General features: G+C 71.6%; 105 protein-coding genes, 2 tRNA genes and 1 pseudogene (2 of these 108 only partly in view). 60 read left to right on the top strand and 48 right to left on the bottom strand.

Features of this window, described 5'->3' with window-relative positions; all coding sequences use genetic code 11:
• The 5 genes from D458_RS0102890 to D458_RS0102870 form a co-directional block, all read left to right on the top strand.
• On the top strand, window positions 1-340 hold the 3' portion of the coding sequence (locus tag D458_RS0102890) for a (deoxy)nucleoside triphosphate pyrophosphohydrolase (RefSeq protein WP_017585222.1). 89 nt of this gene lie to the left of the window's left edge; 340 of the gene's 429 nt are visible here — the last part of the coding sequence; its start codon lies beyond the left edge, outside the window; its stop codon occupies window positions 338-340.
• A 168-nt stretch (window positions 341-508) separates the two neighbouring features.
• Complete coding sequence (gene typA, locus D458_RS0102885) at window positions 509-2401, top strand: translational GTPase TypA (protein WP_017585221.1); 1893 nt, start codon at window positions 509-511, stop codon at window positions 2399-2401.
• Window positions 2402-2513: 112 nt separating this feature from the next.
• A complete protein-coding gene (locus D458_RS0102880) occupies window positions 2514-3179 on the top strand; it encodes a DUF6758 family protein (RefSeq protein ID WP_051049558.1) in 666 nt (221 codons plus the stop codon).
• A 70-nt stretch (window positions 3180-3249) separates the two neighbouring features.
• A complete protein-coding gene (locus D458_RS0102875; RefSeq protein ID WP_017585219.1) occupies window positions 3250-4125 on the top strand; it encodes a PHP domain-containing protein in 876 nt (291 codons plus the stop codon).
• Between the two features lie 106 nt (window positions 4126-4231).
• Window positions 4232-5158, top strand: a complete 927-nt coding sequence (locus tag D458_RS0102870) for an MBL fold metallo-hydrolase (protein WP_017585218.1) — start codon at window positions 4232-4234, stop codon at window positions 5156-5158.
• Between the two features lie 67 nt (window positions 5159-5225).
• On the opposite strand, the gene D458_RS0102865 is transcribed toward D458_RS0102870, so the two are convergent.
• Together D458_RS0102865 and D458_RS0102860 are read right to left on the bottom strand one after the other, a co-directional pair.
• Complete coding sequence (locus D458_RS0102865) at window positions 5226-6134, bottom strand: alpha/beta fold hydrolase (protein ID WP_026118935.1); 909 nt, start codon at window positions 6132-6134, stop codon at window positions 5226-5228.
• 65 nt (window positions 6135-6199) lie between these two features.
• A complete protein-coding gene (locus D458_RS0102860) occupies window positions 6200-7717 on the bottom strand; it encodes a DEAD/DEAH box helicase (protein ID WP_193374590.1) in 1518 nt (505 codons plus the stop codon).
• A gap of 666 nt (window positions 7718-8383) precedes the next feature.
• On the opposite strand from D458_RS0102860, the gene D458_RS0102855 reads away from it, so the two are divergent.
• The 3 genes from D458_RS0102855 (at window position 8384) to D458_RS0102845 (ending at window position 10064) form a co-directional block, all read left to right on the top strand.
• Window positions 8384-9082 (top strand): ferritin-like fold-containing protein, encoded by a 699-nt coding sequence (locus D458_RS0102855; protein ID WP_026118933.1) that lies wholly within the window; start codon window positions 8384-8386, stop codon window positions 9080-9082.
• Between the two features lie 162 nt (window positions 9083-9244).
• Window positions 9245-9556: a DUF6401 family natural product biosynthesis protein gene (locus D458_RS0102850; protein ID WP_017585214.1), complete on the top strand. Its 312-nt coding sequence runs from the start codon at window positions 9245-9247 to the stop codon at window positions 9554-9556.
• A gap of 265 nt (window positions 9557-9821) precedes the next feature.
• The gene (locus D458_RS0102845) at window positions 9822-10064 is read left to right on the top strand and encodes a hypothetical protein (RefSeq protein WP_017585213.1); all 243 of its coding nucleotides are present in this window, start codon (window positions 9822-9824) and stop codon (window positions 10062-10064) included.
• A 104-nt stretch (window positions 10065-10168) separates the two neighbouring features.
• Here the strand turns inward: D458_RS0102845 and D458_RS0102840 are convergent, their stop codons facing one another.
• The 3 genes from D458_RS0102840 to D458_RS0102830 all read right to left on the bottom strand — a co-directional run bounded on the left by D458_RS0102840 (window position 10169) and on the right by D458_RS0102830 (window position 12324).
• Window positions 10169-10969 (bottom strand): mechanosensitive ion channel family protein, encoded by an 801-nt coding sequence (locus D458_RS0102840; RefSeq protein WP_017585212.1) that lies wholly within the window; start codon window positions 10967-10969, stop codon window positions 10169-10171.
• A 307-nt stretch (window positions 10970-11276) separates the two neighbouring features.
• Complete coding sequence (locus D458_RS0102835) at window positions 11277-11924, bottom strand: TetR/AcrR family transcriptional regulator (protein WP_026118932.1); 648 nt, start codon at window positions 11922-11924, stop codon at window positions 11277-11279.
• Window positions 11925-12093: 169 nt separating this feature from the next.
• The gene (locus tag D458_RS0102830; RefSeq protein ID WP_026118931.1) at window positions 12094-12324 is read right to left on the bottom strand and encodes a hypothetical protein; all 231 of its coding nucleotides are present in this window, start codon (window positions 12322-12324) and stop codon (window positions 12094-12096) included.
• 242 nt (window positions 12325-12566) lie between these two features.
• On the opposite strand from D458_RS0102830, the gene moeZ reads away from it, so the two are divergent.
• From moeZ to D458_RS0102815, 3 genes are all read left to right on the top strand, one after another.
• A complete protein-coding gene (moeZ, locus tag D458_RS0102825) occupies window positions 12567-13730 on the top strand; it encodes an adenylyltransferase/sulfurtransferase MoeZ (RefSeq protein ID WP_017585209.1) in 1164 nt (387 codons plus the stop codon).
• Between the two features lie 138 nt (window positions 13731-13868).
• On the top strand, window positions 13869-14255 hold the full coding sequence (locus D458_RS0102820) for an SPW repeat domain-containing protein (protein WP_017585208.1): 387 nt from the start codon (window positions 13869-13871) through the stop codon (window positions 14253-14255).
• A 108-nt stretch (window positions 14256-14363) separates the two neighbouring features.
• Window positions 14364-15170, top strand: coding sequence for an alpha/beta fold hydrolase (locus D458_RS0102815; protein WP_017585207.1), 807 nt, complete (start codon window positions 14364-14366; stop codon window positions 15168-15170).
• On the opposite strand, the gene D458_RS32815 is transcribed toward D458_RS0102815, so the two are convergent.
• Window positions 15121-16035, bottom strand: a complete 915-nt coding sequence (locus D458_RS32815) for a DMT family transporter (RefSeq protein ID WP_017585206.1) — start codon at window positions 16033-16035, stop codon at window positions 15121-15123. The two genes, D458_RS0102815 and D458_RS32815, sit on opposite strands and share 50 nt — an antisense overlap.
• A gap of 137 nt (window positions 16036-16172) precedes the next feature.
• Here D458_RS32815 and D458_RS0102805 point away from each other — a divergent pair, with 137 nt between their 5' ends.
• The 3 genes from D458_RS0102805 to D458_RS0102795 all read left to right on the top strand — a co-directional run bounded on the left by D458_RS0102805 (window position 16173) and on the right by D458_RS0102795 (window position 23426).
• Window positions 16173-16520: an MGMT family protein gene (locus D458_RS0102805; protein WP_017585205.1), complete on the top strand. Its 348-nt coding sequence runs from the start codon at window positions 16173-16175 to the stop codon at window positions 16518-16520.
• An 86-nt stretch (window positions 16521-16606) separates the two neighbouring features.
• Window positions 16607-19786, top strand: a complete 3180-nt coding sequence (locus D458_RS0102800; protein ID WP_017585204.1) for an ATP-dependent helicase — start codon at window positions 16607-16609, stop codon at window positions 19784-19786.
• On the top strand, window positions 19779-23426 hold the full coding sequence (locus tag D458_RS0102795; RefSeq protein ID WP_017585203.1) for a UvrD-helicase domain-containing protein: 3648 nt from the start codon (window positions 19779-19781) through the stop codon (window positions 23424-23426). Before D458_RS0102800 ends, D458_RS0102795 begins: the two co-directional genes overlap by 8 nt.
• A gap of 105 nt (window positions 23427-23531) precedes the next feature.
• Here the strand turns inward: D458_RS0102795 and D458_RS0102790 are convergent, their stop codons facing one another.
• Both D458_RS0102790 and D458_RS0102785 read right to left on the bottom strand, forming a co-directional pair.
• Entirely contained in the window at window positions 23532-24173 is a 642-nt protein-coding gene (locus D458_RS0102790; RefSeq protein WP_017585202.1) for a DUF4333 domain-containing protein, read from the bottom strand.
• Between the two features lie 165 nt (window positions 24174-24338).
• Window positions 24339-24875, bottom strand: a complete 537-nt coding sequence (locus tag D458_RS0102785; protein WP_017585201.1) for an EF-hand domain-containing protein — start codon at window positions 24873-24875, stop codon at window positions 24339-24341.
• A gap of 106 nt (window positions 24876-24981) precedes the next feature.
• Here D458_RS0102785 and D458_RS0102780 point away from each other — a divergent pair, with 106 nt between their 5' ends.
• From D458_RS0102780 to D458_RS0102765, 4 genes are all read left to right on the top strand, one after another.
• On the top strand, window positions 24982-25203 hold the full coding sequence (locus D458_RS0102780) for a hypothetical protein (RefSeq protein WP_017585200.1): 222 nt from the start codon (window positions 24982-24984) through the stop codon (window positions 25201-25203).
• A 13-nt stretch (window positions 25204-25216) separates the two neighbouring features.
• Window positions 25217-25999, top strand: a complete 783-nt coding sequence (locus tag D458_RS0102775; protein WP_040702068.1) for a GntR family transcriptional regulator — start codon at window positions 25217-25219, stop codon at window positions 25997-25999.
• A 108-nt stretch (window positions 26000-26107) separates the two neighbouring features.
• Window positions 26108-27223: a TIGR03364 family FAD-dependent oxidoreductase gene (locus D458_RS0102770; RefSeq protein WP_017585198.1), complete on the top strand. Its 1116-nt coding sequence runs from the start codon at window positions 26108-26110 to the stop codon at window positions 27221-27223.
• Between the two features lie 2 nt (window positions 27224-27225).
• Entirely contained in the window at window positions 27226-27936 is a 711-nt protein-coding gene (locus tag D458_RS0102765) for a phosphonatase-like hydrolase (protein WP_051049557.1), read from the top strand.
• A gap of 66 nt (window positions 27937-28002) precedes the next feature.
• Here D458_RS0102765 and D458_RS0102760 read toward each other — a convergent pair whose 3' ends face one another.
• Window positions 28003-28485, bottom strand: a complete 483-nt coding sequence (locus D458_RS0102760; protein WP_017585196.1) for an SRPBCC family protein — start codon at window positions 28483-28485, stop codon at window positions 28003-28005.
• A gap of 37 nt (window positions 28486-28522) precedes the next feature.
• Complete coding sequence (locus tag D458_RS0102755) at window positions 28523-28870, bottom strand: ArsR/SmtB family transcription factor (RefSeq protein ID WP_026118928.1); 348 nt, start codon at window positions 28868-28870, stop codon at window positions 28523-28525.
• 84 nt (window positions 28871-28954) lie between these two features.
• Between D458_RS0102755 and D458_RS0102750 the strand changes: the two genes are divergently transcribed.
• Entirely contained in the window at window positions 28955-30337 is a 1383-nt protein-coding gene (locus tag D458_RS0102750) for a dipeptidase (RefSeq protein ID WP_017585194.1), read from the top strand.
• 115 nt (window positions 30338-30452) lie between these two features.
• Entirely contained in the window at window positions 30453-31403 is a 951-nt protein-coding gene (gene nudC, locus D458_RS0102745) for an NAD(+) diphosphatase (protein WP_017585193.1), read from the top strand.
• A 74-nt stretch (window positions 31404-31477) separates the two neighbouring features.
• Here nudC and D458_RS0102740 read toward each other — a convergent pair whose 3' ends face one another.
• Window positions 31478-31966, bottom strand: coding sequence for an ANTAR domain-containing response regulator (locus D458_RS0102740; protein ID WP_040702067.1), 489 nt, complete (start codon window positions 31964-31966; stop codon window positions 31478-31480).
• A gap of 112 nt (window positions 31967-32078) precedes the next feature.
• Entirely contained in the window at window positions 32079-32339 is a 261-nt protein-coding gene (locus D458_RS0102735; protein ID WP_026118926.1) for a mycoredoxin, read from the bottom strand.
• Window positions 32340-32628: 289 nt separating this feature from the next.
• On the opposite strand from D458_RS0102735, the gene D458_RS0102730 reads away from it, so the two are divergent.
• The 6 genes from D458_RS0102730 to D458_RS0102705 all read left to right on the top strand — a co-directional run bounded on the left by D458_RS0102730 (window position 32629) and on the right by D458_RS0102705 (window position 37818).
• Window positions 32629-34752 carry an ATP-dependent DNA helicase UvrD2 gene (locus D458_RS0102730; protein WP_017585190.1) on the top strand — a complete coding sequence of 708 codons (2124 nt, stop codon included), beginning with the start codon at window positions 32629-32631 and terminating at the stop codon, window positions 34750-34752.
• The gene (gene tesB / locus D458_RS0102725; RefSeq protein ID WP_017585189.1) at window positions 34745-35632 is read left to right on the top strand and encodes an acyl-CoA thioesterase II; all 888 of its coding nucleotides are present in this window, start codon (window positions 34745-34747) and stop codon (window positions 35630-35632) included. Before D458_RS0102730 ends, tesB begins: the two co-directional genes overlap by 8 nt.
• 258 nt (window positions 35633-35890) lie before the next feature.
• The gene (locus D458_RS0102720; RefSeq protein ID WP_017585188.1) at window positions 35891-36265 is read left to right on the top strand and encodes a hypothetical protein; all 375 of its coding nucleotides are present in this window, start codon (window positions 35891-35893) and stop codon (window positions 36263-36265) included.
• Between the two features lie 204 nt (window positions 36266-36469).
• Window positions 36470-36748 carry a WhiB family transcriptional regulator gene (locus D458_RS0102715; protein ID WP_017585187.1) on the top strand — a complete coding sequence of 93 codons (279 nt, stop codon included), beginning with the start codon at window positions 36470-36472 and terminating at the stop codon, window positions 36746-36748.
• A gap of 62 nt (window positions 36749-36810) precedes the next feature.
• Complete coding sequence (locus D458_RS36890; protein WP_017584537.1) at window positions 36811-36969, top strand: hypothetical protein; 159 nt, start codon at window positions 36811-36813, stop codon at window positions 36967-36969.
• A 285-nt stretch (window positions 36970-37254) separates the two neighbouring features.
• On the top strand, window positions 37255-37818 hold the full coding sequence (locus D458_RS0102705; RefSeq protein WP_026118925.1) for a M48 metallopeptidase family protein: 564 nt from the start codon (window positions 37255-37257) through the stop codon (window positions 37816-37818).
• A 31-nt stretch (window positions 37819-37849) separates the two neighbouring features.
• Here D458_RS0102705 and D458_RS0102700 read toward each other — a convergent pair whose 3' ends face one another.
• From D458_RS0102700 to D458_RS0102690, 3 genes are read right to left on the bottom strand one after another with little or no spacing between them, the layout of a single operon-like run.
• Window positions 37850-38215 carry a hypothetical protein gene (locus tag D458_RS0102700; RefSeq protein ID WP_017585185.1) on the bottom strand — a complete coding sequence of 122 codons (366 nt, stop codon included), beginning with the start codon at window positions 38213-38215 and terminating at the stop codon, window positions 37850-37852.
• Window positions 38215-38793 carry an NUDIX hydrolase gene (locus D458_RS0102695; RefSeq protein WP_017585184.1) on the bottom strand — a complete coding sequence of 193 codons (579 nt, stop codon included), beginning with the start codon at window positions 38791-38793 and terminating at the stop codon, window positions 38215-38217. Before D458_RS0102695 ends, D458_RS0102700 begins: the two co-directional genes overlap by 1 nt.
• Window positions 38794-40233, bottom strand: coding sequence for a zinc-dependent metalloprotease (locus tag D458_RS0102690; protein ID WP_017585183.1), 1440 nt, complete (start codon window positions 40231-40233; stop codon window positions 38794-38796). It lies immediately after the preceding gene.
• 123 nt (window positions 40234-40356) lie between these two features.
• Here D458_RS0102690 and D458_RS0102685 point away from each other — a divergent pair, with 123 nt between their 5' ends.
• The 3 genes from D458_RS0102685 (at window position 40357) to D458_RS0102675 (ending at window position 43094) form a co-directional block, all read left to right on the top strand.
• Window positions 40357-41424, top strand: coding sequence for an NAD-dependent epimerase/dehydratase family protein (locus tag D458_RS0102685; protein WP_026118924.1), 1068 nt, complete (start codon window positions 40357-40359; stop codon window positions 41422-41424).
• A gap of 91 nt (window positions 41425-41515) precedes the next feature.
• Window positions 41516-41953 carry a molybdenum cofactor biosynthesis protein MoaE gene (locus tag D458_RS0102680; protein WP_017585181.1) on the top strand — a complete coding sequence of 146 codons (438 nt, stop codon included), beginning with the start codon at window positions 41516-41518 and terminating at the stop codon, window positions 41951-41953.
• Between the two features lie 67 nt (window positions 41954-42020).
• On the top strand, window positions 42021-43094 hold the full coding sequence (locus D458_RS0102675) for a YlbL family protein (protein ID WP_017585180.1): 1074 nt from the start codon (window positions 42021-42023) through the stop codon (window positions 43092-43094).
• Window positions 43095-43211: 117 nt separating this feature from the next.
• Here the strand turns inward: D458_RS0102675 and D458_RS0102670 are convergent, their stop codons facing one another.
• On the bottom strand, window positions 43212-43733 hold the full coding sequence (locus D458_RS0102670; RefSeq protein WP_239647871.1) for a PPA1309 family protein: 522 nt from the start codon (window positions 43731-43733) through the stop codon (window positions 43212-43214).
• Window positions 43734-44029: 296 nt separating this feature from the next.
• Here D458_RS0102670 and D458_RS0102665 point away from each other — a divergent pair, with 296 nt between their 5' ends.
• The 3 genes from D458_RS0102665 to D458_RS0102655 all read left to right on the top strand — a co-directional run bounded on the left by D458_RS0102665 (window position 44030) and on the right by D458_RS0102655 (window position 47622).
• The gene (locus tag D458_RS0102665; protein ID WP_017585178.1) at window positions 44030-46963 is read left to right on the top strand and encodes a UPF0182 family membrane protein; all 2934 of its coding nucleotides are present in this window, start codon (window positions 44030-44032) and stop codon (window positions 46961-46963) included.
• A gap of 231 nt (window positions 46964-47194) precedes the next feature.
• Window positions 47195-47271, top strand: a tRNA-Met gene (locus tag D458_RS0102660).
• Window positions 47272-47545: 274 nt separating this feature from the next.
• Window positions 47546-47622: transfer RNA gene (locus tag D458_RS0102655), tRNA-Met, on the top strand.
• A 136-nt stretch (window positions 47623-47758) separates the two neighbouring features.
• On the opposite strand, the gene D458_RS0102650 is transcribed toward D458_RS0102655, so the two are convergent.
• The 5 genes from D458_RS0102650 to hisN all read right to left on the bottom strand — a co-directional run bounded on the left by D458_RS0102650 (window position 47759) and on the right by hisN (window position 52392).
• The gene (locus tag D458_RS0102650) at window positions 47759-48481 is read right to left on the bottom strand and encodes an ABC transporter ATP-binding protein (RefSeq protein ID WP_017585177.1); all 723 of its coding nucleotides are present in this window, start codon (window positions 48479-48481) and stop codon (window positions 47759-47761) included.
• A complete protein-coding gene (locus tag D458_RS0102645; RefSeq protein WP_017585176.1) occupies window positions 48482-49525 on the bottom strand; it encodes an HlyD family efflux transporter periplasmic adaptor subunit in 1044 nt (347 codons plus the stop codon).
• Between the two features lie 9 nt (window positions 49526-49534).
• Window positions 49535-50770: an ABC transporter permease gene (locus D458_RS0102640; RefSeq protein WP_017585175.1), complete on the bottom strand. Its 1236-nt coding sequence runs from the start codon at window positions 50768-50770 to the stop codon at window positions 49535-49537.
• A gap of 151 nt (window positions 50771-50921) precedes the next feature.
• The gene (locus tag D458_RS32810; RefSeq protein WP_193374580.1) at window positions 50922-51521 is read right to left on the bottom strand and encodes a hypothetical protein; all 600 of its coding nucleotides are present in this window, start codon (window positions 51519-51521) and stop codon (window positions 50922-50924) included.
• 61 nt (window positions 51522-51582) lie between these two features.
• A complete protein-coding gene (hisN, locus tag D458_RS0102630) occupies window positions 51583-52392 on the bottom strand; it encodes a histidinol-phosphatase (protein WP_017585173.1) in 810 nt (269 codons plus the stop codon).
• Window positions 52393-52579: 187 nt separating this feature from the next.
• Between hisN and D458_RS0102625 the strand changes: the two genes are divergently transcribed.
• Both D458_RS0102625 and D458_RS0102620 read left to right on the top strand, forming a co-directional pair.
• The gene (locus D458_RS0102625; RefSeq protein ID WP_017585172.1) at window positions 52580-53167 is read left to right on the top strand and encodes a TetR/AcrR family transcriptional regulator; all 588 of its coding nucleotides are present in this window, start codon (window positions 52580-52582) and stop codon (window positions 53165-53167) included.
• A 76-nt stretch (window positions 53168-53243) separates the two neighbouring features.
• Window positions 53244-53480, top strand: a complete 237-nt coding sequence (locus D458_RS0102620) for a DUF2087 domain-containing protein (RefSeq protein WP_051049572.1) — start codon at window positions 53244-53246, stop codon at window positions 53478-53480.
• A gap of 40 nt (window positions 53481-53520) precedes the next feature.
• Here D458_RS0102620 and D458_RS0102615 read toward each other — a convergent pair whose 3' ends face one another.
• Window positions 53521-54414 (bottom strand): NAD(P)-dependent oxidoreductase, encoded by an 894-nt coding sequence (locus D458_RS0102615; RefSeq protein ID WP_017585170.1) that lies wholly within the window; start codon window positions 54412-54414, stop codon window positions 53521-53523.
• A 159-nt stretch (window positions 54415-54573) separates the two neighbouring features.
• On the opposite strand from D458_RS0102615, the pseudogene D458_RS36010 reads away from it, so the two are divergent.
• A pseudogene (locus D458_RS36010) lies at window positions 54574-54858 on the top strand (winged helix-turn-helix transcriptional regulator); the annotation flags it as partial.
• 184 nt (window positions 54859-55042) lie between these two features.
• Here D458_RS36010 and rsgA read toward each other — a convergent pair.
• Together rsgA and aroA are read right to left on the bottom strand one after the other, a co-directional pair.
• Window positions 55043-56074, bottom strand: a complete 1032-nt coding sequence (rsgA, locus tag D458_RS0102605; protein WP_017585168.1) for a ribosome small subunit-dependent GTPase A — start codon at window positions 56072-56074, stop codon at window positions 55043-55045.
• Complete coding sequence (aroA, locus tag D458_RS0102600; RefSeq protein ID WP_017585167.1) at window positions 56071-57411, bottom strand: 3-phosphoshikimate 1-carboxyvinyltransferase; 1341 nt, start codon at window positions 57409-57411, stop codon at window positions 56071-56073. The genes rsgA and aroA overlap by 4 nt, the downstream gene beginning before the upstream one ends.
• A 243-nt stretch (window positions 57412-57654) precedes the next feature.
• Here aroA and D458_RS0102595 point away from each other — a divergent pair, with 243 nt between their 5' ends.
• Window positions 57655-58827 (top strand): cysteine desulfurase family protein, encoded by a 1173-nt coding sequence (locus tag D458_RS0102595; protein ID WP_017585166.1) that lies wholly within the window; start codon window positions 57655-57657, stop codon window positions 58825-58827.
• A 96-nt stretch (window positions 58828-58923) separates the two neighbouring features.
• Here D458_RS0102595 and D458_RS0102590 read toward each other — a convergent pair whose 3' ends face one another.
• Together D458_RS0102590 and D458_RS0102585 are read right to left on the bottom strand one after the other, a co-directional pair.
• Window positions 58924-59580: a peptidylprolyl isomerase gene (locus D458_RS0102590; RefSeq protein WP_017585165.1), complete on the bottom strand. Its 657-nt coding sequence runs from the start codon at window positions 59578-59580 to the stop codon at window positions 58924-58926.
• Window positions 59581-59685: 105 nt separating this feature from the next.
• Window positions 59686-60195 (bottom strand): PLD nuclease N-terminal domain-containing protein, encoded by a 510-nt coding sequence (locus D458_RS0102585; protein WP_017585164.1) that lies wholly within the window; start codon window positions 60193-60195, stop codon window positions 59686-59688.
• A gap of 217 nt (window positions 60196-60412) precedes the next feature.
• Between D458_RS0102585 and D458_RS0102580 the strand changes: the two genes are divergently transcribed.
• The 3 genes from D458_RS0102580 (at window position 60413) to D458_RS0102570 (ending at window position 62910) form a co-directional block, all read left to right on the top strand.
• Entirely contained in the window at window positions 60413-61231 is an 819-nt protein-coding gene (locus D458_RS0102580; RefSeq protein ID WP_017585163.1) for a helix-turn-helix domain-containing protein, read from the top strand.
• 70 nt (window positions 61232-61301) lie between these two features.
• Window positions 61302-62516, top strand: a complete 1215-nt coding sequence (locus D458_RS0102575; RefSeq protein WP_017585162.1) for an amidohydrolase — start codon at window positions 61302-61304, stop codon at window positions 62514-62516.
• Between the two features lie 208 nt (window positions 62517-62724).
• Window positions 62725-62910, top strand: a complete 186-nt coding sequence (locus D458_RS0102570) for a hypothetical protein (RefSeq protein WP_017585161.1) — start codon at window positions 62725-62727, stop codon at window positions 62908-62910.
• 29 nt (window positions 62911-62939) lie between these two features.
• Here the strand turns inward: D458_RS0102570 and D458_RS0102565 are convergent, their stop codons facing one another.
• Window positions 62940-63863: a DUF3592 domain-containing protein gene (locus D458_RS0102565; RefSeq protein ID WP_017585160.1), complete on the bottom strand. Its 924-nt coding sequence runs from the start codon at window positions 63861-63863 to the stop codon at window positions 62940-62942.
• A 70-nt stretch (window positions 63864-63933) separates the two neighbouring features.
• Window positions 63934-64740 carry a TIGR03089 family protein gene (locus D458_RS0102560; RefSeq protein WP_017585159.1) on the bottom strand — a complete coding sequence of 269 codons (807 nt, stop codon included), beginning with the start codon at window positions 64738-64740 and terminating at the stop codon, window positions 63934-63936.
• A 140-nt stretch (window positions 64741-64880) separates the two neighbouring features.
• Here D458_RS0102560 and D458_RS0102555 point away from each other — a divergent pair, with 140 nt between their 5' ends.
• From D458_RS0102555 to D458_RS0102545, 3 genes are read left to right on the top strand one after another with little or no spacing between them, the layout of a single operon-like run.
• The gene (locus tag D458_RS0102555) at window positions 64881-66968 is read left to right on the top strand and encodes a hypothetical protein (RefSeq protein ID WP_020480264.1); all 2088 of its coding nucleotides are present in this window, start codon (window positions 64881-64883) and stop codon (window positions 66966-66968) included.
• A gap of 9 nt (window positions 66969-66977) precedes the next feature.
• Window positions 66978-67916 (top strand): glycosyltransferase family 2 protein, encoded by a 939-nt coding sequence (locus D458_RS0102550; RefSeq protein ID WP_017585158.1) that lies wholly within the window; start codon window positions 66978-66980, stop codon window positions 67914-67916.
• 35 nt (window positions 67917-67951) lie between these two features.
• A complete protein-coding gene (locus D458_RS0102545) occupies window positions 67952-69073 on the top strand; it encodes a glycosyltransferase family 4 protein (RefSeq protein ID WP_026118922.1) in 1122 nt (373 codons plus the stop codon).
• A gap of 31 nt (window positions 69074-69104) precedes the next feature.
• Here the strand turns inward: D458_RS0102545 and D458_RS0102540 are convergent, their stop codons facing one another.
• Complete coding sequence (locus D458_RS0102540; protein WP_017585156.1) at window positions 69105-69881, bottom strand: hypothetical protein; 777 nt, start codon at window positions 69879-69881, stop codon at window positions 69105-69107.
• 80 nt (window positions 69882-69961) lie between these two features.
• Window positions 69962-70915: a lysylphosphatidylglycerol synthase domain-containing protein gene (locus D458_RS32805; RefSeq protein ID WP_017585155.1), complete on the bottom strand. Its 954-nt coding sequence runs from the start codon at window positions 70913-70915 to the stop codon at window positions 69962-69964.
• A gap of 100 nt (window positions 70916-71015) precedes the next feature.
• Here D458_RS32805 and D458_RS0102530 point away from each other — a divergent pair, with 100 nt between their 5' ends.
• Window positions 71016-73643, top strand: a complete 2628-nt coding sequence (locus D458_RS0102530) for a bifunctional FO biosynthesis protein CofGH (protein ID WP_083936216.1) — start codon at window positions 71016-71018, stop codon at window positions 73641-73643.
• Between the two features lie 138 nt (window positions 73644-73781).
• Here the strand turns inward: D458_RS0102530 and D458_RS0102525 are convergent, their stop codons facing one another.
• The 4 genes from D458_RS0102525 to cofD form a co-directional block, all read right to left on the bottom strand.
• Complete coding sequence (locus D458_RS0102525; protein ID WP_017585153.1) at window positions 73782-75020, bottom strand: glycosyl hydrolase family 18 protein; 1239 nt, start codon at window positions 75018-75020, stop codon at window positions 73782-73784.
• A gap of 197 nt (window positions 75021-75217) precedes the next feature.
• On the bottom strand, window positions 75218-76810 hold the full coding sequence (locus tag D458_RS0102520) for a Na+/H+ antiporter (protein WP_017585152.1): 1593 nt from the start codon (window positions 76808-76810) through the stop codon (window positions 75218-75220).
• A 102-nt stretch (window positions 76811-76912) separates the two neighbouring features.
• On the bottom strand, window positions 76913-78256 hold the full coding sequence (locus tag D458_RS0102515) for a coenzyme F420-0:L-glutamate ligase (RefSeq protein WP_017585151.1): 1344 nt from the start codon (window positions 78254-78256) through the stop codon (window positions 76913-76915).
• A complete protein-coding gene (gene cofD, locus D458_RS0102510; protein WP_017585150.1) occupies window positions 78253-79242 on the bottom strand; it encodes a 2-phospho-L-lactate transferase in 990 nt (329 codons plus the stop codon). Before cofD ends, D458_RS0102515 begins: the two co-directional genes overlap by 4 nt.
• 247 nt (window positions 79243-79489) lie before the next feature.
• Here cofD and D458_RS0102505 point away from each other — a divergent pair, with 247 nt between their 5' ends.
• From D458_RS0102505 to D458_RS0102490, 4 genes are all read left to right on the top strand, one after another.
• A complete protein-coding gene (locus D458_RS0102505; protein WP_026118920.1) occupies window positions 79490-81148 on the top strand; it encodes a hypothetical protein in 1659 nt (552 codons plus the stop codon).
• 240 nt (window positions 81149-81388) lie between these two features.
• Window positions 81389-81676: a WhiB family transcriptional regulator gene (locus tag D458_RS0102500; RefSeq protein WP_014908913.1), complete on the top strand. Its 288-nt coding sequence runs from the start codon at window positions 81389-81391 to the stop codon at window positions 81674-81676.
• Window positions 81677-81985: 309 nt separating this feature from the next.
• Window positions 81986-85441, top strand: coding sequence for a glycosyltransferase family 2 protein (locus tag D458_RS0102495; protein ID WP_017585149.1), 3456 nt, complete (start codon window positions 81986-81988; stop codon window positions 85439-85441).
• A 3-nt stretch (window positions 85442-85444) separates the two neighbouring features.
• On the top strand, window positions 85445-87115 hold the full coding sequence (locus tag D458_RS0102490; protein ID WP_017585148.1) for a DUF5719 family protein: 1671 nt from the start codon (window positions 85445-85447) through the stop codon (window positions 87113-87115).
• Window positions 87116-87202: 87 nt separating this feature from the next.
• Here D458_RS0102490 and D458_RS0102485 read toward each other — a convergent pair whose 3' ends face one another.
• A complete protein-coding gene (locus tag D458_RS0102485) occupies window positions 87203-87598 on the bottom strand; it encodes a metallopeptidase family protein (protein WP_017585147.1) in 396 nt (131 codons plus the stop codon).
• Between the two features lie 216 nt (window positions 87599-87814).
• Here D458_RS0102485 and D458_RS0102480 point away from each other — a divergent pair, with 216 nt between their 5' ends.
• From D458_RS0102480 to D458_RS0102465, 4 genes are all read left to right on the top strand, one after another.
• Window positions 87815-88216 (top strand): DUF3499 domain-containing protein, encoded by a 402-nt coding sequence (locus D458_RS0102480; RefSeq protein ID WP_026118919.1) that lies wholly within the window; start codon window positions 87815-87817, stop codon window positions 88214-88216.
• A gap of 125 nt (window positions 88217-88341) precedes the next feature.
• Window positions 88342-89712, top strand: coding sequence for a phosphomannomutase/phosphoglucomutase (locus tag D458_RS0102475; RefSeq protein WP_017585145.1), 1371 nt, complete (start codon window positions 88342-88344; stop codon window positions 89710-89712).
• A gap of 29 nt (window positions 89713-89741) precedes the next feature.
• Window positions 89742-89918, top strand: coding sequence for a Trm112 family protein (locus D458_RS35210; protein ID WP_014911237.1), 177 nt, complete (start codon window positions 89742-89744; stop codon window positions 89916-89918).
• 180 nt (window positions 89919-90098) lie between these two features.
• On the top strand, window positions 90099-91478 hold the full coding sequence (locus D458_RS0102465) for a protein kinase domain-containing protein (RefSeq protein ID WP_026118918.1): 1380 nt from the start codon (window positions 90099-90101) through the stop codon (window positions 91476-91478).
• A 36-nt stretch (window positions 91479-91514) separates the two neighbouring features.
• Here D458_RS0102465 and D458_RS0102460 read toward each other — a convergent pair whose 3' ends face one another.
• Together D458_RS0102460 and D458_RS0102455 are read right to left on the bottom strand one after the other, a co-directional pair.
• Window positions 91515-92705 carry a hypothetical protein gene (locus D458_RS0102460; protein ID WP_017585144.1) on the bottom strand — a complete coding sequence of 397 codons (1191 nt, stop codon included), beginning with the start codon at window positions 92703-92705 and terminating at the stop codon, window positions 91515-91517.
• 83 nt (window positions 92706-92788) lie between these two features.
• A complete protein-coding gene (locus D458_RS0102455; RefSeq protein ID WP_017585143.1) occupies window positions 92789-93235 on the bottom strand; it encodes a MerR family transcriptional regulator in 447 nt (148 codons plus the stop codon).
• 128 nt (window positions 93236-93363) lie between these two features.
• On the opposite strand from D458_RS0102455, the gene ahcY (D458_RS0102450) reads away from it, so the two are divergent.
• Both ahcY (D458_RS0102450) and ahcY (D458_RS0102445) read left to right on the top strand, forming a co-directional pair.
• Window positions 93364-94800, top strand: a complete 1437-nt coding sequence (gene ahcY / locus D458_RS0102450; protein WP_017585142.1) for an adenosylhomocysteinase — start codon at window positions 93364-93366, stop codon at window positions 94798-94800.
• A 19-nt stretch (window positions 94801-94819) separates the two neighbouring features.
• Window positions 94820-96082 (top strand): adenosylhomocysteinase, encoded by a 1263-nt coding sequence (gene ahcY, locus D458_RS0102445; RefSeq protein ID WP_017585141.1) that lies wholly within the window; start codon window positions 94820-94822, stop codon window positions 96080-96082.
• A gap of 9 nt (window positions 96083-96091) precedes the next feature.
• Here ahcY (D458_RS0102445) and D458_RS0102440 read toward each other — a convergent pair whose 3' ends face one another.
• Genes D458_RS0102440 through D458_RS32800 form a run of 3 tightly spaced genes read right to left on the bottom strand, consistent with a single transcriptional unit; the run spans window position 96092 to window position 97449 of the window.
• Window positions 96092-96310: a type II toxin-antitoxin system HicB family antitoxin gene (locus tag D458_RS0102440; RefSeq protein ID WP_017585140.1), complete on the bottom strand. Its 219-nt coding sequence runs from the start codon at window positions 96308-96310 to the stop codon at window positions 96092-96094.
• Window positions 96311-96312: 2 nt separating this feature from the next.
• Complete coding sequence (locus tag D458_RS35205; protein WP_017585139.1) at window positions 96313-96510, bottom strand: type II toxin-antitoxin system HicA family toxin; 198 nt, start codon at window positions 96508-96510, stop codon at window positions 96313-96315.
• Window positions 96511-96570: 60 nt separating this feature from the next.
• Entirely contained in the window at window positions 96571-97449 is an 879-nt protein-coding gene (locus tag D458_RS32800) for an RDD family protein (RefSeq protein ID WP_017585138.1), read from the bottom strand.
• A 116-nt stretch (window positions 97450-97565) separates the two neighbouring features.
• Here D458_RS32800 and D458_RS0102430 point away from each other — a divergent pair, with 116 nt between their 5' ends.
• Entirely contained in the window at window positions 97566-98561 is a 996-nt protein-coding gene (locus D458_RS0102430; RefSeq protein WP_017585137.1) for a stage II sporulation protein M, read from the top strand.
• On the opposite strand, the gene D458_RS32795 is transcribed toward D458_RS0102430, so the two are convergent.
• The 3 genes from D458_RS32795 to D458_RS0102415 all read right to left on the bottom strand — a co-directional run bounded on the left by D458_RS32795 (window position 98558) and on the right by D458_RS0102415 (window position 102459).
• Complete coding sequence (locus D458_RS32795; protein WP_017585136.1) at window positions 98558-100597, bottom strand: tetratricopeptide repeat protein; 2040 nt, start codon at window positions 100595-100597, stop codon at window positions 98558-98560. The two genes, D458_RS0102430 and D458_RS32795, sit on opposite strands and share 4 nt — an antisense overlap.
• 134 nt (window positions 100598-100731) lie before the next feature.
• Window positions 100732-101493, bottom strand: coding sequence for an IclR family transcriptional regulator (locus D458_RS0102420; RefSeq protein ID WP_017585135.1), 762 nt, complete (start codon window positions 101491-101493; stop codon window positions 100732-100734).
• Window positions 101494-101571: 78 nt separating this feature from the next.
• Window positions 101572-102459, bottom strand: coding sequence for a sugar kinase (locus tag D458_RS0102415; RefSeq protein ID WP_017585134.1), 888 nt, complete (start codon window positions 102457-102459; stop codon window positions 101572-101574).
• Window positions 102460-102709: 250 nt separating this feature from the next.
• Between D458_RS0102415 and D458_RS0102410 the strand changes: the two genes are divergently transcribed.
• The 4 genes from D458_RS0102410 (at window position 102710) to D458_RS0102395 (ending at window position 107461) form a co-directional block, all read left to right on the top strand.
• Window positions 102710-103978 (top strand): amidohydrolase family protein, encoded by a 1269-nt coding sequence (locus tag D458_RS0102410; protein ID WP_017585133.1) that lies wholly within the window; start codon window positions 102710-102712, stop codon window positions 103976-103978.
• Window positions 103979-104004: 26 nt separating this feature from the next.
• Window positions 104005-105357: an alanine racemase gene (locus D458_RS0102405; RefSeq protein WP_017585132.1), complete on the top strand. Its 1353-nt coding sequence runs from the start codon at window positions 104005-104007 to the stop codon at window positions 105355-105357.
• Between the two features lie 44 nt (window positions 105358-105401).
• On the top strand, window positions 105402-105785 hold the full coding sequence (locus D458_RS0102400) for a RidA family protein (RefSeq protein WP_017585131.1): 384 nt from the start codon (window positions 105402-105404) through the stop codon (window positions 105783-105785).
• Window positions 105786-105967: 182 nt separating this feature from the next.
• A complete protein-coding gene (locus D458_RS0102395; RefSeq protein WP_017585130.1) occupies window positions 105968-107461 on the top strand; it encodes a sodium:solute symporter family protein in 1494 nt (497 codons plus the stop codon).
• Between the two features lie 84 nt (window positions 107462-107545).
• Here D458_RS0102395 and D458_RS0102390 read toward each other — a convergent pair whose 3' ends face one another.
• From D458_RS0102390 to D458_RS0102370, 5 genes are all read right to left on the bottom strand, one after another.
• Entirely contained in the window at window positions 107546-108844 is a 1299-nt protein-coding gene (locus tag D458_RS0102390; protein WP_017585129.1) for a DUF58 domain-containing protein, read from the bottom strand.
• Entirely contained in the window at window positions 108844-109827 is a 984-nt protein-coding gene (locus D458_RS0102385; protein WP_017585128.1) for an AAA family ATPase, read from the bottom strand. Before D458_RS0102385 ends, D458_RS0102390 begins: the two co-directional genes overlap by 1 nt.
• Before the next feature lie 136 nt (window positions 109828-109963).
• Entirely contained in the window at window positions 109964-111172 is a 1209-nt protein-coding gene (locus D458_RS0102380; protein WP_017585127.1) for a DUF4350 domain-containing protein, read from the bottom strand.
• The gene (locus D458_RS0102375) at window positions 111169-111873 is read right to left on the bottom strand and encodes a DUF4129 domain-containing protein (protein WP_017585126.1); all 705 of its coding nucleotides are present in this window, start codon (window positions 111871-111873) and stop codon (window positions 111169-111171) included. The genes D458_RS0102380 and D458_RS0102375 overlap by 4 nt, the downstream gene beginning before the upstream one ends.
• Window positions 111870-113507, bottom strand: coding sequence for a glycerophosphoryl diester phosphodiesterase membrane domain-containing protein (locus tag D458_RS0102370; RefSeq protein WP_017585125.1), 1638 nt, complete (start codon window positions 113505-113507; stop codon window positions 111870-111872). The genes D458_RS0102375 and D458_RS0102370 overlap by 4 nt, the downstream gene beginning before the upstream one ends.
• A 458-nt stretch (window positions 113508-113965) precedes the next feature.
• On the opposite strand from D458_RS0102370, the gene mtrA reads away from it, so the two are divergent.
• Window positions 113966-114643: an MtrAB system response regulator MtrA gene (mtrA, locus tag D458_RS0102365; RefSeq protein WP_014908694.1), complete on the top strand. Its 678-nt coding sequence runs from the start codon at window positions 113966-113968 to the stop codon at window positions 114641-114643.
• 16 nt (window positions 114644-114659) lie between these two features.
• On the top strand, window positions 114660-115343 hold the beginning of the coding sequence (gene mtrB / locus D458_RS0102360; protein ID WP_017585124.1) for an MtrAB system histidine kinase MtrB. The gene runs 1131 nt beyond the window's last position; the window shows 684 of its 1815 coding nt (coding positions 1-684); its start codon is at window positions 114660-114662; its stop codon lies off the right edge, out of view.

Below are 115343 nucleotides of genomic sequence, written 5' to 3'. Positions count from 1 at the left end.
CGGCCGGTGGGAGTTCCCCGGCGGCAAGACCGAACCGGGGGAGACCTCCGCCGACGCGCTCGTCCGCGAGTGCCGGGAGGAACTGGGCGTGACCGTTCGGCCCCTCGAACAGATCGGGGACGACGTCCCCCTGCCCGAGGTCGCCGCCCGGCTCGTCCGACCGGTCGTACTGCGCCTGCTGAGGGCCGAGCTCGTGTCCGGCCGGCCCCGCGCCCTGGAACACCTGGCGGTCCGTTGGGTCACCCCCGACAACCTGCGGGAACTGGACTGGCTGCCGGCCGACGTCCCTTTTCTGGGAGCGCTCGAACCCTTGCTCAGAACGCACGAGAGTCCCGCCTGAGGCGGGTTTCGGGAAACACGGGGAGCCCTGTTCACAGCGCCTTCGGGGTGACGAAACTAACCGGGGTGACCTGTACGTTTCCCAACCAGACCACTATGACCGCATAAACTGGCAACGGGCCGTGGCACTCTGCGGTCTCTACCCAGTACAGGAGATCGAGACTTAAGCATGTCCAGCGCTACGCCCGTCGAGGGCTCCGCACGCCGCAGTGACCTGCGCAACGTCGCCATCGTGGCTCACGTCGACCACGGCAAGACGACCCTCGTTGACGCCATGCTCTGGCAGTCCGGTGTCTTCCGAGAGAACCAGGACGTCAACGACCGTGTGATGGACTCCAACGACCTGGAGCGCGAGAAGGGCATCACCATTCTCGCGAAGAACACGGCGGTGCACTACACCACGCCCGAGGGCGAGGACGTGGTCATCAACATCATCGACACCCCCGGCCACGCCGACTTCGGCGGTGAGGTCGAGCGCGGCCTGTCGATGGTCGACGGTGTCGTCCTGCTCGTCGACGCCAGCGAGGGCCCGCTCCCGCAGACCCGCTTCGTGCTCCGCAAGGCCCTCCAGGCCAAGCTCCCCGTCATCCTCGTCATCAACAAGGTCGACCGGCCCGACAGCCGGATCGCCGAGGTCGTGGACGACACCTACGAGCTGTTCATGGACCTGGACGCCGACGAGTCGCAGATCGAGTTCCCGATCGTCTACACGTGCGCCCGTGACGGCAAGGCCTCCCTGGAGCGCCCCGCCAACGGCACCGTGCCCGAGAACGACAACCTCGTTCCGCTGTTCAGCACGATCCTGGACACCATCCCGGCCCCGGTGTACACCCCGGGCGCGTCGCTCCAGGCCCACGTCACCAACCTCGACGCCTCCCCGTTCCTCGGCCGTCTGGCCCTGGTCCGGGTCCAGGAGGGCGAGCTCCGCAAGGGCCAGCAGGTCGCGTGGATCCGTACCGACGGCAGCATCCAGCAGGTCAAGATCACCGAGCTGCTCATGACCGAGGGCCTGGAGCGCAAGCCCGCGGAGAAGGCCGGCCCCGGTGACATCGCGGCCATCGCCGGTATCGAGGACATCATGATCGGCGAGACCCTCGCCGACCCCGAGAACCCGGTCGCTCTGCCGCTCATCAAGGTGGACGAGCCCGCCATCTCCATGACCATCGGCACCAACAACTCGCCGCTGGTCGGCAAGGTGAAGGGCTCCAAGGTCACGGCCCGCCTGGTCAAGGACCGCCTGGAGAAGGAGCTCGTCGGCAACGTCTCCCTGCGCGTGCTGCCCACCGAGCGCCCCGACACCTGGGAGGTCCAGGGCCGCGGTGAGCTCGCGCTGGCCATCCTGGTCGAGCAGATGCGCCGCGAGGGCTACGAGCTGACCGTCGGCAAGCCGCAGGTGGTCACCCGCATCGTCGACGGCAAGGTGCACGAGCCGGTCGAGCGCCTCACCGTGGACGCCCCCGAGGAGTACATGGGTGCCATCACCCAGCTGCTCAGCGTCCGCAAGGGCCGCATGGAGAACATGGTCAACCACGGCACCGGCTGGGTGCGCATGGACTGGCTGGTGCCCTCCCGCGGACTCATCGGCTTCCGTACCGAGTTCCTCACCGAGACCCGCGGCACCGGTATCGCCAACCACGTGTTCGAGAAGTTCGAGCCCTGGTTCGGTGACATCCGCTCGCGTCCGAACGGCTCCCTGGTCGCCGACCGCGCCGGTGTGGCCGTCGCGTTCGCGATGTTCAACCTCCAGGAGCGCGGCACGCTGTTCGTCGAGCCGACCACCGAGGTGTACGAGGGCATGATCGTCGGCGAGAACTCGCGCGCCGACGACATGGACGTCAACATCACCAAGGAGAAGAAGCTCACCAACATGCGTTCGGCCACCGGCGACGAGCTCGTCCGCCTGGTGCCGCCGCGCAAGCTCTCCCTCGAGCAGGCCCTGGAGTTCTGCCGCGAGGACGAGTGCGTCGAGGTGACCCCCGAGAACGTGCGCATCCGCAAGGTCATCCTGGACCAGAAGGAGCGCGGCCGGATCACCGCGAACAAGAAGCGCCAGTCGCAGTAGGACATCCGGACGGGGCCGCGCGGCCCTGACGGACCCGTGAGTGGGCGGGGTGCCATCGCACCCCGCCCATTCTGCGTTTTCGCCGAATGCCTCTCGGGTAGACCCGTAGAACATGAAATCCGAGCCCTCGTGTCCACGTTGCGGGCGCGCGGCCCAGCCCCCGGGGCTGTGGACCAGCGCGTGGCAGTGTGACGCCCACGGACCGGTAGCGCCCCTTCAGGGGGTACGCGCCCCGAGTACGGCCACGCTCGACACCGTCCTGCCGCAGGCCGAGGTCCCGGTGTGGATACCGTGGCCGCTGCCGACGGGGTGGGTGGTCACCGGCTTCTCCGAGGTCGGGGACGAACGCAGCGGAACCCTGGCCGTGGCCGTGGCCCTGTCCGGGCCGAACCCCCTCGGCGGTGTCGGCGAGGCCGTCATCGTCGCGGAGGACCCGGGCATCGGACTCGGCGCGCGCATCGCCGGGCTGGAGGGCCCCGACCCCGGCAACGGGTTCGACTCCGGCCCGCCCGACGCCAAGGTGCGGTTCGACGGGCACGAGATGGCCCTGTGGAACCTGGACGTCGGCAAGGACAGGGCTGCCTACGCCGGTGAGGCGCTCGCCCACTGGCTGTGGCTGGTCTTCGCCTCCCCGGACACCGGCATGCTGATGTGCGAGATCAACTCCCTGCGGGACCTGCGCGACCTGCGTGACGGCGGCGTCGCCCTGGAACCCCCGTTCGGAGCACCCAGCCCTTTCCTGAACCAGGTCCTGGCGCCCCGGGACGAAGAGGACTGAACCGGCCCCGCCCGGTCCGCCCCGCCACCCGGTCTGCACGGGAGCGCCTTCACCTGCGTACAATCGCCCGGTGACACGTATCGACCTGCACTCCCACAGCTCGGTCTCCGACGGGACCGACGCCCCAGCCGAGGTCATCGCGTACGCGGTCGCCGCCGGACTCGACGTACTCGCCCTGACCGACCACGACACGGTCGGCGGGATCGAGGAGGCCTCCAGACAGCTGCCGTCCGGTTTCACCCTGGTCCCCGGGATGGAGCTGTCCTGTGCGTACGAGGGGTCCAGCGTCCACCTGGTCTCCTACCTGTTCGATCCGGCCTCCCCGGGACTGGACGCCGAACTCCGCAGGGTCCGCTCCGACCGCGCCTCCCGGGCCGAGGAGATGGTCCGCAAGCTCCAGGACCACGGCGTGGGCGTGACCTGGGAACGGGTCCTGGAGATCGCCGGTGCGGGGGTGGACGAGTACGCCGACGCCAACACCATCGGCCGGCCCCACCTGGCCCGGGCCGTGGTGGAGGCGGGGGCCGCCAAGGACGTCCAGGACGCCTTCGACAGGTGGATCGGCTCCGGCGGCCCCGCCTACGTGTCGCGGTACGCGATCGACCCGGTCCGCGCCGTGGAGCTGGTCCGTGCCGCGGGCGGGGTCTGCTCACTGGCGCACCCCGCACGCTCCGAGGGCGCCACCAACGGCGCCGTCCCCGTGGAGCTGGCGGAGCGGATGGTCGCGGCCGGCCTGGGCGGTATCGAGGCCGACCACCCGTCGCACAACCGGCCGCAGAGGAAGTTCTGGCGCGGGACCGCCGCCGACCTGGGCGTGGTGGTGACCGGCTCCAGCGACGACCACGGGGCCCTGACCGGGCACCGGCTGGGGTGCCGGACGACCGCTCCGGAGGCCTTCGAGGAGCTCGTCGCCCCGGCGACGGGGGCGCCCCTGCTGAAGGGGTGAGGGAGCGACGGACCCCCGGTGTTCGGTACGGTACGGACCACTGCGCGGGGACGCGAGAATAGTCGCAACGTTTTACTACCCATACCTGGACGAAAGGTCTGACGCCGTGTTCTGGAAGCGGAAGTCGAAGAAGCAGGACGGCCAGGAGGCCACCGATTCCGCTGCGGAGGTCGCGGAGGACACCACGGAGGAGACCGAGGACGACGCGGTCGCCTCCGAGGACACCGCCGAGGGCGAGGAGACCGCCGAGGACAAGGCCACCGGGGCCGAGGCGGAGTCCGGGAAGGACGAGGACTCCGACGGCGTCACCGAGGCCGATGAGGCCGATGAGGCCGAGACCCGGAAGGCGGCCAAGGCCGAGGTCGAGGACGAGGCCGACGAGGCCGAGGAGGTCGGTGTCACCGGCCCCGACTCCGACGGCATCATCCGCGTCCGCACCGCCGGGACCTTCGAGTTCGACGGCGAGAAGTTCGACGTCATCAACAACACCTGGATCATCGAGGCCGACAAGGACGGCGTCGTGATCATCGACCCCGCCCACGACGCCGAGGCGATCATGGAGGCCGTCGGCGACCGCGAGGTCTACCTGGTGGCCTGCACCAACGCCTACAGCACGCACATCGGCGCGGCCCTGGCCATCGCCCAGGAGACCGAGGCGGACATCGCCCTGCACCCCCGCGAGATGCGGGCCTGGCGCCGCATCCACGGAGCGGAGCACCGCCCCGAGATCGACGTGGAGGGCGAGGGCGCCCTGGACATCGGTGATCTGCACATCGACGTCCTGGCGCTGCCCGGCACCACCAGCGGAACCGTCGGTTTCTACGTGAGCCAGCTCGGCGCCGTGTTCAGCGGCGACACCCTCCGCAAGGGCGAGCCCGGCATGGTCGGCAACACCTACATCGACTACACGACGCAGCTCGCCTCCATCGGCGAGAACCTGCTGTCGCTGCCGCCGGACACCCGGATCTTCCCGGACCGCGGCCCGTCCACCTCGGTGGAGGCCGAAGGCCGCAACTTCGACTCCTGGGTCTGACCCCGAGCCGTACACAACGGTGCCGCCGTCCCTCTCGGGGCGGCGGCACCGTTGCGTACGGGATCGGTCAGCGGCGGCCGACGGACTCCGTCTCGTTCCAGAAGGAGGTCAGCGCGCTGCAGGTGGTCTCGGGGGCCTCGACGTTGGGGGAGTGGCCGGCGCCGGGGATCACCAGGCGCCTGGCGTCCAGGCGCGCGGCCATCTCGTCCTGCTCGGCCAGCGGCCAGGCGTCGTCGTTCTCGCCGTAGAGCACCAGCTTGGGCGCGTCCACCTCGGCCAGTTCGTCGATGCGGTCCAGTGCGCCCAGCAGGTCCTCGGCCATGCGGATCAGGGCCAGGGCGCTGCTGCTCAGGAACCGGTCGCGGAGGAAGCCCACGACCTCGGGCTTGGGCGAACGGCCGCGGGCCTCGGCCTCGAAGCGTTCGTCCCACAGCTCCTGGAGGCGTTCGGCGGTGGGGTTCATCGAGAGCGCGGCGATGAGGTTGCGCGCCCGGACCGCACCCGGCCCGCTCAACGAGCCGGGGCCGGAGCACATCAGGGTGAGGGAGGCCAGCGGGGAGTACTCGGTCAGTGCCGCCTCGCGGGACACCAGACCGCCGAAGGAGTGTCCCACCAGGTGCACGGGGCCGCCGTCACCGACCTGGTCCAGGACCTCGGAGACCACCCCTCCGAGCGAGGAGAGGCGGTAGTCGGGAAGCTCCACCCCCGGTGGCGGGGTGAGGGTCTCGGGGCCCGGCGAACGGTAGGTGCCGGGCAGGTCGATCGCCACCACCTCCCGCCCGGCCTGGGCCAGGCTCTGGAGGAGGGCGATGAAATCCTCCTTGCTGCCGGTGAAACCGTGCACCAGGACAGCAGGGGTCAACTCCGTGCCGCCGGAGGTGGGCAGAGCCCGGAGTGCGGCTACCGGACCGTACGAAAGACGCAGGTCCGTGCGCCGCACACCCGGCGGCAGATCGAGGAACTCAGGTGTACTCACGTCGGGCCACCCTAGTCGGTCGGCGTACCGACCCGGGAGCACCCGACGTCGAATACGGGGGGTCGTCAGGTGTTCTCGGGGTCCCGGCGCACTCCGCCGCGGGTGCGGCGGCGACGACGGATCTTGCGGGCGCCGTCTCCGTCAGCGGACTTCTCGGGGCCGCCGGCGGGAGCGTCGGCCTTGACCGTGGTCTTGGCCGCCGAACTCTCGGCCGGGGCCGAGCCCTCGCCGTTGCGGGTGCGTCGGCGTGAGCGGTTGCGACCGCCTCCGGCGCCGCCACCGCTGCCACCGCTGCCACTGCTGGTGCCGGTGCTGCGTCGGCCGCCCGGCTCCTTGCGGTCGCCACGACCCCGGCGGCCGCCGCGGTCGCCGCCGCGCGCCTGACCGGTGTCGCCGATGTCCTCGACCTCCTCGGCCTCCAGACCGGCGAACTCACCGCGCTTGTCGGCGGCCAGCCTGCCCTTGGTCCCCTTGGGGATGCCCAGGGCCTCGAAGAAGTGCGGCGAGGTGGAGTAGGTCTCCTCCGGCTCGGCGCAGTCCAGCTCGAGCGCGCCGTTGATCAGCTTCCAGCGCGGCATCTCCTGCCAGTCCACGAACGTGACCGCGGTGCCCGTGCGCCCCGCGCGACCGGTACGGCCGATGCGGTGCGTGTAGGTCTTCTCGTCCTCGGGCGTCTCGTAGTTGACCACGTGGGTCACGTCGTCGACGTCCAGGCCGCGGGCGGCCACGTCGGTGGCGACCAGGATGTTGATCTTGCCGTTGCGGAAGGCGCGCAGGGCGCGTTCGCGCTGGCTCTGGCCCAGGTCGCCGTGGACGGCCGCGGCGGCGAAACCGCGGTCGTTGAGCTCACCGGCGACCCGGTCGCACGCCCGCTTGGTCTGGCAGAACACCATGCTCTGGCCGTGGTCCTTGGACTGCAGGAGCCGGGCCAGCATCTCGGGCTTGTCCATCTGGTGCGTGCGGAACGCGTGCTGGGCGATCCGCTTCGTGATGGCCGAACCGTCGATCTCGTTGTCGTCGCCGGCCCGCACGTGCGTGGGCTGACGCAGGTAGTTGCGCGAGAGCGTGACGATCTCGCTCGGCATGGTGGCCGAGAAGAGCATCACCTGGCGCTCGGTGGGGATCTTGGTGAGGATGCGCTCGATGTCGGGGAGGAAACCCAGGTCGAGCATCTTGTCGGCCTCGTCCAGGACCACGGCCGCGACCTCGTCCAGACGCAGGTGCTTCTGGTTCTCCAGGTCCAGCAGACGGCCCGGGGTGCCGACGACGACGTCGACGCCCTCCTTGAGCCCGTTGATCTGGGGCTCGTAGGAGCGGCCGCCGTAGACGGTCAGGATCCGGCCGCCGCTGCGCTTGCTCGCGGTGGTCAGGTCGGCGGCCACCTGGATGGCCAGCTCACGGGTGGGAACCACGACCAGGGCGCGCGGCCGCTTGGACGTGCCGGGCTTCTCCTGGGCGCGCTGGAGAAGGGGAAGACCGAAAGCGAGGGTCTTGCCGGTACCGGTGCGCGCCTGGCCGATGATGTCGCTGCCGTGCAGCGCGATCGGCAGAGCCAGTTCCTGGATCGGGAAGGGTGCGATGATCCCCTCGGCCTCGAGGGCGTCGGAGAGTTCGGGGCTGACACCCAGGTCACGAAAGGTGGTGCCGGGTGTTGTCTTGACTTCTGTGCTGCTCAGGGCTCAAGCCTCCATCTAGGCGGGCCGCAGCGTTGTTCGTGGCCGCGGCGGGGTGCGGTCGCGAGCGGCTTGCTGGCCGCCGCGGAGGGCGCGGCTCACCCGGTTCCCGCTTTGGCGAGGGAGCCGTGGTGGCGCTGCCGACTGGACCCGCGCGGCCCGGGGGGTGACCCTTGCCGCGATGTCTCGGTTCCATCCGCTGGTTTGTCGTGTGCGGTGCGTAGCTGGGCGCGTGGGCCGTTGCTCCCTCACGCCGCACTGCTCGTGAGGACACGTTCTGGTGTCCGGCTGGCACATCGCTGGGCGCCCGCGTCCGCGGCGCCGGAACGTGTTCGCGGGAGGGCCCGCGTCGCGGGGGTGCGGGACGCGGCGCCGCGATCATGCACGCCGGTCATCACGCTGAGTCTAGCTGCTGGTTCGCCCGGTGCACATAGCAGTTCCCTGTGCTGTGGACCCTGCAGTTCACCGTGCTCTGGACGGCGGTGACCGTACCCGCTCCCAGCGTGTACAACCGCCCTCGGGGGGCGTTTAGTCCCCGGTTGGGTGCCGGAGAGGCCGGGCGATACCCTGGCGGGCATGACCAAAGGCCCCTCTGCCGAATCCGGCGTGATCGATCTGCTCGGACTGCTCGCCTACGCCGAGCTCGGTTCCTTCTTCCGTCTCGCCGACGACGCCGGGTTGGCGCCCTCGCTGCGGACCAAGGGACAGCTGGCCGGTCTGGCCGCCACCGAGCAGAACCACTACCAGGCGCTCCGTGGGCGCCTGGTGGAGCTCGGGGTGGACCCGGAGGAGGCCATGGCGCCCTTCATCAAGCCGCTGGACGCCTGGCACGAGCGCACCGAGCCGCAGAGCTGGCTGGAGAGCCTGGTCAAGACCTACGTCGGTGACGGCATCGCGGGTGACTTCTATCGCAAGGTCGCCGAGCTGGCCGACGCGGACACCCGCGCGCTGGTCGAGGACGTGCTCGCCGAGACCGACCGGGCGGAGTTCGTCGCCGCCCAGGTGCGCGCCGCCCTGGAGGAGAACCCGAAACTGGCCGGCCGCCTGTCCCTGTGGGCCCGCCGCCTGGTCGGTGAGGCGCTGAGCCAGGCGCAGGCGGTGGCCGTGGACCGGCCCGAGCTGGCCGCGCTGCTGGCCAAGGACAAGAAGGTCGCGGAGAAGGCCGCGAAGGCGGGGGACTCCGGACTGGGCGACCTCGCCGCGGTCAGCCGGATGTTCGCCTCCCTCACCGAGGGCCACGCCGCGCGGCTCACCGCGATGGGGTTGGCCGAATAGGGCTTACTGCCCGGGTTTCGTGCCTGACGGGTGTTTGACCAGAACTTGGCCCGGCTTGGTCAAGGGCGGGTAATTTCCAACACATTCGTTACGATCCATTGGTCCGGCGCACATAGAGTCGATGGAGTTCCCCGTCTCCTGACCACGCGAGTAGGTACTTCCATGCCCCGTGGGACCTCCGTGCGCCATCCGCTGGCCGGACTCACCCGTGACTTCCACAAGATCGGCCCCCTCGAGGGTCCGGTAGAGCCCTGGATGAGCGCTGAGCTGGACCAGCACGCCGCGCAGGTGTGCGAAGGCATCGTCTCCGGCGGCGCCGAACTCACCGCCGACACTCTCGGAACGTACCTCCACGGTTTCCTCGACGGCTGCCTCGAGCGCGGCTGGGACTCCGAGGACGCCGACTACGACTGGGAGACCCTCCGTATTCTCGCGATCTGCCGGCTGGCGAAGGACCGCGGTTTCGTCCGCTAGGTTGGTGACGTCCGTAGGCGGGTGTGATCTATGACGCGGGACCTCCCGCGCTCGTCGCCCTGTCGGTTCTCCGGCGAAAAGCCGTTGCTGGGCGTACGCTGAAACGTGCCGGTGAACCCACGGCGGTCGCCCCCGGCCCGGTTCGCCTGGACGGAACCAGCGGCCTGCGGAATGCAACCTGGCATTCACGGTGTTATCAGGGTCCAGCGGTTCCCGGTCACCGTACTGGCGGAGCGGCCCGAAGAGCCGCGAGAAAGGAATGCGAATGAGGAGCGGTCGGCATGGGGCGGCGCGCCCACCGGTCGGCGTCCTGATCCAGCAGGATCGCGTCGACTTCGCGCTTTTCGCACTGATCTTCGTCGTCGCACTCGCGTCGATGGTGTTCACCGGGCCCGGAAGCATCGTCTTCTGGCTGGCCTTCCTGCCGATGATCTCCATCGGTGTGCTGGTGTGGCGGCGTATCGAGCACCTCGCCCGGTTGGAACTGCGCGACTCCGAGTTCCTGTGACGCAGGCGTCGCACCGGCGACGCACACGACGAGGGCGAGGCCGCGCGGCCCCGCCCTCTCTCTGTCCTGGGATTCTCTGTGTCCTGCGAACTCGCGCCTGGCGGCTACGGGGTGGACTCACCGCCCCGGGTGCCCTGACCCGGCAGGCTGGTGGCTCCCTCCCTCGCCTCCTCGTCCCTGACGGCCTCGGAGGCCGGACGGCTCATCGCAGCCTCGCGTCCGGCCTGGTAGCTGGTCTCGTCACCGATCCGCCCGGTCTCGCGCTCGGCGGCTTCCAGCCAGCGCGACCAGCGGGACTGCATCGGCTTGATCAGACCACCGCCGACACCGACGACCAGGATGCCGCCGACCGTCGCCAGCACCGCGACCAGCACCGGCAGGGTGACGGACACGGCCACACCCATCTGGTTCAGCGCGGCGATGACACCGAGGGCCAGGATGGCCACAGCGGCCACGTTGGCCAGGATGCGCCCGTAGGACAGTCCACCCAGGGCGCCGCTGACGAGATCCCGGACGGCCTTGGCGATCATGGCCGTCACCACGAGGATCACGAGGGCCACGATGCCGTGCGGGATCCACGCGATGACGTCGCTGAGCAGTGTGCTGACCGGGTTCGGCCCGAAGACGTTGAACGCCATCGTCAGGACGAACAACAGGCCGACGTAGTAGATGATCTTCCCGCCCAGCTCACTGGCGGTCCAGCGGCTGCGCTCGAAGTACTCGGCCACACCCCCCCGGTGCAGCGCGCGGTCCAGTCCGACGCTGTGCAGGCCCTTGGCGACGGCCTTGCCCACGAACCAGGCGATGATCCAGCCCAGTACGAGGATCACCAGGAAGCCCAGCAGCGACGGCACGAAACCCACAATCGCCTGCCAGGCGTCCATCAGGCCCTGACCCATGTCCATACGTCTTCACCCCCGAATCGCTGGTTCCGCCCGGTGCACCGGTGGCCGGTGTCGGGCGGATACGGCGAAGAGAAGCGCGTTACTTCTCATTTCCGCGATACCCGTAGGGCGGGGGTTGAACCGTTTGTCGGGCCGCTGAGGCTTTGATTGCACAGCCTTTGTCGAAGAATGGGAAAAGCGTGGTTCGCTTTCCGTGCAGAATTCGAGAAAATGCGCGATCCGCGTATGTCGGAAAAGTGTGTTCCGAGAAAGGAGGACCCCCGGCGCGCTTTCGCGGCCGGGGGTCGAGCCTGTGGCTGTCGGGGCGTCAGTCCTCGAACTCGGCCTCTTCGCTGGAACGGGTGAGGTCCCAGCCGCTGATCCCGCGCCAGGCCAGCCGGGCCACCAGTTGCTCGGCGGCGTTCTGGGGGACCGAACCGTGGTTGTTCAGCCAGTACCGGGCGCTGGTCTCGGCCATGCCGACCAGGGCGATGCTCAGCAGGTGAGCCTCCTCGTCGGAGATGCTGGTGTCCTGACGGATCACCTTGCCGATCAGCTCCGCGCAGCGCTGGAACGTCTGCTCGCTCTTCTCCCGTACGGCGGGCAGGTTGCGCAGGTCGGACTCGAAGACCAGCCGGAACGCCTCCCCGTCACCCGCGACGAAGTCGAAGTACGCCTGGAAACTGGCGGTGACGCGCTGACGGTTGTCGTCGGTGCTCTCCAGCGCCTCCCGCTGTTTCTCGACCAGGGCCTCGGAGTGTTCCTCCAGAAGGGCCAGGTAGAGCTCCAGCTTCCCGGGGAAGTGCTGGTACAGAACCGGTTTGCTGACACCCGCGCGGTCCGCGATCTCGTCCATCGCCGCCGCGTGGTAGCCGCGGGCGACGAAGACCTCCTGAGCTGCTGCCAGGAGCTGGCGGCGGCGCCTGACCCGGGGCAAGCGGGTGCCCCGGGCGCGGGCGTCTGAAGGAGCTGTCACACCCACACCCTCCGAACTCGGCATGGCAGATGCACACCATTCACCGGACATCTGCGTGGCTAACGCTGTCGGACGCGGCCTCGGCTCTGTGTCGCGGCCCGCAGCTTTTCCCTCATCCTACTCCCGCGTAGGTTCGATGTGGGCGGCGGGAAGCGACCGTTGTCCCGGATCAGCGGTGTTCTTCCTCGTCAAGGCCCGCGTCCCGGGCCTGTTCGATCACGTCCGCCTCGTCGGCCTCGGCGAAGGCCTCACCCGGGGTCTCCTCGGTCCAGTCGTCGAGGTCGTCGGCGCCGGCCGGGGCGCGCTGTTCGGCCGCGTCCGCCTCGGGCACGGCCGCGGTCGGGTCCTCGGCCGCCGCTGCGGCGCGCCCTCTCTTCCCACTGTGATCGGAAGATGCCACGGGGTCCTCCCAACATCGTCGCGGAGCGTACGAGCGACACTACCCGCGGGAGGGGAGGCCCACACGGAATGAACTCGCGGCCCGCCCTGGTTGAGGGGGCAGGAGGCCGGTGGACGCGACGCGGACCACGCCTCCCCGGGGTGGGAATGGAAAACCCCACCCGTTAGGTTGGGTATAAGTGCAAGCAGCTTCGCGCACCGCCCCCGGATGCGAAGCGACCCGAACAGTCATGAGGAGTCACCGTGTCGCTGCCGCCGCTGGTCGAACCAGCCGCAGAGCTGACCGTGGACGAGGTGCGCCGTTACTCGCGTCACCTGATCATCCCCGATGTGGGCATGGACGGACAGAAGCGCCTGAAGAACGCCAAGGTGCTGGTCGTCGGCGCCGGCGGCCTCGGTTCCCCGGCCCTGCTCTACCTCGCCGCCGCTGGTGTGGGCACACTCGGCATCATCGACTTCGACGTCGTCGACGAGTCCAACCTCCAGCGCCAGATCATCCACGGCCAGACCGACGTCGGCCGGCCCAAGGCCGAGTCCGCCCGGGACAGCATCAAGGAGGTGAACCCCAACGTCGAGGTCGTCCTGCACCAGGACCGCCTGGAGTCCGACAACGCGTTGGAGATCTTCGCCGGCTACGACCTGATCCTGGACGGCACCGACAACTTCGCGACCCGTTACCTGGTCAACGACGCCGCCGTCCTCCTGAACAAGCCCTACGTGTGGGGTTCGATCTACCGTTTCGACGGCCAGGTCAGCGTCTTCTGGAACGAGTACGGGCCGCAGTACCGCGACCTCTACCCCGAGCCCCCGCCGCCCGGCATGGTCCCCTCCTGCGCCGAGGGCGGCGTCCTGGGCGTGCTGTGCGCCTCCATCGGCTCGGTGATGGTCAACGAGGCGATCAAGCTGATCACCGGTATCGGCGACCCGCTGGTCGGCCGTCTGCTCATCTTCGACGCCCTCGAGATGACCTGGCGCGAGGTCAAGGTCCGCAAGGACCCGGACACCGAGCCGGTCACCGAGCTCATCGACTACGAGGCCTTCTGCGGCGCCGTGTCCGAGGAGGCCACCGAGGCCGCTCTGGACTCGACCATCACCGCTCCGGAGCTCAAGGAGCTCCTGGACCGCAAGCCCGACGACATCTTCCTCGTCGACGTGCGCGAGAAGAACGAGTACGAGATCGTCAGCATCCCGGGTGCCACGCTCATCCCCAAGGGTGAGTTCCTCAACGGCAAGGCCTTCGAGCAGCTGCCGCAGGACAAGCGGGTCGTCCTGCACTGCAAGTCCGGCGTGCGTTCGGCCGAGGCCCTGGCCGCGGTCAAGGCCGCCGGGTTCTCCGACGCCGTGCACGTGGGCGGCGGCGTGCTGGCCTGGGTCAACCAGGTCGACCCGAGCCTGCCCACCTACTAGCTTCACCAGTTCTCCCCGAACGGCGCCGGGTCCTCCCGGCGCCGTTCGGCATTCCCGGCTGCCCGGAGTGGGTACAAGTCACCCACGGGACGAGGCGTCGACCACCGGCGCTCGTCCCCGACGCAAGGAGGTGGCGTTATGCGTGAGAAGGGACGCTGGGCGGACTGGGCGGCGGTCGCGCTCGGTCTCGTGGTGGGTCTGAGCTGGGTCGGACACGGGATGCTGGGGTTCTCGGGAGGCCTGTTCTTCGTGCTGGGACTGGGGGTCGTCCTCGCCGCGACACTGTCGCTGACCCGCCCCGGTCTGCTGGCCAGTGAGGCCGGTGTGATCGCCGGCGGGCTGCTGCTGTTCCTCCTGCCGTGGCTGCTCGGGTTCACCCACATCACCGGGGCAGCGATGACCGCGTGGATCGGCGGCGGGGCCATCGCGCTCCTGGGCGTCTTCGGCCTGGTCATGGCGAGGTCGGCGCGCAGGCGCGACCCCGAACTGGCCTGGGGCACCCACAGCAACGCCGAACCGGAGTAGCCGGCACAGCCCTGGCCCCGGAGTGGTCCCCGCCCTCTCCGGCCCCTCCCGGAGAGGGCCGTGAGAGGGTGCTGGTGTCCAGGACAAGCAGCACAGGGGAGATCCACCGTGATCACGGGCGAGCTCGGTGAGAGCATCCGGTACACCGAGCACGGTGATCCGCACGGCGAGCCGGTGGTCCTGCTCGCGGGGTTCAAGGCCCCGGCGGGTTCGTGGCGCTTCCAGGTCTCCGCGCTGGCCGCGGCGGGGTTCCGGGTGTTCGCGGTCGACCTGCCGGGGCACGGGGGCACGGCCCTCCCGGTCGGCACCGACATGGGGGTGCGCGGGCGCGACCTGCACACCTTCCTCACGACGGCGGTCACCGGACGTGCGCACCTCGTGGGCGGGTCGATGGGCGGCAACACCCTGTGGTCCTACGCGGAACAGTTCGGCACCGACCGCGTCGGTCGGATCGTGATCGCCGACCAGACCCCCAAGATGCTCAACACCCCGGACTGGCCGCACGGGTTCTACGGGTTCACCGAGGAGAACGCGGACACCTACTTCGACGACGGCATCCCCGGCACCGGGCACGGGGTGCCGCTCCGGCGGCGCGGTATCGCGGCCGTGCGGCTGCTGGCCGCGATGCGGGGGACCGATCCCGCCCTGACCGGGCCGGAGAAGGAGCTGCTGCGCGACCACGCCGGCCGCGACTGGCGTTCGGTGATCGCGGGCGCGGACGTGCCGGCCCTGTTCGTGGCGGGCGCGCAGAGCGAGTTCTGGCCCGGCGGGCACGCGGCCGCAGCGGCCGCCCTGAACCCGAGGGCCTCCGCGGCCGTCGTGGAGCGGGCGGGGCACGGGGTCAACATGGAGCGCCCCAGGGCCTTCAACCACGGACTCGTGGAGTACCTGAAGCGCGGTCCGGCCGCGGGCTGACCCGACGCGAGACGGCCACACCGACCAGACAGAGCGCCCCGCCGAGCAACGCGCCCGGCACGGGTGTCTCGCCCAGCAGGGCCCAGGACATGGCCACCACCAGGGCAGGGACCAGGTAGGTGGTGGCGCCCAGTCGTCCGGCAGGCATCCGGGACAGCGCGAACGCCCAGGTGGTGAAGGCCAGCGCGGTCGGGAACAGCCCGAGGTAGACGAGGGTCGCCGTGGCCTGCCACGGGGCGGCCGCGGCCTCGGTCACCAGGACCCCGCCGAAGGGCAGGCAGCACAGGGTGCCGACCAGGCAGGCGTAGGCGGTGACCTGCAGGGCGTCGGCGTGCCGCAGGGCCGGTTTCTGGGCGACCACGCCGATCGCGTAGCCGACCGCCGCCACCAGGCAGAGGAGCACTCCCAGGGCGGAGGAGCCCTCGTGTCCGGCGGTGGACAGTCCGATCACCGCGGCGCCGCCGAAGGCGACGGCGGTCCCGACGGCCAGCGGCCGGGGCAGGCCCTCACCGAGCAGTCGGGCGCTGAGCAGGGCGATCAGCACCGGGCCCAGGTTGACGACCAGTGCTGCCGTACCCGCGTCCACCTGCTGCTCTCCCCAGTTGAGCGCCACCATGTACACGCCGAACCACAGCACCCCCGACCAGAGGATGCCGGGCCAGGCGGCGCGCGGCGGCAGCCCTCGCCCGGTGAGCAGCACGATCAGGAACAGGACGAGGGACGCGGTGGCCAGGCGGCCCAGGGCCAGGGCGCCGGGGGAGAAGTACTCGCCCGCGGCGCGGATGGCGACGAACGCCGAGGCCCACAGGACGACGGTGGTGGCGGCAGCGGCGAGCGCCGCTCGGGAGGCGGTTGTTCCGGTCATGGCCCGACCCTAGGAGCGGGAGGGTTCGGCGCTCACCGAAACGTCGCGGTGTCCAGGTCCAGCAGAGAGCGCACGGGCCGTGCGTCCGGGGCCGGGCCCGGCGGCGGGTGTCGGCGGGGATGGCTAGGCTCGGTCCCATGGTTGAACCCCACCCCTCAGGACCCGAGGCCGACGGGGAGGCCGTCGACGAGTACACCGAGGAGGTCCTCTCGGTGGTCGAACGGATCCCGCCGGGCCGTGTGATGAGCTACGGCGACATCGCCGAGTACGTCGGCCGCGGCGGACCCCGGCAAGTGGGATCCGTCATGTCCCGGTGGGGCGGGGGCGTGCCCTGGTGGCGGGTGGTGCGCGCGGACGGGCGCCCCGCAGAGGGGCACCTCGTACGGGCCCGGTCCCACTACGCGGCGGAGGCCACCCCGATGCGTCCGGGAAGTGACCGTGTGGACATGCGGGAAGCCCGGTGGGACGGGGGAAGCGAAGACTGACGAGCCGCCTGTTTCCTCCGGACGCGTCCGGGATGGTCGTCCGCCTCTGGTGAACTGGAGGCGTGAACACATCCCCGTACCGTCTTGTGCGGCGCGCCCACCAGGTGCAGCCGCCTCCGGTGCTGGACGAGAACCAGCAGCGCGTGGTCGACCACCCGGGCGGGCCGCTGCTCGTCCTGGCGGGCCCCGGGACCGGCAAGACCACCACCGTTGTCGAGGCCGTGGTCGACCGCATCGACAACCGCGGCGTGGACCCCTCACGCATCCTGGTGCTCACCTTCAGCCGCAAGGCCGCCCAGGAACTGCGTGAGCGCATCACCGGCCGCCTGCGCCGCACCACACGCGAACCCCTGGCGCTGACCTTCCACAGCTACGCCTACTCCCTCATCCGCCGTGAGTTCCAGCGGATGGGTGACCTGCCGCCCCGGCTGCTGTCCGGGCCCGAGCAGCTCATGGAGGTCCGTGAACTGCTGACCTGGGAGTCCCAGGACGGCGCGCACGAGTGGCCCGAACGGCTCCGGCCCGCCCTGGAGACCCGCGGCTTCGCCGAGGAGCTGCGCGACTTCCTCATGCGCGCCCAGGAACGCGGGCTGGGCCCCGCCGAACTGGCCCGGGAGGCCGCCGAGCGCGGTCGCGACGACTGGGCCGCCGCGGCCGGGTTCCTCGCCCGGATGAACGGCCGCTTCGACATCGCTCCCGTGCCCACGCTCAACTACGCCGAGCTGGTACGGGTGGCCGCCAACATGCTCTCCGACCCCGAGGTGCAGCAGCGCGAGCGCGCCGCCCACGAGGTGGTGTTCGTCGACGAGTACCAGGACACCGACCCCGCCCAGGAGGAGCTCCTGCGCGCCCTGGCCGGGGACGGCCGCGACCTCGTCGCGGTCGGCGACCCCGACCAGTCCATCTACGCCTTCCGCGGTGCGGAGGTCGACAACATCCTCGACTTCCCCAGCCGGTTCCCCACCCTGCAGCGCACCGACGCCCCGGTGGTGGCGCTGCGCACCTGCCGCCGCAGCGGCTCCACCCTGCTCGCGGCCTCGCGCGGCCTCACCCGCCGGCTGCCGGCCGTGGCCGCCGCGCGGGGCCGGGTCAACGCCCACCGCGACCTCGTCCCGGCCGAGGGCGTCCCCGACGGCGAGGTGCACGTCCTGATGGCCGACAGCGCCACGCAGGAGGCCGCGGTGGTCGCCGACACCCTGCGCCGCGCCCACCTGGTGGACGGGGTCCCGTGGTCGGACATGGCGGTCCTGGTGCGCTCCTCCAGCCGCCAGCTCCCCGTGCTCCGCCGGGCGCTCACCGCGGCCTCGGTGCCGGTGGTCGTGGGCTCCGACGACCTTCCGGTGGCGGCCGAACCCATCGTCCGCCCGATGCTCGCTCTGATCCGCTACGGCCTGCGCCCCGAGGAGCTCGACGACGACTCCGCGCGCGAACTCCTGATGAGCCCGTTCGGCGAGGCCGACACGGTGCGGTTGCGAAGGCTGGTGCGCGCTCTGCGCCGCCTGGACCTGGACCGCGTCGGTGGGACCCCGAGCGACGGCGGGGCCTCCGGTGACAGCGGCGACTCCGCGGGCACCGAGCCCACCGGCTACCGTCCCTCCGCGCGCCTGCTCGTGGACGCCCTGCGCGACCCGCGCGAACTCACCCTGGTGGACCCCGCCGTCGCCGCGCCCGCCAACCGCGTGGCCAACGCCCTGCGCACCGTGCGGGACCTGACCGCCAAGGGCGCCGACGCCGAGCAGGTCCTGTGGGAGCTGTGGCGCGACAGCGGCCTGGCCGACCGGCTGCTCCGCGCCAGCCTGGCCGGGGGGCGCCGGGGCGCCGCCGCCGACCGCGACCTCGACGCCGTGGTGGCGCTGTTCGAGAGCGCCGCGCGTTACTGCGACCGGCTTCCGCCCGGCACCCCCGACGGCTTCCTGGAGGACCTGGCCGCCCAGGAGATCCCCGGGGACAGCCTCGCCGAACGCGCCCCCGAGGGCGAGGCGGTGCGCATCCTCACCGCCCACCGCTCCAAGGGCCTGGAGTGGGAGCTGGTCGTGGTGGCCGGAGCCCAGGAGGGCGAGTGGCCCGACCTGCGCCTGCGCGGCTCCCTGCTGGGCGTGGAGGAGCTCGTGGACGCTCGGAGCCACTCCGCGGACTCCTTCGGCGCCGCCCTGGCCTCCAAACTCCTGCACGAGGAGCGCCGACTGTTCTACGTGGCGCTCACCCGCGCCCGCCGCACCCTCTACGTCACCTGTGTGGGCGGCGAGGACACCGACGAGCGCCCCTCCCGCTTCCTCAACGAGATGGGCCGGGGCGACCCCGAACAGGTCAGCACCGGCCGCCGCTGGCTCTCCCTGCCCGCGCTCGTCGCCGATCTGCGCTCCGTGGTCACCGACCCCGACGCCCCCGGGCCGCTGCGCGAGGCCGCCGCCGCCCACCTGGCCCGCCTGGCCGAGGAGGGCGTCCGGGGCGCGGACCCGGCCGAGTGGTACGCGCTCACCCCCTTCACCGACGACCGCCCCCTCTCCGATCCCGAGGACACCATCCGGGTCTCGCCCTCACAGGTGGAGAGCTTCACCAACTGCCAGCTGCGCTGGCTGCTGGAGCGCGCCGCCGGGGCCTCCTCCGGTGACTCCGCCTCAGCGCTCGGCACCGTCGTGCACGCCGTGGCCGTCCTGGTCGCCCAGGGCAGCAGCGCGGAGGAGGTCGGCGCCCGCATGGACGAGATCTGGGCCGACCTGGACTTCGGCGGCCCCTGGCAGGCCGACAAGCAGCGCGACCGCGCCGACGAGATGGTGCGCAAACTCGTCACCTGGGACGCCACCAACGACCGCGAGCTGGTCGTCACCGAGGAGGGCTTCAAGGTGGACGTCGGCGGCATCGAGATCACCGGCCGCGTGGACCGCCTCGAACGCGACGCCGAGGGCCGCGCCGTGGTCGTCGACATCAAGACCGGCGGCACGAAGGCCGACGACCTGGCCCGCCACCCCCAGCTCGGCGTCTACCAGATGGCCGTGCTCAAGGGCGCCTTCGCCAAACTCGGCCTGGCCGAACCCGGCGGAGCCACGCTCGTGCAGGTCGGCAAGGCCGCCTACACCAACAAGGCACGCGAACAGGCCCAGCCGCCCCTGGGCGAGGACCCCGACTCCGGATGGGCGCAGAACCTCGTGCACGAGGTCGCCACCGGCATGGGCGGGTCCCGCTTCACCGCCACCCGCAACACCGGATGCAACTCGTGCGCCGTACGCGCCTGCTGCCCGGTCCAGGACGAGGGCCGACATGTCTGAACCCACCCCCGGGGCCGCCGATTCCGCGGCCTCCGACGCCTCCGGGCCCCGCTTCAGCCCGGCCGAACTCGCCCGGCTGCTCAAGCGGCCCGAACCCACCACCGAACAGGCCCAGGTCATCTCGGCGCCGCTGGAACCCGGCGTGGTCATCGCCGGAGCGGGTTCGGGCAAGAGCGAGACCATGGCCTCCCGCGTGGTCTGGCTGGTCGCCAACGGGCACGTGCGGCCCGAGCAGGTCCTCGGTCTGACCTTCACCCGCAAGGCCACCGCGGAGCTGGCCGAGCGCGTGCGCAAACGCCTGGAACAGCTGCGCGCCACCGAGCTGTTCCCCGAGGAGCTGCTGGACGGCGAACCCACCGTCTCCACCTACAACGCCTACGCCGGGCGCATCGTCGCCGACCACGCCCTGCGCGAGGCGGTCGAGCCCACCTCGCGGCTGCTCAGCGAAGGGCAGGCCTGGCAGCTGGCCGCCCGGATCGTCGGCGAGTACGACGGCCCCATGGACCACGTGAACGTCGGCGCCGACACCGTCACCCGGCGGGTCCTGGACCTGTCCGGGCAGATCTCCGACCACCTCACCACCACCGACCAGGTGCGCGGCATCGGCCGCTGGATCCAGGCCGGGGTGGACGCGATGCCCCGCAAACCGACCAAGGAGACCCGGGAGCTCGTGGACACCCAGCGCCGCCGCGAGGAGCTCCTGCCGCTGGTGGACCGGTACAACCACGCCAAGCACGCCCGCGAGGCCATGGACTTCGGCGACCAGATGGCACTGGCCGCGCGCATCGCCCAGAACCACGCCGAGGTCGGGCTCATCGAGCGGGGCCGCTTCCGCGTGGTTCTCCTCGACGAGTACCAGGACACCAGCCACGCCCAGCTGGTGCTGCTGCGCGCGCTGTTCGGCGAGGGCCACGCCGTCACCGCCGTCGGCGACCCCTGCCAGTCCATCTACGGCTGGCGCGGGGCGATCGCCGCCAACCTCACCAGCTTCCCCACGGACTTCCCGGCCGCGCCCGGGCGGCCCGCCTCGGTGCGCCGGCTGTCGCTGAGCTTCCGCAACGGCGAGCGTGTCCTGAACGTCGCCGAGCGCATCTCCGAACCGCTCCGGGCCGAGGCCGCCGACGTCCCGGTCCTGCACCCCGGCCCCGCCCGCCGGGACCGGGGCACCGCCCTGGCCGCCCTGTTCTCCACCGAGACCGAGGAGGCCGCGTGGATCGCCGACCAGGTGCGCCGCCTGGTCGAGGCCGGCGCGGAGGAGCCCGGCGGGACGGTGTTCGCACCGGACGGCCGGGCCTGGCCCGAAGGTGAGGCCGGGGGCGGCGCGGACGGCAAGGTCAGCCCCGGTGACATCGCGATCCTGTGCCGCAAACGCTCCCAGTTCCCGCCGCTGCGCGAGGCCCTGGAGGCCCACGACATCCCCGTGGAGGTCGTCGGCCTGGGCGGGCTCATGCTCGTGCCCGAGGTCCGCGACATCATCGCCACGCTGCGGGTGGTCCACGACGCCTCCGCAGGGAACGAGCTGGCCCGCCTGCTCACCGGACCGCGCTGGCGGATGGGCCCCCGCGACCTGGCCGCACTCGGCAGGCGCGCCACCGAACTGGCCCGTCACACCCGCCGCGATCTCACCGGACCGGCCGGAGAGGAAGGGAGGGAGGGTTCCGAGGAGGGCACGGAGGACCTGCTGCGGCGGACCGTCCTGGACCTGACCGCCGAGAGCGGCAGCCTGGTGGACGCCGTCGACGACCCCGGGCCGGCCTCGAACTACTCCGCGACCGCCTACGAACGGCTGGGCCGGCTGGCCGAGGAGCTGCGCAGCCTGCGCAAGCTCGTGGGGCAGCCCCTGCCGGACCTGATCACCGAGATCGAGCGCATGCTCGGCCTGGACATCGAGGTGGGCGCCCGTACCCATCGCGATCCGCTCTCGGCCCGCGCGGACCTGGACGCCTTCGTCGACCACGCCGTGCGGTTCGTGGGCAACACCGAAGACCCCACACTGGGGAGTTTCCTGGGATACCTGAACGCCGCCGAGGAGAACGAGAGCGCGCTCAGCCCGGGCGAGCGGGTCGGTGGTTCGGACAGCGTCAAGCTCATGACCATGCACGGGGCCAAGGGTCTGGAGTGGCCGGTGGTGATCGTGCCGGGGGTGAGCGCGGGCAAACGGGCTCCGCTGTTCCCGGCCAAGGCACGCGACTCCCTGGCCTGGGTGAAGGCCGACCACCTGCTTCCGTACCCGCTGCGCGGCGACCGTTCCAGCCTGCCCGCCCTGCGGGGTGTGGAGAAAGCCGACATCGCGGCCTTCAAGGCGGCGGAGGAGGCCCGCCACCTGATGGAGGAGCGGCGGCTGGCCTACGTGGCGGTCACCCGGGCTTCCTACGCCCTGGTGTGCACCGGCCACTGGTGGGGACGGACCGGCAGTTCCTGGCGGGGCCCGTCGGAGTTCCTGGAGGAGGTCCGGGAGGCCTGCGAGAAGGGTGCTGGAAGCGTGGTCCGCTGGGACCCGCCGCCGGATCCCGAGGACACCAACCCGCACGACGAGGAGGAGTCCTCGGCCGTGTGGCCCCCGACCGAACTGGTCGGAGCCGAACAGGGCGGGGCGGAGAGCGGACCGGAGCATGCCTCCGTCGCTGCCGTGGACCCGGCGTCCGTCCCCGACTTCGAGTTCGGCCCAGAGCCGGATTTCGAGTTCGAGCCGGAGTACGACCCCGACCACGACGGGGGGTCGGTGCCCGACTACGAGCCCGAGCCCGCCTTCGAGCCCGCCCTCGAGTCCGTTCCTGAGCCCGGGACCGTGTTCGAGCCCGGCCCCGTACCGGCGGCCCCGCCCACCGCGGACGATCGCCGCGCCCAGATCCTGGCCGGGGCCGACCTGGTCGAACGTGCCCGCGCCCGGATGCGTGAGGGCAGGCCCGCCGGCCCCAGGAAGACCCCCGAGGGTCTGCGCCGCCGGCTCCAGGGGTGGGAGCGCGACACCGAACTGCTGCTGGCCCATCGCGAGACCGAGTCCGCCGCTCCCGGGGACGGGACCGTCCAGGTGGAGCTGCCCGCCCACCTGTCGGTGTCCTCGATGGTCTGGCTGGCGCGTGACCCCTCCGCGCTCGCCCGCCAGATCCGCAGGCCGTTGCCACGGCCGCCCGCCCCCCACACACGGCGGGGGACCGCCTTCCACACCTGGCTGGAACAGCGCTTCGGCCAGAACGCCACACTGCTCGACGAGCTCCCGGGGGCTGCCGACGAGACGGCCGGAGAGGACGAGGACCTCGCCGAACTCCAGAGGAAGTTCGAGGAGAGCGAATGGGGTCCGCGTGTTCCGGTGGAGGTCGAGGTCCCCTTCGAGACCGTCATCGGCGACCGGTTGATCCGGGGCCGCATGGACGCTGTCTTCCACGACGCCGACACGGGGCGCTACGACGTCGTCGACTGGAAGACCGGCCGTCCGCCCAACACCCGGCTCGAGCGCAGGGCCGTGGGCGTGCAGCTGGCCGCGTACCGGCTGGCCTGGGCCGATCTGGCCGGGGTGGGCCTGGAGGAGGTCCGTGCGGCCTTCCACTACGTGAGAGCGGGGGAGACCGTGCGCCCCGCCGACCTGTTGGACGCCGAGGGCCTGGCGGAGCTGATCACCGACATCCCCGAACCGGGGTGAGTGCCGTACCCGGCTGAACGCCCGGATCCGGGCGCGCGACCGGCTCCGGAACCGGGGACGCGGCGGGGGCCTGTGGCGGGCCCCCGCCGCGTTGTGCCGTGAGGGCTACTCGTCGAAGTGGATGTCCCAATTGACGGTGTCGCCCTCCACGGAGGTCACCGTGACGGTGATGTCGTTCATGACGCCGTTCTCGGTGAACGTGCAGCCCAGCGAAGCCCCCACCTGCGCGAGGAGGTGGGTGTCACTGCAAGTGAAGTTGTCGACGGTGTGGCCGGCGGCCTCCAGCGCCACGGTCGTCTGGTTGATGACCTCCGTGTTGGCGACCTGGCCGCCGCTCGCGGAAGCGGCGGAGCTGTCCTCCCCGGCCGCGGAGTCGTCCTGGGTCGCAGGCTCCTCCGCGGCGGTGTCGTCGGCCGGGGCGTCGTCGACGACGACGTCCCACAGGACCTCGGAGTCCTCGACCGAGGTCACGGTGACGGTGGCGCCGATGCTCTCGCCCCCGTGGGTGAGTTCGCAGCGGATCTCGGCACCGACCTCCGCGGGGAGGTCCTCGGAACAGGTGAAATCGTCGGGGGTCTGACCGACCTGCTCGGCGAGGATCTCGCTCGACTTCTCGGCGACCTCGTCGGCGGAGACGGAGCCGGGCCCGCCGATGCTGAAGTCGAACGAGCAGCCGGTGACCAGCAGCAGGGGGAGCGCGCCCAGCGCTGCTCCGGTGACGAACCGACTACGTTTGACCTGCCGCATTGCGGCCTCCTAGATGTAGGTGGCGGTATACCACAAGAAGTGACGACGGCAACGGCCCGACGGTTCCGGCGTCGGATGCTCCGATACCTTTTCGTTCTCTCTTGCGTGTTCTGTTGACTCGGGGTATGCGAGGGGATGCGCTGCGCCGCGGGGGCGGCCCGCGGGTCAGACGACGCCGAAGACGAAGCCCCCGGGGGAGTCGATGTCGTCGCCGAACAGGTACTGGCGGGCGGACAGCACGAACTCCTCGCGGCTGATGTCGCCGTCGCCGTCGGTGTCCACGTGGGCGAAGCGCTTGCGGGCGTCCGCCTCCTGGGCGCCCAGGACGCCGGCGTAGACCAGGAACTCCGTTTCGCTGATCCGGCCGTCGCCGTCGGCGTCGAGCAGGTCGAAGACCGCCTCGGCCACGGCCTCGGCCGCGTTCGAGCGGCTGCGGTCCTCGGCCGCGGCGTGCATGGCGGACACGAACCGGTCCCGGTCGAGCCGCTCGTCGTCGTTGGCCCGGACCAGCTTCTTCCACAGGGACACGTACGCCGTCTGGATCGCCTGGGCCCGGGGAGCGGAGGCCTCGAGGCTGTAGCCGGACAGGTAGCGGTACACCAGTCGCTGGTAGTCCGCCCAGGTCACGGCTTTGTCGCCGTCGGTGTCCAGGGTGTCGAAGAGATCACTGAACCGGGCTGCGATCTGGGGGTTGGTGCTCACGGAGTCCTCCTGTGCGGGGCGGGTCCCTCCCGTCCCCTGTGGTCAGAGTCCCGGGGGACGCAAAAGGTTCCCTGCGAGACCGGCGGGTCCGCTCTAACCTCGGGGCATGCCGAAACAGCGCAGACGCAAGGAACGCGAACGGCGAGAGAACGAGCGGCGCCGCCGTCGCGAGGCGGAGGGCCGCTGGGAGGTGGTGTTCGAGACCACGGACCCGGACGAGATGCGCGCCCACCGGGACGGTTCCGACGCGGAGCTGCGCGTGGAAGTCCTCTGCGGGCGGTTGCGGCAGCCCACCTGGTACCGGATCAGCCGACTCGTTCCGCGGTGACGGCTGGGGGACAATGGCGCGCGTGTCAGAGACAGGTATCCCTCAGGACGGCGGGTCGCCCGTGCGCGCGGGCGTGCCCGAGCACGGGCGCGTGCCCAAGTACTACGCGGTGCGCCTACTGGTCACCGAGCTGGTGGACGGCCTGCCCGAGGGGCGGGTCCTGCCCACCGAACGCGAGCTGGCCGAACGCTTCGGTGCGGCCCGGGAGACCGTCCGCCAGGCGTTGAGGGACCTGTTGTTGGAGGGCCGCCTGCGCCGTCGGGGGCGGGGTACCGCGGTCGCCGGGGCCAAGCTCGAACAACCCCTCTCCCTCGCCAGCTACACGGAGGGGGTGCGCCGCCAGGGCCGGTCTCCGGGGCGCACCCTGGTCGACCTGCGCAGCTGGCCGTGTCCGGCGAAGCTGGCGGTGGAGCTGGGCCTGGGGGAGGGCGAACCGGTCTGGCACATGGAACGGGTGCTGTGGGCCGACGACGAACGCGTGGGTCTGGAGTCCACCTACGTGGCGGTGGAGCGGGCACCGCGCCTGGACGTCGAGTTCGATCCCGACTCCAGCTTCTACTCCTACCTGCGGGAGCGGGGTGAGGCCTTCGCCGGCGCGGACGAACGGTTGGAGACCGTGCTGGCCACCCCGAGGGAGGCCCTGCTCATCGGTACCCCGCCCGCTTTGCCGATGCTGCTCATCCATCGGCTGTCCCGGGACGGTCAGGGGCGTCCGCTGGAACGGGTGCGCTCGCTGTACCGCGGGGACCGGTTCAGCTTCACCGCCCGGTTGGAACGATCCGACCCCGACTCTTGATAACGGAATGGCAACGGGTCTGGTCCAAAGTTCGGGGGTGGTTCATCCGGGCGTCTCCGACGGGAGCCGGTGCCTCCACCCGCGCCGGTCAGGCTCGGGCCCATGAGAGTGATCATCGTCGGTGCCGGGGTACTCGGCACCATGCACGCCTGGCAGGCGGTCTCCCGCGGGCACGAGGTCGTCCACATCGAACGCGAGGCCGCGGCCCGGGGCGCCTCCGTCCGCAACTTCGGCCTGGTCTGGGTGAGCGGTCGCTCCAGTGGCCCGGAGCTGGAGGCCGCGCTGCGCGCCCGCGAGCTGTGGGAGGGCATCGCCGAACGCGTCCCCGCCCTGGGCTTCCGGCCCTCCGGTTCGCTCACCGCGCTGACCACCGAAGCCGAACTCGCCGTCGCCGAGGCCGCGGTCCGGGGTCCCGACGCCGGGTCGCGCGACCTCCACCTCCTGGGGCCGGAGCGCGTCCGCGAGGTCAACCCGGCTCTGCGGGGTGATCTTCTGGGAGCCCTGTGGTGCCGGCGCGATGCCCAGGTCGAACCCCGTGTCGCGCAGAACGTCCTGCAGGCCGAGCTCGCCCGCAGCGGCCGCTACACCCTGCTGACCGGCCGTGAGGTCCGTGAGCTGCCGGGTCCCGGCGCGGTCCGCGACGACCACGGCGAGACCCACCGGGGCGACCAGGTCGTGCTGTGCACCGGCGCCTGGCTGGGCGGTCTGGTCCGCGAGCTGGTCCCTGACCTGCCCGTGCGCCGGGTCCGCCTGCAGATGATGCAGACCGCGCCCCTGGGCGAGACCCTGAGCACCTCGGTGGCCGACGCCGACAGCTTCCGCTACTACCCGGCCTACCGCGGCCCGGAACTGGACGCCCTCGACAGCGTGCAGCCCCAGCCCTCCACGGCGCGGGAACACGGCATGCAGCTGCTCATGGTCCAGCGCGCCGACGGCTCCCTCACGATCGGCGACACCCACGAGTACGAGCACCCCTTCTCCTTCGACACCGCCGAGGCCCCCTACGAGCACCTCGCCGGAGTGGCCGAACGCCTCCTCGGGCGCCCGCTGCCGCCGGTCCGCCGCCGCTGGGCCGGGGTCTACGCCCAGTGCACGGACGCCTCGGAGGTCGTCCACCGCGCCCCCGTCGCCGATTCCGCATGGCTGGTCACCGGCCCCGGCGGCCGGGGTATGACCTGTTCCCCGGCCATCGCCGAGACCACCGCTGACGAACTGGACTGGTGACCATGACCGACCACGAAGCCCACCTGGCCCTCGGAGCCCTCGCGAACCCCGTCCGCACCGAACTGGTCGTGCTGGACATGGCCGGAACCACGGTCGCCGACGACGGCCTGGTCGAGCGGGCCTTCCGGGCCGCCCTGCCCGACTTCACCGAGGCCGACCTCGCCCACGTGCGCGACACCATGGGCGAATCCAAGATCACCGTCTTCCGCCACCTCACCGGAGGAAGGGAGGAGCGTGCGCAGAAGGCCAACGCCGCCTTCGAGGCCGCCTACGCCGGACTGGTCGACGAGGGTCGCTGCGCACCGCTGCCCGGCGCGGAGGAGGCCCTGCGCCGCCTCCGTGAGGACGGCCGCGCCATCGCCCTGACCACCGGGTTCGCCCGGGACACCCAGGACCGCATCATCACCGCGCTGGGCTGGCGGCGCCTGGTCGACCTCACCCTGTGCCCGGCCGACGTCGGCGGGCGGGGCCGCCCCCACCCGGACATGGTCCTGGCCGCGGCCCTGCGTGCCCAGGTGTCGTCGGTCGCCGCCGTCGCGGTGGCCGGAGACACCGCCTCGGACGTGCGCACCGGCCGCAACGCCGGGGCCGGGACCGTCGTCGGGGTGCTGACCGGCGCCCACGACGCCGCCACGCTGGAGGCCGCCGGGGCCACGCACGTGCTCGGGTCCGTGGCCGCCCTGCCGGACCTGCTCACCGCGCGGGAGGGCTGAACCACAGGTGCCCCTCGCCGGGAAGGCCGGCGAGGGGAACCCCCGCAGTGCTGTGCGGCGCGGTCCTCAGGCGTCGAGCAGGTCGTCGATCTGTCCGAGCGCCGCGGTCATCCCCTCGTCCATGCCCATCTCGACCATCTTCTCCATGGCCTCGGCCGACTCGAAGGTCGAGCGCAGGACCATACGGGCGCCGTCGCCGTGCCCGCTGATCTCCACCCGCATGGTGACGGTCGGCATGCCCCCGGCCTCACCCGGCTCCTCCCCGAACCCGTCCAGGAACTCCAGCGAGGTCGGCCCCTCCACTGCCGTGATCCGCCACCAGCCGTGGTGCCGGTCCCCCTCCGGGCCGGTCATGAAGTAGGTGACGTCGCCCCCGGGCGTCAGCTCGTGCTTCTCCACGGTCGCCGGGTAGGTGGGCGGTCCCCACCACCGCTCCAGCTGGCGCGGGTCCGCCCACAGCTCCCACGTCCGTTCCACGCTCACCGGGAAGTCACAGGTCATGGTGAGGGTGCGGTTCTCGAAGTCCTTGTCGACGCTGGTGACGCTCATCGGGTCGGTTCCTCTCGTTCGTGTGCCCGCGGGGCGCTCAGGCGCCGAGTTCCTCGTCGAGGATCAGGGACATGCGGTCCACCCGTCCGCGCCAGAGGTCCTCGATCCGGTCGAGGGCGGCGCGGGCACGACGCACGGCGTCGGGTTCGGTGCGCACGAGCTGTTCCCGTCCGCGTCGTTCCTTGCTGACCAGGCCGGCCCGCTCCAGCACCGCGACGTGTTTCTGCACCGCCGCGAAGCTCATCGGGTAGTCCTCGGCCAGCCGTGACACCGACAGGCCGCCCTCCGCCGAGCGGTGCAGGATGTCGCGGCGGGTGGCGTCGGACAGGGCATGGAACAGCCGGTTCACGTGTTCGTCCTCGTTGGGCACGTTATCTACAACCATTTGGTTGTAGGTTACCCGGTCTCGTCCTCTTCGTCCAGGTTCTAAGGTCAAAGGCGACAATGATGTCCAGGACAAGGACGGCTGATGCACGCACGTGCCTACATCGAGGCCCACCGGGAAGAGTTCCTCGCCTCACTCAAGGAATGGCTGGCGATCCCCTCGATCTCCGCCGATCCCGAGCGCCACGACGACGTGCGCCGCTCGGCCCGCTGGCTGGCGGACCACCTCACCGCGGCCGGGTTCCCCACGGTCGAGGTCTGGGAGACCCCCGGTCTGCCCGCCGTGTTCGCCGAGTGGCGCGCCGCCGACCCCGACGCGCCCACCGTGCTCGTCTACGGCCACCACGACGTGCAGCCCGTGGACCCGCTGGAGGAGTGGGAGACCGAGCCCTTCGTCCCCACCGAACGCGGCACCTCCCTGTACGCGCGCGGCGCCTCCGACGACAAGGGCCAGGTCCTCTTCCACGCCCTGGGCGTGCGTGCCGCCCTGGCCGCGTCCGGAGCCGACGCCCCGCCGGTCACGGTCAAGCTCCTGGTCGAGGGGGAGGAGGAGTCCGGCTCCGTCCACTTCGCCGAGCTGATGAAGACCAACCGCGAGCGTCTGGCCTGCGACTTCGCCGTGATCTCCGACACCACCATGTGGGCGGCCGACACCCCCTCGATGTGCGTGGGCATGCGCGGTGTGACCGACGTCGAGATCAGCCTGTACGGCCCCGAGCGCGACCTGCACAGCGGTTCCTTCGGCGGTGCCGTCCCCAACCCGCTCAAGATCATGAGCGACCTGCTCTCCGGCCTGCACGACGCCGACAACCGTGTCGCGATCCCCGGTTTCTACGACGGCGTCGTCGAGGCCGGCGCGGAGGAGCGCGAGCTCATCGCCCGCCTGCCCTTCGACGAGAAGGAGTGGCTGGCCACCGCAGCCTCCACCGCCGCGCGCGGTGAGAAGGACTACAGCACCCTGGAGCGCGTCTGGCTGCGGCCCACCGCCGAGATCAACGGCATGTGGGGAGGCCACACCGGCGCGGGCGGCAAGACCATCGTCCCCCGCTCCGCGCACGCCAAGATCAGCTTCCGCCTGGTGCCCGGCCAGGAGCCGCTGCGCGTCCAGGACCGCGTCCGCGAGTACGTCGAGGCCAACACCCCCGACGGCGTCACCGCAGAGCTGGAGTTCGGCGGCCCGGGCGTGCGCGCCTGCGCCTCCGACCTGTCCTCCACCGCGCTGAAGGCCGCCCGCTCCGCCATGGGCCGCGCCTTCGGCAAGGAGGTGCTGTTCACCCGGGAGGGCGGCAGCGGCCCCGAGGCCGACATCGCCGAGATCCTCGAAGCCCCGCTGGTGTTCGTGGCCGTGGGCCTCAACGAGGACCGCATCCACGCCCCCAACGAGAAGGTCGAGATGCCCCTCCTGCTGAAGGGCGCCGAGAGCGTCGCCTACCTGTGGGAGGAACTGGGCGCCGCCAAGGAGGTCTGACCCGCCGGGCGCGGCCGCCGTCCCACCGCGGCGGCCGCCCGGTTTCGCGAACGGGAGTGCGCCCGGCCCCCGGAGGCGTTAGACCTTGAGGAGAACCACGATCCCGGAAGGCCGTATGGAAACCGAAGCCACACCCCTCCTGTCCCGCTCGACCGTCGACCCCGTCGGCCACCGCCGCGGGGACGACGACTGGCTGGCCGCGGCCTGGGCGGACCCGAACACCAGAGTCCTGGTCCTGGAGGGCGGCGAACCCGGCAGCTACGGCTGGAAGGCGCTCATGGCCAAGCAGTCCCGGGCCCTGGTCACCACCGGCCAGACCCGGGAGCTCGTCCTCGTCGACCCCCGCCACGCCCCCGAAGGGGAGCGCTACCTCCTGGGCAGCGACGGCGAGCGCGCCTACTTCGCGGTCCGCTCGCTCCAGGACCTGGCGTCCAACGCCGTCGCCGAACCCGCCTCCCTGCGTGAGGTCGGCGCGCTCCTCAACGACCACGACACCGGCCTGTTCACCCGGGCGATCGCCCTCGCCAACTGGAACGCCGGCCACGGCTTCTGCCCGCGCTGCGGTTCCCGTACCCGGATCGAGAAGGCCGGGCACGTGCGCGTGTGCGAGGAGGAGGGCACCGAACAGTTCCCCCGGATGGACCCGGCGGTGATCATGCTGGTGCACCGGGAGCGCGACGGGCAGGAGGAGTGCCTGCTCGGCAACAACCCGAACTGGGACGCGCACCGCTTCTCCGTGCTGGCCGGGTTCGTCGACGCGGGGGAGTCCCTCGAACAGGCGGTGATCCGCGAGGTCGCGGAGGAGGCGGGCGTGGTCGTCGAGCGGCCCCGTTACGTGGCCTCGCAGCCCTGGCCGTTCCCGCGCAGCCTCATGATGGGGTACACCGCCCGCGCGGTGGGGGAGACCGAGTGCACCGACGACGAGATCGCCGAGACCCGCTGGTTCACCCGGGCCGAGCTGGCCGAGGCCGTGCACAAGGAGGAGGTCGTCCTCCCCGGACGGGTCTCCATCGCGCGCACCCTCATCGAGCACTGGTACGGCGCGGAGCTCCCCGGCGGCTGGTGACCGGCCTCCGGGCACGCTGGAACCGCGGGCCGTCCGTCCCCCGCATCGGACGCCCCGCGGTCAGCCGGCCGCTGTCAGCCGGACCCCGTGGTGAGCTCGTCCGGAAGGACGGTCAAGGGGCTGGTACTGCTCTCCACCACGTCCTGGGCCAGGTCGGCGACCTTGCGGCCCCGGGACCGGGCCGAGGAGCGCAGTCTCTCGAACGCCTCACGCGGCGGCATCGTGTGCCGTTCCGCGAGGACCCCGATGGCCTGCTCCACCACGACTCTGGAGTGCAGAGCGTGCTCCAGCTGCGTGATCGTGTGCCGCAGCCGCTCCACCTCCGAAGCCCCCTCCGGGGCCCGGCCGGGCGCCTGCGTGCGGGGGCGGCCCGACCCCGCCTCGGAGGTGAGAAGGTCCGCCAGGACCATCGCGCTCACCAGGTCCGGGGTCTCGTGCCCGTTCTGGTCGGTGCCCACACGCCACCCGTTCGGGGTGCGGCGCACCACTTCCACGTCCACCGTGTCGGTGACCGCTATGTCATGAGGCCTCACATCGTCCCCCAACTCAACACTCCCCGTCATCTCCGAGCTACGGTGTCGGCCGTGCCGCCGGTCGGAACTCGGGGGTGTCCGCCCCCTTGGGGGAGGGGGTCCCGCCGCGCGGGCCGCACCATGGCGGCCCGCGCCGTTCGTCCTAGGACAGCTCGGCCAACTTCTTCTTCACCTGAGCGAGCGACGGGTTGGTCATCGCCGTGTCGTCACTGAAGACCACGGTGGGGACCGTCTGGTTCCCGCCGTTCACCTTCATCACGTACTCCGCGGCCTCCGGGTTCTCCTCGATGTTCACCTCGCGAATCGCGATCCCCTCACGGGAGAGCTGGCTCTTGAGGCGTTTGCAGTACCCGCACCAGGGGGTGCTGTACATCGTGAAAAGTTCGGTGCCCGTACTCGTCATCTCGCTCACGTCTTTCAGGTCGACGGTCATGGTGGGGGTCAGCCCCCCACTTCCAACACCGAGGGGATCTCACCGCTTCCCACGACCGTGCGACACAACGTGGGACGCCTCACAGGGGCGACTGGTTCTGGAATGTGTCCCTCGGCTCGTTCGCCCCGCTTTCGGCGCCGCTGACTCCGATACTGGCCTATCCGCTCCCGGCCGAGACCGATACTTGAGAGACTGTGCGCCCACGGCCTGACAGCCGACCCACGCAGATACAGCCGCCCCAGACAGATTCAGGAGCACCATGGACCCCGACCGCGTCCTGGAGGGACTGGACCCGGAACAGACCGAGGCGGCGCGCGCCCTGCGCGGCCCCGTGTGCATCCTGGCCGGTGCAGGAACGGGGAAGACCAGGGCCGTCACGCACCGGATCGCGCACGCCGTGGCCAGCGGGGTCGCCTCCGAACAGCAGATCCTCGCGGTCACCTTCACCGCCCGCGCGGCCGGGGAGATGCGCGGGCGGCTGCGCTCCCTGGGCGCCCCCAGGGTGCAGGCCCGGACCTTCCACGCGGCCGCTCTGCGCCAGCTCTCGTTCTTCTGGCCACAAGTGGTCGGCGGCGAGAAACCCACCCTCATCGACAGCAAGCTCTCGGTGGTGGCACGGGCCGCCAACTCGGTGGGGCTGCAACCGGACCGGCTCGGGCTGCGCGACCTCGCGAGCGAGATCGAGTGGGCCAAGGTCTCCCAGGTGCGTCCGAGCGACTACGACAAGGCCGTGGCCAAGACCGGCCGCCAGGCGCCGATGCCCGCGGGCGAGGTCGCCCGCGTCTTCGAGGCCTACGAGGAGCTGCGCAGCGAGCACAACCTCCTCGACTTCGAGTCCATGCTCGAACTCACCGCCGGGATGATCACCGAGTACCCGGCCGTCGCCCAGCGGGTCCGCGACCAGTACAGGTACTTCGTCGTGGACGAGTTCCAGGACGTCAACCCGCTCCAGAAACTCCTCCTGGACGCCTGGCTCGGCGACCGCGACGACCTGTGCGTGGTCGGCGACCCCAGCCAGACCATCTACTCCTTCGCCGGGGCCACCCCGGGCTACCTGACCGGGTTCGCCAACCGCTACCCGCACGCCACGGTCGTCCGGCTGGTCCGCGACTACCGCTCCACGCCCCAGGTGGTGCGGGTGGCCAACCACGTCATCGCACAGGCCAGGGGCACGACCTCCGCGAACCACCTCACCCTCCAGGCGCAGCGCCCCGACGGCCCCGACCCGCTCTACCAGGAGTACGAGGACGAACCCGCCGAGGCCACCGGTGTCGCACGCAAGATCAGCGTGCTGATGGAGGACGGGACCCCCGCGAGCGAGATCGCGGTACTGGTGCGCACCAACTCCCAGTCGGCCGCCTACGAACAGGCCCTGGCCGACGAGGGCGTCCCGTTCACCGTGCGCGGCTCCACCCGCTTCTTCGAGCGCCCCGAGATCAAACAGGCCGTGCACACCCTGCGCGGGGCCCGGCACGGCGCGGCGGACGAGGAGGCCGAACCCCTCGTCCCGACCGTGCGGAGCCTGCTCGCCCAGATGGGCCTGACGGACCAGGCCCCCGAGGGCCGCCAGGCCAGGGAGCGCTGGGAGTCGCTCTCGGCGCTGGCCCAGCTCGCCGAGGACATGGCGTCCCGCCCCGGCCCCGACGGCCGCCCCGCCACCATGGGCGTGTTCGTGGAGGAGCTCGAGACGCGCATGGCGACCGAGCACGCCCCCGGGTTCGAGGGGGTGACCATCGCCTCCCTGCACTCCGCCAAGGGCCTGGAGTGGGACGCGGTGTTCCTGGTCGGCCTGACCGAGGGCATGGTGCCGATCATCTACGCCGAGACCGACGAGCAGGTGGAGGAGGAGCGCCGGCTCTTCTACGTGGGGGTCACCCGCGCCCGCCAGCACCTGGCGATGTCCTGGTCCCTGGCCCGCTCACCGGGGGGAAGGAAGACCCGCAAACCCTCGCGGTTCCTGGACGGGCTGCGTCCCGCCTCGCCCTCCACCGCCGGCCGCCGCGAGCGCCGCAAGGGCGGGGCCGTGCGCTGCCGGGTCTGCTCGAACGTGCTCTCCGACGCCACCGAGCGCAAGCTGGGACGCTGTCTGGACTGCCCGTCCACCTACGACGAGGCCCTGCTGGAGCGCCTGCGCGAGTGGCGCAGGCAGACCTCGCAGGAACAGAAGGTCCCCGCCTACGTGGTCTTCACCGACGCCACCCTCCAGGCCATCGCCGAGCAGGAGCCCTCCAGCGTCTCCCAGCTGACGGCCGTGTCCGGGGTGGGGCCGGCCAAGCTCGACCGTTACGGTGAGGCGGTACTCGCGCTGGTCGAGGGACGGGAACCGGCGGGGACGGCCGCCGACGACGGAGGCGCCGGTGACGGAGAGGACGAGGATGAGTGAACACGACGCCGAGCGCAGAGGGCAGTCACTGTCCGATCTGCTGAGGGTCCTGGACCTGGAGCAGATCGAGGTCAACATCTTCCGCGGGCTCAGCCCGACGGATGGTCCCCAGCGGGTCTTCGGCGGACTGGTCGCGGGCCAGGCGCTCGTGGCAGCGGGTCGGACCGTGCCCGCCGACCGGTACGTGCACTCCCTGCACGCCTACTTCATAAGGCCGGGCGACCCGTCGGTCCCCATCGTCTACGAGGTCGACCGGGTCCGTGACGGGCGCTCGTTCACCACCCGCCGGGTCGTGGCCATCCAGCACGGCAAGGCGATCTTCACCCTGTCGGCCTCCTTCCACAAGGAGGAGCCGGGGCTGGACCACCAGATCGCCATGCCGGACGTGCCGCCGCCCGAGGAGCTGCTCAGCACGCGCGAGCGGCTGCGCGAGGCGTTCGGGAAGGTACCGAACTTCGTGCAGTGGCACCCGATCGAGACGCGTCCTGTGGGCGCCATGTCGTTCGAGGCCGAACGCGATCCCGACCTGCGCACGGCCACCAACCCGGTGTGGTTCAAGGTCGACGGGAAGCTCCCCGACGACCGCCTCACCCAGGTGTGCCTGATGACCTACGCCTCGGACATGACCCTGCTGGACACGGTGCTGCTCCGGCACGGCCGGTCCTTCGCGGGCATCGCGATGGCCAGCCTCGACCACGCCATGTGGTTCCACCGCCCGTTCCGCGCCGACGAGTGGCTGCTCTACGCGCAGGAGTCCCCGACGGCGCAGGGCGCCCGGGGGCTGGCCCGCGGCCTGGTCTACACCCGGGACGGACAGCTCGTCTGCTCCGTGGTGCAGGAGGGGATGATCCGCGTGGTCGACGCGGAGGGCTGGGCCTGACCGCTGGGCAGGGGCCACCAGGGAAGACGTCGGACCGGTCCGGGCGGGCCGGCCCGCCCGGGCCCCGGAGGGTCGCCGGTAACACTCCGGGGCCCTCTGCCATTCCCGCGAAGTTCTGGCCGGATGCGGACGTTTTCCCAGGTCAAAAATAGGTTGCCGACTTTCCTGGCCGCCCCGTAGTGTGTACACCGTCGAACTGACCGCTCTCGGTACAGGTGCAAGATCCTGTGCCCGACGCTGAAGGAGGTGCCCGATCAAATGAACACCACGGAGATGAACACGATGACTGAGTTGAACCCCGGTTCCGCTTCCGCTGCCGCTTGGCAGCTGTTCGCGACCCGTGTCGTTCCGGGCACCGGCCTGGGCGGTAGCACCACGATGGGCGCCACCGAAGGCATCCGTCTGAACACCGAGAGTGGCATCGCCGCTCTGGGCATGATCCAGCTCGTCGGAGCCGAGTTCGTGTCCCAGGGGACCGGTGTGTCCGCTGACGGTGTGACCGGCGGTCTGCGCCACGAGTCCGAGCCTGCCCTTGATCGCGGCAAGCTCACCGGCGGCATCAACCACGCATCGCACGAATCCCCGCGCCGTTACGGCGCATCGGGGGAGTGTCCACGGAAGATTCCGGCCTAGAGCAGCACAGGCCGAGATTTTCGACCGTGGCCGCGGACCCCGACACAGGGGCCGCGGCTTTCTTTGTATCTCCGTAGGCTCTCCGTCCCCCAGGGGCGGGGGAGCAGGCGGCGGCATCGCAAGTCCAGGTCCCTCACCGGACCGGTTCCGGTGACTGAACACCGACCGCGTTGTACGAACGATCAAAGATCTTGGAGGGCACCGATGCTTGCGTCGGTCCTGGAATCGCCCCAGCTGGGCGAGGTCGACATCCCCTGCCGCACGGAGCCGGACCTGTTCTTCGCGGAGACTCCCGCGGAGGTCGAGGAGGCCAAGGCGATCTGCGGGGCCTGCCCGATCAGGGAGCAGTGCCTGGCGGAGGCGCTCGAGCGGCGTGAGCCGTGGGGCGTCTGGGGCGGGCAGCTGCTCGTCTCCGGCCAGGTCGTGGCGCGTAAGCGCCCGCGTGGCCGTCCCCGGAAGAATCCCGCCCCGGTCGCGGCCTGACACGGCCCGGACAACCCGAACCCCCCGAAGAACTCACGAAGCAACGAAGGATTCGAACAGCGATGATGCAGGAACTCATGCAGATGGTGGAACGCTCCGACGAGGAACCGCGCGAGCGTCAGATCAGACGGCTCGGAGCCCGACAGCTGCGCGCCCGGCAGCGCGAGGAGCGTCGTGCGGAGCAGGCGATCATGGAAATCGCGTGGTCACGGCTGTGTTGACGTGGGCTGAGCAGTGAGTGAACAGACGAGGCCGGACGGTGTCTCCCCCGAAGGGAGTACACGCCGTTCGGTCTCGTTTGTGTAACCAAAAACGTCGGAAGCTGTCGAGTTTCGCCTCGATGTGCCCTCCGTCACCAGGCAAAAAGCCCCCTGGTCAGAGCGGAATCCGCTACACAGGGCCGTTTCCCGCTCTGATCGCCCGGTGCGGACATCGCGTCGAACTAATCACATATCGGGACAAGCCACACCTGTTCGAGAGCGCCCGGCTCGGCTACCGTAAAGTTCGTGCCCTCGAACACCAAAATCGAGGTACGACGCAGTCCTCGTCGCCGGCGCACAGTGTCGGCCTACAGGGACGGGGATACCACTGTCGTCCTCGTACCCGCGACGTTCTCCCGCGCAGAGGAAAAGCGCTGGGTGGACCAGATGCTGCAAAAGCTCGAGGCGCGTGAGGGCCGCAGACGCCCCGGCGACCGAGAGCTCCACGAGCGCGCGGTCGAACTGGCCGAGCGCTACCTGGACGGAAACCGGTTGCCCGACAGCGTCCGCTGGGTCGACAACCAGAACTCCCGCTGGGGCTCGTGCACCCCGGACACCCGCACGATCCGCATCTCCCGCCGCGTCGCCGGGATGCCCGCCTGGGTGGTCGACTACGTCCTCGTCCACGAACTGGCGCACCTGCAGATCCCGCACCACGGCCGCGACTTCTGGGACCTGGTCCGCCGGTACCCCAAGGCCGACCGCGCCCGCGGCTACCTCGAGGGGTTCAGCGCGGGCAGCCGCTCCGAGTGTGACCACTCGGAGGGCGAGGAGGAACTCGAAGCCGACGAAGTGGCCCTCGAGGAGTAGTCCGCCGGACGGTGTGCCGACGCTGCCGTCGTCATCGCCGGTCCAGCTGGGCGCGCGCCTCGGTGAGGTCCCGGGAGACCTTGCGCAGGGTGAGGGCGCTCACCACGAGCAGGATGGCGAACAGGGCGGCGTAGTAGACCGTGGTGCCGCCCCAGTCACCGGAGACGGCGGCGCGGCCCAGGACCGCGACCAGCAGGGCGGCCACGAACACGCAGATGCCCCGGCCCAGGCTCAGGGAGCGTTCCTTCTGCTGGATCCTGCCCAGCGCGGCCTCGCGCGGGCCGACCAGGCCGGCCCGCTCGTCGGCCAGGAGCTGTTCGGCGATCCTGCGGCCCCGGCGGGCGAGCAGGACCATGGCCAGGCCGCCGAGCATGCCCGCGACGGTGATCAGGGACACTACGCGGGCCCCGGGGAGCTCCGGACGCTGCCCAATGCCGCGCGGACCGCCCGTGCGGCGGCGCGGACCAGGTCGCGTACGGAGTCGTCAGTGGGTTCGGGCAGGTCGTCCACGGGGAACCAGTCGAGCCCGGCGGACTCGACCGGATCGACGACCAGGACGGCGTCGGCCGGGGCCAGCGCCGCGTACTGCACATCCAGGTGGAAACTGCCGCCGCCGCACGGCACCGCGTGGCGGTCCAGCCGCACGGGCTCGGGCAGCAGGGTCAGTCCTCTGATCCCCGACTCCTCGGTCGCCTCGCGGAGCGCCGCACCGCCCAGGGTGGTGTCATCGGGCTCGCAGTGGCCCCCGGTCTGCAACCACATCCGATGGATGCGGTGCAGGACCAGGGCCACCTTCGAACCGTCGGCGGAGATGATCGCCGAGCTCGCGGTCAGGTGCCCGGGCAGGCACGTCCGCCACATGCCGTCGGCATGGGCGTCCAGGTGGTCCAGGTAGGAGCCGCGCAGCTCCTCCTGCCCGGCGTCGGGCGCGGTCCACGCGCCCAGCACCGCCCGGGCGTCCGCGTGCAGTGTCACCTACTTGCCGTCCTTGTCCTCGTCGCCGGGCCCCTCACCGGGCTCCTCGCCGGGCTTGGGCCTCTCCGAGCCGTCGGGGTCGGTCAGCGACGAGATGTCGAAGTCCACCCCCTCGAACTCGCTCCGCCCGTGCACGAAGGCGTCCGGGTCGTCGAGGTCGGCGGCGGTGGGCATCAGGTCCGGGTGCTGCCATACGGCGTCCCGGCCCTCCACACCGCGGGCCTCCTCCAGCGCGGACCACAGGGCTCCGGCCTCGCGCAGGCGGCGCGGGCGCAGCTCCAGGCCGACCAGGGCGGCGAAGGTGTGTTCGGCGGGGCCGCCGGTGGCACGGCGGCGACGGGTCGTCTCCGCGAGCGCTCCGGACTGCGGCAGCCGCTCGGAGACGGCCCTGGCCACCACGGTCGCCACCCAGCCCTCGATCAGGGCGAGAGTGGTCTCCAGGCGGGTCAGCGCCGCCTTCTGCTGCGGGGTGTCCTCCGGCTGGAGCAGGCCCTCGGAGCCCATGCCGCCGGACATCACCTCCTGGAGTGCCTCCGGGTTGGTGAGGTCGATCTCGCCGAGTTTGTCCTCGAGTCCGCTGACGTCGAAGGACATGCCGGACGCGTACTCCTCGACCAGGCGCGACACGTGCGAACGCAGCCACGGGACATGCGAGTACAGGCGGTGCACGGCGGCCTCACGGGCGGCCAGGTACAGCCGGACCTCGTCCTCGGGGATCTCCAGGCCCTCGCTGAAGCGGAACACACCCGAGGGGAGGAGGGCAGCGTTGCCCTCACCGGCGAGCGGCAGGCCGATGTCGGTGGTGCCGATCACTTCCTGGGCCAGCCCGCCGATGGCCTGACCGGCCTGCTGACCGACCATCATGCCGCCCATCTGCTGGATCATGCCCAGCAGCGGACCGGCGACGGAAGCCATTTCCTCGGGCAGGTTCTGCCCCATGGCCTGTACGGTCTTGGCGGTCAGCGGGTCGCACAGCTGCGCCCACGAGTCCATGGTCTTCTCGATCCACTCCGACCGGCTCCAGGCCTGGGCGGTCTGGAGTCCCGAAGGCAGGTCGGTAGCCTGGTCGAGCCACAGGTCAGCGAGGCGCAGTGCCTCCTCGATCCGTGCGTAGTCGGAAGGCGGCACACTCGGGTCCCCTTGCTGGGACACCGCGTGCCGCGCGATGTTCTTGACCATGTCCCAGTTGATGCCGGACGTCGAGGACGTCTGGCCCGCCTCGGGCGCGCCGGGGGCGGGCTGGGACGACATCATGTCCGCGAACTGGCGGAGCATGTTGGCCATCTGTTGCGGGTCGCCGAACGGGAAGCCGTCCGGCATACCGGAGTCCCCCCCGCCCGGGCGGCCGCTGCCGGCACCCGAGCCGGAGTCGCCAGAACGGCGTCCGGACTCGTCGTCGGGATCGTTCGGCATGCTGAAACCGAAAGGCAGGTCGCTCACAATCAGACCTCAGGCAGGATTAGGTTTGGTCTCCACTGTCACGTTAGCTGGGAGTCGCCCGGAGTGAATACCGAAAGCAGCCAGGTTCGCCCAGAGCACAGCCCATCGGATCGGGCGGGCATGGTGGTGGCGGTCACCGGTGCCGCCTCCGGAGTGGGCCGACTCCTCGTGCAACGCCTGGCCACGCCAGAAGGTTCCATCGCGGCGCGCGAGGTCGTCGCCATCGACGAGGAGTTCGCTGACCTGCGGGGGGTCACCTGGCGGATCGCCGACGTACGCGACCCCGGGCTCGTCTCCCGTCTGCACGGGATCGACGTCCTCGTCCACACCGCGGACGACCGCTCCCTCGAAACCAAGCCGTCGGAGCGCCGGGCGCACAACATCCGCGCGGCCCAGACGGTCCTGACCGCCGCAGCGGCCTCAGGAGTCCCACGAGTCATTCTCGTCACCAGCACGATGGTCTACGGCGCGGCCCCGGACAACCCGGTCCCGCTGACGGAGAACGCCACCCGCGTCTCGGACAACAGCGAGGGCCTCATGGGCGACTTCGCCGAGGTCGAGGAGCTGGCCGAGCGCGCCCGCCGGGCCCACCCCGGCCTGAGGGTCACCGTGGTGCGGCCGGCACCGCTGGTGGGGCCGGAACTGGACACGCTCCTGAGCCGCCACTTCTCCGCGCCCCGGCTGCTCACCGTCAAGGGCCACGAACAGCACTGGCAGTTCTGCCACGAGGACGACCTCGCCTCCGCGCTGGCCTACTGCGCCCTGCACGACGTGTCCGGCGCGGACGGTGTGGTGGCCGTGGCCAGCGAGGGCTCCCTGACCCAGGGGGAGGTGGAGGAGATCGCCGGGATGAAGCACTTCGAGGTCCCCGCGAACCTGGCCTTCGGAGCCGTCCGCCGCCTGCACCAGGCCCGCATCACCCCGGCCGCGGCCGGCGAGATCAAGTTCCTCGTCTACCCGTGCGTGGTGGACTGCGCGACGCTGCGCGAAGCGGGCTGGAAGCCCGGCTACGACAACGAGGCGGTGCTGGCGGCCCTCCTGGAGTCCCGGGGCGGCAAGCACGCGATCGCCGGGCGCACCGTGGGCCGCAAGGAGGTCACCATCACCGCGGCGGGGGCCGCCGGTGCCGCGGCGGCCGCCATCGGCACCGCCGCCGCCATCCGGCACCTGCGCAAGCGCGGAAAGAGCTGACCTGCACGGACGGGTGCGGGCCTGTGTGATCGCACAGGAGGGGTTCACGTGCGGACGTGTCGTGCACGGAGCGCCTTGATACGGTTTGCCGGTGGAACAGATCACTCTCGCGGCCGTACGCGACACGCCCCTGTCCGTCGACGAGGTCCTGGCGGCGGTGACCGACCCCAGGGCCGGTGGAACCGCCGTCTTCATCGGAACGGTGCGCGACCACGACCACGGTCGGGACGTCACCGCCCTGTCCTACTCGGCCCACCCGAGTGTCGAGGCGCAGCTCCGCGCCGTCATGGAGAAGGTGCTCACCGACACCTCCGTGCCGGGGCGCCCGGTCGTGCGGATGGCCGCCACGCACCGGGTCGGCGACCTGGAGATCGGTGACATCGCCGTGGTCGTCGCCGCCTCGGCCGAGCACCGGGAGGAAGCCTTCGCGGCCTGCCGGCAGCTCATCGACGACCTCAAGGCCCAGGTGCCCATCTGGAAGAACCAGGCCTTCGAGGACGGCGGCGCGGAGTGGGTCGGCTCCCCCTGACCGCGGCCTGACCTCTGCCCCGGAGGGTCCCCGGTGGCTCTAAAGTGTCAGCATGGTTCGTCGTGTCATGACCCTTGTCGCCGCACTCGTCCTGCTTGCCGGGCTCGGGTACGGCAGCCTCTTCCTGCCCATGCCCTACCTGGTGGCCGCCCCCGGCGTCACGCTGGACACCCTGGGGGAGCAGGAGGACGGCCGACCCGTCATCGGCATCGAGGGCGCCGAGGACTACGAGCACGACGGATCGCTCTCCATGGTGACCGTCCAGTACGCGGGCGGACCCGAGCACCGGCTCACCCTGTTCACCCTGGTGACGGCATGGCTCTCCCCGAGCCAGGCGGTCCTGCCGGAGGAGCTCCTCTTCCCGGCCGGGCGCTCGCCGGAGGAGGTCAGCGAGCGGCAGACCGTCCAGATGAACAGTTCGCAGACCGACGCCACCGCCGCCGCGCTCAACCAGCTCAACATGGACTATGAGGCGATCCCGCTGGTCGCCGAGACCGTCGAGGACATGCCCGCCGACGGCCTCGTCGAGGCGGGCGACCGCATCATCGAGGTCGACGGGGAGAAGGTGCCCACCAGCACCGGCAGCGACGATCCCGAGGAGCTCGTGGGCAGCGCCTACGTGGTCGACCGGGTCGGCGACCGCTCCGCCGGGGACCCGGTCGCGCTGGTCCTGGACCGCGACGGCGAGGAGGTCGAGGTCGAGCTCGACACCGTCGAGGGCGAGGAGGGCAACGCCGCGGTCGGCGTGCTCATCGCCGACGACATGGACTTCCCCGTCGACGTGTCCATCTCCGTCGGCGAGATCGGCGGCCCCAGCGCGGGCATGATGTTCGCCCTCGGGATCATCGACCGGCTCAGCGAAGAGGGCATCACCGGCGGCGTCAGCATCGCGGGTTCCGGGACCATCACCTCCGACGGCCAGGTCGGCGGGGTCAGCGGCATCCCGCAGAAGATGGTCAGCGCCCGCCGCGACGGCGCCGAGTACTTCTTCGTGGCCGCCGACAGCTGCTCCCAGGCCGCCCAGTCCGCCGCCTACGGCGAACTCGAGGTGGTGCGCGTCGAGACGCTCACCGACGCCATGGACGCCCTGGAGACCATCCGCGAGGGCGGCGACGACCTGCCCCGCTGCGAGGGCGAGTAGTTCTGCGCCTTTGCGGCTCGAACGGGCAACCCCTCGGGGTCGAGTCGCCGGGCAGTGAGTAGGGGAACCCCGGGCCGTGCGGTCCGGGGTTCCTTCGTACGTGTGGGCGGCGCCTGCTCAGCCCTCCCGGGGTTCTTCCTCCAGGTCGAGGGTGAGGGCGAGCGCTGAGGTCAGGGCGGGGATCAGGTCCGGGCCGTTGAGCACCTCGGTCTCGCTGTCGTGGCTGCGCATCCGCATGGCGCAGTGCCGCGAACCGTCGCGCAGCACGCCCGCGACCATGCGGATCTCCTCGGTCTCCTTGCCGGAGGCCGAGGGGTCCTCGCCCGCGGCCAGGGTCTCGTCCGAGCCCTTCACCACGAGGCGCTCCATGACCAGCGCGCAGCCGGCCACCCCCTCGGGCCACAGGATGCGGCCCAGGGCTTCCTCCAACGGGACGTCGGGGGACAGGGCCTCCTGCTCCACCGGGGTCAGCTCATCGGGGCTGGCCGGGGCGTCGATCCCCAGCAGGCCCGCGAGAGCGGGTTCCGCAGCCAGCAGCTCCGAGGTCGGGACCAGGGCGTACAGCCCCAAGGGGCGGTCCCACCCCTGCTCGGCGGCGTGGCGTTCCAGGTCCATGACTGCTTCGCGAATGTTCGACACGTTTCCATGGTGGCCGATGTGGGAACCTCGCCGCGCCCGTTGCCGGACAGTAGGGTCGCAAAGGTGCCGTCCGGTTGCGACTCCGATACATCAACGATGCAGCCTTGTCACCGGCCCGAGGGTGATTTCGGGAACCTGGCGGCCACCGATTAAGTTTTCAGTAATAAGGCGCAACACGCGCATCGACCGCACCTACCAAGCCAGAACGAGGGGGAGGCGTGAGCTTCCGATCGCCCGGCGCACCACCTGCGCGTATGCCACGCCGATCAAGGTTGCTCGCGCCAGTCGCGGCGACCGTGGTCGTCATCATCGCGGGTTTGATGCTCGCTGCGAACTTCTGGACCGACTTCAAGTGGTTCAACTCCGTCGGTTACACCAACGTCTTCCTGACCGAGCTGTGGACCCGGGTCCTGCTGTTCGCCGTAGCAGCGCTCGTCATGGCGGTCATCGTCGGCGCGAGTATCTTCTTCGCCTACCGTGCCCGGCCCGGCGTCCGGCCGATGAGCCTGGAACAGCAGGGCCTGGACCGCTACCGGCAGTCCATCGACCCGCACCGCAAGCTCTTCTTCTGGATCGCCGTGGGCGCCCTGGCGCTCCTGGCCGGTGCCGCCGCCAGCGGTGACTGGCGCTCCTACCTGCAGTTCGTGAACGGCGTCGACTTCGGGATGACCGACCCCGAGTTCGGCATGGACATCGCGTTCTTCGCGTTCACCTACCCGTTCCTGCGGGTCCTGCTCGGGTACCTGTACGCGGCCGTCATCCTGGCGTTCATCGCCGCGGTCATCGTGCACTACCTGTACGGCGGCGTCCGCCTGCAGAACGACTCCGGGCAGCGCGCCACCCCGGCCGCCCGCGTGCACCTGTCGGTCCTGCTGGGCCTCTTCGTGCTCCTGCGCGCCGGTTCGTACTGGCTGGACCGCTACGGGCTGGTCTTCTCCGACCGCGGGTACACGTTCGGCGCCTCCTACACGGACGTGAACGCGGTCAAGACCGCCCTGACCATCCTCACCGTCATCTCGGTGATCTGCGCGATCCTGTTCTTCGCCAACATCGCCTTCAAGAACACGATGATCCCGGTGGCCTCCCTCGGCCTGCTCGTGCTGTCCGGCGTGGTCGTCGGCGTGGCCTACCCCGCGCTCGTCCAGAACTTCCAGGTCGACCCGAACGAGCAGCGCCTGGAGAGCCCTTACATCGAGCGCAACATCGAGAGCACCCGTGAGGCGTACGGCATCGCCGACGCCGAGGTCGAGACCTACGACGCCACCACGGAGCTCACCCCGCAGGAGCTGTCGGCCGAGGCCGACACCATCCCCAGTGTCCGTCTGGCCGACCCCGCGGTGGTCTCGCAGACCTTCCAGCAGATGCAGCAGGTCCGTGGCTTCTACCAGTTCCCGGACGTGCTGGAGGTCGACCGCTACCCGGACTCCGAGGGCAACCTGATCGACACGATCGTCGCCGTCCGCGAGCTCGACGGGCCGCCGGCCGACCAGGACAACTGGCTGAACCGGCACCTGATCTACACCCACGGCTTCGGCATGGTCGCCGCCGCGGGCAACCTGATCGACGACGAGGGCCGCCCGGTCTTCACCGAGTACAACATCCCGCCGCGCGGTGAGCTGAGCGAGGTCGCGGGGGAGTACGAGCCCCGGATCTACTACGGCCGCGAGGGCGCCGACTACGTCATCGTCCAGGCCGAGGACGAGTACGACTACCCGCTCGACCCGGAGAACGAGACCGAGGAGGTGCCGACCCTCGAGGACGCGGTGGAATCGAGCCCGGATGCCGACGAGGCCCGTGCTCCCGCCGACGCCGAGGACGGCGCCGAGGAAGCCCCCGAGGAGGGCGCCGAAGCCACGGACGGGGCCACCGAGGAGGAGCCCGCCGGTAGTTCGCAGGCGTACAACAACTACGAGGGCGACGGCGGAGTCCAGCTCAACAACTTCTTCGACCGCATCCTGTACGCGATCAAGTACCAGGAAACGAGCATCCTGCTCAACAGCGCGATCACCAGCGACTCGCGGATCATCTACGAGCGCGACCCCCTGGACCGCGTGGAGAAGGTCGCCCCCTTCCTGACCGTGGACAGCCGGCCCTACCCGGCGGTCGTCGACGGCAGGGTCAAGTGGATCGTGGACGGCTACACCACCTCGGACGGTTACCCGTACGCGAACCGGATCGACTTCGCCCAGGCGGTGACGGACACCTTCACCGACGGTTCGATCCAGCAGGTCGGCGCGTTGCCGGGCAACGAGGTCAACTACATCCGGAACTCGGTGAAGGCCACCGTCGACGCCTATGACGGCACCGTCACCCTGTACGGCTGGGACGAGGAGGACCCCGTCCTCCAGACCTGGGAGAACGCCTTCCCCGGGACCATCGTGGACCGGGACGAGATGAGCGACGAGCTCATCCAACACGTGCGTTACCCGGACGACCTGTTCAAGGTGCAGCGCGAGATCATGCGCGAGTACCACGTCACCGACGCCGCGTCCTACTACGGCGGTCAGGACTTCTGGTCGGTCCCCAACGACCCGACCACCGACGGCGACCTGTCCGAGCCGCCCTACCGCCAGACCATCAACTACCCCGGTGTCGACGAGCCCAGCTTCTCGCTGACCACCACGTTCGTGCCGCGCGGCCGTGAGAACCTGGCCGCGTTCATGGCGGTGGACAGCAACCCGGAGTCCGAGGAGTACGGCCAGCTGAAGCTGCTGGAGCTCCCCCGGAGCACGGTGATCTTCGGTCCCGGCCAGGTGCAGAACGCGTTCGACTCGGACGCCGACGTGCGTGAGGTCCTGCTCCCGCTGGAGCAGTCCAACGCCGAGGTGACCCGGGGCAACCTGCTGACCCTGCCGTTCGCCGGCGGTCTGCTCTACGTGGAGCCCCTCTACGTGCAGGCCGGCGGTGGCGGAGCCGCGTCCTTCCCGCTGCTCCAGCAGGTCATGGTCGGCTTCGGTGAGGAGGTCGCCATCGGCAGCAACCTCCAGGACGCCCTGAACAACCTGTTCGACGGCGGCGAGACCCCGCTGCCCGACCCTGACGCCGAGGAGGGCACCGAGGACGACGAGGAGTCCGCCGAGGCCGGTTCGGGCGAGAGCGACCCGAGCGACCTCACCGAGGCCCTCAACGAGGCCGTCGAGGCCTGGGAGGAGGCTCAGGAGTCGAACGAGGAGGCCAACGAGCGCCTGCGCGAGGCTCTGGAGGCTCTGGAGGAGGCCGCGGGCAACTAGTCCGCAGCGGTACCGGACGCCTCTGAAGGCGTGGTGTGCGACGGGGCGGGACCTTCCGGGTCCCGCCCCGTTCCTGTCCCCCGTACCCGAGCACTTCTCCGAGCCCGTAGTGTGGGGGATGTGCACGGACCTGCGCGGTTGCTCCACGAGGAGCCGCAACGGGGGTGCGCCACGTCTCCACTGGCTGATTTGGCTTTCTCGCCGGGTCGCGCTAATCTGAAGACACAACGACGCGGGGTGGAGCAGTTCGGTAGCTCGCTGGGCTCATAACCCAGAGGTCGCAGGTTCAAATCCTGTCCCCGCTACCAAGATCGGACCCGGGAGAAATCCCGGGTCCGGTGCTTTTCTCGGTTCTTCCGCCTCGGTGGAGAAATCGGGAAGCACATATCGGCGTCATATCGACGAGGATGTGTGTGCGCGGCGAAAATGCCGGGGCGGACCGCAAGGAAAGCCTGGTAGAGTAGCTAACAAGCCAGGTCGGGCAACTGACCAGGACAAACGGGTGGATCTCCGATCGGTTTGATGCAAAACAAACCGATTTGCCACCTGGGGCTAAAGGCCCTAAAGTAGAGATCACAACGACGCGGGGTGGAGCAGTTCGGTAGCTCGCTGGGCTCATAACCCAGAGGTCGCAGGTTCAAATCCTGTCCCCGCTACCAATAAGAAGAAGCGCCGGGTGGAGAAATCCACTCGGCGCTTCTCGTTGTACCCGCCCATGGGTGTGCCCGCCCGTTGGACGGAGCCGGCCCCGGTGCCGACCGTCCTTCGGTCGGCACCGGGGCCGGGTAACCGGGTTCAGCGGGTGCGGCCCTCCACCAGCTCCACGACCCGGTCGGCCCGCTCGGCCACCTTGGGGTCGTGGGTCACCACGACCACGGCGGCGTCACGCACTCGGGACTGGTCGATCAGCTGGTCCATGATCATGGTGCTGCTCGTGGCGTCCAGAGCGCCCGTGGGCTCGTCGGCGAGGATGAGCGCGGGTTCCCGGCTCAGGGCCCGCGCCAGGGCCACACGCTGCTGCTCACCGCCGGACAGCTGGTGCGGCTGGGAGTTGAGCCGGTGGCCCAGCCCCACCGACTCCAACAGCTCCTTGGAGCGGGAGCGGCGGCGCAGCACCGGAACCCCGGCCAGCACCATCGGCACACTCACGTTGGCCAGGGCCGAGCGGCGCTCCAACAGGTGGAACTGCTGGAACACGAACCCGATCCCGTCGCCCCGCAGCCGTGACCGGCGGCCCTCCCGCAGGGGAGTGGTCTCCACACCGTCGAAGACGTAGGAGCCGCTGCTGGGCTTGTCCAGCAGCCCCAGCACGTTCAGCAGGGTGGACTTGCCCGACCCCGACTGGCCGACGATGGCCACGACCTCGCCGCGGGCGACATCGAAGGTGCAGTCGTGCAGCACGTCGATCCGGGCGCCCGAAACCATGAAGTGCCGGGTCAGCCCCTGCACCTGGAGCAGCGGGGGACCGGCGGCCCGGGGCCCTCTCACGGCCACCGGGTAGGGAGCTTCGGCCGTCATCTAGCCACCCATCCAGAACTCGTCCTCGAGCTCCTCGTCCTCGTCACCGTCACCGGGGACGTCGAAACGCGGGTCCAGCGGCACCGGGTCCAGGATCGACTCGCCGACGCTCAACCCCTCGGTGACCTCCACGAGTTGGCCGTCGGACAGCCCCAGGGAGACCTCGCGGGGCTCCTCGGAGCCGCTCTCGTCGACCACGATCACCTGGCCCTCCTCGGCGGTGCCGCGCACGGCGGTCACCGGGACGACCACGACGTCCTCGGCCTCGCCGGTGCTCACCGACAGCTTGCCCTGGACGCCGTCGAAGACCCGCAGGTCCGAGGGGACCCGGCAGGACAGCTCGGCACCGGCGCCGCCACCGCCACCGCCCTCGGACTCCCCGGCGAAGGGGTCGAACTCCTCCTCGACGGGTGCCGCGCCCTCCTCGGCCGCGCCCAGACCGATGAACTCGCACGCGGTGGCGGGCGGTCCCTTGTCGATCTTGAGCATGATGTCGTCCGGGTCGTCGTAGAGCCGGTACAGGTCGTTGGCGGGGACCGTGGCCACCGCGCGGAACTCGTCGGGGGCGACGGAGGCCACCTTCGCCCCGGGCTCCAGGACGTCGCCGACCTGCAGGTCGCCCATCCCCTTGATGGTTCCGGCGGTGGGCGCGTACAGGGTGATCTCGGTGGTCGCGGGCCCGGCCGCCGCGCCCTCCTCGTCCTCGCCGGCGGCGGGCTCGGCGGGCACCGCCACGTTGACGATCGGGGCCCCGTTCTCCACCGTGTCGCCGTTGTCCAGCCACAGGTGGGTGACGGTGCCGCCCTTGTTGGCCTTGAGCGCCTTGCCCGGCTCCGGCTGCACGGTCGCGTCGAGCACCAGCAGGGAACTGACCGTGCCCAGCTCGACCTCGACCGGCGCCCCGCCCACGTCCACCGAGGCCTCGTTGAGGGACTCGTCCCCCTCCGCTCCGGTGCCGCCGAGCCGGGACAGCAGGAGATAGCCCGAACCGAGCAGGGCCAGCACCAGGGTGAGGGCCGCGCCGATGATGATCCACTTCTTCACGTGTGTCTCCTATTCCCGCAGCCCGGCGACGACGGACGCGCGCAGCGCCCGGATCGCGGGGATGATCCCGGCCAACAGCCCGACGAGGGCCGCACTGCCCAGGCCGACCAGTGCGGCCGAGGGCGGAACGGCCACGGTGATGTCGGGCGGCAGCCACATGAGTCGTCCGATGACGGCCCCGCCCGCGGCGACCAGAGCCCAGGAGAGGGCCAGGGCGATCAGTCCGGCGACGACGGCGACCACGACCGCCTCCATCACCACGGCCACGAACAGGGTGAACCTGCTCGCTCCGAGGGCCCGGTAGGTGGCGAGCTCGCGGCGCCGCTCCCGCACGGTGACCAGACCGACGTTGAGGACGCCGAGCAGGCCTGTGGTGAGGGTGATCACCGCGACGCCGATCAGGCCCAGGGACAGGTAGCCGATGAGTTCGTCGGTGGTCTCCGCGTAGTCGGAGCGGTAGACCATGAGGTTCTCGGGTTCGTCGAGCCCCCAGCGCCAGGAGGCGGAGAGCAGGCGATCGGTGAACTCGCCGCCGCCGAACATCTCCTCTGCGGCGGAGTCGGCGGGGTCGATGCGCGCCAGGTAGGTGACCTGCGAGGCCGCGTCGTCCTCGGGGGCCCAGGAGGAGCCGAAGACGAGTTCCCCGGTGAGGGGGGCGCGGAGCAGGTAGGCGCTGTACCAGTCGGAGTCGAACGTGGAGCTCTGCGAGACGCCGACGATGCGCACGTCCGTCCACTGGTCGGTGCCGATCTGGATGTCGGTGAAGTCACCGAGCTCCGCCGCCAGTGCCTGGTTGACCACCAGTACCGGGGACCGTGATTCCAGGTCGGCCTCGGTGAACCAACGGCCCTCGGCCATGTTGATCCGGCGGATGTCGCCGAGCGTGGCGTCCACGCCGACGAAGCTGACGTCCTGGAGGACCTGGTCGCCCTTGCGGAGCGGAGGCGAGGCCTCCATACGGTTGTAGACCGTGGTCTCCAGTGCGCCGGCCCGTCCGAGGTCCTCCTCGAAAGCGCCGAGGTCGGTGACCTCTCCGTAGACGGAGACCTCCATGGTCGCCGCGCGTCCGGCGTTGGCCTCGCTGAAGGCGGTGGCGTAGCGCTGTCCGAGGTCACCGGCGGTGACCACCATGATCAGGGCGCCGACACCGACGACGATGCCCGCGCAGGACAGGATGGTCCGGGCCACGTTGGCCCGGGAACCGGCGAAGGCCAGCACGATCCCAGCTGTGAGGGAACGCAGCATGGAGCCCCTTCCCGTGTGTCTGTAGGCCCCGGCGCGGCGTCGGGCGGCGCCGGGATGCCCCGCATTGGGCGGGGTTTCAACAGACCCATCGCGGGCATGGGGGGTTTCGGTTCATTGTGGAGGGTGTTTTCTGTTGGCCGAACCCGGCCACTCAGGGTTGTGGAAGAGGAGCAGGAGACGGGGGCTGCCCGTCGTCCCGCCCGACCTCGAAGCCGTCGCAGGTGATGGGTGCCCCGCTCTCGGCGTCGGACCACACGACCGTGTACACGCCGGGTTCGAGGGTTCCGCCGTCCGCCCCGGCGCCCGTCCCGCCGTCGAACGCGTCCGGGTACTCCAGGTTCGCCCACTCGCCTTCGGCGAGGCCGGCCTCGGCGGTGGCGGTCTCCCCGGCGGGGTCGGTCACGGATGCGACGACGGGACCGGAATGCCCTTCGGTGTCGGAGAGGCCGAGCGCGACAGGCTCGCCGTCCCCGACCTCCTTGCGCGGGGCCCGGCTGCGCCAGGCACCCGGGAGTCCGGGGTCCACCGCGGGGGCGCAGGCGTAGCGGGCGGGGTCGAAGGCGGTGTCGGGCACACCGAGCCCGAGGGGGCCGGTCTCGGCGGAGGCGCGCACGGTCTCGGCGATCATCTCGCTGAGCTGCTGAGGGGTGTGGCCGTGGCTCTCGCCACAGGCGGTGGCCAGGAGGAGGACCACACCGCAGAGTGCGACCGTGCGCCGTCGTCGGGTTGTCTTGGTCAGCACACAGCGCACGTTACTACGTAACGTGTTCGTCCGAGTGCTGCTTGTGTCGGTGGCCTCGGGCCGCCCCGGCCTACTTCGGTCGGCGCAGGGGGGTGGGACCGCCGTTGAGCCAGGTCAGCACCTGGTCGTGGATGACCCCGTTGGTGCACACCAGCGGTCCGCCGTCCTCGAAGCCGTTGCCGCGCAGGTTGGTGGCGCGACCGCCGGCCTCCTCCAGGATGATCGGCAGCGGCGCCGCGTCCCAGAGCGAGAGCTCGGGTTCCGCGGCGATGTCCACGGTCCCCTCGGCGACCATCACGTGTGACCAGAAGTCGCCGTAGGCCCGGGTCCGCCACACCGACCTGGTCAGCCCCAGGAACGACTCCAGGCGGCCCTGCTCCTCCCAGCCGGTCAGTGACGAGAAGCTCAGCGACGCGTCCGACAGCTCCTGGACCTTGGAGACGTGGCAGCGCGTGGCTTTGGACAGGCTGCGGCCCGTCCAGGTGCCGCCGCCCTTGGACGCCCACCAGCGCCGGTGCAGAGCCGGGGCCGACACCACGCCCACCACGGGGCGGTCGCCCTCCAGCAGGGCGATGAGGGTCGCCCACACGGGGACGCCGCGCACGTAGTTCTTCGTGCCGTCGATGGGGTCGATGACCCACACCCGGTTGCTGTTGCCGCTCCTGCCGTACTCCTCGCCGACGACCGCGTCGCGGGGCCGCGCGCGGGAGAGCACGCTGCGCAGGGTCTCCTCGACCATGCGGTCGGCCTCGGTGACCGGGGTCAGGTCCGGTTTGGTGTCGACAACCAGGTCGAGCGCGCGGAAGCGCTTGACCGCGATGTCGTCGGCAGCGTCGGCGAGCACGTGGGCCAGCCGCAGATCATCGTCAAAGGACGCCATGGCCGGTAACGCTACCTTCCCGGGCACGAACATGCCTAAAGCGGCACCGCCGTGTGATCAGAGTGTTAGGACGGCCACGCGGTGTCACAGCCGCACGGGGCGCCGTGCGGCCGCCGCGGGACAGGGGGCGGGCCCGCGGCCAGTGAGAGGAAGGACGGCCCCTGGACGTGGATGCGAGGATGGAGGGATGGGAACCGTGAGCGGAGACAGACGTCCCCGGGAAGGCGCCGGGGTACGCGAACGGCTGATGGACGCCGCCTACGCCGAGGTGCTGGCGGGGTACTGGGGCGAGCGGCGGATGGTCGACATCGCCGCCGCCGCACGGGTCTCCAGACAGACCCTCTACAACGTCTTCGGCAGCAAGGAGGGCCTGCTCCAGGCGGTGGTGGTGCGTGAGGTCAACACGCTGCTGGACACCGTGGTGCGGGTGCTGGAGTCCGACGGGCACGACCCCGTGCACGCGGTGAGCCGCACGACCCGGATGGTCCTGCTGGCGGTCCGCGACAACCCCCTGCTGCGCGCCGTGGTCACCGGGGACGACCAGCTCCTGCCGGTCCTCACGACCAGGTCCGCGCCGCTGCTGGACGCCCTGCGGGAGCGCATCGCGTGGACGCTGGGGGAGCGCTGTCCGAACGCGGACCCCGGCGTCACCGAGGCGGTCGCGGACGTGACCCTGCGGCTGATCGTGTCGTACACCCTGCAGCCCATGGACCCCGACCAGGCCGCCCACCGGGTGGAGATGGTCGTGCACGGCATGCTGCCGGTGGACCGCTGAGGAGGCCGTGGTGGCACGGGACCGTGGACCGAGAGAGCTGACCGAACAGGAACGCGGCGAGGTGCTGCGGACGTACATGCCGCAGGGGCGGTTGACTTCCGTCCCGGTCCGCCGTCCGGACCGGCTCGTCCTGCTCGACCGGATCGCCCGTGCCTTCGAGCCGGGGGTCCGGTACACCGAACCGGAGCTCAACACGGTCCTGTGCCGGTTCAGTGCCGACCTGGTGGTCCTGCGCCGCAGCCTCATGGACGAGGGCTTCCTGGAACACGACCGGACCCACTACTGGCGCTGCGGTGGCACCGTCGACCTGTAGCGGCGCGTCCGGCGGCGGGAAACCGCCGGACACGCCCTTGTCAGGAGCCCTTGACGAGCAGTTCCAGGGCGCCGGTGCCGTCCTCCTCGGCGAAGCCCTGGGCCAGGCGCTCCTCCAACAGCTCGGAGTAGGGCGCGAGGAGGCGGAAGTCCACCCCCTGCTCCTCGGCGGTGACGGCCAGGGCCCGGTTGCCGGCGACCTGCATGGCCAGGTTGGAGACCACGCCCCTGCTGTAGTCACCGCTGTCGATCTGCTCGGCCATCAGGTCCGTCGCCGAGGCCATCGCGGTGAGCCAGGAAGTGAGCAGCCCCGCGAACTCCTTGGTGGGCATCTCCTCGCCGCGAACGAGGGCGAAGGCGTGGGTGATCCCGGCGAGCATGCCGTGCATGGCGCTGAGCAGGGCGATGTCGTACAGGGCGGCGGCACCCGGACGCGTTCCGGCGAAACGGACCCCCAGGGGCGCCGCGAGGGTGGACGCGTGCTGGTCGAAGACCTCGCGGGGGCCGCTGTAGAACACGTAGCCACCGGCGTCGGGGACACCGATCATCGGTGGGATCGCCATCATCCCGCCGCTGAGGAAGCGGGCACCCCGCTTCTCGGCCCAGACGGCTCGGGTGTCGGCCTGGCCGGGGGTGCCGGTGGTGAGGTCGACGAGGTCCCTGCCGTGGAGGTCGGCCCCGTCCAGTGCTTCTTCGAGGGAGGCGTCGTCGAACAGGCAGGTCACCACGAGGCGTCCGGCTGCCACGGCCTCGGCGGCGGTGACGGCGACGTCGGCGCCGAGTCCGCGGAGCGGTTCGGCCTTGGCCGCGGTCCTGTTCCAGACGGTCACGGGGTACCCGGCGGCGAGCCAGGTACGGGCGAGCGCGGTGCCCATGGCGCCGAGGCCGAGCAGGACGACGCGGGGCTTGGTTGACTGTGCGGTGTCGTGTGTCATGGGCTCAGCCTCGGGCCGGTGCCCGGGCACGGACAAGTACGCACTTCGAAGTGGGTGCGCACTCACGGGTAAGCATCCAGCTGGACGAGACGGGACGGGGCGGGGACGTTGGTCACCAAGCGCGGGGCGAACGCGTACCACTGCGGTATCGACGCGGCGATGGACGTGGTCGGCGGGAAGTGGAAGGTGCTCATTCTGTGGGCGCTCGACGAGCGCCCCCACCGGTTCGGTGAGCTGCGCAGGGAGCTGACCGGGGTGTCGGAGAAGGTCCTCGCCTCCCACCTGCGTGAGCTGGAGGACGACGGGATCGTGCGGCGCGAGGACTTCGCCGAGGTCCCGCCCCGGGTGGAGTACTCGCTGACGGAACTGGGCCGGAGCCTGAACCGCGCTCTGGAACCGCTGGGCGCCTGGGGGCGGGAGCACGTTCTGAGGGCGGCTCCACCGGACGGGGGCCCCGGCTCCTCCGGAGCCCCGGAACCGGTCGGCCCCGGCCGTGTCCCAGGGCCTGGCGGCCGTGGTGGCGCTTCGGAGGCGGACGGCGACGGTGGGCGGCCCCGGGGCGCCGGGCGGGCCTCGGCCCCCGGTCTCGCGGCGCACGCCGACACGCGTCCCCTGTAGCCCGGGACGGTCAGGAGTGGGGGCCGGGCGGGGGCTGCTCGGGGTCGGTCTCCTCGTCGCCCTCGCGGCTGCTGAGCAGGCGCCGGAGGGAGGCCACGCGCTCGGGGTCGACCTCGCCGCGGCCCAGGGCGGCCTCGACGGCGCACTCCGGGGCGTCGGGCTGGTGGGTGCAGCCGGGTGGGCAGTCCTCGGCGATCTCGGCGAGGTCGTGGAAGCCCGTGACGATCTCCTCGGGGGAGATGTGCGCCAGGCCGAAGCTGCGCACGCCCGGGGTGTCGATCAGCCAGCCGCCCTCGAACCGCAGGGCCAGTGCGGAGGTGGAGGTGTGCCGCCCCCGGCCGGTGACCGCGTTCACGTGGCCGACGGCCCGGTCGGTCCCCGGGACCAGTCGGTTGACCAGCGTCGACTTGCCCACGCCCGAGGAGCCCACGAACACCGTGGTCTTGTCGGCCAGGCGGGCGCGGAGCTCGTCGAGGCCGCCGTCGGGGCTGAGTACCTCGTACGGCAGTCCCAGCGGCTTGTAGGTGCTCAGCATCTCGTCGGGGGAGGCCAGGTCCGCCTTGGTCAGGCAGAGCAAGGGCTCCAGTCCGGCGTCGTAGGCGGCGACCAGGCAACGGTCCACGAACCGGGGCTGCGGGGCCGGATCGGCGAGGGCGCAGACGATGGCGAGCTGGTCGGCGTTGGCCACGATCACCCGCTCGACCGGATCGGTGTCGTCGGCGGTGCGTCTGAGCACGGAAGCGCGTTCCCGGACCCGGACCACGCGGGCCAGGGTGTCGGGTCTGCCGGACAGGTCGCCGACCACGTCCACCCGGTCGCCGACCACGATCGAGCCCCGGCCGAGCTCACGGGCCTTCATCGCGACCACCGGGACGTCGTTCACCAGACAGCGGTACCGTCCCCGGTCCACCGCGGTGACCAGGCCCTGCACGGCGTTCTCGTGCTTGGGCCGCTTGCTGGTGCGCGGCTTGGAGCCGCCCCGGGCGCGTACGCGGATGTCGTCCTCGTCCAGGTGGCGTCCCCCGCCCCGCGTGCGGCTCATGCCAGGACCTCCGACCACATGCCGGGGAAGTCGGGCAGGGTCTTGCGAGTGGTGGCGATGTTCTCCACCTCCACACCGGGCACCGCGAGCCCGATCACCGCACCGGACGTGGCCATCCGGTGGTCGTCGTAGGAGTGGAACACCCCGCCGTGCAGGGGCCGGGGCCGGACGACCAGCCCGTCGGGCAGCTCCTCCACGTCTCCGCCCAGGCGGTTGATCTCGGTGGCCAGCGCCGCGATGCGGTCGGTCTCGTGGCGGCGCAGGTGCGCGATCCCGGTCAGCCGGGAGGGGGAGTCGGCCAGGGCGGCCACGGCGGCGATGGTCGGGGTGAGTTCGCCCACGTCGCGAAGGTCGGCGGTGATCCCGTGGATCCGGCCGGTGCCGCGCAGAGTCAGGTCCGTGTCGTCGGCACCGGACCGGGAGACCTCCCCGCCCATCCGGGTGAACAGATCGCGCAGGGCGTCACCGGCCTGGGTGGTCTGCTCCGGCCAGCCCTGGACGGTGACCTCGCCCTCGCTGACCAGGGCGGCGGCGAGAAAGGGAGCGGCGTTGGACAGGTCGGGCTCGACGGTGATCTCCGCGGCCGAGATCCGCCCGGGCTCGACCTTCCACCAGTTCTCCCCGGTGGTGACGGTGACCCCGACCGCGCGCAGCATCTCGACGGTCATGTCCAGGTGCGGCTGCGAGGGGACCGGCGGGCCCTCGTGCCGGACGTGCACCCCCTCGGCGAAACGGGCGCCGCTGAGCAGCAGGGCCGAGACGAACTGGGAGGAGCCCGAGGCGTCCAGGGTGACCTCGCCGCCGCGTACGGACCCGGCCCCGTGGATGGTCAGCGGCAGGGCTCCGCGTCCCTCGTCGTCGATGTCGGCGCCCAGGACGCGCAGGGCGGTGAGGAGCTCGTCCACGGGCCGTTCCCGGGCGCGGGGGTCGCCGTCGAAGCGCACGTCACCGGTGGCCAGGGCCGCCAGCGGCGGCACGAAGCGCATGACGGTGCCGGCGTTGCCGACGTTCACGTCGGCCGGGCCGCGCGGGGGCGCCGGGGTCACGCGCAGGTCCGGCGCGGAGTCCGGCTCCCGGGCGGGGACCTCGTCGATCCTGGTGCCGAGCGCGCGCAGGGCGCCCACCATGAGCTCGCTGTCCCTGCTGACCAGGGGGCGGCGCACCAGGCACGGCGTGGCGGAGAGCGCCGCCAGTACCAGGGCCCGGTTGGTGACGGACTTGGAACCGGGCAGGGAGATCCGGGCGCGCACCGGTCGGGGGGCGGTGGGCGCGGGCCAGTGCCCGCCGACAGGGGCGGCGGTGGTCGGGGCGGACTGCGTGGACGCGGAGTCAGGCATGCTCCAAGGCTATCGGGCCGTGCGGGATCGGGAGGGGAGCGGCGCCAACCTGTGGACAACCCCACCTGTTCCCCGGCCGCGGGGGAGTTCGGGGGCGGCGCGGGGCGCCCCGGGAGCCCTGCTCCTCCGGCACCGGCGCCGTGTGGGCCGGCGCGCGTGCGACCGGGGGCGGGTCGCGGGCTGCGGACAAACGGGGGACGGCGGGTGAGGGCGTACGTGGTCGGACGTATCCTGGAATGCGCCATGGTGTATCTGGATCACGCAGCCACGACCGAGGTCCGCCCCGAGGTGATCGCCGATGTGGCGGCGGAGCTCGGTGCCCTCGGCAACCCATCGTCCCTGCACGGCCACGGACGGTCCGCTCGGCGTACCGTCGAGGAGTCGCGCGAACGCGTCGCCGAGGCGGTGGGAGCCACCCCGCACGAGGTGGTCTTCACCGCGGGCGGGACCGAGTCGAACAACATCGCGATCAAGGGCCTCTACTGGTCCCGCAACGCGGAGGACCCGGCGCGCACGCGGATCCTCGTCAGCGCCGTGGAACACCACGCCGCGCTCGACCCCGCCCACTGGATGGCCGACCACCAGGGCGCCGTCCACGAGGAGATCCCCGTGGACGCCCTGGGCCGGGTGCGCCCGCAGGCCCTGCGCGAGGCGATCGAGCGCGATCCCGCGTCGGTGGCCGTGATCTCCGTGATGTGGGCCAACAACGAGATCGGCACCGTGCAGCCGGTGCGGGAACTGGCCGCGGTCGCCGCCGAGTACGGGATCCCCTTCCACACGGACGCGGTGCAGGCCGTGGGTGTGGAGGAGGTCGATTTCGCGTCGAGCGGGGTGAGCGCCCTGACGCTGAGCGGCCACAAACTCGGCGGCCCGGTGGGCGTCGGCGCGCTGGTGGTCGCGCGGGGGCTCGTTCCGACCCCGGTTCTGCACGGCGGCGGACAGGAGCGCGACATCCGTTCCGGAACCCTGTCGGCCCCGCTCAGCCGCGGGCTGGCGACCGCCGTGCACGCGGCGGTCGGGGAACGCGACGAGCACGTCAAGCATCTGACGGCGCTCCGTGACGAACTGGAGTCCCGGGTCCGCGAGGCCGTGCCCGACGTGGTGGTCAACGGCGACCCGGAGCTGCGGCTCCCGGGGATCGCCCACCTGTCGTTCCCGGGCTGTGAGGGCGACGCCCTGCTGATGCTGCTGGACGCCAAGGGCATCTCCTGCTCCACCGGCTCGGCCTGCTCGGCGGGGGTGGCACAGCCCAGCCACGTGCTGCTGGCCACCGGGGCCGAGCCCGACGTCGCCCTGAGCAGCCTGCGCCTGTCCCTGGGCCGCACCTCCACCGGGGAGGACGTGGACCGGCTGGTCGAGGCGATCGGACCGGCGGTCGAACGCGCCCGCGCGGCCATGGCCAAACGGCGGCGCTGAGCGCCCGCACGGCTGTGACCCGTGCACACACGGACGGCGGCGGTGCCCAGCAGGGGCGCCGCCGCCGTCCGTGTGTCGGTCCCGAACCGGGCGCGGTCAGTCGCCCGGGCGCTTGATGGTGACGGACTCCAGCACGATGTCGCTGGTGGGGCGGTCGGCCTCGTCGGTCTCGACCGTCGAGATCGCGTCCACGACCGCCATCGACTCCTCGTCGGCGACCTTGCCGAAGATGGTGTGCATACCGCTCAGGTGCGGGGTGGCCTCGACCGTGATGAAGAACTGGGACCCGTTGGTGTCCGGACCCGAGTTGGCCATCGCCAGCAGGCCCGGTTCGTCGAAGCCCAGTCCCGAGTCGAACTCGTCCTCGAACTGGTATCCGGGGCCGCCGCGGCCGGTGCCCGTCGGGTCACCGCCCTGGATCATGAATTCGTCGATCACGCGGTGGAAGACCGTGTCGTTGTAGAACTCCGCCTCACCCGTCTCCGGGTTCTCCGGGCCGTCGCCCTCGGCGAGCTCCACGAAGTTGGTGACCGTCAGCGGCGCTTCGGCGGCCAGGAGCTCCACCTCGATGTCGCCCTCGCTCGTGTGGAGCGTGGCCCCCTCGACGTCGGGGACCTCCACGTCGGCCGCGGGTTCGGAGGTCTCGGGTTCTGAGGCCTCGGGCGCCTGCGGCTCCTCCTCGTTCCCACACGCCGCGGTGGCGAGGAGGGCGGTGGAGGCGAGGATCGCTACCGGCAGAGTCAAGCGGTTCATCGGTTCACTTCCGAGATCAGGTTCGCAGCGGGGCGGCACACAGAGTACTGCGAACAGGAGCGCCCCAGATGCGGCGGGGGGCCTGACCGAAACTCCGTGACCGCATCAGGACGCGGATCCGGTCGGGTCCTCGTCGCCGTCGCGCTCACGCTCAGGCCCGCTCCCAGGCCCGCGCTGTTCGCTGCCGCCGGCTTCGGTGTCCCCCTCGGCCGCCCGGTCGGCCTGCCGACCGTGTTCCCGCTCCCGGTGTTCGCGGGTCTCCTGCTCCTGGAACTCCCTGGCGCGGCGGCGCTGCTCCTCGGCGCGCTCACGGCAGCGCCGCAGGAACGCCTCGTCCTCCTCCGGCGAGACGGCGCGGGCGCGGCCGGGGTGCTCGTACTCGGGGAAGGGCGGAGGCGGACCCGCGGGGCCGCCGGCGAGAGCGGCGTCCCGGGGCGGACGGCCCAGGACGAACCACAGCGCGGCGCCGATCTTGGGGAGCAGCAGGACGATCACGGCCCAGGCGGGCTTGGGCAGGAGGCGGACCCGTTGGGCGTCCGATCCGACGACGTCGAACAACACGTAGACCCAGAACGCGATCGACATCACGGTGAGGAAGAGGGCGAGGTAGACCAACGGACCTTCCAATCGGGGGAAACACTCGACAGGCCTGGTGTGACATCGTCGGCCTTGTACTGACTTATCACGGATGGCCGCACCCGCCCGGTCGCTTGACCAGCCGCCCCGGCGCGGGAGAGGGTCGGACTGCAGGGGCTGGGGTGTCGAACCCGAGGGTACGTCACCACATGCCCCTGGAGGTGTCTGCAGGTGCCGGGCGAGGACGGGAGAGGTTATGGACGTGAACACCGCGTTGCCGTCGGCGATGTGGCTCCCCTTCGGGGCGCGGGTGCTGCGTGCCCGCTCCGACCGGGGCCTCTCGCGCGCCGAGCTCGCCAGGAACGTCGGGGTCACCGACGACAAGCTCCGGGAGGTCGAGGACGCGCACTGCAGGCCGGCCCGCTCACTGGTGGAACGGGTCGACACCGCGCTCGGCACCGAACACCAGCTGGTCGACGCCTGGGCCATCACGCTCCAGGCCGAGGCCTTCCCCAGCGAGTTCGGAGACATGAGCGAACTCGGCACGCACGCGACCCGCCTGTGGGAGCACCAGCCGATGGCGGTCCCCGTCTTCCTGCGCACCCGCGAGTACTCGCGGGCGATCCTCGAACCCCGCTATCCGCACGTGGGCCGCGAGGAGATCGACGCACTGGTGGAGGACGAGATGGCCGAGCGGGCGGCGATGACCGGCCCTGACGGTCCGGCCCTGCGGGTGGTCCTCAACGAGTCCGTGCTCCAGCGGCCCCAGGGCGGCGCGGCCGTCCTCAACGGCCAGCGCGACTTCCTCGCCGACCTCGTCAAGGCGGGCATCGTCGACCTCGGGGTGATCCCCGAGGAGACCCCGCACCATCCGGGGCTCGGCGGCGCCTTCCGGCTCATGGAGTTCGCCGACCGGCCCAGCATGGTCTACGCCTTCGCGGCCCAGGGAGGCGAGCTCACCGGGGACACCGAGGACGTCGGCCACTGCCGGATGGTGCGCGACTCCATCGAGGAGGCCAGCGTCGACCTGACCCCCGAGTCCGAGCTCCTCACCGCTCGCTGGCCCACAGGATGACCGGTTCGTAGGGTGATCGATCGGGAAACAGCCTTGGGAACGTGACCGTCCATGGACTAGGTTGCCCGCCATGGATATCGCTATCACTTCCGGATACGTCGTTCCCGTCGCTGGAGACCCCATCGACGGTGGAACGGTTCTCATCACCGACGGAAAGATCGCCGCGGTCGGTGCGGCCTCCGACGTAGCCGTTCCCGAGGGCGCCGAGATCGTCGACGCGGCGGGCAAGTGGGTGCTGCCCGGCTTCGTCGAGGCCCACGGCCACGTCGGCATCCACGAGGAGACCATCGGCTGGGCCGGTGACGACACCAACGAGATGACCGACCCCAACGGCGCCCGCATGCGTGCGATCGACGCCATCAACCCCGCCGACCAGGGGTTCGTCGACGCGCTCTCCGGCGGTGTCACCAGCTCGGTGATCAAGCCCGGCTCCGGCAACCCCATCGGCGGCCGCACCGTCGCCATCAAGATGTGGGGCCGCAGCGTGGAGGACCGGCTGCTCAAGGAGCCCGCCAGCGTCAAGAGCGCCCTGGGTGAGAACCCCAAGCGCGTCTACGGCAACAAGGACACCCTCCCCTCCACCCGCCAGGGCGTGGCCGCGGTCATCCGTGACGCGTTCACCAAGGCCCAGGACTACAAGGCCAAGCGGGACCACGCCGCCGAGGAGGGCAAGCCCTTCGACCGCGACAACACCCTGGAGACCCTCGTCCAGGTGCTCGACGGCGAGGTGCCCTGGTGCCAGCACGTGCACCGCGCCGACGACATGCACACCGCGATGCGCCTGGCCGACGAGTTCGGCTACCGGCTCATCATCAACCACTGCACCGAGGGCCACCTGCTGGCCGACGAGATCGCCGAGCGCGGCATCCCGGTCATCACCGGGCCGCTGATGACCAGCCGTTCCAAGGTCGAGGTCGGCAACAGGACGCTGGCCAACCCGGGCATCCTGGACCGTGCGGGGGTGAAGGTCGCCCTGACCACCGACGCTCCGGTCATCCCGATCGAGTTCCTCGTCTACCAGGCCATCCTGTGCGTCAAGGAGGGCATGGACCGCGACTCCGCGATCCGCGCGCTCACCCTCAACCCGGCCGAGATCATGGGCCTGGACGACCGGGTGGGCTCCCTCAGGCCCGGCCTGGACGCCGACGTCGTGGTCTGGTCCGGAGACCCGCTCGACATCATGAGCCGTGCCCAGCGCGTGTTCGTCGAGGGCCGCGAGGTCTACACCTACGACGAGGCCGAGCGCAAGGGCGTGGCCGCCGACCCCTACTACCGGGAGTCCTGAACCCCCGCGGACCGAGGGCCCCGACCCCTTCCTGAGGGCCGCTGAGGTACCTCAGAGACCCTCACGCCGTGTCCCGCGCCACCTGAGGCGGGGCACGGCGTCGGTGTTCGGTGGATTCTCCCGATGTGGGAGGCGGGTCCTTACCGGGAGTCTGGACTCAGCCGGGAGGAACGGCCCGGCGGACACGGACTCACCACAGGGGGACACCATGCACCCGGACCAAGCCGCCCAGGCCGCCGACGCCTACCGGGCCGAGGCCGAACGCGCCGCCCGCGAGGAGCGCCTCGTCCGCCGGGCCCGGAAGGAGGCCCGTGAGGCCGCCCGGGCACAAGCGCGTGTCCAGAAGAAGAAGGAGGGACGGGGCGGCCCCTCCGGCCACGACCTCGCCGTGTGAGCGGGGCGGGACCCAGAAAAGGCGGCCGGTCAGAACACGAACGTCAGCACCGTGCCGACGAGGACGAAGACCGTACCCACGAAGAACGGCACCAGAACCGGAATCCTCCCCGCGTTCGGGTGGTCGCTGAGGGAGTAGTGCGGCGGATGGGCGGGGTCGTACTCCAGCCGCAGCCGCTCCTGGACGGCGGGTGCGAAGCCGCCCGTGGCGACAGGGTGCCGCAGGTGGACCTCACGCCCGTCGGCGGCCTGGAAGTAGACCGTGAACGGGTGCACCCGCACCGTTCTCCAGCCCCCGTTGTTCCGGCGCACGCGTTTGCTCTCCGTCCAGCTGTCGGTCACCGCTCCGGTGGCGGAGGCGCTGTACTCGGGTCGGGGGCTGCGGTCCGTGAGCAGGCGGTACGACGCGCTCGCCAGCACTCCCAGGCCCACCAGGACGAAGGTCGGCGGAATCACGGCCAGGGCGGTGCCGGTTCTGTTCGCGATGACCAGGGCCGCGACTCCGAGGATGACCAGGCTCATCGCGAGCGGGAACAGCGCGGCCACGAGCGACGGAGGGCGGGGGATCCCGTCCCGGTACAGGGGGTAGTCCCGCATGGGGTCCCCGGGGAAGGCCGCGCGCTCCACCCGTACGTTCGCCTGGTCCTGGGCGGCGTACAGCGCCGTGACCGGGGTGCCCTCGCGGAGGAGGTACCCGCCTGTCCCGGAACCGTCGACCGCCTCCCAGGTGCCCCCTCGGGCGTCCTGCAACCGAACGGTCACCGGCTGCCTTCCGGAACGCTCCATGGGGTGGACGGCGGAGACGACCCCGTGTGCGCGGACCCCGGACCGGGCCAGCCCCAGTTCGCGTCGGCGCCGCGAGAGCGCGGAGACGGTCCGGCGGGCCCCCGTGTAGAGGAGGAAGGCCGTCACGACCAGGAGTGGGATCAGGGACGCGAGGGTGTCGTTGTTCACCGGAGCGTTCTACCAAGGCGACATAACGGTCAGGACACCGGCCCCGTCCCGTGTCCGGTCCGCCCCGGCGTCAGACCACCCTTCGGAAGGGCAGTTCCCCGGCGGGCTCGGTCCCGTACAGGACGCTCACCCGCTCCGTGCCCATCCGGTCCAGGAACCGCTGGAGGTCGCCCTCGGCCGGGGCCGGGGTCAGCACCAGGGGGACCCCGGCGGAGATCGCCGCGGTGAGCACCGACAGGTCCTCACCCAGTGCGGTCAGCGGGGCGTCGGGGGCGACGACCACCGCGAGCCGGTCCTGCTCGCCCAGGCCCCACTCCTCGGCGAGGGCCTGCCCGGCCTTCACCACCTCGGTGCCGGTGAGGGTCCGGCCGGCGGACTCCAGGGCGGGTTCGGCGGCGTCCACGGGGTAGGCGGGGAAGTGGTCGCCGTGCCCGCGCACCTCGACGGTGTAGTCGGTGACCATCGGCGGGACCTCGCGCAGCGGCAGGCCCAGCGGGTCCAGGGACGTGCCCACGACCTCCTCGGCGCCGCTGTCCAGGGCGGCCTCCAGCCGCTCCGGGTCGGCCACCGCGACCTCGGTCCCCGGGGCCACACCCTCGGCGGAGAGCACCGCGGCGGCCCCCACCGACCAGGTGGACAGCAGCCACGCCAACGACTGCCAGTGCGGCGGCAGGGCCAGGGCGATCCGGTCGCCGGGCTGCGTGCCGAAGCCGTCCACGAGCATGTTCGAGGTCTTGGACACCCAGTTGTCGAGGGTGGCCCGTGACAGTTCGATCCGGTCGCCGAGTTCGTCGTAGGAGGTCACGAACGGGCGTGTGGGATCGGCGGAGACGAGGGCGCGCCAGAGTCGCGCGGGAGAGTCGGACATGACGCCCATGCTAGGGCGTGCTCCGAACCGGGTTCCGCGCACCGGCGCCCGGACCGTACGGCACCGTCCGAGGCGGACCTTCTGCCACGGTCGCTCCGGGGAGGGGCCGCCGTGTGCGTACGGTGGCGCGAACTGCCAGAGTTGCCTTCATGCGCCTGCTTCCCGGACGGTTCCTCGCCCGTGTGACCGCGCTTCCCGCGATCGCCCTCTCGGCCTGGCTCCTGGTCACCTTCCCCCTGTTGGTCATCGGTCAGTTCACCCCGCTGACCGGGGCCTTCCTCGGTCTTCCCGCCGTGGTCGCGGCCTGCGCCCTGGTGCCCCGGTTCGTACCGGACCCGCCGGAGGGGGAGGAGACGCCCTGGTGGCCGGTGATCGCGGTCCTGGTGATCACGGCGGCCTTCGCCGCCGTCCAGATCGCCTTCCACGCCGAGGCCCTGGTGATCCGGCGCGACCCGGCCTCCTACGCGATGTACACCGCCTGGATCGCGGAGAACGGCTACCTGCCCATCCCGCAGCAGCGCGAACTCATCGCGGGGGACGACCCGGCGCTCAGCTACCAGAGCCTCGCCTACTACCAGCGCGACGACGTCATCTGGCCGCAGTTCATGGCCGGGGCTCCGCTGGTGCTGTCGATCGGCTACTGGCTCGGCGGGCTCGACGGCATGCTCGTGACCACCCCGGTCCTGGGCGCCCTGGGCGTGCTCACCTTCGCCGGGCTCACCGCCCGCCTGGTCGGGGCCCGCTGGGCCCCGTTGGCCGCCCTGGTCCTGGCGGTGTGCCTGCCCCAGCAGTGGGTCAGCCGGTTCACCTACAGCGAGCCCCTCGCGCAGATCCTGCTCCTGGGCGGTCTGGTCATCGCCTTCGACGCCCTGTCCCGCCGCCGGACCCTCACCGACCGGTGGGGTGGGCCGCAGACGCTGGCGGCCGCGGCCGGCGTGGTGTTCGGGCTGGGCGTGCTGGTGCGCATCGACGCCATCCGCGACCTCCTGCCGGTGGTGGGCTTCGTCGGCCTGATCCTGGTCGCCCGGCGCGGGCAGGCGCTGCCGCTGCTCGGCGGACTCGTCGTGGGCGTCGTCTACGGACTGGTCGCGGGGTACGGCTACTCCTATCCCTATCTGGAGTACCTCGCGGACTCGCTGAACCCGCTCCTGCTCATCGGTTTCGGGGTCGTCTTCGCCACCGTCGTGCTCACCGCGGCCCTGTGGCGGTACGGGCTCCCGCACACCGAACGGGTCCGCTGGCTGCCCAACGCGATGGCGCTGCTGGCGCTGCTGGTCATGGCCGGGTTCGCGATCCGCCCCCTGTTCTGGCCGGACTACGGGCACGGCAGCGACTTCACCGACCAGTGGGTCGCCTCCGTGCAGCAGATCGAGGGCCTGCCGGTCGAGGGCAGCCGCACCTACTACGACATGAGCCTGTACTGGGTGGGCTGGTACGTCGGGCTGGGCACCGTCCTGTTCGCCTCCCTCGGCGTCGCCCTCGTCCTGCGCAGGCTCACCCAGCGCCGCGACCTCCAGTGGCTGCTGCCCGCCATGGTGCTCGTGTGGACGGTCGCCACGACCCTGCTGCGCCCGGCCATCACCCCGGACCACCCCTGGGCCAGCAGGCGCCTGATCGTGCTGGTGATCCCCGCCTTCATCCTGTTCGCCGTGTGGTTCCTGGCCTGGCTGACCCGCTACTGCGAGAGGTCCGTCCGCGACGCGGGGGCCGGGCCGCTGGTCCGGACGCTGCCCGCCGTGGTCGCCGCCGGCGCCGCGGTGTCCCTGATCGGGCCCTCCGCTGCCACGTCCGCCGCGGGGATCATGGGGTACCGGCAGGACGTGGGGACGGTCGCGCAGACCGAGCGGCTCTGCGAGTCGCTGCCCGCGTACGCCTCGGTCATCGTGGTCGACTCCGGGATGGCGGGGAACTACATGCCGCTGCTGCGCAACGTGTGCGGGGTGCCCACCGCCGCACTGGGCGACCTCTCCCCGGAGGCGGTCGAGCGCGTGGTGTCCGCCGTGCACGAGCGCGGCCGCGACGCCGTTCTCGTCGCGCCGGAGTGGGACCTGATCGACGAGCTCACCGACTCCTCGGTGGAGCCGGAGCGGCACTTCCACGTCGTCGCGCAGATGGACCCGAGTACCCTCATGGAGCCTCCGACCGGAAGCTGGAGCTTCAACGGGAGCGTGTGGACCGCGGTCCTGCCCGCCCCCGAGTGCCCTCCGACCGCATCGTGCCCCTCGCCACGCCGCTGAGAAGAATCCATGAACCACGCAGACGCCGAAGAACTCCCCGAAGAGCGCACCGACGCCCCGCCCGTGCGGGTCACGATCGTGCTCCCCTGCTACAACGAGGAGGAGCACGTCGTCGACGAGATCAAGCGGATCTGCTCGGCGATGGACGCCTCCGGGTACGGGTACGAGCTGCTCGCCGTCGACGACGCCTCCACCGACGACACCCTCGCCCGGCTGCGCGAGGTCGCCGACGCCTTCCCGCACATGAAGGTGGTGGCCTTCGGGCACAACGGCGGATCGGGCACCGTACGGCGGATCGGCAGCCAGCGGGCGCGCGGCGAGTACGTGGTGTGGACCGACGCGGACATGAGCTACCCCAACGAACGCATCCCCGAGCTCGTCGCCATGCTCGACGCCGACCCCGAGATCGACCAGGTCGTGGGCGCGCGCACCCAGGAGATGGGCACGCACAAGGCGCTGCGGGTCCCCGCCAAGTGGGTGATCCGCAAGTTCGCCGAACGCCTCACCAACACCCGCATCCCCGACCTCAACTCCGGGCTGCGGGTGTTCCGCAAGGACGTGGCCCGCCCCTACCTGCGCCTGCTGCCTCCCGGGTTCTCCTGCGTCACCACCATCACGCTGGCGTTCCTGTCCAACCAGCACCCCGTGAAGTACGTGCCGATCGAGTACGCCAAGCGGGCGGGCACCTCCAAGTTCCACTTCGTGCGCGACGCCTACCGGTACATCCTCCAGGTGCTGCGCATGGTCATGTACTTCAACCCGCTCAAGGTCCTCATGCCGCCCGCGCTGTGGCTGCTGGGCGTCGGAGCGGCCAAGTTCGTCTACGACCAGGTCCGCAACCCGCTCTACATGCCCAACAACACCGTCATGATCCTCATGACCGGGCTGATCATCGCGGCGATCGCGCTCCTGGCCGACCTCATCGTGCGTTCCAGGGAGCACCCGTGAGCGACCAGGGAACCGACCACGGCCAGGGGGCGCCCGTGACCAGGCGGATCACCCTCGTGGGTCCCGCGCACCCCTACAAGGGCGGCGGGGCGCGGCACACCACCGAGCTCGCGCACCGGCTGCGCGGCCTCGGCCACACCGTGGGGATCGAGTCGTGGCGGGCGCAGTACCCGGCCGCGCTGTACCCGGGGCAGCAGACCATCACCGACCCCGAGGGCGAGCCGTTCCCGGACACCCGCCACGAGCTGGCCTGGTACCGCCCGGACGGCTGGTGGCGGACCGGGCGGCGCCTGGCCCGCCGGGACGACCTGGTGGTCCTCACCCTGTTCTCACCGGTGCAGGTGCCCGCCTACCTGGGCGTCCTCGCCGGGATCCGGTCCCTGCGCAGGGGGACCGGAGAGGGCCCGCGGGTGGTGGTGCTGTGCCACAACGTCCTGCCGCACGAGCGGCGCGCGGTCGACGTGTCCCTGGTCCGGGCGCTGCTGCGCCGGGTCGACGGGGTCCTCACCCACTCGGCCGAACAGGGCCGCCTCGCCGAAGGGCTCCTCGGGCCGGCGGGGCCGCGCCCCGTGGTCGCGGAGATGCCCCCGCACCTGCCCGAGACCGGGGGCGTGCGTTCGCAGGAGCGGTCCGGGGAACGCCGGGGCCTGCTGTTCTTCGGGATCGTCCGGCCCTACAAGGGCGTGGACGTGCTGCTGCGCGCCCTGGCCGAGGGCGCGCCGGAGGACGTCGCGCTGACCGTGGCGGGTGAGTTCTGGGGTGGTTCGGGGGAGCTGTCGGCCCTGGCCGGGGAGCTGGGCCTGGCCGACCGGGTCCGTTTCCGGGAGGGGTACGTGCCCGCCGACGAGCTGCCCGGGCTCCTGGCCGGGGCGGACGCCCTGGTGCTGCCCTACCGTTCGGCCACCGCCACCCAGAACGTGTGGCTCGCGCACGAACACGGCCTGCCGGTGATCGCCACCCGGGCGGGCACCCTCGCCGACCACGTGCGCGACGGGGTGGACGGTCTGCTCTGCGAACCCGGGGACGTGGCCGACCTGGCCCGGGCACTGGCCGCGTTCTACCGGCCGGGTGAGCCCGCGCGCCTCAGGGCGGGTGTCCGCCCGGTGGACGCCGAACCGTACTGGAAGGCGTACACCGGGCAGCTGCTCGGTACCTGAGCCCGGAGGGTCCCCGGGGCGCGGACGTGGTTCAGGAAGCCCGGCCCCGGGGTCCGCGGCGGCGCAGGTGGAGCACGACGGGCACCAGCAGGAAGACCGCGCCGAGCACGCCCGCGCCCAGGACGAACCAGGGCAGAAGGTCCCGCCAGCCGGAGGATCCGCTGTCGGCGGCGGCCTCGTCCGCACCGTTCGCGAGCTGCTCGCCGAGTTCGTCGTCCGTGCCCACCTGCACGCTGCTGAGCGGGGTCTCGGCGACCACCGCGCACTCGCCGAACCCGGGCAGGGAGAAGGACTCGGTGGCCACGCGCACCTCGTAGAAGCCCAGCGGCGGCTCCCAGTCCGCCCAGGACAGGACGGGGGGATCGTCACCGGTCAGGAGCCTGCCGTCGGCGCCGGACAGGGTGGCGGTCAGTGTTCCGGCCCGCTGGGCGGCCTCGTCCATCTCCTCGGCGGTGATCCCGGGGAGGGTCTGTGCCTGCGGCACCAGGACGAGTTCGAGGTCGGCGGTCTCCTCCGCTCCGGTGCCCTCTTCCTCCTCCGAGGCCAGTTCGGCGGCCAGGGCCAGGGAGAGCTCGGACTGTCCCCCGTCCGACTCGCTGAGGACCGGGAAGAGCTGTCCGACCACGGTGAGGGTGCCCGCGCCCCGGTCGCACTCGATCCCGGCGGGCTTGACGTAGGCGTGGGAGGGGCCTTCGGGCGGCGGGTCGTCGGTGGCGGCCGGTGCGGCGGCGCCGAGCAGCGCCGGCACCAGGAGCAGTGACACGGCGGGGGCGGACAGGACACGTGGGAAGCGGGGGGCCCAGTTCATACGGCCCGAGCATAGGACGCGCCTCCCAAAAATGGAAGGTTTCTTTCCTGTTCGGTTGAGCCAGGGGACAGGGCCGGGGCTCAGGGTCCTCCGGGCGCCGGTTCGGCATCCGGCTCCGGGGCCTTGGACAGCAGGACCGCCAACCCCGCCCAGCCCACGTCCGCCACCGTCATGACCAGCCTGGACAGCACCGCCACCACCAGCGCCGCACCCGCGTCCACCACCGGGGCCAGCGCCACCACCAGGACCACCTCGCGCACCCCCAGACCGGCGGGGGCGAACACCACCAGCAGCCCCAGCGTCCAGGCCAGCGCGTACGCGCCCACCGCGGGCCCCGCCGACCTCAGCGCGTCGCCGCCCACAGCCCAGGTCAGCAGCCACACGTGCGCGCCCAGCGGCACCCAGGCCACCAGGGTCCAGCCCACGGACGCCGCGACCGGGCCCCCGCCGACCACCAGCGGACCCGCCTCGGCCACCTCCCTGAACCGGGCGAAGGGCCGGGCCGCCAACCGCACACCCCACCCCAGCACCCTCGGGTGCAGGCAGGCCAGCAGCAGCGGCGCGGCCGCCAGCGCCCACCACCAGCGGCGGGCGGCCTCGGCCGAGGACAGCGGCAGCGCCACGGCGGCCACCGCCAGGCTCACGGCCACGGTCACGGCGATCGCCAACAGGGTCGCCGCGGCCCCGCGCGATCTCGGCACCCTCCAGTCCCGGGCCAGCTCCACCTGCGCCACGAACGCCCACACCGACCCGGGCAGGTACTTGCCGAGCTGCCCGACGAACATCACCCGGGCGGCCACCGCGCGCGGCAGGGGGGACCCCAGGCCGGCCAGCAGGGACCGCCACGCCAGCATCTGCGCCGCCAGCCCCAGCATCCCGGCCAGGACGGCGGCGGGCAGCACCCACAGGGGGAGTTCGGACACGGCGTCGCGCGCCTGCGTCCAGTTGGCGTACAGGGCCGCGCCCGCGCACGCGCACACCAGCAGGAGCAGGGCCAGCCGTACCCACGTGTTCCGTCGAAGCCGATTCAGCACCCCGCCAGACTATTCGGGTCCGGGCGTGCGGTCCTTGCCCCGGACGGCCACCGGGTGGCGGCGACGACCGCAAAACAGCGAACGCGTAGTGTGGGCCGGTATGAGTGGTGCGAACGATCCTGCCCCCGTCCCCACGCCGACGGCGTCCGCCATGCGCAGGGCGCTGGCCCGGGCCCGGGACGGCAAGACCCTTGACGTCACCGAGGCGGAGGTACTGCTGCACGCCCGCGGCGAGGACCTCGAACGGCTGCTGGACCACGCCGGAAGGGTCCGCGACGCGGGCCTGGAAGCCGCCGGCCGTCCGGGTGTGATCACCTACAGCCGCAAGGTCTTCGTGCCGCTGACCCGACTGTGCCGGGACCGCTGCCACTACTGCACCTTCGCCACCGTCCCCGGCCGCCTGGACGCCCCCTTCATGTCCCCGGACGAGGTCCTGGACATCGCCCGCAAGGGTGCCGAGATGGGCTGCAAGGAAGTCCTCATCACCCTGGGGGACCGGCCCGAGGACCGGTGGAAGCAGGCCGCCGAGTGGCTGAACTCGCGCGGCTACGACGACACCCTGTCCTACGTCCGCGCCATGGCGATCATGGTCCTGGAGGAGACGGGACTGCTCCCGCACCTCAATCCCGGGGTGCTGACCTGGTCGGACCTCCAGCGGCTCAAGCCGGTGTCCCCGTCCATGGGCATGATGCTGGAGACCACCTCCAGGCGCCTGTTCGAGGAGAAGGGCCAGCCCCACTACGGCAGCCCCGACAAGGACCCCGCCGTGCGGTTGCGCGCGATGGAGGACGCCGGGCGCTCCAGCGTCCCCTTCACCACCGGCATCCTGCTCGGGATCGGTGAGACGGTCACCGACCGGGCCGAGTCGATCTTCGCGATGCGCGGGGTCTCCCGCCGCTACGGCGGCATCCAGGAGGTCATCGTGCAGAACTTCCGGGCCAAGCCGGACACCGCGATGATGCACCGCCCCGACGCCGAGCGCGACATGATGGCCGCGACCATCGCCGTCACCCGCCTCGTCATGGGCCCCAAGGCGCACATCCAGGCCCCTCCCAACCTCATCGGGGCCGACCAGGGCGGTGTGGACGAGTACGAGCTGATGATCCGCGCGGGCATCGACGACTGGGGCGGTGTCTCCCCGCTCACCGCCGACCACGTCAACCCCGAGCGTCCCTGGCCCCAGATCGATGACCTCGCCGCCCGGACCGCCGCCCAGGGGTTCGCGCTGCGCGAGCGCCTCACCGTCTACCCGGAGTACATCCGGGCCGGTGAACCCTGGGTGGACCCGCGCCTGCGCGCGCACATCGACGCCCTGGTGGACCCGGAGACCGGGCTGGCCCGCGAGGACGCCCCGCTGGTGGGCCGCCCCTGGCAGGAGCCCGAGGCGGTCCTGGTCTCCTCCGGCCGCACCGACCTGCACACGGAGATCGACACCGAGGGCCGCACCGGCGACCGGCGCAGCGACTTCGACGCCGTCTACGGAGACTGGGACGAACTCACCCCGGGCGTGGACCGCGAGGGCGCGGTGCCCCGCCGCCTGGACCCGGAGATCTCCGCAGCCCTGCGCAGCGCCGAACGCGACCCGGCCGGGCTCAGCGACGCCGAGGCGCTCGCCCTGCTGCACGCCGAGGGCGACGCCCTGGAAGCGCTCACCGGCCTGGCCGACCGGATCCGCAGGGACACCGTCGGCGACGACATCACCTATGTCGTGACCAGGAACATCAACTTCACCAACGTCTGTTACACCGGCTGCCGGTTCTGTGCCTTCGCGCAGCGGCGCACCGACGCCGACGCCTACACGCTCTCCCTGGACCAGGTCGCCGACCGCGCCGAGGAGGCGTGGAAGGCCGGGGCCACCGAGGTGTGCATGCAGGGCGGCATCCACCCGGACCTGCCCGGCACCGCCTACTTCGACATCGCCGCCGCCGTCCGCGAACGGGTCCCGGAGATGCACGTCCACGCCTTCAGCCCGATGGAGGTGGTGAACGGCGCCGCCCGCACCAACCTGCCGGTGCGCGAGTGGCTGACCCGCGCCCGCGAGGCCGGGCTCGGCTCGATCCCGGGGACCGCCGCGGAGATCCTCGACGACGAGGTCCGGTGGATCCTCACCAAGGGCAAACTGCCCGCCAGTGAGTGGATCGACGTCATCACCAGCGCCCACGACCTGGGCATCCCCACCACGTCCACGATGATGTACGGGCACGTGGACTCCCCGCACCACTGGGTGTCGCACATCAAGCTGCTGCGCTCGCTCCAGGAACGGTCCGAGGAACGCAACGGCAGGCCCGGCTTCACCGAGTTCGTGCTGCTGCCGTTCGTGCACACCAACGCGCCGATCTATCTCGCCGGGCTGGCCCGCACGGGACCGACCGTCCGTGAGAACCGCGCGGTGCACGCCCTGGCCCGCCTGCTCCTGCACGGCAGCATCGACAACATCCAGGGCTCCTGGGTCAAGCTCAACGAGGGCACCTTCCGCCAGCTGCTCGACGGCGGTGTCAACGACGTCGGCGGCACGCTCATGGAGGAGACCATCAGCCGCATGGCCGGCTCCGGGCAGGGCTCGTTCAAGACCATCAGCGACATCAAGGCGCTCGTCGAACCCACGGGCCGCCCGGTCCGCCAGCGCACCACCACCTACGGCCCGGTCCCGGAGGAACGCCAACGCATCGCCGAAGCCAGCGACGGCGTGGCCCCCAGCGTCCTGCGCCCCACCCTCCCGGTGGTCTGACCGGCAACGACAAGAGGGGCGGGACGCCGGGGAAAGGCGTCCCGCCCCTTTCTCGTTGCGCGGCCCGTCGGGGAGGGGAGTGAGGCGACGGGCCGCCGGCCGCGGGGTGGGAGTGAGGGCCCGCGGGGGTGTGGTCGGTCAGCAGCCGCCTACGCGGTCCCAGACCCCCCACTCGCCGGTGGTGCCGGGCTCCTCGCCCTGGGTCCACCAGCGGGCGGTGTAGACCGAACCGCTGTGGGAGACGGAGTCACCCTGCGTGTAGACACTGCCGCTGCTCCAGGCGGCGGCGTCGCAGTCGGGCTCGCCCGGACCCTCGGTGGGCTCCTCGGTGGGGCTGGGGGACGGGGACGTGCCGGGGCCGTTGCCCAGGCGCTGGGAGACGGTGTCGGCGAACTCGTAGTTGTTGGTGGCGTCCCAGTTGATGGACCAGGTCATCACGCCGCCGATGGGACCGTACGGGGTGTCGGGGGAGAAGGAGCCGCAGCTGGTTCCGGCCTCCAGGCAGTCCAGGGCGGCGACGATGCCGTTGGGCTCCAGGTAGCCGCCGCCGGCGGCGGAGGGCACGGCGGGCAGGCCCAGGCCGACCTGGCTCGGGTCCAGGCCCATCTCCAGCTGGATGCAGGCCAGGGCGGCGACGAAGTCGCTGGTGCCCTGGGTGTAGACGCTGCCGTCGCAGCCCAGCATGGAGCCGGAGTTGTAGTACTGCATGTTCACGATGGTGAGGATGTCCGAGATGTTCTCGGCCAGCTGGTAGTACCCGGCGCCGGGGCTCTGGAAGTCGATGGTCTGCGGGGCCATCGTGACGATCAGGTCGGAGCCGGCCTTGCCGCTGAGGTCGTGCAGGGCGTCGGACATGTGGGTGGCGTCGATGCCGTGTTCCAGGTCGATGTCCACGCCGTCGAACCCGTAGTCCTGCATGAGCTCGTAGGTGGTGTCGGCGAAGTTCCGCGCCTGGGTGGGGTTGGTGACGTCCACGTGGCCGATCTCGCCGCCCACGGAGATGATCACCTTGCGGCCCTCGGCCTGGATGGCGGCGATGTCGTCGCGGAACTGCGCGTCGGTGTAGCCGCCGAGTTCGTCTCCGGCGAGGTTGAAGGTGATACCGCCGTCGAGTTCGGGGTGGTTGTCGGCGAAGGCGACCGCCACGAGGTTGTACTCGCCGGGGATCTCGGAGAGCGGCATCACGGTGGAGCCGTTGTCGAAGTTGTGCCAGTAGCCGGTGAGCCACTGGTCGGTCTGCTGGACCTCGACGCTGTCGGACACGGTTTCGACCTGTGTGGGGTCGGGGGTGAGGGTGCCGCAGGAGGTGACGAGCGCGGTGGCTGTCGCGGCGAGGCCGCCGAGAAGGGCGAGCCGGGTGTTCCGGGGGCCGAGCATGGGGGTGCTCCTTTCGTCGAGCGGGGAGACGAAGGGTCTGTGCTCTGTGAGCCGGTAATTGTTAGGAGACCTTAGAGTTGCGCCAGGAGCCCGTCAACGGAAATGGTTAAGAAAGTTTGTAGTTTTCTTGGGTACCCGGTACCACCAGTGGTCCGCGGACTCCCGGCCCGCTGGGGAGGGTTCCGGCCCGTCCCCGGTCAGACGCCGTACGGACCGCCCCCGGGGCCGCGGAGGTCCATGTCCCGGGTCACCCCGGTGAAGACGTCGTAGTCGATCTCCCCCGAGCGGTACAGCGCCATCAGCGCGTCCCGGCGGGCCTGGTCGACCTGGCCGAAGACCGCCTTGCGGTCCCGGGCGTCCTCCTTGACCCGGTCCAGGTCCGCGCCCTCCGCGTTCAGCAGTCCCTTCACCGCGCCGATCCGTTTCGCGTACCGCTCCCGCACGGCGTCCGCGGTCCGGTCGTCCACGTCCCCCTCGGTGAGCATCTCGTCCACCTTGCGCACGGCGGCGCAGTCCATCTCGTACTCGGCCCGCAGGAACTCCCGCCGACGGGTGCCCTCGTCGGTCAGCCCCAGCCTGCGCAGCACCCACGGCAGTGTGCTCCCCTGTCCGACCAGGGTGCCCATCACGACCACGCCGGCGATGAAGACGAGCGCGCCCCGGTCGGTGAAGTCCTCGCCGCCCAGCGTCGCGGGGAGGGACAGCGCGATCGCCAGGGACACGGCCCCGCGCATGCCGCTCCAACCGATCGCCACACGCTCCTTGAAGCCCGAGCCGTCCAGCCGTTCTCTCGACAGGTACCGCTGCAGCGGGGTCACGAACAGCATCAGCGCCATGCGCACCGCCATCGCGGTGGCGGTCACGGCCAGGGCCACCAGCACCAGCTGCACGAAGGCGTAGTCCTCCTGCACGGACCGGACCACGGCGTCCAGCTGCAGGCCCAGGAGCACGAACAGCATCGCCTCCAACAGGCTCACCAGCGTGGTCCAGATGGTCTGCCCGCTGACCCGCACCCGGGGCGGCAACAACCCCTCGCCGTGCGTGCCGAGGTAGAAACCGGCCACCACCGCGGCCAGCACCCCGGAGAACCCCGCCATCTCCGCGGGGATGTAGGCCACGAACGGGGTGATGAGCGCCGTCATCAGCTGGAGCGAGGCGTCCCGCATCCGGACGCGCGCCCAGGCCACCGCCACGGCCACCACCGCGCCGTAGACCAGTCCGCCCACCACCACCTCGCCCAGCTCCAGGGCCGCGTCGGCCGGGGTGAGGGGGTGCGTCATCGCGGTGACAGCCAGGCTGAACAGGGTCAGGGCGACCCCGTCGTTGATGAGGGACTCGCCCTCCAGGATGGTCAGCACCCGGCGCGGGGTCCCCGCCCGTTTGAGGATCGCGGAGGCGGCCACGGCGTCGGTCGGTGCGATCGCCGCGCCCAGCGCGATCGCCGCGGGCCATCCCGCGTCCGGCAGCAGCAGGTGGACGATCCCGGCCAGTCCGAACGCGGTGGCCAGGGTCATCCCCACCGACATCACGACGATGGGCCGCGCCAGGTCGCGCATGTCCTTGGGGGAGGAGAAGAACGCCGCGTTGTAGATCAGCGGCGGCAGGAAGACCAGGAGGATGATCTCGGGGGTGATGGACAGCGAATGCATCCACGGCACCACCCCGAGGAGCATGCCCAGCACCACCAGGACCACCGCGCCGGGCACCCTGATCCGCCCGGCGACCAGCTGTCCCGCGATGACCGCGACCACCACGACCAGCGTGGCGACCACGTACTCCTCGACGGCCATCCGAACCCCTCCCCGTCCGCGCCCCGCCCCAGCATGCCGGGACGGGGACGGGGAGGGGCCCGGGACGCGCCGCCGGGGCCGGTCAGCGCACCGTGGTCCGGGTCATCTCACCACGACGAAGGCGTCCGGGTCGCGCGGCGGCCGCTCCTTGGGCGCCTCGGCCGCGTACCCCACGGCCACCGCGCCCATCGGCCGCCAGTCCCCGGGCACGTCCAGGACCTCGCGCACGGTGTCCGCGCAGAACATCGTGGAGGAGATCCACGCCGAACCCAGGCCCTCCATGGCCAGGCCCACCAGCAGACTCTGCACTCCGGCGCCCATGGCCACGAGGAACATCGACCGCTCGGCGTCGGCCCGGCGCTCGTCCGGGTAGGGGTGCGCGCCGTCGGCGACCAGGAACGGCACCACCAGGTAGGGGGCGCCGCGCAGCACGTCGCCGCGCCTGGTCCGCCTGGTGATCTGCTCCTCGGTGAACCCGTCGCCGCGCAGGTCGGTCACCCAGGCCTGGAGCATCGCGTCCAGCAGCCGCTTCCTCGTCTCCGCGGACTCCACCAGCACGAAGCGCCAGGGGGTGGTGTGGTGCGGTGCGGGAGCGGTCACGGCGGTGGCCACGGCACGGCGTACCAGGGCGGGGTCCACCGGCTGGTCGGTGAAGGACCGCACGGTCCGCCGGGCCGGGACCACGTCCCTGGAGCCGTAGCGGAACAGGTCGGCGTCGGCCGGGCGGACCAGCTCCGCGGCTCCGGGCCCGTCCTCCTCGGTGACCAGGCCGCCCAGGCCCGAGACCACGGCGACCGGCACACCGGCGGTCTTGCCCTTGACCAGCTCCCCGGCGCCGGCGATCTCGTCGGCGACCGCGTTGACCGTGGCCTCCATCAGGTTGCCGTGGGTGTCGACGGTGCCGCGCAGGTCCTGCACGGCGCGCAGCCCGGCCGCGCCGATGGCGACGTCGGTCTGACCCATCCGCCAGGGGCGGCCGAACGTGTCCGAGACGATGACCCCCACGCGCACGCCCAGGCGCTCGCGCACCCCCGCGCGCAGGGCGCGGGCGGAGGCGTCGGAGTCCTCGGGCAGCAGGAGGACGGTGCCGGGCTCGACGTTGGAGGCGTCCACCCCGGCGGCGGCCATGACCAGGCCCTGCCGGGTCTGCACGATCCGGGTCCGGCCCATCCGCGCGACCACGCGCTCGGTCTCGGCGCCGATGGCCGCCTCCCGGTCGTCCCCGGGCCGTGAGCGTCCCTCGGCCTTGCTGACGATCTTGGAGGTGACGACCAGGATGTCGCCGTCGGCCAGGGGCCGGCCGGAAGCGGTCACGGCGTCGGCGACGAGCCCGGCGAGGTCGTCGCCCGGACCCACCTCGGGGATCCCGGCGAGCCCGCGCACCCGCAGTTCGGAGTCCCGCGCGGCGGCGCCCCGCCCGGCAGCCCCCTGCTCCCGGGCGCTCACCGGCTCTCGTCCTTGCCTTCGGACAGCTCCACGGCCAGGTCCAGAGCGGCCCGGGCGAGCGCCTCGGTGGACTCCGGGTCGCTCATGTACAGCGGCCGGGAACGCACCTCGATCCCCTCCACCTCGGTGCCTGCGTCGGCCTCGTCGACCAGCCAGCCGTCCAGCAGGTCCGAACCGAGGTGCTCGGCGACCGCTCCCGCGCTGGTCTCGACGCCGATGGCGCTGAGACAGGCGTCGGCCATCCCGCGGACGGGGGCGCCGCCGATGATCGGTGAGACGCCCACCACGGTCTTGCCGACCATGGCCTCGCGGATGCCCTTGATGTTGAGGATGGAGCCGACGCTCACCACGGGGTTGGACGGCGGGATGACCACGACGTCGGCGTTGCTGATGGCACGGATCACACCGGGGGCGGGCTCGGCCTTCTCCGCGCCCATGCTGATGATCTGTTCGGCGGGCAGCGCGGCGCGGTGCCTGATCCACCACTCCTGGAAGTGGATGGCCCGGCGCCCGTCCTCGTCGTCGACGATCACGTGCGTCTCGACCTGGTCGTCGGTCATCGGCAGCAGCCGCACACCGGGCTGCCAGCGGTCGCACAGCGCGGTGGTGATCGCGGACAGGGGGTAGCCCGCCGCGATCATCTGGGCCCGTACGATATGGGTGGCGGTGTCACGGTCGCCCAGACCGAACCAGGTGGGTTTCATCCCGTAGGCCGCGAGCTCCTCCTTGACCGTGAAGGTCTCGTCGGTCCTGCCCCAGCCCTGTTCCTCGTTGATCCCGCCGCCGAGGGTGTACATCACGGTGTCCAGGTCGGGACAGATCCGGAGGCCGAAGAGGGTGATGTCGTCACCGGTGTTGCCGATGACGGTGATCTGGTTCTCTGTGGTCTGGTCCGATTCGGTCGCGGCGCCGGTTCCGAGGGCGGCTTTGAGGCCGCGGAGGAAACGTGCGCCGCCGATACCGCCAGCCGGTACGACTATCCGCATGCGCCCAAGTCTGGCAGGCTGGGGGCGCGTATGGGTCGTCTGCCCCCCGTGGGTACGATCCGGCGTGACCGTTCCGGTACCGACGGTGTGTGAACCTTCGGACATCGGTCGCCATCCCACTCCATCGGCCCCGCGTCCGGTGTCCCCGTTTCCTTCCCTGGGCGCGCCTCGGCCGATTCACCCGACAGCCCGACGATATGCCAAGCTTCCTCCGACGCGACGGCGAAGCAGCAGAGGGGAACCTCTCTTGAACAACGAAACACTAGAACGTCTGCGCCTGCCCGGGGCCTGGGTCCTGTTGGGGGCCGTGGGCGTCCAGATGCTGGCCGGACTGATCACGCTGATCATCTGGTCGAGCGAGTACAACGGGAGCTTCGCCGGCGCCATGGGCTCGGCCGGGTCGTCCTTCTACGGCATCACCATCACCCTGCTGCTGGTGGCCGCGGTGGTCCTGGTGCTCACCAGCGAGCGCACCCGTCCGGTGTCCTTCCCCGTGATCCTGACCGCGATGATCATGGTCGGTGTCGGCCTGCTCTTCGGCCTGATCGGCCTGATCAGCGGGTTCATCGGTATCGACAACGGCGGTCTGGCCTTCGCGGGCTTCCTGGAGAGGGCGGCGCTGCTCGCGGTGCTCGGCTTCTTCGGGTTCTACCTGATCAAGATCTTCAACGACCCCACCGTGGTCCCGCGTGCGCAGCCGCAGCAGGCGCAGATGTACAACCAGCAGCAGTTCCCGCCCGCGACCGGCACCCAGCAGTCGTTCGCCCAGCCCGGCTACCCGGCCGCCGACCCGGCGCAGGCCGGTGCCCAGCAGGCCTACGGTGACGCCTACGGTCAGCAGGCCGCCTACGGGCAGGACGCGGCCGCCCAGCAGGCGCAGCAGCAGGCGTACGGCACGGGCGCCCAGCAGGCCTACGGTGACGCCTACGGTCAGCAGGCCGCCTACGGGCAGGACGCGGCCGCCCAGCAGGCGCAGCAGCAGGCGTACGGCACGGGCGCCCAGCAGGCCTACGGTGACGCCTACGGTCAGCAGGCCGCCTACGGGCAGGACGCGGCCGCCCAGCAGGCGCAGCAGCAGGCGTACGGCACGGGCGCCCAGCAGGCCTACGGTGACGCCTACGGTCAGCAGGCCGCCTACGGGCAGGACGCGGCCGCCCAGCAGGCGTACGGGACCGGCGCGCAGCAGGCCTACGGCCAGGACGCCGCTGCCCAGCAGGCGCAGCAGCAGGCGTACGGCACGGGCGCCCAGCAGGCGTACGGCCAGGACGCGGCTGCTCAGCAGCAGGCGTACGGGACCGGTGCACAGCAGGCGTACGCGACCGGCGCGCAGCAGGCCTACGGGCAGGACGCGGCCGCTCAGCAGGCGCAGCAGCAGGCGTACGGCACGGGCGCCCAGCAGGCCTACGGCCAGGACGCCTACGGTCAGGCCCAGCAGCAGTACGGCCAGGACGCCTACGGTCAGCAGGTCGCCTACGGCCAGGACGCGGCCGCGCAGCAGGCGTACGGCTACGACGCGCAGCAGGCGCAGGCCTACGGCCAGGCCCAGCAGCAGTACGGCCAGGACGCCGCCGCCCAGCAGGCGAACGAGTACGGCCAGGCCTACGACCCGTCCCAGTACGCGCCGCAGACCTACGAGGCCCAGCCCGCCGCCGACCAGCAGGCCCAGGACGCCATCCAGCACGGTTGGTACCAGGACCAGGCCCAGCAGGGGCAGGAAGCACCCTCCGAGCCCGGACTTGAACCATTCTTTAACTCCGGTGAGAACACTGGTGGTGAGTCGACCGACCAGAGTGGTGGGACGTACGGCAGTCAGTACGGTTCCGGCTCCGGCTACAGCTCTGACCAGCCAGGACAGGGCGGTACCGACAACCAGCAGAACTGGTACGGCAGCGACGGCCAGCGCTGATCCCGCTCGGGCCGCCACGCTCTCCACGCCTTGGGAAGGCACGTGAATTGCGTGGTAATCCACAGAACGGACATCGCGGGCCTGCCGTTGGAGGTTCGTTACATGATATTCAGTGGATTACCACGTCGGGCGCTTGACTCACAGTGAGGCGCACGCGTGTAATTCCAATGTGGGATTTCCACCCGACCCGGGGGACGAAAAGGGTCGGGGACATCTATTGGGGGGCTACAGGAGGTGCGCATGAGCGAGGTCATCCCGCTGGCGCACGGCTCGGACGAAGATCTGGGCTGGCAGGAACGTGCCCTGTGCGCGCAGACCGACCCGGAGGCGTTCTTCCCTGAGAAGGGCGGCTCGACACGGGAGGCCAAGAAGGTCTGCCAGTCGTGCGAGGTACGTGCGGAGTGCCTGGAATACGCGCTGGAGCATGACGAACGCTTCGGCATCTGGGGGGGACTCTCCGAGCGCGAGCGCCGAAGGCTGAAGAAAGCCGCCGGGGGAGATTTCGATTTCCTGGCGGACATGCTGTAGGAGCGCGCGTGAGGGCGCACCCGGGCCACGAGTCCGGGTGCGCCTTTTTCATGTTCCATGCCCTTCGTGCCCTTGGACAGGATTGGGTCCGGGCGTCCCCCTGGCGTTGAATGCTCCGATATGGTCGGCCCGGGCAGCCCCGACCGAATAGGCCCGTAATGGTGCGGGGTGGCGTATCGTGATGTCCCGCGTTCGCGTCAGCGAACCGCGCCCGGCGCGCACACGCGCCCATCGACCGCCTCTGGTCGGCAGACACACCGGGCCCGTACACGGGCCCGCCCCTTCTCCCGGAGAGAACCCACCACAGCCGTGCTTGACCTGGATTCCGCTCGCCACGTCGTCACCGCTGTCATCGTGTCCCACGACGGCGCGCGATGGCTGCCGGAAACCCTGTCCGCGCTCCGTGCCCAGACCCGGCCCGTGCAGCGGGTCGTGGCCGCCGACACCGGAAGCTCCGACGGCAGCCCCGACATCCTCGCGGACCACCTCCCCGCCGACGCCGTCATCGACCTGCCCGCCCGGACCGGCTACGGGGACGCGGTGAAGGCCGCCCTCGACCTGCCCAGGTCCACCACCGAGGTGCACGGGTTCGACGACGACGCCACGGAGTGGATCTGGCTCGTCCACGACGACCTCACCCCGGAGAAGGACACCCTCGAACAGCTGCTGTCCGCCGCGGACAAGGACCCGCGCACCGCGGTCCTGGGCCCCAAGCTCCGCGACTGGTTCGACCGCCGCCTCCTCGTGGAGGTCGGCGTCACCATCGACGGCGCGGGCCGCCGCGAGACCGGGCTGGAGCAGCGCGAGTTCGACCACGGACAGCACGACGGGACCCGCCAGGTCCTGGCGGTCTCCAGCGCGGGCATGCTGGTCCGCCGCGACGTGTGGGAGCGCCTCGGCGGTTTCGACCCCGCGCTGCCGCTCTTCCGCGACGACATCGACTTCTGCTGGCGCGTGGGCGGTGCCGGGCTGCGGGTCCGCCTGGTCACCGACGCCGTCGCCTACCACGCGGAGGCCTCGGCCCGCCGCCGCAGGAGGATCACGGCCACCCGCAACCACCCCCGCCGGGTGGACCGCAGGCACGCGGTGTTCGTGCTGCTGGCCAACCTGCCCGTCGGCGGCATGGTGTTCGCCCTGCTGCGCAACTCCGTGGGTTCGCTGCTGCGCGTGATCATGTACCTGCTCATCAAGCAGCCGGCCAACGCGTTGGACGAGGCGGCCGCGATCACCCTCGTCTACGGTCGGCCGTTCCGTCTGGCCCGTGCCAGGTTCCGGCGCCGCCGTGACCGCCGCCGCACCTACAGCGCCATCCGGCCCTTCCTGGCCAGGGGCGTGGCCGTGCGGCAGTTCGCCGACGCGGTCACCGGCATCCTCACGGGCGAACGCGTGGGAGACACCGCCGGACGCCACCAGGCGGTCACCGTCCCGCCGGGTGAGGACGACGACGGCCCCGCCGACGACTCCACCTCGTTCTTCCGCCGGGTGATCCTGCAGCCGGGAGCCCTGCTGGTCATCGGCCTGACCGTGGTCACGATCATCGCCGAACGCTCACTGCTGTTCGGCGAGATGCTCGCGGGCGGCGCCCTGCCCCCGGTCACCGGCGGCGCCCTGGACCTGTGGAACCTGTACCTGTCCGGCCATCCCGACAGCGGTGTGGGCTCGGCGGGACCGATCCCGCCCTACGTCGGGTTCCTCGCCCTGCTGTCCACCCTCACCCTGGGCCAGCCGTGGATCGCGGTGATGGTCATCCTGCTGGGGTGCGTCCCGCTGGCCGGACTCACCTCGTACCTGCTCGCCCGCGAGGTGCTGCGCTTCCGTCCGGCCCGGCTGTGGATGGCGGGGGCCTACGCCCTGCTGCCCATGGCCACCGGCGCCGTCGCCCAGGGCCGCCTCGGTACGGCCCTGGTCCACGCCCTGCTGCCGATCCTCGGCCTGCTGCTGGTCCGCGTGGTCTCCATGCCGCCCAAACCCTCGCGGCGGGCCGCCTGGGGCCTGGGCCTGGCGCTCACCGTCGCCGCCGCCTTCGTCCCGATCGTCTGGCTCCTGTGCCTGGTCACCGGGGTGCTGGTCGCGGTCGCCTTCGGACACCTGGGCCGCCGGGTCTACGTCAGCGTGGCGATCAGCCTGTCCGTGCCGGTGGTCCTGCTGATGCCGTGGTCGCTGGAGGTGCTGCTGCACCCGAGCCTGTGGCTGTTGGAGGCGGGACTGCACCGGCCTGAGCTGTCCGACCCCGGGGCCACCCCCGCCGAGCTGCTCATGCTCTCCCCGGGCGGTCCCGGCACGCCCCCGTACTGGGTGACCGCCGGCTTCATCGCGGCCGCCCTGTGCTCGCTGCTCCTGCTCCGCAACCGGATGCTGGTCGCGGCGGGCTGGAGCCTGGCCCTGTTCGGGATGCTCATCGCCGTCCTGACCAGCCGCATCGTCGTCGAGCCCTACTTCGGTGGCCCGCCCGCCCAGGTCTGGCCCGGCGTCGCACTGGCCTTCGCCGCCACAGCCGTCCTGTTGACCGCCTCCACGGCGGCCCGCGCCTTCGGGAACATGATCCGGACCGGAGGGGTGAAGCGGTACTTCGCCCTGGGCGTGGCCGCCCTCGCGCTGGCCACCCCGGTCTCGGCCGCGGCCCTGTGGATGTGGGAGGGCGTCGACGGCCCGATTACCGCGAACGCCCCCCGCTCGGTCCCCGGGGCGCTGGAGAGCGTGAGCTCCGACGGCACCCGGCCCCGGACGGTCGTCGTCACCCCGGCCGACGACGGCAGCGTCGACTACGTGGTGGTCCGCGGCCGCGAACCGAGGCTGGGGGAGGAACGGGTCCTGCCCGAACCCCGGACCCGCGCCGCCGTGGACCGGGCCGTCGCCGAACTCGCCGCCGGCCAGGGCGGCGACCAGCTCGTCAGCCTCCTCGACCACGGCATCCAGTACGTGCTCTACCCCCGCCCGGAGATCAGCGCCCCCGCTGACGCCACCATGGTCGACACCCTCGACGGGACCCCGGGGCTGGGTCGGCAGTCGCTGTCCGGCCACTACGGGCTCTGGCGGATCGTCGAACCCACCGGTGTGCTGCGCACGGTCTCCGAGGACGGCCTGGAGGCGGAGGCGCTCCAGGTGGAGGGTTCCGCGGACGACCTCACGGCCGAGATCGGAGAGGGCCGCACCGGCCGCCGTCTGGCCCTGGCCGAACCGGCCGACGGCAGTTGGACCGCCACCCTCGACGGCACCGAGCTCACCCCGGTGAGCACCGAGAACGGGACCCAGGCCTGGGCCCTGCCGGTGCACGGCGGTGAGCTGCGCGTCTGGCACACGGACCTGGTGCACACCGCCTGGGTGGTCACCCAGGGCGTCCTGCTCCTGATCGTGGCGGTGCTCGCCGCCCCGGGCGTGCGCACCGAGGAGGAACGCAAACTCATCGCGTCCACCCCGATGCCCCGTCCCCGGCGCCCGCGCCGCGGGCCGCTGTCCCGCACCCGAGGGCGTGGCCGTGAACGGCCGAGGGGCACACGCTCCGCAAGGCCCGCCGCGTCCGCGGAACCGGACGAGGGCCCGCCCCGGACCCCGGCGGAGGGTTCGGACGGGGTCGAGGCCGAGAGCTCTGCCGAGGACCGGACGGTCGCGGAGCGCGAGCCCGATCCCGGGCCGACCACGACCGGGTCCATCCCCGTGGTCCGGGGCAGGCGCCGGGGCACCCGGCGGGCAGGACGGCGCCGTGCCGGATCACCCCGGGACAGGGGCGAACGGGACGGCACCGACGACAACGAGCGGGAGGGGTAGGTCGTGCGACTGATCGTGGAGAACCGGTTCGCGCTGTTCGGGCTGGTCGCATTGGCGCTGCTCGCCCTGTTCGGGGTCGCGTTCGCGATCCGGCCGATCAACCCCGAGCTGGGGGTGACCGAACCCGGCACCGTCCGACCGGACCTGGCCGCACGTGTCTGCCCGGCCCCGCACGAGTCGTCCGAGGACGGCGCGGAGAGCTCGGTGGCCGCCTTCGCGCCCCGCGTCAGCCGGGACGACGAGGGCGTGCTCTGGGCCGTCCCGCTGGCCGAGGCCCCTGCCGAGGGCGAGGAGGACGCGGCGGAGACAGAGGACGCGGAGGAGGCGGACACAGAGGACGCGGACGAGGCGGACGAGACCGAGAACGCCGACCCGAGCCCGTCCCGGGACCCCGACGCCGACGACCGGGGTGAGCTCCTCGGAGAGGAGCAGACCGAACCCGGACGGGTCTGGAACACCGATACCGGCGACGCCGCCCTGCCCACCGCCCTGCACGCCGAGGGCTCCCTGGCGTCCGGTCTGGACGCCGCGCAGACCACCGTCTCCGACGACGGCATCACCGAGGTCCGCTGCGCCGAGCCGTCCATCGGGACCTGGTTCGCCCTGCCCGGCGCGGAGGACCCCGACGGGGTGGACCTCGGGACGCTGACCGTGCACCTGTCCAACCCGGAGGTCTTCCGGGCCACGGTCAGCGTGGACATCTACACCATGGAGGGTCCCTCCTTCTCGCCGGACAGCCGGGGTATCCACCTGGGCCCGGGGGAGTCGACCGAGTTCGACGCCACCGAGCTCATCCAGAGCACCGGATCCATCGGTGTCCACGTGCGCACCAGCACCGGCCGCGTCTCCGCGGCCCTGCTCGCCGAGCACTCCTCGGGGCACAGCGACTGGGTTCCGCCCACCCGGGCCCCGGAGGAACACCAGGTCGTCCCAGGGGTGCCCGGCGGCGACGGCACCCGCCGACTGATCGTGGCCGCACCCGGGAACGACCCCGTCGAGGTGCGCGTCCACGTGGTGACCGCCGAGCCCGAGGAGTCCGAGGACGACCGGGACGCCGAGGACACCGGTGCCGCCGGGACCGCCGAGGACCCGCTGGTCCTGAACGTTCCGCCGGCGGCCTCGGCCTGGCTGACCCTGGAGAGCGTGCTCGGCGGCCTCCCCGGGACGGTGGTGGTGGAAGCGGACGCCCCCGTGGCCGCCGGTGTGGTCGCCGAGGAGGTCGAGGTGGACGGTGAGGAAGTGACGGTCGTCGAGACCGCCTACACGGCCGCCGTGGACCCTCTGACCGACCCGCTGGACACCACGGCCGTCATCCCGGACATGCCCGAGGGGGTGGACGTGGAGCTGGTCCTGGGCGCCCTGGAGGACGATGCCAGGGTCGTGGCGACCCCGATCGCCGCCGACGGCAGCATGGGAGACGCCGTGCGGGCCGAGGTGGCCGCCGGAACCACCCACGTCTTCGGCACCGACACCGACGGCTGGGGAGTGCCCTCCGGGGCCGACCCCGAGGACGGATACGCGGTGCGCCTCGAACTGCTGGAGGGATCGGGCCCGGTGTACGCCGCCCGGATCCTGCGTTCGGGCAGCGGGATCAGCGTCCTGCCGGTGCGGCCCGCACCCGTGCAGGTCGAGCTTCCGGTCGTGCGGGACAGCATGACCGGGGTGGTCCCCTGAGCGGGCACGGAACGGTGGTCCCCTGACGGGGCCCGGTTCCTCGACCGGGACCGGGACCCTGACGGGGACGGGACCGCCGCCCGGGGCTCAGTTCTCCGGGTCCACCGACTCCGGTTCCACCCCGAGCAGGTTGGCGACCTCCTCGACCACGGTCTCGTGGACGAGGAGAGCCATCTCCTCGGGGTCCTTGGTCCGCATCTCCACGGGCCGCCGGTAGACGATGATCCGCGCACGACCCTCGGGGTCGGTCTCCAGGCGGGAGAAGGGGATCGTCTCGGACAGGTCGCCGCGGAACGGGATCGGGGGAACGTCCTCCACGAGGAAGTCGACGTTCGCCAGCTCGCGCGCCCACAGCCGCTCCAGGCGTTCGACGGCGTCCAGGACAAGATCGTCGAAGGCCTGCGCTCGGCTGCGGGAGACGGGCAGGTCAGAGGGCACGAGAGGACCGCGGATGCCTCGGCCGCGGCGGTCCCGGCGCCGCACTCGGTCTGGTTGGCCACTGGAAAGGCGCACTCGTCGCACACATTGAGACTAAGCCATCACGAGCCCCCCGCGTAGTCCCGGTGGCCCAAGAAGTGAGAAGGGGCCCGCTCCCCGGGGGCCGGCGACCTGCCCGGGTCAAGGACACTCGCCCAAAAACGGAGCAGGTCATGGGACGATGCTGGCGTGTCCCTCGGTAAAGGCATACAGTCAATCGCTGTGAGCCATGTTCGACGCTGTTCCCGCACCGCGTGCAGGCAGCCCGCCGTTTTCACGCTCACGTACGTCTACGCCGACTCCACCGCCGTTCTCGGCCCGCTCGCCGCCTACGTGGAACCGCACTGTTACGACCTGTGCGCCATCCACGCCGAGCGGTTGACCGCGCCGCGTGGCTGGGAGGTCGTTCGGCTTCCGGTCGAGACGTCGGGAGGTGGTCCCGGCAGTGATGACCTGGAGGCCCTCGCCGACGCCGTACGTGAGGCGGCGAGGCCCCCGGCACGCTCAGAGCCGTCCCCCGGCGAGCCCGTGGGGGAGGGTCACGAGACGATGCGCCGCGGCCACCTGCGCGTGGTCAAGTCGGACCGCGGTGAGCAGCGTCCACCGCACCACCCCAACGGCTGATCCGGCGGCGCCCCGGCCCCGCCCCGACGATCGGTCCGGCGACCTCTTGCTAGTTTTGTACGGCGCTCGATCGTGACCGGGCGCTGAACCGAATTCGTCGCAGAATCGACCTGGCCGGAGCAGACGTGGCTGACCTCGGAAGCATCTTCAAGGCATACGACGTACGCGGTGTGATTCCGGACACCTTCAACGCCGACATCGCCCGCGCGATCGGCTCCGCCTTCGCCCGTGTGATCGGCGGACCCGCCGTCGTGGTGTCCCACGACATGCGCCCCTCCTCCCCGGAGCTGGCCCACGCCTTCGCCGACGGCGTCACCTCCCAGGGGGTGGACGTGGTGTTCGCCGGACTCGGCTCCACCGACCTCCTCTACTACGGCTCGGGCTCCCTCGACCTGCCCGGTGCCATGTTCACCGCCAGCCACAACCCGGCCGACTACAACGGCATCAAGATGTGCCGGCCCGGGGCCTCGCCGATCAGCGGCGAGACCGGCCTGAACGAGATCCGCGACCTGGCCGAGCGGATCCTCTCCGGCTCCGACGACGCCCCCGCGCACGACGGCCCCGCGGGCACCGTGACCGAGCGGGACCTGCTGCCCGGCTACGCCGACTACCTGCGCGACCTCGTCGACCTCTCCGGCAGCCGCCCGCTGAAGGTGGTCGTGGACGCGGGCAACGGCATGGGCGGCCACACCGTCCCCGCCGTCCTGGAGCAGGGCCTGCCGCTGGAGGTCGTGCCCCTCTACTTCGAGCTCGACGGCACCTTCCCCAACCACCCGGCCAACCCCCTGGACCCGGACAACCTCGTCGACCTGCAGGCGAAGGTCCGCGAGAGCGGCGCCGACATCGGCCTGGCCTTCGACGGCGACGCCGACCGCTGCTTCGTCATCGACGAGCGCGGCGAGCCGGTCTCCCCGTCCGCCGTCACCGCGCTGGTCGCGGCCCAGGAGCTCAAGCGCGAGCCCGGCGCCACGGTCATCCACAACCTCATCACCTCCGCGGCGGTCCCCGAGATCGTCGCCGAGCGCGGCGGGAAGCCCGTGCGGACCCGCGTCGGCCACTCCTTCATCAAGGCGACCATGGCCGAGACCGGTGCGATCTTCGGCGGGGAGCACTCCGCCCACTACTACTTCCGGGACTTCTGGAAGGCCGACACGGGTATGCTCGCGGCCATGCACGTCCTCCGGGTCCTGGGCGCGGACGAGCGTCCGCTCTCGCAGATCACGGAGGAGTACTCCCGGTACGCGGCCTCGGGCGAGGTCAACTCCGAGGTCGCCGACGCCCCAGGCCGCATGGCCGCGGTGCGCGCGGCGTTCGCAGGACGGGACGGGGTCGACGTCGACGAACTCGACGGCCTCAGCGTCACCCTGCCCGGCGGGGCGTGGTTCAACCTGCGCGCCTCCAACACCGAACCGCTGCTGCGGCTCAACGTGGAGGCCCCCGACGACACCGCCGTGGCGCGCCTGTGCGACGAGGTCCTGGCCATCGTCCGCGCCTGACCCGGTCATCATCACGAGGAACGAGAACCATGAGCACGAAGATCGACGGCTGGCTGCTGGAGATCCTGGCCTGCCCGCAGAGCCAGGCCCCGCTGCGCCACGACCCGGAGACCGACGAACTGGTCTGCGACGAGAGCGGTCTGGCCTACCCGATCCGCGACGGGATCCCGGTCCTGCTGGTCGACGAGGCACGCAAAATCTCCTGACGACCGAAAAAGGTTCGGTGGAGGACGGAACGTTCTCCCCGTTTCGGTAGTCATAACGGGTACGCCCGGGTAAGGGGCGCCCTCCGGGCGCCGGGGCCGCCTGCGGCCATACCCGGCGTTCCGTACCCGTACCCTGATTCTGCGCTCCCCCGCCCAAGACGACCTCCCTGGAGGACATCGATGCCCGGTCCCGAATCGCTACTGCCGAGCGACCCCTCCGCGTTCGGTGAATACAGCGTGACCGGACGACTGGGGAAGGGCGGCCAGGGGGTCGTCTACCTCGCCGAGGACGCCTCCGGAGACGAGTACGCGGTCAAGGTCCTCAACGACCAGTGGTCGGCCGACGCCGACCTGCGCAAACGGTTCGAGAAGGAGGTGCGGGCCGCCCAGCGGGTCGCCTCCTTCTGCACCGCCGCGATCATCGACGCCCAGCTCGACAGCGACCCGCCCTACGTGGTCAGCGAGTTCGTCCCCGGCAAGGACCTCCAGGAGACCGTCGCCAAGGGCAAGACGGTGCGCGGCGCCGCGCTCCAGCGCCTGGCCGTCTCCACCGCCACGGCGCTCGTCGCCATCCACAAGGCGGGGATCGTCCACCGCGACTTCAAGCCCGGCAACGTGCTGCTCGGCCCGGACGGTCCGCGCGTGATCGACTTCGGCATCGCCCGTGTCGACGACGGCACCGCCACCATGACCAACTCGATCGTCGGCACGCCCTCCTACATGGCGCCCGAGCAGATCGAGGGCCGCGGGATCACCGACAAGTGCGACATCTTCGCCTGGGGCTGTGTGATCGCCTTCTCCTCCACCGGCCGCGCGCCCTTCGGCTCCGACACCGTCCCGGCCGTGGTGCACCGCGTGGTCAGCGCCCCGCCGGATCTGGACGGGGTCGACGACGAGCTGCGGCCGATCGTGGAGTCCTGCCTGGACAAGGACCCGAGCAAGCGCCCGAACGCCCAGACGCTGCTCATGCGGTTGCTCGGCCACGACGGGCCGGTGATGGCCACCGACAGCGCGGACGCGCTCAAGCAGGGCGAGCACGTCGCCCAGACCGGCCTGCTCAACGGCAACCAGCTGCCGCCCGTGCAGCCCCAGGCCCCGCAGTACCCGCCCACCGGCGCGCAGCCGGGCATGGGCTACGCGCCGGGCGTCTCCGACCCGCGCCTGGGCCAGAACCCGGGCGCCAACCCCTACGGCGGTCCCGGGGCGTCCAACCCCAACCCGATGGCCAACCCGGGCCTGTCCAACCCCCGGCCGGGCCAGATGGGGCACCCGATGAGCTCGGACCCGCGGCACGGCGGGTTCGGGGCGCAGCCGGGCATGTCCAACCCGCGCCCGGGCATGTCGGGCCACCAGCAGTCGCACGCCATGCACCAGGGCGCCAACCCGATGATGACCGGCGCGGTCAACCCCAACCAGACCTACGCCCCGCACGGCGCGCCCCGCCCGCAGCCGGCCCAGCAGGACTCGATCCTCCAGCAGGGCTGGGTGATCCCGGCGGTGATGATCACCATCATCATCCTGCTGCTGCTCCTGCTGATCCTGGGTCTCAGCGGCGGCTGAGCCCCGGTCCCCCGCCCGACCCCCGGCCCTCCGGCCTCACAGGCGGGTGAGCTCGTTCATGGAGCGGGAGACCGCCTCGTCCACCAGGTCCCGCACCTGGGGCCAGCGGTCGTCCACGCAGTCCGTGGGCATCACGGTGACACTGTCGCTCCGGGACATCTCCAGCGTCTCCCGGTCCCCCTCCGGGGTGACCAGGCGCGCGTTCGCGGTCACCGCCAGCACACCCGAGGGCGGGCTGCCCACGTCCTGGACCAGGACGTAGAGCGACAGCGACGTGTCGCCCACCACCAGCTCCAGGCACGTCCACCAGTACGCCGCGCCCGGGGTGAACAGGGCCCGGTCGAGGGGCTCCGGCCCGCCCCGGGCCGTGGCGGCACCGCCGTCCCCCGAGGAGACCGTGGCGCTCGCCCCGGGGTCCAGGGCGCGCAGGATGAGCGCGACCGGGTCGCGCCGGGAGCGGACGTAGTCCAGGACGCGGCGACGCGTCACGGCGGTCAGCGGAGGGACCGGTGCCCCCGCCCCGGGCCGGTCCCCCCGAGCCCAGCCGAGTTCGCCGCGCAGGGCCCCGGTGACCAGCCGCGCCATGTGGGAGACCAGGGGCGCGAGCCGTTCCTCGGGGTCCTGCTTGGTACACGGTCCGGGCGGTGGACAGCCCGGGTCGAGGAGCAACGGGGGCAGGTCCGCCCGCTGGAGGACCCGCGAGGCCAGTACCCAGGGCAGGGCCCAGGGCGCGTCGAAGCCGTCCCCTCCCTCTCCGGTGGCCTCCGGCCCTCCTGTGGCCTCGGTCAGGATCCGCACGCACTCGGCGTAGGTGTGCGCGGCCCGCACCACGGGGTGGGCCGGGACCACCGCGGCCCGGGCGAGGTCGAGGGTGTGTTCGGTGGACAGGGCCGTTCTGAACGGCCGCAGCGCACGGCGCGTGCCCGGGGTCCACTCGGTCTCGGGGAGCGCGGCGACCCGCCCCGCCAGCGCCGCGATGTGCGGGCCGGTCATCGGCTCGCCCGAAGCCGACGCACCGGTCAGCAGGAGTTCGGTGAGTTCGGGGCCGCCTCCCCACTCCCGGACGCGGTCCCGCGTCAGCTCCCGCCGCGCGGCTCCGCGCACGTCCAGGGGATGGCCCTGGCGTTGTGCGGCCCAGACCGCCCGCAGGCGGTCGACGTCCCTGAGGTCTTCGCGCACGCGCTCGGGGAGTGTCCCCCAGGCCGTGTCGCCGAGTTGGCTGTCCACGGTCTCATCCGTAGCCCGTGGGGTCTTTGCCAAAACATGCCGAACGGTTGGTCTGGGTGTCCGGTGACGGCCGTGGACCCGGGTCAACCAGAGTGGTCGGTGCGCGTCCCCGGGCTCGTGGGGCCGGGGCGACGGGAGCCCAGAAGGCGCATGGCCTTCTGCTTCTCGAAGTCCAGCGCCCGGGTGCGGCCGGCGGCCAGCCTGCCCAGGCGTTCGCCGTGCGCGCGCACCCGGGCCAGCACGTCGGGTTCGGCGAGCACGCGCAGGGCGAAGGCCAGAGCCGCCGGGGGGATGTCGAACTCGCGCTCCAGCTCCAGCCCGCCCTCGATCGTGCGCAGGTCCTCCTCGGTGAACCGGCGGTGCCGGTGCCCGCGCCCCGTGGGCTGTTCCTGGGTCCGGGGGAGCAGGCCGAGGCCCTCGCGGTAGCGCAGCATGCGGGCGGTGCTGCCGACCCGCTCGGCAGCCGCGGAGATGGGGACCGGCGAACCGTCGGGTCCGGGCGCTGTGGGGTCGTCGTCGAGGGCGGCCATGCTGGGACCCTAACCCACGTGAAGCGCCACATCGCGCAAATCTGACATCTCGGTGTGAGCTTTGTGTCCGAGGGTGGGTCGCGGGCCTAGAATCGGCTCGTAACCATGACTTGACGAGTGAGGAACGCATGGCTTTCGACTTCAAGGTCGCCGATCTCTCCCTGGCCGAGTTCGGCCGCGACGAGATCCGTCTCGCCGAGCACGAGATGCCCGGCCTCATGGCCACCCGCGCCGAGTTCGGTGACAGCAAGCCCCTCACGGGCGCCCGCATCATGGGTTCGCTGCACATGACCGTGCAGACCGCTGTCCTCATCGAGACCCTCGTCGCCCTGGGCGCCGAGGTCCGCTGGGTGAGCTGCAACATCTTCTCCACCCAGGACCACGCCGCGGCCGCGGTGGTGGTCGGCCCCGACGGCACCGTCGACGACCCCAAGGGCGTCCCCGTCTTCGCCTGGAAGGGCGAGACGCTGGAGGAGTACTGGTGGTGCACGGAGCAGGCGCTGACCTGGCCGGGCGCCGACGGCCCCAACATGATCCTCGACGACGGCGGCGACGCCACCATGCTCGTCCACAAGGGTGCGCAGTTCGAGAAGGCCGGCGTCGTCCCGGACCCCTCCACCGCTGACAGCGAGGAGTTCGAGGTCGTCCTCAAGCTCCTCCAGGCGAGCCTCGAGAAGGACGCCACCAAGTGGACCGGCATCGCCAAGGGCATCAAGGGCGTCACCGAGGAGACCACCACCGGTGTGCTCCGCCTGTACGAGATGCAGCGTGACGGCATCCTGTCCTTCCCGGCGATCAACGTCAACGACTCGGTCACCAAGAGCAAGTTCGACAACAAGTACGGCATCCGCCACTCGCTGCCGGACGGCATCATGCGCGCCACCGACGTCCTCATCGGCGGCAAGGTCGCCGTGGTCTGCGGTTACGGCGACGTCGGCAAGGGCTCGGCCGAGGCGCTGCGCGGCCAGGGCGCCCGCGTCATCGTCACCGAGATCGACCCGATCAACGCCCTCCAGGCGGCCATGGACGGGTTCCAGGTCACCACCCTGGAGGACGTGCTGGAGACCGGTGACATCTTCATCACCACCACCGGCAACTTCAACGTGATCATGGCCGACCAGATCGTGCGCATGAAGCACCAGGCGATCGTCGGCAACGTCGGCCACTTCGACAACGAGATCGACATGGCCGGCCTGGCGAAGGTCCCCGGCATCCGCAAGAAGGAGATCAAGCCGCAGGTCCACGAGTGGACCCAGGAGAACGGCAAGTCCGTCCTGGTGCTCTCCGAGGGCCGACTGCTGAACCTGGGCAACGCCACCGGCCACCCCAGCTTCGTGATGTCCAACAGCTTCACCAACCAGGTCATCGCGCAGATCGAGCTGTTCACCAAGCAGGACGAGTACCCGATCGACGTGTACACGCTGCCGAAGCTCCTCGACGAGAAGGTCGCCCGTCTGCACCTGGCCGCGCTCGGCGTCAAGCTGACCGAGCTCACCAAGGAGCAGGCCGCCTACATCGGCGTGGACGTGGCCGGGCCGTTCAAGCCCGACCACTACCGCTACTAGGGGCGAGTCCTTCCACAAGATGACACTCCCCTCGCACGAGGTGGCGGACCTCGGCCTCGCGAAGGCCGGGGTCCGCCGTGTGGCATGGGCCGAACGCTCCATGCCCGTCCTGCGCAGCGTCCGCGAACGGTTCGCCGAGGAGCGGCCGCTCGAAGGGCTGCGGGTGGCCGCGTGCCTGCACGTGACCGCCGAGACCGCGAACCTGCTCCGGGTCCTGCGCGCGGGCGGTGCCCAGGTGTGGTTGGCCGCCTCCAACCCGCTCTCCACCCAGGACGACACCGCCGCCGCCCTGGTCGCCGAGTACGGGGTGGCCGTGCACGCGTGGGCGGGCATGGACACCGCCGCCTACGACCGCAACCTGGTCACCGTCCTGGAGTCCCGGCCGCACCTGTTGCTGGACGACGGGTGCGACCTGGTCAACACGGCCCATGTGGACCGCCCCGAACTGCTCGAAGGGGTGCTGGGCGGCTGCGAGCAGACCACCACCGGGGTCATCCGTCTGCGCAGGATGAGCGCCGAGGGCGAGCTCCGGCTACCGATGGTCGCGGTCAACGACACCCGCACCAAGCGGATGTTCGACAACCGGTACGGCACCGGGCAGTCCACCGTGGACGGGATCCTACGCGCCACGAACACGCTCCTGGCCGGGCGCACCGTGGTCGTGGCCGGGTTCGGCTACTGCGGACGCGGCCTCGCCGAGCGGTTCCGCGGCATGGGTTCGAACGTGGTCGTCACCGAGGTGGACCCGGTCAAGGCGCTGGACGCCGTGATGCAGGGGTACACGGTCGCCACGATGGAGACCGCCGCGCCGGTCGGGGACGTGTTCGTCACCGCCACCGGAAACCGCGACGTGATCCGCCACGAACACCTGGCGGTGATGCGGGACGGCGCGATCCTGGCGAACTCCGGCCACTTCGACCTCGAGATCGACCTGAACGCCCTGGACGCGCTGTCCGTGGCGGTCGACCGCAGCGTGCGCGAACAGGCCGAGGAGTACGTGTTCGCCGACGGCCGCAGGCTCCTGCTGCTCTCCGAGGGCCGCCTGGTCAACCTGGGCGCCGCGGAGGGCCACCCCGCCGCCGTCATGGACATGTCCTTCGCCGTGCAGGCGCTCACCTCGGAGTGGCTGGCGAAGGAGCACGGCACACTCGAACCCGGTGTGGTCGAGGTGCCCGAGGAGACCGACAACGAGGTCGCCCGGCTGGAACTCGCGGCCCTGGGCGTGGGCATCGACGCGCTCACCCCCGACCAGGAGGCCTACCTGAACTCCTGGCGCCCCTGACCTTGGGGGTCAGGCCGCCGTGAACGTGGTCGCGGCCACGGTGGTCGGTTCCGGGACGGCTTCTCCCCGCTCCCGGAGCACCTCCAGGTGCCCTCGCACGGCCTCGTGCATCTCCTGGAGGGCCTCCTCCTCCGTGTCTCCCAGTGCGACACAGCCGGGAAGGTCGGGGGACCAGGCGCCGAAACCACCGTCCTCGGCCCGCTCGATGATGACCGCGAACGTGCTCATCGCTACCTCCATGTGATTCCCGCCTGTTTCAGGATGCTGCGCTCGGTACCAATGGGCAAGTCTCGGCTCGGTTTTCCCGGGATGGTCACCACCCCCGGTTTCTTCGGATGCACGTAGTGCCGATGACTGCCGCGTATTCGATGCAGTACCCAGCCGTCGGCTTCGATGAGCTTGATGATCTCGCGGACCTTGAGGGGCATGTCGCGAACTTAACGTGTTCAGCCTGACGCTATGCGTGGTTTCCGCTTATCGCTGGAGAGCTACCACCGGGGACGCGAGCCAGGGTACGGGCCCTGCGGGCCATGCCCTTGGAATCCGTGGTGCTGTGGGCCCTGGAAGCCCTGGGAGGAGGGTTGTCCCATGGCTTCCAGGCTGCGGCGACGGCGCTCGGCCAGCACGGCCGCCAGGAAGTACGGCGGCGTGGTGCCGGGCGGCGGGGCCGGGCTGACCTGGGCGGCGACGGTGTCGGCCAGCTGGATGCCCATCTCGTGCCGGGTGTGCTCGGCGAGCTCGCCGTATCGCAGCACGTACTGGCGGGCGGCGTTCGCGGTCTCGGGGGACAGCCGGGACAGCTCGGTCGTCGCGGCCCAGGCGGCCAGGTGCGGCGGCATCGGGATGACCACGTCGCGGCGTCCGCCGGTGCGCTCCTCCACCACCATGGTCCCGGCCACGAAGTCGCCGATCCGGCGGCCGTCCCGGTTGAGCATCGAGGTGATCAGGGCGATCACGCCGAAGGTCGTCCAGAGTTCGACGAACGCGGCCAGCGCCCGGGCCAGCGCCTGGCGGAAGCGTTCGGGTGAGCCGTCGGTTCCGACCACCCGCAGGCCCAGGGCCATCTTGCCGAGGGAGCGCCCGCGCGAGATGGACTCGAACGCGGTGGGGTAGCCGACGATGATGAGGATCGTGGCGGCCAGGGAGATCGCGGCGGTCGCGGCGGGATCGACGGTCACCCCGATCCAGGAGACGACCAGGCCCATGGCGATCAGCGCGATGATCTGCACCAGGAAGTCGATGGCGATCGCCGCCGTGCGCGTGGCGAAACCGGCCGGGCGCAGTTCGAGTACCACGGCGTCACCCGTGACCAGCGGCGTTGTGCCGTACACGTCGTCACGGGTTCCGCCACCACCGGGATAGGACACCAGTACACGCTCCCTTACCGGGTGTCTGAAACCGTCTCCACGACACTACCCGCCAGCGGGGTGGCGTGTTCGCACCGGTCGCGGTCGCGGGGTACCGATCCAGTAGTGTCCAGTGCGTGGATATCGACGTCTTTGCCGCGGCGCACGCCCGGGAGTGGGAACGGCTCGACGAACTGGTGCGCCGGCGCCGTTCGCTCACGGGTGAGGAGATCGACGAGCTCGTCGACCTCTACCAGAGGGTGTCGACCCACCTGTCCGTGGTGCGCTCCTCGGGTCAGGACCCGGAGCTGGCCGGACGGCTGTCCTCCCAGGTGGCCCGGGCCCGGTCCGCGGTGACCGGCTCACACGCGTCCTCGTGGACCGACGTCGGCGGTTTCTTCACCAGGGTGTTCCCCGCGGTGCTGTACCGGCTGCGCTGGTGGTGGATCGGCGTGACCGCCGGAACCCTCGCCGTGGCGACGGTGACCGGTGTGTGGATCGCCACCGACCCCGACGTCCTGGCCGCCATCGGCACACCCGAGTCCATCGCGCGCTACGTCGAGCACGATTTCGCCAACTACTACGTGGAGAACCCCGCGGGATCCTTCGCGGCCCAGGTGTGGACCAACAACGCCTGGGTGGCGGCGCAGGCGATCATCTTCGGTGTGGCCTTCGGCCTGCCCACGCTCGGTGTGCTCTTCCTCAACGCGGTCAACCTCGGCTCGGCCGGCGGCATGATGTTCGCGATGGGTCGCGGGGACGTGTTCTTCGCGCTGATCCTCCCGCACGGCCTGTTGGAGCTGACCGCCGTGTTCGTGGCCGGCGGTGTGGGGCTGAAGATCGGCTGGACCCTCGTCTCCCCGGGCGACCGGACCCGCCTGCGCGCCCTGGGCGAGGAGGCCCGCGCGGCCATCGCCGTGGTGCTGGGCCTGGTGGTGGTGCTGTTCGTCTCGGGTCTCATCGAGGGCCTGGTCACCGGCTGGGTCACCAACACCTGGATCGCCATCGGCATCGGCGTGGTCGCCGAGGTCCTGTTCTTCGTCTACGTCTACACGGTCGGCAGGAAGGCCCACGAGGAGGGCGAGACCGGCGACATCAGGGACGCCCCCGCCGCCGTCCCGGTGGCCGGTTAGCCGGAGTTCAGGGCCCCTCCCGCCCTGGTCTCCTCGAAGTCCGCCCCGCTCAGGCGGTCCCGCACCAGCCGGGTCTGCGGGTGGTCTTCGCCCAGCACGCGACGGCGCCCCTCCAGGACGGCCCTGAAGTGCAGGCGGGCCCTGGGGCGGTCGCCGCGTCTCAGGGCGACCAGCCCGAGCTTGTACCCGGCGTTCAGGGTGAGCCGGTCCCCTCCGCCCAGGACGCGTTCCCGGATCTCGTGGACCTCTTCGAACAGCTGCTCCGCCGTGTCCAGGTCGCCCATCCTCATGGCGGCGTACCCGAGGGCGTCCATGGAGGCCAGGGTCTCGTCGGCCTCCGGGCCCTGCACCCTCGTCCGTGTCTCGAGGATCTCCCCGTGCTGCTTCCGGGCGGACGCCCAGTCACCGTGCATCCCGGCCACCAGGGCGATCTGATGGCGGGTGTCCAGGGTCCGGGGATGCTCGGCGCCCAGCACCCGCTCCCGGTCCGCGAGCAACGCCAGGTACGCGCTCTCGGCCTCGGAGACGCGCTCCCGGAAGAGCAGGCCCTCGGCCAGCAGGTGCCGGGCCTGGAGTGTGAGGGGATCGTCGGGGCCCAGCGTTTCCTGTGCGGTCCTGCGGACGGCACCCGCCACCCGTTCCGCCTCCGTGAACTGTCCCAGCTGCAGGTGCCTGCGCGCCTCGGAGAGCCCGACCCGTGCCTGGAACCGCGGCCCCAGCGCCGCTGTCCGGCGGGCCAGCGCGCCCAGGGCGGCGAAGGCGCCCAGCTCGAACCGCGGGTGCTGGTCGCCCTGCCGCGTCAGGAGCTCCTCGACGCCCAGGACCAGGGGCAGGTCGTCCTCGCCGAACCGCGCCCGCACCGTCTCCGAGACCAGCGGATGCAGGCGCAGCCCGGTTTCCTCGAAACGCCGTTGTACCTGGACCAGTCCGTGGACGGCCAGCGCGTTCACCGCCCGGGCGAAGGAGGCTTCGTCCAGCGGCTGCTCCGAGGTGTCCAGGGCGCCGCCGACCAGCTCGGAGACCGGCAGCCGCCACAGCGGCACGGTCCGGCCCTGGGGCCCGAGCAGGGCCAGTGCTCGCAACAGGGGCACGGCCTGCGGGTTCTGTTCACCCACCATGCGCAGGGACAGTTCCCAGACCCCGGAGAGCAGGCGGCGCTCGCTGTCGTCCCCTGTCACCAGCGGTCCTGAGAGTTCGTCGAGTCGCGCGATGTCCCCGTCGAGGTGACCCAGCAGGGAGCTCGCGTCGGGCAGGAGGACGTGGTGGGTGGCCAGGATGCGTCCGGCCAGGAAGAGCGCCAGCGGGACCCCGCCGAGGCGTTCGGCGAGCTCTTCGGCCCCGGGAAGCCGTTCCGCACCGGTGTGGTCCGTCAGGGCCGTGGCCGCGTCCGGGCCTTCCAGAGCCCTCACCCGGTGCACCTTCGCGGGCGCCCACAGCGCGGGATCGTCGAGTCGGCTGGTGACCAGGACGAACCCGCCCGGGCTGGAGCGCAGCCAGCCGCGCTGTTCACCGGGGCGGTGTTCGGGGTCGAGTTCCTCGGGCCGGTCGGCGTTGTCGATCACCAGCAGCCAGGGGTTCCGGGCGGTGTCCAGGTGTCGCCACACCCAGCGCGCGGCCTGCCTGGGCGCGGCCGTGAACTCCTCGGCCTCCTGTCGGGAGCCGCCCAACTCCACGGCCACCTCCAGCATGCTCGGCAGGACGGCGTCCGGGCGGACCCAGAACACGGTCCGCCCTTGGGAACGGGCGTGCTCGGCGAGCGCCGCCGCCACGGTGGTCTTCCCGAACCCCCCGGGCCCGGTGAGCACGTGCGGGACCGGAGCCCCGTGTTCCATCGCCGAACGCAGCTCGGCCAACAGCTCCCCGCGTCCGCGCACGGTGGTCGCGGGCCGGGGCGGGTCCAGGGACACGTCCGCCGCTGGGCCGGGGGCCCGGGGTGGCGCGTTCAGGGTGACGCCGCCGTGGAGGTCCCGGACCTGGAGCAGCTGACCGTGGACCGCGCCCTGGGCGGTGTTGCGGGCTTCGGGGGGAGAGGCCATGCACCCATAGTGCACGAAGGAGGCGCCCTTCCGGAGAGAGGCGCCTCGTTCCGATACCCGCTTTCGTGACCCCTGGTCTTCCTGCCGGGAGCCGCTGCGCGAGGGCCCGGCCTTGTTCGGGCAGGGCGCCGTCCTCAGTCGCGGAGCGGCCCGCGCCTGCTCCACCCCAGCTCCTCGCTGATGGCGTGTGCGGTGGCGGTCAGGTCGTCGGTGAACGCGAGCAGCCCGGGGCGGTCGAGGACCATGCTCGGGGCCGAGACGGAGACCGCCGCGGCGACCCGGCCGGCCGCGTCGAAGACGGGCGCGGCCACACAGTGGATGAACTCCTCGTGCTCGAAGTCGTCCAGGGTCCAGCCCTGGCGCGCGGTGCGGTCGAGGACCTCGTCGAGGGCGTCCCGGTCGGTGAGCGTGTTGGCCGTGTAGCGGGGGTAGGGGGACTCCCCGAGCAGCTCGTCGCGCTCTCCGGCGGACAGGTAGGCGAGGATCACCTTGCCGATCCCGGTGGCGTGCAGCGGTGCCAGCGCGCCGATGTGGGAGTACATGCGCACGGCCTGCCGCGACTCGACCTTGTCCAGGTACATCACCTGTCTGCCCTCGAGCGCGCCCAGGTGGACGGTCTGTCCGCAGGTGTCGCTCAGCGCGGCGAGGTGCCGGGCGGCGCTGTCCCGGATGTCGAGTCCGTCCAGGGCGGCCGCGGCGAGGGCGGCCAGGCGGGGGCCCAGCTGGTAGCTGCCGTCGTCCGCGCGGCGCACGAACCGCTCCTCCTCCAGGGTGCGCAGCAGGCGCAGCGAGGTGGTGCGGTGCACGTCGAGGCGGCGTCCGAGCTCGCTGATGGTGGTGGGGCCCTCGGCCAGCTCCACGAGGATCCGCAGGGCGCGTTCGACACTGTTGGACACCGGTGGGTACTCCCCGTAAGTCGTCAGGGGCACGGCCCCTGGGGTCGGTCTGAGGCCGTTCCGGACCGGGACTGCCTCTCAGCGGGCGGTGGGACTCTCCGGTGGCGGCGGGATGTCGCCGGGGAGTCCGAGTACCACCCCGGCCAGTCTGGCGCCTTCGGCCAGGCACTCGGGCAGCGGAGCACCGTCGAGCAGGCGGTCGAGGAACCCCGCGGCGAAGGCGTCACCGGCACCCACGGGTTCGACCACCTCGACCCTGGGCGCGGGCTGGAACCAGGTCCGGCCGTCGCGGACGGCGGTGGCCCCCCGCGCGCCCTGCTTGACGACGAGGAGGTCGGGGCCGGAGTTCTCGCCGGTCAGAACTTCACGCAGCTCCGGCAGGGTCTCCACCTGCCACAGCGACTGGGCCTCGTCGAGTCCGCAGAACACCACGTCGGCCCGGCGGGCCAGGTCCAGCAGCAGCCCGGCGTTGTCCGCGCCGTGCAGCGCGGGGCGGTAGTTCACGTCGAAACTGCGCAGCGTGGCCGGGGGAGCCTGCTCGAACAGGTCCCGGACCAGCCCTTCGGCCGAGTCGGACAGGACGGCGGTGATCCCGCTCGTGTGCACCAGACGGGGGTGCCACCGCCACACCTCGGCCGCGTCGCCCCGGTTCAGGGTGGAGGCGGCCGAGCCCTTGCGCCAGTAGCGCACCCGGGTCCCCTCAGGTCCGGGCTCCTTCAGGTACAGGCCGGTGGTGCGCGCCCGGTCCTCGCGGACCAGGCAGTGCACGCCGGCGCCGGTCAGGCGCTCGTGGACGTGCTGTCCGAACACGTCGTCGCCCAGGACGCTGCGCCAGCCCACGGCGCGTCCGGCGCGGGCGAGGTGCACCGCGACGTTGGACTCCGCGCCGCCGACCTCGGTGCGGAAGCGGGGGCCGCTCCCGTCGCCGTGCGGTTCGGGGACGAGCAGCGCCATCGTCTCGCCCACGCACACGGCGTCGAGCCGGGCGAGGGGGCCTGTCTCAGAGCCCGCGAGGGGGGACGGTGCCGGGGCGTGTCCGGCGGACGCGCGCCCTGGTGCCTCGTTCCGTCGCTGCGTGCTCACTCGCGGCCTCCGGTTCGTTCTGGTGTCCCGCATCACGGGCCGTGTTGACCTGCGTCACTGTCCAATGCTATTCAAGGTGTTGTCCAGTGCGCAACACTGTTGCGCTATGTGCAGCACAAGGGGGATGGCTGGCGTGTGGGACCTGTTGTTGCGCGGAGGCCGCGTCGTCGACCCCGCCTCCGGTCGTGACGAGACGGCCGATGTCGCCGTGCGCGCGGGCCGGATCGCCGAGGTCGCCGCGGGCCTGCCCCGGGACCGCGCCGCGCAGGAGGCCGACGTCCGCGGGAAGCTGGTGCTCCCCGGCCTGGTGGACGCACACACCCACGTGCTGCACAGCTCCACCTACTGGGGCGTGGACCCGGAGCCGATCGCCTGGCGCACCGGGGTCACGACCTGGATCGACGCCGGATCCGCGGGCGCCTACGGGCTGGACGGGCTGCGCCGCTTCGTGGCCGAGCCCGCACCGTTCAGCGTCCGGTCGCTGATCAACGTCTCCGGGATCGGACTGGTCGGACGCACCGGTGAGCACCACGTCCTGGAGAACCTCGACGTCGACGCGGCGGCCGCGGTGGCCGCGCGCCACGGCGACCTGGTCTGCGGTGTCAAGGCGCGCATGGACAGCCAGACCGTCGGTGTGCACGGTCTGGAACCGCTCCGCAGGGCCGCGGCACTGGCGAAGCGCCTGGACAAGCCGCTCATGGTGCACATCGGCTACGGACCGCCCCACCTCGCCGACATCGCGCCCTTCCTCACCGAGGGCGACATCGTCACCCACTGCGCCACCGGGGTCGCCGCCGACCTCGTCGTCGACGGCCGCCCCACCGACACCCTGGCGCGCCTGCGCGACTCCGGGGTGCTCCTCGACCTCGGGCACGGCTCCGGCGCCTTCGACTTCGACGTGCTCGAAGCGGAGCTGGCCGCCGGAATCGTCCCGATCATCTCCACCGACCTGCACATCCGCTCGGTCTACGGGCCCGCGTTCGACCTGCCGATCGTCATGGGCAAGGCGATGGCCGCGGGGATGAGCCTGACCGACACGGTGGCGGCCGTGACGCACCGGCCCGCCGGAGCGTTCGGACTGCCCGCCGGGACGCTGCGCCCGGGTGCGGCGGCCGACATCGCGGTGTTCGAGGCCCGCGAGGGCCGGTTCCCCGTCGTCGACGTGCACGGCGGTTCGCGTCAGGCCCCGCTGCGCCTCACCAACACGGCCACCTACGCCGGCGGACGCCTGCTCACACCGCGTGCCGCCGAACCGCCGCCGGTGTGGGTGCCCCTCAGCGCGGCCCAGCACCGTGCGGAGGAACAGCGCCACGAGCAGGTCCGCTCCGCCGTGCGGTACCTGGACCGCCCCGAGGACTTCGACGAGCACTTCCCCCGCCCAGCCGCCGAGGACAGGCCCTGAGGGCCGGACACAGACGGGAACGCACCATGACAGAGACCGGCCCACCCCCGGAACGGGGCCCGGAGCCCGCGGACACCGGGCCTTCCGCGCCCATCGGCCCTCCCAGCGGTACGGGCCTGCCCGCCGCACTGCTGGCCGCGTCCGACGCCGTACCGGTCGAGGCCCGGTCCGTGCCGTTCAGCCCCACCACGGTCGACGGGATCCGGGCCGCGGGGTTGGGCCTGCGCGACCTGTGGCTGCCCGCCGTCACCCTGGACGAGGCGGCGCTGCGCCACAACCTCGACCGGTTCGCCCGCTGGTGCGCCGAACGGGGCGTCGACCTGGCGCCGCACGCCAAGACCACGATGGCGCCGCGGCTGTGGTCGGAGCAGTTGGCACGGGGCGCCTGGGGCCTGACCGCCGCCACCGTCGCCCAGGCCCGTGTGATGCGCCGATTCGGTGTCCCCCGGGTCCTGGTCGCCAACGAGGTCGTGGAACCGGGCCAGCTCGCGTGGCTGGCAGAGGCCCTGGACGATCCCGGGTTCGAACCGCTGTGCCTGGTGGACTCCGCCGAGGGGGTCCGGATCATGGCACGCGCCCTGGCCGGAGCCGCCCGGCCGCTGCCGGTCCTGCTGGAACTGGGGGTCGAAGGCCGCCGCACGGGCGTCCGGAACCTGGACGGGGCCCTGGAGCTGGCACGGACGGTGGCGGCCTGCCCGCAGCTCACCCTCGCCGGCGTGGAGGCCTTCGAAGGAGTGTTCCCGCAGCGCCGCGACGACGACTCGCCCTCCCGCGTGCGCACCTGGCTGGACCGCCTCTACGAGTTCGCGCGGCGCGCCGACGCCGAGGACCTGTTCGCCGGGGCGGCCGAGGTGATCGTCACCGCGGGCGGCAGCAGCTACCCCGACCTGGTCTCCGACGCCCTCTCGGAGCCGCCCCGGCTGTCGCTCCCGGTCCGCCGGATCGTCCGTTCGGGCTGCTACCTCACCCACGACGACCTGTTCATGGAGCGCGCGTCACCGCTGCGCTCCTCCGCCGACGACGACCCCCTGCGTCCCGCACTGCGCTGCTACGCACGGGTCCTGTCCCGGCCGGAGCCGGGCCGGGCCCTGCTGGGGGTCGGCAAGCGAGACGTGTCGTTCGACATCGACCTGCCCGTTCCGCGCGCGCTGCTGCGTGACGGGGAACGGGTCCCCCTGGGGGACGGGGCACGCGTCGTCGAGCTGAACGACCACCACGCGTTCCTCGACCTCACCGGCTCCGCGGAGGACGCGCTGCGTGTCGGAGACGTCGTCGAACTCGGCCTCTCGCACCCCTGCACGGTGTTCGACAAGTGGCCGCTGATCCCGGTCCTCGACGAAGGGGACCGGGTCGTGGACGCCGTCCGCACCTTTTTCTGAACCGGACCGGCCACCGCCGGAACCACCGCTACCAAGGAGGACACATGGCCAGGAAGAAGATCGTGAACACCCCGGACGCCGCACCGCCCGGAGGCCCCTACTCCCACGCCGTCGTCGCCGGGGACTTCGTCTACCTCGCCGGCGCGACGCCGCACCGCACCGACCGCTCGCTGGTCGACGGGCCGTTCCCGGAACAGGCCCGGGCCACCTTCGAGAACCTGGCCACGGTGGCGAAGGCGGCGGGTTCGAGCCTGGCCGACGCCGTCCAGGCCCGGGTCTACCTGCGCGACCTGGACGACTTCCAGGCGATGAACGGGATCTTCGCGGAGTACTTCGGCGACGAGCCGCCGGTGCGCACCACCATCCAGGCGGACCTGCCCGGTTTCGACATCGAGATCGACGCGGTCCTGTACCGCCCGGCCGACTGAGTCCTCCGGGACCAGCCGTCCCCGGCTGTGCGGCCCGGCTCCGGGCCGCACAGCACCCGCTCCGCCCCTCCACCCCAGCGCCTGTCCCCGCCCCGGCCCGCACCGCCTCTGCCTCATCCCCGCCCGCCCGGAAGCCCTCGTGGCCGGGTGCGCACACTCCCCGTCATCCCAGGAGGTTCGCCATGAACCAAGCCAACGCAGCGGTCTACCTGTCGGCCCTGCTCGCCACGGTGCTGCTGATGCTCGCCGTCAGCTGGTGGGTCGCCCGGCGCACGAAGGACGGTGAGGACTTCCTCCTCGCCGGACGCAGGCTCGGTACCCCGCTGGTCATGGGGAGCACCCTGGCCACCCTGGTCGGCACCGGCTCCAGCCTGGGCGCGGTGGGGTTCGCCTACCAGAACGGTTGGGCCGGGGCCCTGTACGGGATCGGCGGCGCGGCGGGCGTCCTGCTGCTCCTGTGGCTCTTCGCCGACGTGCGCGAGAAGGGTTTCATGACCTTCCCCGAGGAGATGAGCTACTACTTCGGGGCCAGCCGCGCGATCAAGGCAGTGGTGGCCGTGCTCCTGTTCCTGGCCTCGGTGGGATGGCTGGGCGCGCACATCATGGGCGGCGCCATGTACCTCTCGTTCCTCACCGGCATGGACCAGAACCTGGCCAAAGTGGTCATCGCCCTGGGCTTCGGCCTGTACACCGTGATCGGCGGCTACCTGGCCGTGGTCATCACCGACGCCATCCAGGGCACGATCCTCTTCCTCGGCTTCACCGTCCTCGCGGTCCTGGCCCTGGTGAGCGTCGGCGGTTTCGACGGGTTGGGTGAGGGGTCCTCGGAGGAGGCGCTCTCCGTGCTCGGCGTTCAGGCGCTGGGTCCGCTGCCCGCCCTGTCGCTGGCCGTGGTCGTCGCCGTCGGTGTGCTGGCCACCCCGTCGTACCGGCAGCGGATCTACGCCGCGGCCGACGTGCGGACCGTGCGGCGCAGCTTCGTGCTCGCCGGCGTCCTCTTCGCCGCCTTCTCGATCCTGCCGGCGATCGCCGGGATGTCCGCCAGGACCCTGGAGCCCGCCCTCGAGAACCCGGACATGGCCTTCCCCTACCTGGTCACGACCCTGTTCCCGCTGTGGCTGGGCGCGTTCCTGCTGGTCGCCGGCCTGTCGGCCACGATGTCCTCGGGTGATTCGGACGCCATCGTGAGCGTCACCATCCTGCTGCGCGACGTCTCCCAGGTGGTCACCGGCAAGCTTCCGAACCCCGAGAACACGGTGCGGTACTCGCGGTGGGGCCTGGCCGGGGTGATGGGGCTCGCCCTGGTGTTCTCCCTCCTGGCCACGACCCTCATCGGGTACATCACCCTGATGATCTCCACGGTGCTCACCGGCCTGCTGGTGGCCTCGCTCCTGGGCAAGTTCTGGCCCCGGGCCACCTGGCAGGGCGGGATGGCGGCGATGCTGGGCGGTTCGGCCGCGGCCCTGGTCGTCAACGGCGTGGAGGCGTTCACCGCCTTCTGGGGCAACGCGGTGATCCCGTCGCTGGCCGTGGCCCTGGTCTCCGGTGTGGTCGTCAGCCTGGTCACCCCTCGCACCCCGATCTCGAAGGAGGAGGCGCTACGGCGCCTGACCGAGGAGCGCTCCGTCATCGAGGTCGGTGACAAGCTGCGCGGCGGCGGGAACGACGACGCCTGACCGGAGCCGGACACAGGAAGGGGCGCCCTCCCGCTCGGGGAAGGCGCCCCTCCTGAGATTCCGGGGGCTACACGCGTCCCCGGGTCACAAGCGTCCCTGGGCCTTCAGGTTGATGTAGGCGTCGGCCAGTGCCGGAGCGATGTGCTCCGGTCCGGCGTCGACCACCTCGGCCCCCATCTTTCGCAGCTCCGCGCTGATCCGGTGGCGTTCGCCGAGTGTCCGCTCGGCGGAGGCCGCCCGGTACAGGGCCTCGGGACTGCCCCGTTCGGCCGCCATCTCCTCGACCTGCGGGTCCTTGATCCCCGCCACCATCAGCAGGTGGTGCGAGGACAGCAGCGGCAGCCGCGGCAGCAGCCCCTCCTCCAGGGAGGTGGCGTTGAGATCGGTCAGCAGTACCACGAGCTTGCGCGCCCGGCCCTGGGTGAGCACGGCGCTGACCAGGCCGGCGGGGTCCGACTCCACCAGTTCGGCCTCCAGCGGCGCCATGGCCTCCACCACCCGGTTCACCTGGCTGCCCTTGCCCGAGGCCTTCACCTGGGCGCGCACCGCGCGGTCGTAGGCCATGAAGTCCACCCGGTCGCCCGCCTTGCCCGCCAGCGCTGCCAGCAGCAGCGCGGCGTCCATGGCGTGGTCCAGCCGAGGCGTGTCGCCCACCCGTCCGGCGGAGGTGCGGCCGGTGTCCAGCACGATGAGGATGCGCCGGTCCCGTTCGGGCCGCCAGGTCCGCACCACCACCCCGTCGTTGCGGGCGGTCGCGCGCCAGTCGATGGAGCGCACGTCGTCGCCGGGCACGTAGTCGCGCAGCGAGTCGAACTCACTGCCCTGGCCGCGCACCATCGCCGTGTGCTGCCCCTCCAGCTCGCGCAGCCGGGACAGCTTGCCCGGCAGGTGCCTGCGGCTGTGGAACGGCGGCAGCGTCCGGACGCTCCAAGGGGCGCTGAGCGTGCGCTGCCGGCCGGCCAGACCCAGCGGGCCGATACTGCGCACGGTCACCCCTGCGGCGCGGGCGTCGCCGCGGCGCGTCGGCGTGAGCGCGGTCCGGACACGGCGGCGCTCCCCGGCGCCGACCCGCAGCGGCTGGGCCTTGGGGGAGGCGTGCGCACTCGGCGGCCAGGCGTCGCGGACCGAACCGCGCAGCCGCCGACCCGTCGGGTTGGCGACCGTCACGAACACCTCGGCGGTCTCGCCCAGGCGCAGCGACGTGTCACCCTCCCGGGACAGGCGCAGCTTCCTCGGCCCGACCGCCAAGGACACGTCCACCGCGACCAGCAGCACGACCAGGCCCACGGCGACGTAGGTGACGGTTCCCCCGAGACTGCCGGAGATCGCCACCGCACCCGTCGCGAGGAGCGCCAGCAGCGCGGCCCGGCCGGTGACCACCATCAGCGGGGCACCGGGACGGAGGCGAGCACACCGTCCAGGATCCCGTCGGCGGTGGCGCCCTCCAGCTCGGCCTCCGGGCGCAGTCCGATCCGGTGCCGCAGGGTGCCCTTGGCCAGGGCCTTGACGTCGTCGGGGGTCACGTAGTCGCGGCCGGACAGCCACGCCCACGCGCGGCTGGTCTTCAGCAGCGCCGTCGCACCGCGGGGGGAGGCGCCCAGCTGGAGGGAGGCGGAGAACCGGGTGGCCCGGCACAGGTCCACGATGTAGCCGAGGACCTCGGGGGCGATACGCACACCGGCCACCGCGTTGCGGGCGGCGTGCAGCTCTGCGGCGCCGGCCACGGCGGTCACCCCGGCGGCGGTCAGGTCGCTCGGGTCGAAGCCGGCGGCGTGGCGGCCCAGCATCGCCACCTCCGCGTTGCGCTCGGGCAGCGGGACGGTCACCTTCAGCAGGAACCGGTCCAGCTGCGCCTCGGGCAGCGGGTAGGTGCCCTCGTACTCGACCGGGTTCTGGGTGGCCGCCACCATGAACGGGTCCGGCAGCGCCATGGGGCGCCCCTCGACGGTGACCTGTCGCTCCTCCATGGCCTCCAGCAGCGAGGCCTGGGTCTTGGGCGGGGTCCGGTTGATCTCGTCCGCCAGCAGCAGGTTGGTGAAGACCGGCCCCTGCATGAACTCGAACTTCGCCGTGTGCTGGTCGTAGACGAGCGAACCCGTCACGTCGCCCGGCATCAGGTCGGGGGTGAACTGCACCCGTTTGTGGTCCAGTGACAGGGCCTGCGAGACCGTGCGCACGAGCAGTGTCTTGGCGACACCCGGCACGCCCTCCAGCAGTACGTGGCCGCGGCACAGCAGTGCCACGACCAGACCGGTCACCGTCTCGTCCTGGCCCACGACCGCCTTGGCCACCTCGCGGCGCAGGGCGGTCAGTGCCGCCCGGGCCTCGTCGGCGGAAGGCAGTGCCTCGGGTGTGAAGGCGCTCACGTGCCGTCTACCTCTCTCGATACCTCGGTGACCTCTGGGGTCTGTTCTCGTCTGTGGGGGCCGTGCGGGTTCCGGCGGTCGTGCGGGTTCCGGCGGTCGCGGTGCCGGCCCCAGGGGGGACGGCCGACGCGCGGGCTCACCGCAGCCGTCCCGAGAGCTGGTCGATCTCCTCGGCGAGCCGCAGCATCGCCGCGTCGTCCGCCGTGTACGGGTCCGGCCGGACCGGGTACAACAGCGGCCGCAGCGCCTGGGGGTCCTCCCCGGTCCGGGCGGCCACGGCCGCCACGACCGCGTTCGGTCCGGCGTCCGCGTGCAGGCCCAGCCTGGGGACCGAACGTTCCAGGAAGCCCTCGCGCAGCGCCGACACCGCGCGGTCGCGCGCCTTGCCGGCCTGGTACAGCCCGGCGCGGCCCTCGGTGGTCTCCGTGGCCCGCACCACCACGGGGAGCGACTCCGGGACCAGCGCGCCCATCCGCCGCCCGCGCCAGAGGGCGAACAGCAGCAGGGTCAGCGCCAGCGGGACCAACGACCAGCGCAGGCCCGGCGGGACGAGCTCCCACAGGGTGGCGCTCCCGACCTCCGTCGGCGGGTCGGGACGCAGCCACACCACGTCCTCGGCGGAGAGCAGGTTCAGCATCAGGGACGCGTTGCCCGCGGTGTCCAGCTCGCGGTTGGTGAGCGGGCCCCCGGTGCCCAGGACCGTCGTGGTGCTGCCGTCGGGGGCGGCCACCTGGAGCATGGCCGAGCCGCCGGGGGCCGGGTAGCAGCCCAGGGCCTCCACCCCCGGCTCGGCGGAGTACAGCTCGCCCACGAGCCCGGTGCCACCCGCGGCGGTCGCCGCGGGCAGCGCGCAGTCGGGTTCGAGGGTGCGTTCGTCCTGGGCCCGGCCGGTCACGTCCGCGCCCGGCGCGAAGGTGTGGAGGGATCGCAGGGAGGGCTGCACCAGCACGGTGTCGGTCTCCAACCCGGCCAGGGTGTCCAGCTCCTCGGGGAGCAGGCGGTGGTCGAGGAAGAGCACCAGCAGGGTGTCGTCCCCCGCTCGCTCCACGGCCCGTACCGCGGCCTCGGAGCCACGGGTGACGGTGACGTTCGAGTCCTCCTGGAGCAGCTGCACCAGGGCACGGGAACCGCCGGGGGCGGGGTTGTCGGGCTCCAGGTGGCCGGTGGGGAACCGCTCCTTTCCCAGGGACAGCAGGACCGCCGCCACGACCAGCACGGTGATGACGGCGAGCGGCAGGCGGCCGGCCCGCCACAGGCGTCCTGCGGCGGAACCCTGCGAGGCCGACCCCGGCAGCGGGGAGGCCGGGATGTGCGACCGCGGCTCGGGCGGCGCGGTGGTCGTCATCGGCGCCCTTCGTTGTGGGACCGGCCGCCGGGCGGCGGACTGTTGTGGGACAGGGGGACGGCGGGACCGGGCGGCGCGTCGTCGGTGAGCACCGGGCGGGCCGCGCTCAGCCGTCCGTCCAGCTCACGCATGACCCGCGCGGATTCGGCGGTGGCGGGGCGGTCGCCGTAGGCCACGTCGTTGAAGATCCGGGCGCCCTCGTGCAGGCCCTCGGCCTCACCGGGCAGCGTTCGGGCGGCCTCGGCGGCCAGCTCGGTGGCGGTCCGCCCGGCGCGGGGACCGACGATCACCCGTTCCTCCAGGTCGACGCTGATCGCACGCAGGCGCTCGGTCACGGCCCCGGCGAAGTCGCCCTCGGCCTCGCACCGGTCGGAGGCCGTGCGGTGGTCGGCGGCGGAGCGGACCTCGCCCTCGTGCAGCGGCATCTCGACCCGGCGGTTGCGGGAGGGGCGCAGGTAGACGATCAGGACGACGACCAGGACCAGGACCACCAGCAGCACGACGGCCAGGATCCACCCGCCCGGCACGACCCCTCCGCCGGCCGAGGCCAGCCGGTCCAGGAGCTCGCCCAGCCAGGCGAGGAAGCGGTCGATCAGGGAGGGTTCGCTCTCCCCGTACAGGGGGTCGGACAACTCCTCGATCGCACGCCGTCGGCCCTCCTCCCGGGTCACCTCCAGGGGAGCGGTGTGGAGGGGCCTCACGTGCGGTACCCCGGAAGGTAGATCTCCGGTCCGACCGCCTGACCGCGCTGCGCGATCTGGTGCAGCTGCAGGTCCAGGCCCTCATGGCGCATCCGCAGGTCGATGTAGAGGAGGGTGTTCACTCCGGCGACGAAGGGCTGGGTGAGGGCGTAGATCAGCACGGTGACCACGTAGGTGATCACACCGACCAGGATCGGGCCGAAGGTCCCCAGCCCGTCGTTGAAGGCGAGGAAGGGGGTGAGGAGGCCGACCGGCACACCCAGGACCATGTTCACCACCATCACGATCAGGAGCGCCAGCAGCCAGTAGCCGAGCGTGCGCCACCAGGCGTTCCGGGAGAGCCGCCACGAGCGGGCGATGGCCTGGCCCGGGCCGAGCCGCTCCAGCACGACCAGGGGCATGGCGTAGTAGAGCCGGATCCAGATCCACAGGGCCGGAGCGCCGACGATCAGACCGCCCACGACCAGGAGCAGCAGGCCGACAGCGATGCCCGCCCCGATGTTCTCGGCCCCGAAGCCGACGATGAGGCCCAGGAAGAGGGCGACGAAGAGCGCGATGACCAGGACGACGGCGATGACGAGCTGGATGCCCAGCTTGATGAAGGCCAGGCCGATGATGGCGCCGATCCGGCCGCGCACGGCCTCCCACGCCTGCCCGATGGTGAGCCGGTAGCCGAGCACCGCCATACCCACGACCGCCGCGAGCAGGCCCAGCAGGACCGCCCCGCCGACCAGGAGGATGAGGTCGCCGACGAAGCCCAGCAGCGTGGCCAGCGGCGACGTCTGGAACATCGGGTCGTCGGGGTCGAACGCGGCCGGGTCCGCCATGATCTCGTCGAACGAGGTGAGGACCTCGGCGGTGTCGCCGGTGAGCCAGGTCGCGGCGACGGTGCTGACGATCGAGGCGATCGCCATGACCAGCAGGGAGAGCACGAAGGTGGTCCGCGGGTTGTCGCGGATGTAGCTGAACGCGCCGTTGAAGATGTCGCCGAGCGACATCGGCCGGAGCGCGACCACACCGGGCTTGATCGGCTGCGGACGCGGGCCCTGCTCGCCGTAGCCGGGTGCGCCGTAGCCGGAAGGGCCGCCCTGCCCGGGTGCGCCGTAGCCGGAGGGCCCGCCCGGGGCTCCGTACCCCGGGGGAGTGCCCTGGCCGGGGGCGCCGTAACCGGGAGGGGGACCGTAGCCGGGGGCTCCGTGGCCGGGGGGCCCGTAGCCGGGGGCTCCGTAACCGGGAGGGGGTCCGTAGCCGGGGGCGTTCTGGCCGGAGGGACCGTGACCGGGGACGCCACCTTGGCCCTGGGGGGAGTAATCGGACGGGCCACCCGGACCCTGCGGGCCGTACCCCTGCGGGCCGTACCCCTGCGGGCCGTACCCCTGCGGCTCCTGGCCGCTCCGGGGCGCGTACCCCGGAGGGGGCGCGGGTGTCCCGTAGCCGGTTTCGGCCTGGCCGGGTGTTTCGTAGCCGGGCTGCGGGGACGTGGGGCCGCTCTCCGCCGGAGTGTCGGCGGATCCCTGTCCCGGTGCGGCCCAGCCGCCGGCACCGGGGGTGTCTCCAGATGCGGGCGACCCCTGTTCCTCGGGGCTGTCCGGGGTGTCCCCCGGCCTCTCCCGGTGGTCGTCCTCCTGGCTCATCTGCCCCGCCCTCCATGAGGTTCGGTTACTGTGCGCGAGCGTATTCGCGCCAATTCTGACGTGTCGGAAACCAACCTACCGGCCGGTTCCACCGCTTCTCGGTGGTGCTGGAGTGTGTCCCAGGACAACCGACGCACTTCATTCCTTTTGTATGCTTTCTGTTACCAACCGGCCAAGTCACGAAGCTTTCTGGGCCTTCATAGCCAGGGACGACGCCGCCGGTGACCGAAAACGGTCCAAAAGGGCCCAACAGCGCTGACCTCTCTTCCAACACTGTCCGAAGCTGGCAAGGTTGGGGAGACCAAACGCAGTTCCTCGCATACAGGGGAGCGTTCCCCGAAACAGGGGGACACGGGCACCGACCACTGACGCCGCTTGAGTGTTCCAGGAGAGAGGAGTAGGCGCCGGGATCCCCCCGCCCACAAGGCGGTGGCGGACGCTTGGCGCCGCACACACCGATGAAGGGACGTGTACTGGTTGTCGACGATGACCTCGCCCTCGCCGAGATGCTGGGCATCGTGTTGCGGGGTGAAGGGTTCGAGCCCTCGTTCGTTCACGACGGGGACAAGGCTCTGGAGGCCTTCCGCGAGACCAAGCCCGATCTGGTTCTCCTCGACCTGATGCTGCCCGGGGCCGACGGGATCGACGTGTGCCGTCAGATCCGCGCCGAGTCCGGGGTTCCCATCGTCATGCTCACCGCCAAGAGCGACACCGTCGACGTCGTCCTCGGTCTGGAGTCGGGCGCCGACGACTACATCGTCAAGCCCTTCAAGCCCAAGGAGCTCGTCGCCCGCGTGCGGGTACGCCTGCGCCGCACCGAGGAGCCCGCGCCCGAGGTCCTCCAGATCGGTGACATCACCATCGACGTCGCCGGCCACGCGGTGCGCCGTGACGGAGAGCAGATCAGCCTCACCCCGCTGGAGTTCGACCTCCTCGTCGCCCTGGCCCGCAAGCCGCGCCAGGTCTTCACGCGAGAGGTCCTGCTCGAGCAGGTCTGGGGCTACCGCCACGCCGCTGACACGCGCCTGGTCAACGTGCACGTGCAGCGCCTGCGCGCGAAGATCGAGAAGGACCCGGAGCACCCCGAGGTCGTCGTGACCGTTCGCGGCGTCGGCTACAAGGCCGGAACCGCCTGACCCGTCCGGGACCCACATGACCGCGTCCGAACCCGAGGAGGGGCGGGGGGCCGACTCCGAGGGGGAGCGGTCCGCCCCTCCCGCCGGCCTGTCCGAGACCGGGGGCCGTTGGCGTGACAACAACACGGGCCTGACCCGTGCCTACCTCCTCGCCCAACGCGCGGCCCGCGCGTTGGTGCGCGGGGTGCACACCAACTGGCGCCGCTCGCTGCACCTGAGGGTCATCAGCACGACCCTGGTCCTGTCCCTGCTGGTCATGGCCGGACTGGGATACGTGCTGATCTCCGAGGTGCGCGGCGGTCTGCTGGACGCCAAGGTCGACGCGGCGGTCAACGACCACCGCGCCGGGCTGAACTACGCGCTCGTCGAACTCCAGGAAAACGAGATCGGCGACCGCAACCGGCTGCTGAACAACATCGCGAGTGAGCTGACCAGCCGCAGCGGCGACACCGGGCTCTACAGCGTGTTCATCCTGCCCTCGGTGAGCGACGAGCTCGGCTGGGCCACCGGCGAGGGCAGCGTCCCACCGCGCCTGGTCGAACAGGTCCGCCAGTCCGAGGTGCACGATCAGCAGTACCACACGTACACGCGCATCGACATGGAGGACGGTTCGGTCGAGCCGGCCCTGGTCGTCGGCGCCCAGCTGACCCACGCCTACGAGCTCTACTACATCTTCCCGCTCCAGCACGAGCAGGAGATC

Source organism: Nocardiopsis ganjiahuensis DSM 45031 (genome assembly GCF_000341085.1).
GTDB classification, from domain to species: Bacteria; Actinomycetota; Actinomycetes; order Streptosporangiales; family Streptosporangiaceae; genus Nocardiopsis; species Nocardiopsis ganjiahuensis.
This window is presented reverse-complemented; position numbering and strand designations above follow the sequence as displayed.

Coding starts and splice junctions, on each gene's coding strand:
- typA (WP_017585221.1), top strand. CDS start 509: ATGTCCAGCGCTACGCCCGTCGAGGGCTCCGCACGCCGCAGTGACCTG.
- D458_RS0102880 (WP_051049558.1), top strand. CDS start 2,514: ATGAAATCCGAGCCCTCGTGTCCACGTTGCGGGCGCGCGGCCCAGCCC.
- D458_RS0102855 (WP_026118933.1), top strand. CDS start 8,384: ATGACCAAAGGCCCCTCTGCCGAATCCGGCGTGATCGATCTGCTCGGA.
- D458_RS0102850 (WP_017585214.1), top strand. CDS start 9,245: ATGCCCCGTGGGACCTCCGTGCGCCATCCGCTGGCCGGACTCACCCGT.
- D458_RS0102845 (WP_017585213.1), top strand. CDS start 9,822: ATGAGGAGCGGTCGGCATGGGGCGGCGCGCCCACCGGTCGGCGTCCTG.
- D458_RS0102840 (WP_017585212.1), bottom strand. CDS start 10,969: ATGGACATGGGTCAGGGCCTGATGGACGCCTGGCAGGCGATTGTGGGT.
- D458_RS0102820 (WP_017585208.1), top strand. CDS start 13,869: ATGCGTGAGAAGGGACGCTGGGCGGACTGGGCGGCGGTCGCGCTCGGT.
- D458_RS32815 (WP_017585206.1), bottom strand. CDS start 16,035: ATGACCGGAACAACCGCCTCCCGAGCGGCGCTCGCCGCTGCCGCCACC.
- D458_RS0102805 (WP_017585205.1), top strand. CDS start 16,173: ATGGTTGAACCCCACCCCTCAGGACCCGAGGCCGACGGGGAGGCCGTC.
- D458_RS0102795 (WP_017585203.1), top strand. CDS start 19,779: ATGTCTGAACCCACCCCCGGGGCCGCCGATTCCGCGGCCTCCGACGCC.
- D458_RS0102790 (WP_017585202.1), bottom strand. CDS start 24,173: ATGCGGCAGGTCAAACGTAGTCGGTTCGTCACCGGAGCAGCGCTGGGC.
- D458_RS0102780 (WP_017585200.1), top strand. CDS start 24,982: ATGCCGAAACAGCGCAGACGCAAGGAACGCGAACGGCGAGAGAACGAG.
- D458_RS0102775 (WP_040702068.1), top strand. CDS start 25,217: ATGGCGCGCGTGTCAGAGACAGGTATCCCTCAGGACGGCGGGTCGCCC.
- D458_RS0102765 (WP_051049557.1), top strand. CDS start 27,226: ATGACCGACCACGAAGCCCACCTGGCCCTCGGAGCCCTCGCGAACCCC.
- D458_RS0102760 (WP_017585196.1), bottom strand. CDS start 28,485: ATGAGCGTCACCAGCGTCGACAAGGACTTCGAGAACCGCACCCTCACC.
- D458_RS0102755 (WP_026118928.1), bottom strand. CDS start 28,870: ATGGTTGTAGATAACGTGCCCAACGAGGACGAACACGTGAACCGGCTG.
- D458_RS0102750 (WP_017585194.1), top strand. CDS start 28,955: ATGCACGCACGTGCCTACATCGAGGCCCACCGGGAAGAGTTCCTCGCC.
- nudC (WP_017585193.1), top strand. CDS start 30,453: ATGGAAACCGAAGCCACACCCCTCCTGTCCCGCTCGACCGTCGACCCC.
- D458_RS0102740 (WP_040702067.1), bottom strand. CDS start 31,966: ATGACGGGGAGTGTTGAGTTGGGGGACGATGTGAGGCCTCATGACATA.
- D458_RS0102735 (WP_026118926.1), bottom strand. CDS start 32,339: ATGACGAGTACGGGCACCGAACTTTTCACGATGTACAGCACCCCCTGG.
- D458_RS0102730 (WP_017585190.1), top strand. CDS start 32,629: ATGGACCCCGACCGCGTCCTGGAGGGACTGGACCCGGAACAGACCGAG.
- tesB (WP_017585189.1), top strand. CDS start 34,745: ATGAGTGAACACGACGCCGAGCGCAGAGGGCAGTCACTGTCCGATCTG.
- D458_RS0102720 (WP_017585188.1), top strand. CDS start 35,891: ATGAACACCACGGAGATGAACACGATGACTGAGTTGAACCCCGGTTCC.
- D458_RS0102715 (WP_017585187.1), top strand. CDS start 36,470: ATGCTTGCGTCGGTCCTGGAATCGCCCCAGCTGGGCGAGGTCGACATC.
- D458_RS36890 (WP_017584537.1), top strand. CDS start 36,811: ATGATGCAGGAACTCATGCAGATGGTGGAACGCTCCGACGAGGAACCG.
- D458_RS0102675 (WP_017585180.1), top strand. CDS start 42,021: ATGACCCTTGTCGCCGCACTCGTCCTGCTTGCCGGGCTCGGGTACGGC.
- D458_RS0102650 (WP_017585177.1), bottom strand. CDS start 48,481: ATGACGGCCGAAGCTCCCTACCCGGTGGCCGTGAGAGGGCCCCGGGCC.
- D458_RS0102640 (WP_017585175.1), bottom strand. CDS start 50,770: ATGCTGCGTTCCCTCACAGCTGGGATCGTGCTGGCCTTCGCCGGTTCC.
- hisN (WP_017585173.1), bottom strand. CDS start 52,392: ATGGCGTCCTTTGACGATGATCTGCGGCTGGCCCACGTGCTCGCCGAC.
- D458_RS0102625 (WP_017585172.1), top strand. CDS start 52,580: ATGGGAACCGTGAGCGGAGACAGACGTCCCCGGGAAGGCGCCGGGGTA.
- D458_RS0102620 (WP_051049572.1), top strand. CDS start 53,244: ATGCCGCAGGGGCGGTTGACTTCCGTCCCGGTCCGCCGTCCGGACCGG.
- D458_RS0102615 (WP_017585170.1), bottom strand. CDS start 54,414: ATGACACACGACACCGCACAGTCAACCAAGCCCCGCGTCGTCCTGCTC.
- rsgA (WP_017585168.1), bottom strand. CDS start 56,074: ATGAGCCGCACGCGGGGCGGGGGACGCCACCTGGACGAGGACGACATC.
- aroA (WP_017585167.1), bottom strand. CDS start 57,411: ATGCCTGACTCCGCGTCCACGCAGTCCGCCCCGACCACCGCCGCCCCT.
- D458_RS0102595 (WP_017585166.1), top strand. CDS start 57,655: ATGGTGTATCTGGATCACGCAGCCACGACCGAGGTCCGCCCCGAGGTG.
- D458_RS0102590 (WP_017585165.1), bottom strand. CDS start 59,580: ATGAACCGCTTGACTCTGCCGGTAGCGATCCTCGCCTCCACCGCCCTC.
- D458_RS0102580 (WP_017585163.1), top strand. CDS start 60,413: ATGGACGTGAACACCGCGTTGCCGTCGGCGATGTGGCTCCCCTTCGGG.
- D458_RS0102575 (WP_017585162.1), top strand. CDS start 61,302: ATGGATATCGCTATCACTTCCGGATACGTCGTTCCCGTCGCTGGAGAC.
- D458_RS0102570 (WP_017585161.1), top strand. CDS start 62,725: ATGCACCCGGACCAAGCCGCCCAGGCCGCCGACGCCTACCGGGCCGAG.
- D458_RS0102560 (WP_017585159.1), bottom strand. CDS start 64,740: ATGGGCGTCATGTCCGACTCTCCCGCGCGACTCTGGCGCGCCCTCGTC.
- D458_RS0102555 (WP_020480264.1), top strand. CDS start 64,881: ATGCGCCTGCTTCCCGGACGGTTCCTCGCCCGTGTGACCGCGCTTCCC.
- D458_RS0102550 (WP_017585158.1), top strand. CDS start 66,978: ATGAACCACGCAGACGCCGAAGAACTCCCCGAAGAGCGCACCGACGCC.
- D458_RS0102540 (WP_017585156.1), bottom strand. CDS start 69,881: ATGAACTGGGCCCCCCGCTTCCCACGTGTCCTGTCCGCCCCCGCCGTG.
- D458_RS0102530 (WP_083936216.1), top strand. CDS start 71,016: ATGAGTGGTGCGAACGATCCTGCCCCCGTCCCCACGCCGACGGCGTCC.
- D458_RS0102525 (WP_017585153.1), bottom strand. CDS start 75,020: ATGCTCGGCCCCCGGAACACCCGGCTCGCCCTTCTCGGCGGCCTCGCC.
- D458_RS0102520 (WP_017585152.1), bottom strand. CDS start 76,810: ATGGCCGTCGAGGAGTACGTGGTCGCCACGCTGGTCGTGGTGGTCGCG.
- cofD (WP_017585150.1), bottom strand. CDS start 79,242: ATGCGGATAGTCGTACCGGCTGGCGGTATCGGCGGCGCACGTTTCCTC.
- D458_RS0102500 (WP_014908913.1), top strand. CDS start 81,389: ATGAGCGAGGTCATCCCGCTGGCGCACGGCTCGGACGAAGATCTGGGC.
- D458_RS35210 (WP_014911237.1), top strand. CDS start 89,742: ATGAGCACGAAGATCGACGGCTGGCTGCTGGAGATCCTGGCCTGCCCG.
- D458_RS0102465 (WP_026118918.1), top strand. CDS start 90,099: ATGCCCGGTCCCGAATCGCTACTGCCGAGCGACCCCTCCGCGTTCGGT.
- D458_RS0102455 (WP_017585143.1), bottom strand. CDS start 93,235: ATGGCCGCCCTCGACGACGACCCCACAGCGCCCGGACCCGACGGTTCG.
- ahcY (WP_017585142.1), top strand. CDS start 93,364: ATGGCTTTCGACTTCAAGGTCGCCGATCTCTCCCTGGCCGAGTTCGGC.
- ahcY (WP_017585141.1), top strand. CDS start 94,820: ATGACACTCCCCTCGCACGAGGTGGCGGACCTCGGCCTCGCGAAGGCC.
- D458_RS0102440 (WP_017585140.1), bottom strand. CDS start 96,310: ATGAGCACGTTCGCGGTCATCATCGAGCGGGCCGAGGACGGTGGTTTC.
- D458_RS35205 (WP_017585139.1), bottom strand. CDS start 96,510: ATGCCCCTCAAGGTCCGCGAGATCATCAAGCTCATCGAAGCCGACGGC.
- D458_RS32795 (WP_017585136.1), bottom strand. CDS start 100,597: ATGGCCTCTCCCCCCGAAGCCCGCAACACCGCCCAGGGCGCGGTCCAC.
- D458_RS0102405 (WP_017585132.1), top strand. CDS start 104,005: ATGACAGAGACCGGCCCACCCCCGGAACGGGGCCCGGAGCCCGCGGAC.
- D458_RS0102400 (WP_017585131.1), top strand. CDS start 105,402: ATGGCCAGGAAGAAGATCGTGAACACCCCGGACGCCGCACCGCCCGGA.
- D458_RS0102395 (WP_017585130.1), top strand. CDS start 105,968: ATGAACCAAGCCAACGCAGCGGTCTACCTGTCGGCCCTGCTCGCCACG.
- D458_RS0102390 (WP_017585129.1), bottom strand. CDS start 108,844: ATGGTGGTCACCGGCCGGGCCGCGCTGCTGGCGCTCCTCGCGACGGGT.
- D458_RS0102380 (WP_017585127.1), bottom strand. CDS start 111,172: ATGACGACCACCGCGCCGCCCGAGCCGCGGTCGCACATCCCGGCCTCC.
- D458_RS0102370 (WP_017585125.1), bottom strand. CDS start 113,507: ATGAGCCAGGAGGACGACCACCGGGAGAGGCCGGGGGACACCCCGGAC.
- mtrA (WP_014908694.1), top strand. CDS start 113,966: ATGAAGGGACGTGTACTGGTTGTCGACGATGACCTCGCCCTCGCCGAG.